Origin of the sequence: Empedobacter sp. UBA5528, from assembly GCF_002426075.1 — a bacterium.
GTDB classification, from domain to species: Bacteria; Bacteroidota; Bacteroidia; order Flavobacteriales; family Weeksellaceae; genus Empedobacter; species Empedobacter falsenii_B.
Genome location: NZ_DINY01000025.1, coordinates 1 through 98,861, shown reverse-complemented (window position 1 = coordinate 98,861; position 98,861 = coordinate 1). Strand labels below are relative to the sequence as shown.

At 31.9% G+C, this 98,861-nt stretch carries 89 protein-coding genes, 2 tRNA genes and 4 pseudogenes; 36 read left to right on the top strand and 59 right to left on the bottom strand.

Annotated features, from left to right (window positions below):
• Positions 1-200 precede the first annotated feature (200 nt).
• The 6 genes from B4L98_RS05535 to B4L98_RS05510 form a co-directional block, all read right to left on the bottom strand.
• The gene (locus B4L98_RS05535; RefSeq protein WP_115001055.1) at positions 201-1,013 is read right to left on the bottom strand and encodes a purine-nucleoside phosphorylase; all 813 of its coding nucleotides are present in this window, start codon (positions 1,011-1,013) and stop codon (positions 201-203) included.
• Positions 997-2,037: a tetraacyldisaccharide 4'-kinase gene (lpxK, locus tag B4L98_RS05530; protein WP_221856528.1), complete on the bottom strand. Its 1,041-nt coding sequence runs from the start codon at positions 2,035-2,037 to the stop codon at positions 997-999. Before lpxK ends, B4L98_RS05535 begins: the two co-directional genes overlap by 17 nt.
• 121 nt (positions 2,038-2,158) lie before the next feature.
• The gene (locus B4L98_RS05525; protein WP_052217853.1) at positions 2,159-2,776 is read right to left on the bottom strand and encodes a DUF4230 domain-containing protein; all 618 of its coding nucleotides are present in this window, start codon (positions 2,774-2,776) and stop codon (positions 2,159-2,161) included.
• On the bottom strand, positions 2,769-3,320 hold the full coding sequence (locus B4L98_RS05520) for a TlpA family protein disulfide reductase (protein ID WP_291077707.1): 552 nt from the start codon (positions 3,318-3,320) through the stop codon (positions 2,769-2,771). The genes B4L98_RS05525 and B4L98_RS05520 overlap by 8 nt, the downstream gene beginning before the upstream one ends.
• 35 nt (positions 3,321-3,355) lie before the next feature.
• Positions 3,356-4,513, bottom strand: a complete 1,158-nt coding sequence (locus B4L98_RS05515) for a M14 family zinc carboxypeptidase (RefSeq protein ID WP_291077706.1) — start codon at positions 4,511-4,513, stop codon at positions 3,356-3,358.
• A 224-nt stretch (positions 4,514-4,737) separates the two neighbouring features.
• The gene (locus B4L98_RS05510) at positions 4,738-5,859 is read right to left on the bottom strand and encodes a GNAT family N-acetyltransferase (RefSeq protein WP_286495561.1); all 1,122 of its coding nucleotides are present in this window, start codon (positions 5,857-5,859) and stop codon (positions 4,738-4,740) included.
• 205 nt (positions 5,860-6,064) lie between these two features.
• Here B4L98_RS05510 and B4L98_RS05505 point away from each other — a divergent pair, with 205 nt between their 5' ends.
• Positions 6,065-6,754, top strand: coding sequence for a zinc metallopeptidase (locus B4L98_RS05505; protein ID WP_286495562.1), 690 nt, complete (start codon positions 6,065-6,067; stop codon positions 6,752-6,754).
• 58 nt (positions 6,755-6,812) lie between these two features.
• Here B4L98_RS05505 and B4L98_RS05500 read toward each other — a convergent pair whose 3' ends face one another.
• From B4L98_RS05500 to B4L98_RS05480, 5 genes are all read right to left on the bottom strand, one after another.
• A complete protein-coding gene (locus B4L98_RS05500; protein WP_115001063.1) occupies positions 6,813-8,588 on the bottom strand; it encodes an AMP-dependent synthetase/ligase in 1,776 nt (591 codons plus the stop codon).
• A 121-nt stretch (positions 8,589-8,709) separates the two neighbouring features.
• Complete coding sequence (locus B4L98_RS05495; RefSeq protein WP_038336082.1) at positions 8,710-8,946, bottom strand: hypothetical protein; 237 nt, start codon at positions 8,944-8,946, stop codon at positions 8,710-8,712.
• A 1-nt stretch (position 8,947) separates the two neighbouring features.
• Complete coding sequence (locus B4L98_RS05490; RefSeq protein ID WP_286495564.1) at positions 8,948-10,399, bottom strand: MATE family efflux transporter; 1,452 nt, start codon at positions 10,397-10,399, stop codon at positions 8,948-8,950.
• 140 nt (positions 10,400-10,539) lie between these two features.
• Positions 10,540-12,297, bottom strand: a complete 1,758-nt coding sequence (aspS, locus tag B4L98_RS05485) for an aspartate--tRNA ligase (protein ID WP_286495565.1) — start codon at positions 12,295-12,297, stop codon at positions 10,540-10,542.
• Positions 12,298-13,748: 1,451 nt separating this feature from the next.
• Positions 13,749-15,650, bottom strand: a complete 1,902-nt coding sequence (locus tag B4L98_RS05480) for an amino acid permease (RefSeq protein ID WP_221855381.1) — start codon at positions 15,648-15,650, stop codon at positions 13,749-13,751.
• A 140-nt stretch (positions 15,651-15,790) separates the two neighbouring features.
• On the opposite strand from B4L98_RS05480, the gene B4L98_RS05475 reads away from it, so the two are divergent.
• Positions 15,791-16,816: a M28 family peptidase gene (locus B4L98_RS05475; protein WP_280049540.1), complete on the top strand. Its 1,026-nt coding sequence runs from the start codon at positions 15,791-15,793 to the stop codon at positions 16,814-16,816.
• Positions 16,817-16,867: 51 nt separating this feature from the next.
• Here B4L98_RS05475 and B4L98_RS05470 read toward each other — a convergent pair whose 3' ends face one another.
• The 4 genes from B4L98_RS05470 to B4L98_RS05455 are packed head-to-tail and all read right to left on the bottom strand — an operon-like array spanning position 16,868 to position 19,815.
• Positions 16,868-17,629 carry an ABC transporter permease gene (locus B4L98_RS05470; RefSeq protein ID WP_286495567.1) on the bottom strand — a complete coding sequence of 254 codons (762 nt, stop codon included), beginning with the start codon at positions 17,627-17,629 and terminating at the stop codon, positions 16,868-16,870.
• Between the two features lies 1 nt (position 17,630).
• Positions 17,631-18,512, bottom strand: coding sequence for an ABC transporter ATP-binding protein (locus tag B4L98_RS05465; protein ID WP_286495568.1), 882 nt, complete (start codon positions 18,510-18,512; stop codon positions 17,631-17,633).
• A complete protein-coding gene (locus tag B4L98_RS05460; protein WP_286495599.1) occupies positions 18,512-19,075 on the bottom strand; it encodes an erythromycin esterase family protein in 564 nt (187 codons plus the stop codon). Before B4L98_RS05460 ends, B4L98_RS05465 begins: the two co-directional genes overlap by 1 nt.
• Positions 19,024-19,815 (bottom strand): hypothetical protein, encoded by a 792-nt coding sequence (locus B4L98_RS05455; protein ID WP_286495570.1) that lies wholly within the window; start codon positions 19,813-19,815, stop codon positions 19,024-19,026. Before B4L98_RS05455 ends, B4L98_RS05460 begins: the two co-directional genes overlap by 52 nt.
• A 185-nt stretch (positions 19,816-20,000) precedes the next feature.
• On the opposite strand from B4L98_RS05455, the gene B4L98_RS05450 reads away from it, so the two are divergent.
• From B4L98_RS05450 to B4L98_RS05420, 4 genes and pseudogenes are all read left to right on the top strand, one after another.
• Entirely contained in the window at positions 20,001-21,491 is a 1,491-nt protein-coding gene (locus B4L98_RS05450; RefSeq protein ID WP_291077704.1) for an aminoacyl-histidine dipeptidase, read from the top strand.
• Positions 21,492-21,754: 263 nt separating this feature from the next.
• Positions 21,755-23,712, top strand: a pseudogene (locus B4L98_RS14690) (glycoside hydrolase family 2 TIM barrel-domain containing protein); the annotation flags it as partial.
• On the top strand, positions 23,710-24,501 hold the full coding sequence (locus tag B4L98_RS05425) for a discoidin domain-containing protein (RefSeq protein WP_291077711.1): 792 nt from the start codon (positions 23,710-23,712) through the stop codon (positions 24,499-24,501). The pseudogene B4L98_RS14690 and the gene B4L98_RS05425, both read left to right, overlap by 3 nt.
• A 97-nt stretch (positions 24,502-24,598) precedes the next feature.
• Positions 24,599-25,402 carry a cobalamin-binding protein gene (locus B4L98_RS05420; protein WP_291077699.1) on the top strand — a complete coding sequence of 268 codons (804 nt, stop codon included), beginning with the start codon at positions 24,599-24,601 and terminating at the stop codon, positions 25,400-25,402.
• Here the strand turns inward: B4L98_RS05420 and B4L98_RS05415 are convergent.
• The 3 genes from B4L98_RS05415 to B4L98_RS05405 form a co-directional block, all read right to left on the bottom strand.
• Positions 25,381-25,863, bottom strand: a complete 483-nt coding sequence (locus B4L98_RS05415) for a hypothetical protein (protein ID WP_291077697.1) — start codon at positions 25,861-25,863, stop codon at positions 25,381-25,383. The genes B4L98_RS05420 and B4L98_RS05415 overlap by 22 nt on opposite strands.
• A gap of 127 nt (positions 25,864-25,990) precedes the next feature.
• Positions 25,991-27,010: a UDP-N-acetylmuramate dehydrogenase gene (gene murB, locus B4L98_RS05410; protein ID WP_291077694.1), complete on the bottom strand. Its 1,020-nt coding sequence runs from the start codon at positions 27,008-27,010 to the stop codon at positions 25,991-25,993.
• A 13-nt stretch (positions 27,011-27,023) separates the two neighbouring features.
• Positions 27,024-28,226: a pyridoxal phosphate-dependent aminotransferase gene (locus B4L98_RS05405; RefSeq protein ID WP_280036080.1), complete on the bottom strand. Its 1,203-nt coding sequence runs from the start codon at positions 28,224-28,226 to the stop codon at positions 27,024-27,026.
• 100 nt (positions 28,227-28,326) lie between these two features.
• Between B4L98_RS05405 and B4L98_RS05400 the strand changes: the two genes are divergently transcribed.
• The 3 genes from B4L98_RS05400 (at position 28,327) to B4L98_RS05390 (ending at position 29,413) form a co-directional block, all read left to right on the top strand.
• Positions 28,327-28,686 carry a YtxH domain-containing protein gene (locus B4L98_RS05400; RefSeq protein WP_291059508.1) on the top strand — a complete coding sequence of 120 codons (360 nt, stop codon included), beginning with the start codon at positions 28,327-28,329 and terminating at the stop codon, positions 28,684-28,686.
• 141 nt (positions 28,687-28,827) lie between these two features.
• Positions 28,828-29,097 (top strand): hypothetical protein, encoded by a 270-nt coding sequence (locus B4L98_RS05395; RefSeq protein WP_349676707.1) that lies wholly within the window; start codon positions 28,828-28,830, stop codon positions 29,095-29,097.
• The gene (locus B4L98_RS05390) at positions 29,087-29,413 is read left to right on the top strand and encodes a hypothetical protein (RefSeq protein WP_291059512.1); all 327 of its coding nucleotides are present in this window, start codon (positions 29,087-29,089) and stop codon (positions 29,411-29,413) included. Before B4L98_RS05395 ends, B4L98_RS05390 begins: the two co-directional genes overlap by 11 nt.
• A gap of 69 nt (positions 29,414-29,482) precedes the next feature.
• Here the strand turns inward: B4L98_RS05390 and B4L98_RS05385 are convergent, their stop codons facing one another.
• The 7 genes from B4L98_RS05385 to B4L98_RS05355 all read right to left on the bottom strand — a co-directional run bounded on the left by B4L98_RS05385 (position 29,483) and on the right by B4L98_RS05355 (position 41,600).
• On the bottom strand, positions 29,483-31,180 hold the full coding sequence (locus B4L98_RS05385) for an AMP-binding protein (RefSeq protein WP_291077692.1): 1,698 nt from the start codon (positions 31,178-31,180) through the stop codon (positions 29,483-29,485).
• A gap of 216 nt (positions 31,181-31,396) precedes the next feature.
• Positions 31,397-33,151 carry a DEAD/DEAH box helicase gene (locus B4L98_RS05380; RefSeq protein WP_291077709.1) on the bottom strand — a complete coding sequence of 585 codons (1,755 nt, stop codon included), beginning with the start codon at positions 33,149-33,151 and terminating at the stop codon, positions 31,397-31,399.
• A 320-nt stretch (positions 33,152-33,471) separates the two neighbouring features.
• Positions 33,472-34,887, bottom strand: coding sequence for an L-serine ammonia-lyase (locus B4L98_RS05375; protein WP_291077690.1), 1,416 nt, complete (start codon positions 34,885-34,887; stop codon positions 33,472-33,474).
• A 207-nt stretch (positions 34,888-35,094) separates the two neighbouring features.
• A complete protein-coding gene (locus B4L98_RS05370; protein ID WP_219034200.1) occupies positions 35,095-35,577 on the bottom strand; it encodes a hypothetical protein in 483 nt (160 codons plus the stop codon).
• A 9-nt stretch (positions 35,578-35,586) separates the two neighbouring features.
• Positions 35,587-36,288 carry an NUDIX hydrolase gene (locus B4L98_RS05365; protein ID WP_038336322.1) on the bottom strand — a complete coding sequence of 234 codons (702 nt, stop codon included), beginning with the start codon at positions 36,286-36,288 and terminating at the stop codon, positions 35,587-35,589.
• 33 nt (positions 36,289-36,321) lie between these two features.
• Positions 36,322-36,792: an Lrp/AsnC family transcriptional regulator gene (locus B4L98_RS05360; RefSeq protein WP_038336320.1), complete on the bottom strand. Its 471-nt coding sequence runs from the start codon at positions 36,790-36,792 to the stop codon at positions 36,322-36,324.
• Positions 36,793-37,004: 212 nt separating this feature from the next.
• Positions 37,005-41,600 (bottom strand): translocation/assembly module TamB domain-containing protein, encoded by a 4,596-nt coding sequence (locus tag B4L98_RS05355; protein WP_291077688.1) that lies wholly within the window; start codon positions 41,598-41,600, stop codon positions 37,005-37,007.
• Between the two features lie 63 nt (positions 41,601-41,663).
• On the opposite strand from B4L98_RS05355, the gene tsaD reads away from it, so the two are divergent.
• From tsaD to B4L98_RS05340, 3 genes are all read left to right on the top strand, one after another.
• Positions 41,664-42,683, top strand: a complete 1,020-nt coding sequence (gene tsaD, locus B4L98_RS05350) for a tRNA (adenosine(37)-N6)-threonylcarbamoyltransferase complex transferase subunit TsaD (RefSeq protein WP_280045759.1) — start codon at positions 41,664-41,666, stop codon at positions 42,681-42,683.
• Positions 42,683-43,390, top strand: coding sequence for an RsmE family RNA methyltransferase (locus tag B4L98_RS05345; RefSeq protein ID WP_114999993.1), 708 nt, complete (start codon positions 42,683-42,685; stop codon positions 43,388-43,390). Before tsaD ends, B4L98_RS05345 begins: the two co-directional genes overlap by 1 nt.
• Before the next feature lie 171 nt (positions 43,391-43,561).
• A complete protein-coding gene (locus B4L98_RS05340; RefSeq protein WP_038336316.1) occupies positions 43,562-43,915 on the top strand; it encodes a hypothetical protein in 354 nt (117 codons plus the stop codon).
• Between the two features lie 49 nt (positions 43,916-43,964).
• Here B4L98_RS05340 and B4L98_RS05335 read toward each other — a convergent pair whose 3' ends face one another.
• Positions 43,965-45,584, bottom strand: a complete 1,620-nt coding sequence (locus B4L98_RS05335) for a glycoside hydrolase family 10 protein (RefSeq protein WP_125350215.1) — start codon at positions 45,582-45,584, stop codon at positions 43,965-43,967.
• Positions 45,585-45,769: 185 nt separating this feature from the next.
• Between B4L98_RS05335 and B4L98_RS05330 the strand changes: the two genes are divergently transcribed.
• On the top strand, positions 45,770-46,204 hold the full coding sequence (locus tag B4L98_RS05330) for a potassium channel family protein (protein ID WP_125350214.1): 435 nt from the start codon (positions 45,770-45,772) through the stop codon (positions 46,202-46,204).
• Positions 46,205-46,240: 36 nt separating this feature from the next.
• Here the strand turns inward: B4L98_RS05330 and B4L98_RS05325 are convergent, their stop codons facing one another.
• Complete coding sequence (locus tag B4L98_RS05325; protein WP_084106931.1) at positions 46,241-46,972, bottom strand: DUF2911 domain-containing protein; 732 nt, start codon at positions 46,970-46,972, stop codon at positions 46,241-46,243.
• 4 nt (positions 46,973-46,976) lie between these two features.
• Positions 46,977-47,138: a DUF5522 domain-containing protein gene (locus B4L98_RS05320; RefSeq protein ID WP_160279602.1), complete on the bottom strand. Its 162-nt coding sequence runs from the start codon at positions 47,136-47,138 to the stop codon at positions 46,977-46,979.
• A 161-nt stretch (positions 47,139-47,299) separates the two neighbouring features.
• On the opposite strand from B4L98_RS05320, the gene B4L98_RS05315 reads away from it, so the two are divergent.
• Genes B4L98_RS05315 through B4L98_RS05305 form a run of 3 tightly spaced genes read left to right on the top strand, consistent with a single transcriptional unit; the run spans position 47,300 to position 49,619 of the window.
• On the top strand, positions 47,300-47,626 hold the full coding sequence (locus tag B4L98_RS05315) for a hypothetical protein (protein WP_291077684.1): 327 nt from the start codon (positions 47,300-47,302) through the stop codon (positions 47,624-47,626).
• Positions 47,626-48,543: a 1-aminocyclopropane-1-carboxylate deaminase/D-cysteine desulfhydrase gene (locus B4L98_RS05310; protein WP_291074536.1), complete on the top strand. Its 918-nt coding sequence runs from the start codon at positions 47,626-47,628 to the stop codon at positions 48,541-48,543. The genes B4L98_RS05315 and B4L98_RS05310 overlap by 1 nt, the downstream gene beginning before the upstream one ends.
• Complete coding sequence (locus B4L98_RS05305) at positions 48,540-49,619, top strand: glucosaminidase domain-containing protein (protein ID WP_291077682.1); 1,080 nt, start codon at positions 48,540-48,542, stop codon at positions 49,617-49,619. Before B4L98_RS05310 ends, B4L98_RS05305 begins: the two co-directional genes overlap by 4 nt.
• A gap of 42 nt (positions 49,620-49,661) precedes the next feature.
• On the opposite strand, the gene B4L98_RS05300 is transcribed toward B4L98_RS05305, so the two are convergent.
• Positions 49,662-50,246, bottom strand: a complete 585-nt coding sequence (locus tag B4L98_RS05300; RefSeq protein ID WP_181816294.1) for a TlpA family protein disulfide reductase — start codon at positions 50,244-50,246, stop codon at positions 49,662-49,664.
• 158 nt (positions 50,247-50,404) lie between these two features.
• On the opposite strand from B4L98_RS05300, the gene queA reads away from it, so the two are divergent.
• From queA to B4L98_RS05280, 4 genes are all read left to right on the top strand, one after another.
• Positions 50,405-51,454 (top strand): tRNA preQ1(34) S-adenosylmethionine ribosyltransferase-isomerase QueA, encoded by a 1,050-nt coding sequence (queA, locus tag B4L98_RS05295; RefSeq protein WP_038336356.1) that lies wholly within the window; start codon positions 50,405-50,407, stop codon positions 51,452-51,454.
• 7 nt (positions 51,455-51,461) lie between these two features.
• Positions 51,462-52,511: a 23S rRNA (adenine(2503)-C(2))-methyltransferase RlmN gene (gene rlmN, locus B4L98_RS05290; RefSeq protein ID WP_038336309.1), complete on the top strand. Its 1,050-nt coding sequence runs from the start codon at positions 51,462-51,464 to the stop codon at positions 52,509-52,511.
• 760 nt (positions 52,512-53,271) lie between these two features.
• The gene (locus tag B4L98_RS05285; RefSeq protein WP_291077680.1) at positions 53,272-53,478 is read left to right on the top strand and encodes a hypothetical protein; all 207 of its coding nucleotides are present in this window, start codon (positions 53,272-53,274) and stop codon (positions 53,476-53,478) included.
• 56 nt (positions 53,479-53,534) lie between these two features.
• Positions 53,535-54,467, top strand: a complete 933-nt coding sequence (locus B4L98_RS05280; RefSeq protein ID WP_180906365.1) for a polyprenyl synthetase family protein — start codon at positions 53,535-53,537, stop codon at positions 54,465-54,467.
• A gap of 295 nt (positions 54,468-54,762) precedes the next feature.
• On the opposite strand, the gene B4L98_RS05275 is transcribed toward B4L98_RS05280, so the two are convergent.
• Positions 54,763-55,674, bottom strand: a complete 912-nt coding sequence (locus B4L98_RS05275; RefSeq protein WP_286495590.1) for a GNAT family N-acetyltransferase — start codon at positions 55,672-55,674, stop codon at positions 54,763-54,765.
• A gap of 95 nt (positions 55,675-55,769) precedes the next feature.
• Between B4L98_RS05275 and kbl the strand changes: the two genes are divergently transcribed.
• The 4 genes from kbl (at position 55,770) to B4L98_RS05255 (ending at position 61,688) form a co-directional block, all read left to right on the top strand.
• Positions 55,770-56,969 (top strand): glycine C-acetyltransferase, encoded by a 1,200-nt coding sequence (kbl, locus tag B4L98_RS05270; protein ID WP_114999975.1) that lies wholly within the window; start codon positions 55,770-55,772, stop codon positions 56,967-56,969.
• A gap of 68 nt (positions 56,970-57,037) precedes the next feature.
• Positions 57,038-57,526 (top strand): hypothetical protein, encoded by a 489-nt coding sequence (locus B4L98_RS05265; protein ID WP_221855776.1) that lies wholly within the window; start codon positions 57,038-57,040, stop codon positions 57,524-57,526.
• A gap of 67 nt (positions 57,527-57,593) precedes the next feature.
• Positions 57,594-60,281: a PD-(D/E)XK nuclease family protein gene (locus tag B4L98_RS05260; protein ID WP_291047085.1), complete on the top strand. Its 2,688-nt coding sequence runs from the start codon at positions 57,594-57,596 to the stop codon at positions 60,279-60,281.
• 138 nt (positions 60,282-60,419) lie between these two features.
• Positions 60,420-61,688 (top strand): dicarboxylate/amino acid:cation symporter, encoded by a 1,269-nt coding sequence (locus B4L98_RS05255; protein ID WP_280037926.1) that lies wholly within the window; start codon positions 60,420-60,422, stop codon positions 61,686-61,688.
• 82 nt (positions 61,689-61,770) lie between these two features.
• Here B4L98_RS05255 and B4L98_RS05250 read toward each other — a convergent pair.
• Positions 61,771-62,087 (bottom strand): annotated as a pseudogene (locus B4L98_RS05250) (GNAT family N-acetyltransferase).
• A gap of 102 nt (positions 62,088-62,189) precedes the next feature.
• A complete protein-coding gene (locus tag B4L98_RS05245; RefSeq protein ID WP_313348978.1) occupies positions 62,190-63,311 on the bottom strand; it encodes a metallophosphoesterase in 1,122 nt (373 codons plus the stop codon).
• A gap of 266 nt (positions 63,312-63,577) precedes the next feature.
• On the opposite strand from B4L98_RS05245, the gene B4L98_RS05240 reads away from it, so the two are divergent.
• A complete protein-coding gene (locus B4L98_RS05240) occupies positions 63,578-64,813 on the top strand; it encodes a GTP-binding protein (protein WP_291077676.1) in 1,236 nt (411 codons plus the stop codon).
• A gap of 161 nt (positions 64,814-64,974) precedes the next feature.
• Here B4L98_RS05240 and B4L98_RS05235 read toward each other — a convergent pair whose 3' ends face one another.
• The 6 genes from B4L98_RS05235 to B4L98_RS05210 all read right to left on the bottom strand — a co-directional run bounded on the left by B4L98_RS05235 (position 64,975) and on the right by B4L98_RS05210 (position 70,015).
• Complete coding sequence (locus B4L98_RS05235) at positions 64,975-65,982, bottom strand: cytochrome d ubiquinol oxidase subunit II (RefSeq protein ID WP_284583858.1); 1,008 nt, start codon at positions 65,980-65,982, stop codon at positions 64,975-64,977.
• Between the two features lie 2 nt (positions 65,983-65,984).
• The gene (locus B4L98_RS05230; RefSeq protein WP_114999963.1) at positions 65,985-67,322 is read right to left on the bottom strand and encodes a cytochrome ubiquinol oxidase subunit I; all 1,338 of its coding nucleotides are present in this window, start codon (positions 67,320-67,322) and stop codon (positions 65,985-65,987) included.
• A 103-nt stretch (positions 67,323-67,425) separates the two neighbouring features.
• Positions 67,426-67,785, bottom strand: coding sequence for a hypothetical protein (locus B4L98_RS05225; RefSeq protein WP_125350396.1), 360 nt, complete (start codon positions 67,783-67,785; stop codon positions 67,426-67,428).
• Between the two features lie 18 nt (positions 67,786-67,803).
• Positions 67,804-68,805, bottom strand: coding sequence for an acyl-ACP desaturase (locus B4L98_RS05220; RefSeq protein WP_286495596.1), 1,002 nt, complete (start codon positions 68,803-68,805; stop codon positions 67,804-67,806).
• 9 nt (positions 68,806-68,814) lie between these two features.
• Positions 68,815-69,549, bottom strand: a complete 735-nt coding sequence (locus B4L98_RS05215) for a lysophospholipid acyltransferase family protein (RefSeq protein WP_125350403.1) — start codon at positions 69,547-69,549, stop codon at positions 68,815-68,817.
• 64 nt (positions 69,550-69,613) lie between these two features.
• Complete coding sequence (locus B4L98_RS05210; protein ID WP_221855789.1) at positions 69,614-70,015, bottom strand: hypothetical protein; 402 nt, start codon at positions 70,013-70,015, stop codon at positions 69,614-69,616.
• Between the two features lie 101 nt (positions 70,016-70,116).
• Here B4L98_RS05210 and B4L98_RS05205 point away from each other — a divergent pair, with 101 nt between their 5' ends.
• Complete coding sequence (locus B4L98_RS05205) at positions 70,117-70,368, top strand: hypothetical protein (protein WP_219034183.1); 252 nt, start codon at positions 70,117-70,119, stop codon at positions 70,366-70,368.
• Between the two features lie 371 nt (positions 70,369-70,739).
• Here the strand turns inward: B4L98_RS05205 and B4L98_RS05200 are convergent, their stop codons facing one another.
• The 3 genes from B4L98_RS05200 to B4L98_RS05190 form a co-directional block, all read right to left on the bottom strand.
• Positions 70,740-71,045: a hypothetical protein gene (locus B4L98_RS05200; RefSeq protein WP_180906354.1), complete on the bottom strand. Its 306-nt coding sequence runs from the start codon at positions 71,043-71,045 to the stop codon at positions 70,740-70,742.
• Positions 71,046-71,168: 123 nt separating this feature from the next.
• Positions 71,169-71,243, bottom strand: a tRNA-Pro gene (locus B4L98_RS05195).
• A gap of 30 nt (positions 71,244-71,273) precedes the next feature.
• Positions 71,274-71,357: transfer RNA gene (locus tag B4L98_RS05190), tRNA-Ser, on the bottom strand.
• A 145-nt stretch (positions 71,358-71,502) separates the two neighbouring features.
• Here B4L98_RS05190 and B4L98_RS05185 point away from each other — a divergent pair.
• The 7 genes from B4L98_RS05185 (at position 71,503) to B4L98_RS05155 (ending at position 77,243) form a co-directional block, all read left to right on the top strand.
• A complete protein-coding gene (locus B4L98_RS05185) occupies positions 71,503-72,417 on the top strand; it encodes an N-acetylmuramoyl-L-alanine amidase (RefSeq protein WP_114999956.1) in 915 nt (304 codons plus the stop codon).
• 156 nt (positions 72,418-72,573) lie between these two features.
• Positions 72,574-72,948, top strand: a complete 375-nt coding sequence (locus tag B4L98_RS05180; protein WP_038333665.1) for a VOC family protein — start codon at positions 72,574-72,576, stop codon at positions 72,946-72,948.
• A 2-nt stretch (positions 72,949-72,950) separates the two neighbouring features.
• Positions 72,951-73,199: a hypothetical protein gene (locus tag B4L98_RS05175; protein WP_180906344.1), complete on the top strand. Its 249-nt coding sequence runs from the start codon at positions 72,951-72,953 to the stop codon at positions 73,197-73,199.
• A gap of 3 nt (positions 73,200-73,202) precedes the next feature.
• Positions 73,203-73,769 (top strand): pentapeptide repeat-containing protein, encoded by a 567-nt coding sequence (locus tag B4L98_RS05170; protein ID WP_180906343.1) that lies wholly within the window; start codon positions 73,203-73,205, stop codon positions 73,767-73,769.
• Positions 73,770-74,198: 429 nt separating this feature from the next.
• On the top strand, positions 74,199-75,431 hold the full coding sequence (locus tag B4L98_RS05165; RefSeq protein WP_114999950.1) for a hypothetical protein: 1,233 nt from the start codon (positions 74,199-74,201) through the stop codon (positions 75,429-75,431).
• Positions 75,432-75,468: 37 nt separating this feature from the next.
• Complete coding sequence (locus B4L98_RS05160; RefSeq protein ID WP_180906341.1) at positions 75,469-77,001, top strand: MFS transporter; 1,533 nt, start codon at positions 75,469-75,471, stop codon at positions 76,999-77,001.
• Between the two features lie 14 nt (positions 77,002-77,015).
• Complete coding sequence (locus B4L98_RS05155; RefSeq protein ID WP_125350389.1) at positions 77,016-77,243, top strand: DUF6814 family protein; 228 nt, start codon at positions 77,016-77,018, stop codon at positions 77,241-77,243.
• Between the two features lie 242 nt (positions 77,244-77,485).
• Here the strand turns inward: B4L98_RS05155 and B4L98_RS05150 are convergent, their stop codons facing one another.
• The 9 genes and pseudogenes from B4L98_RS05150 to B4L98_RS05110 all read right to left on the bottom strand — a co-directional run bounded on the left by B4L98_RS05150 (position 77,486) and on the right by B4L98_RS05110 (position 87,815).
• A complete protein-coding gene (locus tag B4L98_RS05150) occupies positions 77,486-78,217 on the bottom strand; it encodes an MBL fold metallo-hydrolase (RefSeq protein ID WP_038333657.1) in 732 nt (243 codons plus the stop codon).
• A 96-nt stretch (positions 78,218-78,313) separates the two neighbouring features.
• On the bottom strand, positions 78,314-80,476 hold the full coding sequence (locus B4L98_RS05145; protein ID WP_038333656.1) for a S46 family peptidase: 2,163 nt from the start codon (positions 80,474-80,476) through the stop codon (positions 78,314-78,316).
• A 251-nt stretch (positions 80,477-80,727) separates the two neighbouring features.
• Positions 80,728-82,939 (bottom strand): annotated as a pseudogene (locus B4L98_RS05140) (polyribonucleotide nucleotidyltransferase).
• Positions 82,940-83,079: 140 nt separating this feature from the next.
• A complete protein-coding gene (gene rpsO, locus B4L98_RS05135; RefSeq protein WP_038333654.1) occupies positions 83,080-83,349 on the bottom strand; it encodes a 30S ribosomal protein S15 in 270 nt (89 codons plus the stop codon).
• Between the two features lie 311 nt (positions 83,350-83,660).
• Positions 83,661-84,479 carry a mechanosensitive ion channel family protein gene (locus B4L98_RS05130; RefSeq protein ID WP_280050084.1) on the bottom strand — a complete coding sequence of 273 codons (819 nt, stop codon included), beginning with the start codon at positions 84,477-84,479 and terminating at the stop codon, positions 83,661-83,663.
• Between the two features lie 15 nt (positions 84,480-84,494).
• Positions 84,495-84,701 carry a hypothetical protein gene (locus B4L98_RS05125; RefSeq protein ID WP_038333652.1) on the bottom strand — a complete coding sequence of 69 codons (207 nt, stop codon included), beginning with the start codon at positions 84,699-84,701 and terminating at the stop codon, positions 84,495-84,497.
• Between the two features lies 1 nt (position 84,702).
• Positions 84,703-85,269 carry an RNA polymerase sigma factor gene (locus B4L98_RS05120; RefSeq protein ID WP_038333651.1) on the bottom strand — a complete coding sequence of 189 codons (567 nt, stop codon included), beginning with the start codon at positions 85,267-85,269 and terminating at the stop codon, positions 84,703-84,705.
• A 187-nt stretch (positions 85,270-85,456) separates the two neighbouring features.
• The gene (locus B4L98_RS05115) at positions 85,457-85,741 is read right to left on the bottom strand and encodes a rhodanese-like domain-containing protein (protein WP_038333764.1); all 285 of its coding nucleotides are present in this window, start codon (positions 85,739-85,741) and stop codon (positions 85,457-85,459) included.
• Positions 85,742-85,793: 52 nt separating this feature from the next.
• Positions 85,794-87,815 (bottom strand): M13 family metallopeptidase, encoded by a 2,022-nt coding sequence (locus B4L98_RS05110; protein ID WP_286496203.1) that lies wholly within the window; start codon positions 87,813-87,815, stop codon positions 85,794-85,796.
• Positions 87,816-88,154: 339 nt separating this feature from the next.
• On the opposite strand from B4L98_RS05110, the gene B4L98_RS05105 reads away from it, so the two are divergent.
• Entirely contained in the window at positions 88,155-89,111 is a 957-nt protein-coding gene (locus B4L98_RS05105; RefSeq protein WP_219035143.1) for an NAD-dependent epimerase/dehydratase family protein, read from the top strand.
• A 66-nt stretch (positions 89,112-89,177) separates the two neighbouring features.
• Positions 89,178-90,536 (top strand): acyl-CoA dehydrogenase family protein, encoded by a 1,359-nt coding sequence (locus B4L98_RS05100; RefSeq protein WP_219035144.1) that lies wholly within the window; start codon positions 89,178-89,180, stop codon positions 90,534-90,536.
• A 46-nt stretch (positions 90,537-90,582) separates the two neighbouring features.
• Here B4L98_RS05100 and B4L98_RS05095 read toward each other — a convergent pair whose 3' ends face one another.
• From B4L98_RS05095 to B4L98_RS05080, 4 genes and pseudogenes are all read right to left on the bottom strand, one after another.
• Complete coding sequence (locus B4L98_RS05095; RefSeq protein ID WP_291077673.1) at positions 90,583-90,735, bottom strand: hypothetical protein; 153 nt, start codon at positions 90,733-90,735, stop codon at positions 90,583-90,585.
• 1 nt (position 90,736) lies between these two features.
• Positions 90,737-91,063, bottom strand: a complete 327-nt coding sequence (locus B4L98_RS05090; protein ID WP_291077672.1) for a YqiA/YcfP family alpha/beta fold hydrolase — start codon at positions 91,061-91,063, stop codon at positions 90,737-90,739.
• Between the two features lie 162 nt (positions 91,064-91,225).
• Positions 91,226-94,244 (bottom strand): annotated as a pseudogene (gene secA, locus B4L98_RS05085) (preprotein translocase subunit SecA); the annotation flags it as partial.
• A 128-nt stretch (positions 94,245-94,372) separates the two neighbouring features.
• Complete coding sequence (locus tag B4L98_RS05080; protein ID WP_019976296.1) at positions 94,373-94,594, bottom strand: DUF2795 domain-containing protein; 222 nt, start codon at positions 94,592-94,594, stop codon at positions 94,373-94,375.
• Between the two features lie 170 nt (positions 94,595-94,764).
• Between B4L98_RS05080 and B4L98_RS05075 the strand changes: the two genes are divergently transcribed.
• Positions 94,765-95,706: an NAD(P)H-dependent flavin oxidoreductase gene (locus B4L98_RS05075; protein ID WP_219035146.1), complete on the top strand. Its 942-nt coding sequence runs from the start codon at positions 94,765-94,767 to the stop codon at positions 95,704-95,706.
• A gap of 60 nt (positions 95,707-95,766) precedes the next feature.
• Here the strand turns inward: B4L98_RS05075 and B4L98_RS05070 are convergent, their stop codons facing one another.
• The 5 genes from B4L98_RS05070 to B4L98_RS05050 all read right to left on the bottom strand — a co-directional run bounded on the left by B4L98_RS05070 (position 95,767) and on the right by B4L98_RS05050 (position 98,832).
• Positions 95,767-96,666, bottom strand: a complete 900-nt coding sequence (locus tag B4L98_RS05070; protein ID WP_219035147.1) for an MBL fold metallo-hydrolase — start codon at positions 96,664-96,666, stop codon at positions 95,767-95,769.
• A 1-nt stretch (position 96,667) separates the two neighbouring features.
• On the bottom strand, positions 96,668-96,853 hold the full coding sequence (locus tag B4L98_RS05065) for a hypothetical protein (protein ID WP_291059559.1): 186 nt from the start codon (positions 96,851-96,853) through the stop codon (positions 96,668-96,670).
• Positions 96,837-97,124 (bottom strand): hypothetical protein, encoded by a 288-nt coding sequence (locus B4L98_RS05060; RefSeq protein ID WP_291059561.1) that lies wholly within the window; start codon positions 97,122-97,124, stop codon positions 96,837-96,839. Before B4L98_RS05060 ends, B4L98_RS05065 begins: the two co-directional genes overlap by 17 nt.
• 97 nt (positions 97,125-97,221) lie before the next feature.
• Positions 97,222-98,184 (bottom strand): zinc metalloprotease, encoded by a 963-nt coding sequence (locus B4L98_RS05055; protein ID WP_219035149.1) that lies wholly within the window; start codon positions 98,182-98,184, stop codon positions 97,222-97,224.
• 162 nt (positions 98,185-98,346) lie between these two features.
• The gene (locus B4L98_RS05050) at positions 98,347-98,832 is read right to left on the bottom strand and encodes a TlpA family protein disulfide reductase (protein WP_280037360.1); all 486 of its coding nucleotides are present in this window, start codon (positions 98,830-98,832) and stop codon (positions 98,347-98,349) included.
• Positions 98,833-98,861 lie beyond the last annotated feature (29 nt).

Below are 98,861 nucleotides of genomic sequence, written 5' to 3'. Positions count from 1 at the left end.
TTTAGGGAAGATTACAGAGTTATCGGAAATAGATTGAAATACTAAGCAATAAGAACCGTTACAAAATAATTACTACTCTTTTTCAACAATATTTATAAAATTTTGATTTTCAATAAATAGTAGCTTTTATAAATACTTTAAAATAAAAAAAAAACCAACTTTTCAGTTGGCTTATTAATTTATCTAAGTAATATCAAAAATTAACAATTCTCGATTACGCTTTTTACCACGCGAATTACATTTGGCATTGCTGTATTCGCTGCATTTAATACATCTTCGTGCGAAACATCGAATGAAATTTCTGGTCCACCTAAATCTGTAATAATAGATAAACAAAAAACGCGCATATCCATGTGACGAGCAACAATAACTTCAGGAACTGTACTCATACCAACACAATCTCCTCCAATAAAACGAACCAATCCGTATTCAGATGGCGTTTCGAAAGTTGGTCCTTGTAATCCTACATAAACTCCTTGATGAACCAGGATATCATTTGCTTTTGCAAATTCTGCAGCTTCATTCAACATTTCTCTGTCATATGCTTTAGACATATCCACAAAACGAGGTCCTAATTCGTCAATATTTTTTCCGCGTAAAGGATGTTCTGGCATCATATTAATATGATCTTTTACCAATAAAATATCTCCAACTTGGAAATTTGGATTAACACCTCCAGAAGCATTCGATAAAACAACTTTCTTAATTCCTAATCCGTTAAATACACGCATTGGGAACGTTACTTCTTCCATCGAATATCCTTCATAATAATGGAAACGACCAGCCATCATCAAAACTTTTTTACCTAAAATAGTTCCGTATACTAAATGACCTTTGTGCCCTTCTACTGTTACTTGAGGAAAGTTTGGTATATCTTTGTAGCTAATAACAACTTTATTTTCTACTTCATCTTCTAATTTTCCTAATCCAGACCCTAACACAATTACAAATTCTGGTTGATCTGGCAATAAATTATTGATGTACTTTACAGCCTCATTAATTCTGTCCAACATACTCTAAAATAGTTTGATTAAATTTTTCTTTATCGTTAATATCGATACTAATCGGAATGTAGTATAAATCGTCCTTTATCATGGATTCTTCCATCAAACGCATATAATCTTTCTCTGTTGTCATGATAATTTTATCAAAACGCTTTCTACCTTCCGTATCTTCGTATCGTTTGTAAATATACTCAATTTCTGATTGACTAAAATTATGATGATCTGGATATTCTAAATGCAAGACATTTGCAAAGTTTTCTTCCGCAAATTTTACCAAACCATCTGTTTTAGCAATTCCTGTAACTAAAATAACATTCAGATTTTTCCAAGTCGATTTCTCAACATTATCCAATTTCCCAATCAATTTGTTATCATAAACAATTTTCGAAAAAAATAATTGCTGATGAGATTTTAAGTTAATCTTTTTCGAAATTTCTTTGTGTTTTTCTTCCGAAATTCTGTCTGGACATTTCGTTACAATAATAATATCTGCACGACGAACTCCACTTCTACTCTCTCTCAAATCACCTGCTGGCAATAAAAAATCTTTGTAATATGGATTATTGTAATCGGTCAACAAAATATTGAAACCAGCTTTTATTCCTCGATGTTGATATGCATCATCCAACAAAATTGCTTCTGCATTATAATGGTCAATTAATTTTTGTGCACCAAAAGCTCTGTCTTCGCAAACAGCAATCAATATTCTATTCTTGAAACGTTGAAAAAACTGCATTGGTTCGTCTCCTATATCATACACTTTTGAAGAATAATTTGCAATCAAAAAACCCTTTGTTTTTCGTCCATATCCTCTACTCAATGTTGCAATTAATTTTTCGTCTTTCAACAAATCAATTAAATACATGATATGAGGTGACTTTCCCGTTCCGCCAACAGAAAGGTTTCCAACATTAATAATTGGAATATTGAATGATGAGGAACGCATCATTCCTATATTGTAAAACAGATTTCGAACCGAAGTTCCTATCCAATATAAACCAGAAAATGGAAGTAAAAATCTACGCCAATTCATTTTTATTTTTAATATTAAGCGAAAATACTATTTTCAATTTTAATTCTAAAGAAAGAAACACTTCATTTCTTTATTCAGCGAAAAAAAACCTATTCTATCGGAACAGGTTTTTAATTATTTATTAATCGTATAATTTATTCAATTCGTTGGCATAACTCGTTTTATCTTCTATCTTCCAACCATAGGTTTTTGCAAGGAAATACAAATCGCCAAGATTTTGAATTAATTGTTGATGTGCTTCTTGTTTTAGTTTGGTTTGATCCACAGTTTTTTCCACATGCTCCACGGCACGTTTTTTAATTCCGTTCAAATCATCTTTACTAAATTTATTGAAAACACTTTGATCCATGTCATAAAAACTAACATCTGGATATACTTGGATTTCAACTGGAGGAATAGATTTGATGATGATTTTTTTATTCACCGAATCCAATTCAATATCCATTTTTTTTAAATCATACGTTGCTTGTGCTTTGGCTTTCACCAAAAGTGTCACCTTTTTATCCGCAGAAAAAATATCAGTTAAACCTGGCAATGATTTTTTTGACGTGTGATTGTATAAATCTGAATAGGTTTGTTCTGCAACAATCATTTTATTCATTCGTTCGATTTGATACGCAATCACATGAGATTGTTCGGTATAGCTTTCAGATTTGAATTTATCCATGATGAAATACGTTATCATCACACCAAAAATAAAGGCTACAACAACAAGAATTATTTTCTTTAAATTATTCATTTGCATAATTTGGAGTCAATGGCGTACCATTCACAATCTGTGCCAAATCTTCTTCTAGATAGCCCGAAACTGGAGATTCTACAATTCTACCAACTTCTTCTTTTTTATTATTATATACGATAATTGTCGGAACGTGAGTCACATTTTTATTGATTTCTTCTCCGTTGAAACTTTTCTTTTGACGATTTACACCAATCACTTTCAAACGATTTTGAGGAAATTTAATATCATCTAAAATTTTGTACAAACGTGGTAATTCACGACGAGAATCTGGACACCAAGTTCCTACAAAAACTTCCAAACGGTAGTTACGTAAATCTTTTAAACCTTTCAATTTACTTTTCTCAACTTCGTAAGTGTCATATTCGTGGTGATACCATTCTTTAAAATCTTCTTCTTCCAAAGCTTTTCTATTGAATTCTCCCGTCAACATTTTCTTCCCATTTTCAGTTGTAATCGTACGATTCAACACTTTATTTTGAGCAAACGATTGCGTAGAAAATCCCAACATTGCAACAAGTGCAATTGCTAATATTTTTTTCATTGTATTTTTAGTTTATAGGTTAAATGTATAAATAATTATGAAATGATTTGCCCATTTTCAACTTTAATTGAGCCAATTTCGAAAGTCGCCAATTGATTCAATAAAGGATAATTTTTGGATGCTCCTTTATAAACTTGTTTTTCAGCATCAATTTCGAGATGACCAATAAATTTTCGCAAATCACCAATTTCAATAATTTTTGCGATTTGCTCTACCGAATTATTTTCTTCGTTGTATTCATCTTCAAAATAAATTCCCAAATCAACAACAGAAGATTTTTCACCATTCAGAATTTGAACATTATGAATCACAACATCCAAATATTTTTGTCCATTTTGAGGAATCGCTAAATATTTATCAAACGGAAAGTTATCTTGCGTAGCTAAAGCATTCAATCCTGCTAAAATAGCCAATGCATTGTATTTTCTTGTTGTATTACGTTGATAATCATTCGGAAAATGTCCCGCTTCAAATAATACGCACGGATAATCCATTTTTGTAAAATTATCCCCAGTAGACATCGGATAGAACTCTGATGTATAACGACCTACATGACCAGGAATTACTTTTTGCAATTCAATATTCATTGCCTGAATAATTCCCATCGTTTTTTCGCGAACTTCGTTTACATCTTCTTCAACATTGTAAGAAGGCGCCAAAAAAGAAAGCGTTGCAGGTTTTGCTGTTTGTCCAACATTGAAAATCGTACGCTGATCATGCAAATTGAATAACGTTTGATAATTTCCTTTCTCCACTTGATTCAACAAAACATGAATTTCTGTTGATTCTTTTGCTAAAAAGTCACGATTAATATCAATTCCAACCGCATTTCTACGTGTATTGACATTTGCACCATCAGGATTTAACATCGGAATAAAATCAATTGTCAATTGAGATAAAATGGTTTGAGCTAATTCAGATTTTTGTTCAAAAAAATTAATCACATCAAACATTGCACGCGTTCCAGAAGATTCGTTTCCGTGCATTTGAGACCAAATCAATAAACGTTTTTCTCCATTCCCGAAACTTAATTTATAAATCTCATTTCCTAAAAAAGATGTTCCAATTTGCTCTTTTTGACTTGATTTTAATGAAAAATAGTGATTTAAAGCTTCAAAATTTAACCATTTAGAATCAAAACCTTCTTGTCTGAAAGTTGTATATTCTTTCTCTAATTGATGAATATCAAACATATTTATTATGTTATACGTTTATAATTTCTATGTCATAAATTTTGATTATCAAAATAAATAAAACCGTCAATTCGAGTGAAATTCGTTTAGAATTTTGTATCGAGAATAAGGTTTTTGAAGATAAAATATATCTTAATTCTCGATACAATTTTTAAAAATAATCTTTCTAAAAATCACTCGAATTGACGAATTTTAATCCAAAATATACAACATTATTATTTATATTAAATTGATTTCTTGAAAGTTTTGCGACGTTTGTGATTTACAGGATTATATGCTTTCCATAAAACTTGAATACTTTCGTTGTCCGCTAATTCAGGGTTTGTTTCCAAAAATTTGATCCCGTTGTTTCTAAACGTATCAAACATTGCATTAAAAATCAATGCTGTAACTCCCTTTCCTTGAAATTTCGGATCAATTCCAATCAAATAAAATTGAGCAGAATCATTATTTTTACTTGCTTTCATCAAATGCCACCAACCAAAAGGAAAAATTTTACCTTTCGCTTTTTGCATCGCTTTCGAGTAAGAAGGCATCGTAATTGCAAACGAAACCATTTTTCCGTCTTCATCAACAATACAGTTCACAAAATCTGGATTGATAAACGGAATATATTTCTTTTTGTAATATTCTATTTGGTAATCCGCAATTGGCACATAAGTATCCAATTCGCTGTAAGTTTTATCTAACAAATCGAACATTTCGTCGACATACGGAATAATTTCAGAAGTTTTTGTAAACTTCAATTCTCGTAATTTGTAACGTTCTCGAATAATTTTATTAAATTTGATAACCTTTTCTGGCAATTCTGTTGGTGCAGCCAATTCATATTCCACCCACTCATTAGCCGTTTCAAAACCTAATGATTCTAAGTGTTGCGCATAGTACGGAAAATTATATAAACCAACCATTGTAGCCAATTTATCATATCCGAAAGTTAGCAAACCTGCCTTTTCCAAATTCGAAAAACCAACTGGTCCCTCTATATATTCTAATTGATTTTCTTTACCTATTTCCGTGACTTTTGCCAAAAGTACTTTCGTGACTTCGATATCATCAATCATATCAAACCAGCCGAAACGCATTTTACGTTTTTGTTGATTATTGACTTCTTGCCAATTGATAATTGCCGCAACACGTCCCACAATCTTACCTTCTTTTTCAGCAAGAAAATAACGCGCTTCAGCATCTTTAAAAACGGGATTTTTAGAAACATCTAATGTTTCCTTCTCCTCATTAATAAAGGGTGGAACGTAATATTGATTATCCTTATACAAATTCATCGGAAACTTAATAAATGCTTCCAAATCGTGTTTTGATTGTACTTCTATTATGCGAATACTCATAGCTTACAAAGGTAATGAGTTTTGTAATTTCAATTCAAAAATTTTTGAGCAAAATGTCAGTTTTTGTTCATTTTTATATGATTTAATACAGAACTCTGCCAAAAAAACTAACTTTTCTGCTATTTTTGTCTCTATTCACTTATTGGAATACTTTTTGAATTTTGAATAAATATTAAAATTGATTAAAAAATAAAATAGAAAATAGATGACAGGTTATTACATTATTATTGGGTTATTTATGCTGATTAGTTGGTTTGTTAGTAACCGACTGCAAAGTAAATTTAAGTATTATTCGAAGGTACATTTAGCAAACGGAATGTCAGGAAAAGAGATTGCAGAAAAAATGCTTTCTGATAATAATATTCGCGATGTTCGTGTTATCTCTACTCCTGGACAATTGACGGACCATTACAATCCTGCTGATAAAACGGTAAACTTATCGGAAGTTGTTTACCACGAACGAAATGCAGCGGCAGCAGCAGTTGCAGCGCACGAGTGTGGTCACGCAGTACAACATGCGGTTGGTTATAATATGTTGCATTTACGCTCGAAAATGGTTCCAATGGTAAACGTTGCATCTCGCTTAAATCAATGGATTTTGATGTTAGGATTAATCGTGATGGCTTCATCTAAAAATGCAACTTTATTGTGGATTGGTATTTTCCTATTTGCGGTAACAACAGTTTTCGCATTTGTTACTTTACCTGTAGAATACGACGCTTCCAACCGTGCGTTAGCTTGGTTAAAAGGAAACAATATGGTAATGCCAAACGAATATGAAGGCGCAAAAGATTCATTAAAATGGGCTGCAAGAACTTATGTAGTAGCGGCGATTGGTTCATTAGCGCAATTACTTTATTTTGTAATGATGGCAATGGGCGGACGACGAGATTAAAACTTAATTATTATAAAATTAAAAAAATCCCTTCAAAAATTTTTGAAGGGATTTTTTATTATTTCTTATCGTATAATTTATTGTATAAATCTTGATATTTAGCCAAGACATTTTTACGTTTCAATTTTAATGTTGGCGTTAATAATCCATCATCAATTGTCCATTCATCAGGAGTTAATTCAAACTTTTTGATTTGTTCCCAATGTCCTAAACCTTTATTCATTTTTTCAATTTCACGACCTATAATATCTAAAATTGCAGGCTCTTTAATTAAATCTGCCTTCGTTGCAGGTTCAGCAATTCCTTTGATACGTAAATAATCTTTCAACACTTGAAAATTAGGTTGAATAATCGCACAAGGCATCTTCTCTCCTTCTCCAACAACCATTACTTGCTCGATAAAACGAGATTGTTTAAACTTATTTTCAATAATTTGAGGTGCAATATATTTTCCTCCAGAAGTTTTGAACATCTCTTTTTTACGATCAGTAATTTTAAGTAAACCTCTTTCAAGAACTCCAATATCACCCGTTTTGAAATAACCATCTGGTGTGAATGCTTCAGCAGTTTTTTCAGGATCTTTATAATAACCTTGTGTAACGTTAGGACCTTTGACTAAAATCTCTCCATCTTCTGCAATTTTAACCTCGATTCCTTTTAATGGAGCACCAACAGTTCCGATTCCGAAACCATCTTTCTTCATACAATTCACCGAAATTACAGGAGAAGTTTCTGTCAAACCATAACCTTCTAAAATTGGAATTCCAGCACCCCAGAAAATATGATTCAAACGTGCTGCTAAAGGTGCAGATCCCGACACCATACATACTAAATTTCCTCCAACTCCTTCTTTCCATTTACTGAAAACCAAACTTTTCGCGATAGAATGTTTCAACCCAAATAATCCACCTTTTGGATTATAAGGATCGTAATCTTCAACAAGGCTTAAAGCCCACATAAAAATTTTCGTTTTAAGACCTCCTGCAGAAGCACCTGTATTGTAAATTTTATCGTAAACCTTTTCAACTAATCGAGGCACAACCGTCATTACATGTGGTTTGACCTCTTTCATATTATCTCCTAATTTATCGATGCTTTCTGCATACCAAATTCCAATACTCAAATGTTGATACAAATAAATCAACATACGTTCGAAAACATGATTAATCGGAAGAAAACTTAACGCAATCGCATGATTTGGAAAATCTGGAATACGATCAACAGACATTAAAACATCAGAAACGATATTTTCGTGCGTTAATACAACACCTTTCGGACGACCTGTTGTTCCAGAAGTATAAATCAAAGTTGCCATATCAGAAGGTTTTATCATCTCTTTGATACTATCTACTTCATGTTGTGTTGAATTATCTTCACCCAAATCTAAAATTTCTTTATAATTAGGAACTCCAGCAATTTCATCAAAACTATAAATCCCAACCAATGTTGACACTTTATCTTTTACAGCCGCAACCGTATCGTATAAACCTTTATCAGAAACAATGATAAATTTACATTCAGCATTATTTAAGATATAATCAAAATCATCTTCCGAAAGTGTTGGATATAATGGAACGGAAATCGCGCCAACTTGCTGAATACCGATATCACAGATGTTCCATTCGGTACGATTAGTTGAAGTGACTATTGCAATTTTATCTTGTGGCTTGATTCCTAATTGTAATAATCCTCGACTAAATGCATTTGCTTTGCCAACGTATTCTTGCGTAGATGTTTTCACCCAAGTTCCGTTCACTTTAGACACCAATGCATCTTCTCGAGGATTATTTTCTAATTGATTTTGCGGAAAATCAAATAATCTTTTTATTTCCATGGTTTTGAATAATTTTCTTAGTTGCAAAATACTAATAAAAAAATTATAATGCAAGCATATAAAATTATTTTAGTGTAAATCTTACACCAATAAAAACACAGAAATTTTATTTATTTAAGACTTATTCTTCATCATCTAACAAAGACATTTCTTGATCATAAAAATCTAAAGCGTCTTCAATTAAATTAGCAATTTCAGTATTAAATTCTTCGTTATCTTCTTCTTCAGAAATATCTTCAAACCATTCAATATCGTCAGTTTCTACATCTAATAAAAATCGAGGATAATCTGTATGTAAAATAAAGATTTTGTCTGGCATTGTAGAGTTATCAGCCAATAAAAATTTTGGTAATTCCATTTTATATGTTTTTTAATTTATCTTCTAAAATTATTTCTGCATTAGGATTTTCCCTAATCATTTTCTTCGTTTGACGATTGTAACGAATCATCAAAAACACTGCCGAAGCTGTTAATCCAGTTCCTAAACCAATCCACATCCCAAATGCTCGCATTTCAAATACAATAGCTAAGACTACACCAATCGGAATTGCGATTAACCAATATGAAATAAACGTTAGAATAGAAGGGATTTTAACATCAGTCATTCCTCTCAAAGCACCTAGTAATACCAATTGTACGCCATCTGACATTTGGAAAAGCGAAGCAATGATTAATAAGGATGCAGCTAAATTGATAACATCTGGATTGTCTAAATAAATTGTTGGTAACTGATAACGGAAAATAATAAACAAAATTCCACACAAAATCATAAATGATAAAACCATTAAAATACAAGACCAACCTGCCTCTCTTAAGGTTTTATAATCTTTTAAACCTAATTGATTTCCAATACGAACCGTTGCTGCAACCCCAATTCCTGTACACATCATAAAAGTTGTGGAAGCTAAATTTATCGCAATTTGATGAGCTGCTAAATTTACTTTTGCTAATTCTTGATCTGCAATAGAGTTTGTAAATGTATAACCGCAAACAAAGGCTGCCAGAGAGAACGCACTCATTTCAAAGAAAGAAGTTAAGGCGGTTGGAATTCCAATTCCAGCAATTTTTCTGAAAATAGTTTTCTGAAAATTACTTGCCTTAAATTGAACTTCTTGCAAAACTGATTTCGTTTTCTTAAAATTAAACAATACAATAATTAAGAAAATCATCATCACCAAACGCGCAACGAATGTTCCCCAGGCTGCACCAGCGACTTCTAAACGTGGGAATCCCCAATTCCCGTAAATCCAACCATAGTTTAACGTAATATTAATCACGTTACTCAAAACAGTTGCAATTGTAACAGGAATCGTTAATGATAAACCTTCCGATAATTGACGAAAAGTTTGGAAAATCATCAATGGAATCATCGAAAATGTCATAATCGTTAGATATGGAATACATTTTTCCACTACATCAGCGGGTTGTCCCATGTAGAACATTAGCGGTTTCAGAAATGTAATCAATAAGAATAAACCGATTGATAGAGTAATATTCAAGACCAAACTATGCGAAAAATAATTTGCAGCCATTTTTTTATCGCCTTTCGAATCTTCTGCCGCAATCAATGGTGACAACGCAAAACTAAATCCGAAAGCAAATACTAAAACCGCAAAAAATAATGAATTTCCTAAAGAAGCTGCTGCTAAAGCTGTTTTCCCCAAAACCTCATCTTCTATATTATCATATTTTCCACCTAAACCACCAACCATAATGTTATCAATAATGTTGACAGAAATTTGCCCCATTTGAGTAATCATTACAGGAAATGCTAATTTGATATTACGCCTTAAATGCTCTTTTAATTCCAATTTATTCTCTATTTACAATTGCAAAGATACAGCAAAGGTTTTGCTTCTACATTTAAAAATTGTCATGTAATTTAAAATTAATCAATAAAAAAAGACTACTTAAATAAGTAGTCTTTAATATTTATAGAAAATTTTTCTTTTTATTTTGCAACAAATGTTGACGCAATATTCAGTTCATCCATTTGTGTTTGATCAATTGGAGAAGGTGCATCAATCATGACATCGCGACCCGAATTATTTTTAGGGAATGCGATGTAATCACGAATTGTTTCTGAACCATCTAAAATCGATACAAAACGATCAAAACCGAATGCTAAACCTCCATGAGGTGGCGCACCATATTTGAAAGCGTTCATTAAGAAACCAAATTGCGCTTCTGCTTGATCTGGCGTAAATCCTAATAATTCGAACATTCTTGCTTGAACTTCTTTATCGAAAATACGAATAGAACCTCCACCGATTTCATTCCCATTTAAAACTAAATCATATGCATTTGCACGAACTTCACCTGGATTAGTCGCAATTAATTCCATATCCTCTGGTTTTGGAGAAGTAAATGGATGGTGCATCGCGTGATATCTTTCAGATTCTTCGTCCCATTCTAATAAAGGAAAATCTACAACCCATAATGGAGCAAAAACTTCTGGATTACGTAATCCTAAACGCTCTGCGATTTCCATACGTAAAGCCGATAATTGCGCACGAACTTTGTTTGTATTACCAGACATCACCAACATTAAATCTCCTGGTTTTGCGTTCATACGCTCTGCCCAAGCTGCTAAATCTTCTTGCGAATAAAATTTATCTACAGAAGATTTAAATGTTCCATCTTCATTATAACGCGCCCAAACAAGACCAGTTGCCCCAATTTGTGGACGTTGAACCCATTCGATTAATTTATCAATATCTTTACGTGTGTAAGCATTACAACCTTCCGCAGCAATACCAACAATTAATTCTTGTTCATCAAAGATTTTGAAATCTTTTCCTTTAGCTAAGTCTGTGATTTCACCGAATTCCATTCCAAAACGAATATCTGGTTTATCATTTCCATAACGACGCATTGCTTCTGCAAATGTCATACGTGGGAATTGTTCAAATTCTAATCCTTTGAAAGTATGTAATAAATGTTTTGCTAAACCTTCGAAAACATTCATGATATCTTCTTGTTCAACAAACGACATTTCACAGTCAATTTGTGTAAACTCTGGTTGACGGTCTGCACGTAAATCTTCGTCACGGAAACATTTTACAATTTGGAAATAGCGGTCTAAACCTCCTACCATTAATAATTGTTTGAATGTTTGTGGCGATTGTGGTAACGCATAAAATTCACCTGGATTCATACGAGATGGAACCACGAAATCACGCGCACCTTCTGGCGTAGATTTAATTAAAACTGGAGTTTCAACCTCTACAAATTCTTGTGCATCTAAATATTTACGAACTTCCTGCGCAACTTTAGAACGGAAGATTAATTTTTCTTTTACTGGATTACGACGAATATCTAAATAACGATATTTCATACGGATATCTTCTCCACCATCTGTATTATCTTCGATTGTAAATGGAGGCAATGCAGATTCATTCAAAATTGTAATGTTTTCTGCTAAGATTTCAATATCCCCTGTTGGAATGTTTGGATTTTTTGAAGCTCTTTCGATTACAGTTCCTGTAACTTGAATTACGAACTCGCGTCCTAAATGACGAGCAGTTTCAAATAATTCTTTCGAAGAACGTTCTTCATCTAAGATGATTTGTGTGATTCCATAGCGATCACGTAAATCGATCCACATCATAAAACCTTTGTCACGTAACGTTGATACCCAACCGCTTAACGTGACTTTTTCATTAATGTTGGCTTGTGTTAATTCACCACAAGTATGAGTTCTAAACATTTGTCGTCAAATTTATAGGACAAAGGTAAAGTTTTGCGTCGAAATAAAGAAGTTATCTAACTTATTTGAGAAAATAAATTTAATAAAAAAAGCGATTCAAAATTGAATCGCTTTTNNTAAAGTTTATTATTAGACGGTTCTTCTAAAATAAGAAATCCGTTATCTTCATTTAAAATTTTATAGAAATATGAAAAATCAGTGCTTAAACTCATTACATTTCCAATTGAATTAAAAACATTACCAATCGTTTTCAAACCTATATAACAATCTCCTGAATCTGTACAGAATTTTGCTCCTGTGTTTGATTTATATCGTGTAGATTTTTCTTTCCCTTTCTCATTTACAGCTTTTACATAAACTGATTTACCGTAATTTTCAGGTAAAGATTCTATATTGCTTTTTTCAACTTTACTTGTTGCATTTTCAAAATTAATCGAAAGTTTACCAGCAACCTTATTTCCTTTTTCGTCAATAAGAAAACCTGGGACATCATATAAATTGGAAGAATTTGCTTTAGCTTCTGCAATTTTATTCTGATAATCAACCCTTTCCTCTGTTGAATTTTTTATTTGAAGTTGAGTATTTAAAGCAAAACCATTTTTTAAAGCAAATCCTACAATTTGGGTAAAAAATTTATTATTCTTTATATCTCTTGAACTTTTATCTTTTAATGGGTTTTCTAATTCTTTTAATTTTAATGAATAAACTTTATTTAAGTCACTAATTTCTAAAGAATTTCCTCCAAATTCACCTACTTTATAATTATTATTTTCAACTAAAGTATAATTATCTACAGAAAATCCAGAAGGAGAATACAATATTTGTCCAATTTTAATGTTATTTTGATATATAATTCCTTTATTGTCAAAATAAATCCCATTAGATTTCACTAATTCTGTTAATTCATCTAATAATTTATTATAATCTAAAATTTCATTATTATATTCCTCTTGTATATCTCTTTTATCAAGTTGCAAAATTTGTTGTACAATAGATTGATCTATTCCATTTGAAGTAATAATCTTATATTGTCCATTTGAAAAGGTTTTCACAATATCTTTTTCTAAATTAAATAAAGAGAAACCTTTCATATCTGTTTCAAAATCATTAGACTGATTTGATGTTAAATCAATCAATCTAAACCAAATTTTATTACCACCATATGGATATGGTTCAGCTTTATATTCAATAGATAAAATTGGTTTATTTTGTATATCTGACAACGTATAAACACGTTTTTTTCCTTCAACTAATGCAACTTCTTTTTTATCAAATAGAACTTTTCCTTTTTTTATATCAATATCTTGCGCAGAAACATAAAAAGAACCTAAAATAAACAGGCTCAATAGAATTTTTTTCATAGGGTTAAATTTCTGCAAATATAACTGATAGAAACAAAAAGATCCGGTTATAAATGATTATAATCGGATCTTTTATTGTTTATTGTAAGTTTAAACATTTCTCAACTTACTATGTTTATAACCGTAAGTGAAATAAATTGTTAAACCAATTGCAATCCAAATCAAGAAAATCATCCAGTTTTTCAATCCTAATTGCGCCATCATATAAAAACAACACAACATACCAGCTAACGGAATAATAGAAGTTCTTTTGAAAAATGTTCTAACTACCATAAAAACATAAATCATTAAGAATAGAATCATTGGAATTTTGTGTTTGAAAACATCCCATCCTTTTTCCATCTTCTTATCTTCGTAAACTGGTAATTTGCTCAAAGTAGATTTATATTGTTCTGGAGATAATTGTGCCAAATAATCATCCAAAAATTCAATTTCAGATCCTGTTAATTCATTAATTGTTGCATAAGAATCTTTTAATTCTTTTGGCGATAACGAATTTACAAAATGTTCAATTGGCATAGGTTGCGGTTTATTCGTAAAGAAATCAATCGAATCATCTTTAAATGTTGTTGCGCATAAAAATACAATCACGGCAGTTACAATTGGCATAATGTATTTTGCATTGATAAAAGGCGTTTTAAAATTTCCTCTTTTCGCATTTGGATCGGCATCCATACGAAGTACAGCAGCACAAACTAACACAAAAGCAAACAAAGTTCCAATAGAACAAGCATCAACAACCAATTCCAAATCTGTAAATAAAATAGGAACTCCAACTACAAATCCAGTAAAAATAGTTGCAAAAGAAGGTGTTTTAAATTTCGGGTGAATAGTAGAAAATTTCTTTGGTAATAAACCATCACGAGACATTGTCATCCAAATACGAGGTTGCCCAATTTGAAAAACAATAAATACACTCGCCATCGCTACTACAGCCGAAAAAGCAATAATTCCTGCCAACCACTTTAAATCTTGAATTTTATCAAAAACATACGCCAAAGGATCTCCAACATTCAATTCAGAATAATGAACCATTCCCGTAATTACTAAAGCAATCAGCACATATAAAACAGTACAAATAATGATAGACGCAAAAATTCCACGAGGCAAATCTCGCTTCGGATCTTTACATTCTTCCGCAGTTGTGCTAATCGCATCAAACCCAATATAAGCGTAAAAAACAGACGAAACTCCAGCCAAAACACCTCCTACTCCATTCGGTGCAAAAGGATTCCAATTATCTGGATTCACATAAAAAGCACCAACCACAATTACCAAAAGTACCACAGCTAATTTTAACACAACCATTGCATTACTTGCTTTTCTCGATTCATTAATTCCACGATAAACCAAAGCTGTAATCAAAAAAGTAATGATTAATGCAGGAATATCCACCACTAAATTAAATCCTAAATATGGAGCATCTTTAAAGGCTAAATATTTTGGAATCTCTTGCGCATAAGGCGAATTCGCAATTCCTTCTAATGTTTTACCTTTCGCTAACTCATTCGAAACAAATTCAAAACCTTCTCTCGCCGTAAAATAATCCATTGTCATCCATTCTGGCAGATGTAATCCCATTCCGGAGAGCAAGGTGGTAAAATAATCACTCCACGAAATCGCGAGCACAATATTCCCAATCGCATATTCCATAATCAATGCCCAACCAATTACCCAAGCAAATAATTCTCCAAATGCAACATAGCTATAGGTATACGCACTACCCGAAACAGGCACTAACGAAGCAAATTCTGCATAAGCAAAAGCTGTAAAACCACAGGCAATTGCCGTAAAAATAAAAAGGAAGATAACTGCTGGTCCACCTTCAAAACTTGCTCGACCAATAGTACTAAAAATACCAGCTCCAACAATTGCGGCGATACCAAAACCTGTTAAATCTCGAACACCTAAAGTTCTTTTCATTGTAGTCGTGTTCTTTGCAGATTCTGCTAAAATGGATTCGACAGATTTTTTTCTGAATAATTGTGACATAATTTATTTAAAAACGGGCAAATATAAAAAAGACAATCCCAAATTCGGATAGAATCCGTATAAATATTGGTTTTTTATTCAAATTTTCTTTTTTATTCTGCTTGGTTAGATTAATTTTAAATTTAATTCAAAAAATTAACATGAAACAATTTTTATTTGCAATTGCTTTAACTGCTACTTTAGTAAGTTGTGATTCTACAAAACCAATTTCTCAGGAGAAATATCAAAAGAGTCTTGTAAAATATACAGACAAAATTTCTGAAGCTGAATTAAAAAAACAGCTTTACATCATTGCTGCGCCTGATATGGAAGGTAGAAATGCTGGAACTGAAGGCGAAATAAAAGCGGGAAACTATATCTCTAATTATTACAAAGAATTAGGAATTAATGGACCAAATAATAATTATTTCCAAATTATTCCTGCTGGAACTTTTAACCGAGTAAAAGGTCAAATGAGAAATGTGATGGGATTCATCAAAGGATCAGAAAAACCAGAAGAAATTGTGGTGATTTCGGCACATTATGATCACGAAGGAATAAAAGATGGAAAATTATATGCTGGTGCTGATGATGATGGTTCTGGAACTGTTGCTGTAATGGAAATTGGTCGTATTTTCCGCGAAGCTGAGAAGAAAGGAATTCGTCCAAAACGTTCGGTTTTATTGCTACATGTTTCTGGTGAAGAAAAAGGATTATTAGGTTCTAAATATTATTCAGAACATCCAATTTTTCCTCTTGCAAACACAGTTGCAAATGTTAACATTGATATGATTGGTCGAGTAGACTACGAACATAATGAACAAACAAGAGACTTTGTTTATGTAATTGGTTCTGAAATGTTGTCTTCTGATTTACACAAAGCTGTTTTAGCAGCAAATGATGGATTAGGAATTAATTTAGATATGCGTTACAATACGCCAGATGATCCAAATCGTTTTTATTACCGTTCTGACCACTATAATTTTGCGAAACATAACATTCCGTCTGTTTTCTTCTTTAATGGTGTGCACGATGATTACCACAAACCAGGCGATACACCAGACAAAATTGAATATGATTTATTGACGCGTCGTACAAAATTAGCTTTCAATACAATTTGGATTTTAGCAAACGTCGAAAATAGACCAGTTGTAGACAAAGAATCTCCTATGCCTTCTACAAGATAAATATAAAAAGTATACATTAAAAAATCCCTTGAATTCAAGGGATTTTTTGCTTTATAGATTTTTCTTTCTTATAAAGATAAAGTAACTCAACCCTAAAAAGAAAATATTGTATATAAGGTTGATATAATCTAATCTTTCTAAAGATGCTATTTGATTCATTAAGTTATCAAATGATTTTGGAGAACTTGAATAAGGAATGAAATCTGCAAACTTTTTACTACTAATCACAGAACAAAAAACAGTTACAAATAGAGAAAAACCTACTGGATAAATAAAACTTCTGAAGAATAAACTCAAAGCAAATTGTATCATAGATACAGCTAAACATCCAATCCATAATTTGAAAAAAGTGTAAAAAGCAATTTCTCTAAAATCAAAATTCTGAAAACCATAATTTGGTGAAATAAATTGTAATAAATATCCACTTAATAGAAAAAACACATAAGCCCCAACAACAGAAAAACTGACTATAATTAAAATAAATAAAGCTTTGGCTAAATAAATTTTAGCATGTGAAATGGGCAGTGTAAATAACAATTTATAATTGTTGTTCTTATATTCTACATCGCAACATGAATGCACAAACACAGCAATTAAAACTGGAAATAGCATATAGAAAAACATAAAAACATATCGTCCTAAAAAACCGTACCACGGATTCAAAGCAATAGGTTCCATTGGTACTTTATAAATTAAATAGAAAAAAACACCTAAAACGACTAAAGTTGGTAAAAATAATACACCAAAAATTTCTTTGTTTTTTGATAATTTATATAGTTCGGAAGCAAATGCTTTATAAAATGTATTTGTCATTTTAGTGTTGAATTAGGTTAATAAAAATTTGTTCAAGATTAGCTGTTTCAGACTGAACATCATAAATTTTAATGTTATGCTGAATTAATTGTTGTATTTTTTGATGAAAATCATCATCGTTTTCAATTTCAAAATGCATGACGTTATCTTCAATTATTACATTTTCAAAAAGTTGTTTTGCTTTCTCTGCATCATTTATTTTTATAGCAACTTTACGAACAACATTCCCAAGTAATTCTTCTTTTTTGCCTTCAAAAATCATCTTTCCTCCTTCTATAATTCCAATATGCGTAGCAACTCGTTCTAATTCACTTAAAATATGACTTGACAAAAAAATCGTTTTACCTGATGCATTCAACCTCAAAAACAATTCGCGCATTTCATAAATTCCTTGTGCATCCAATCCATTAAGAGGTTCATCTAAAATCAAAATTTCTGGATCATGAAAAATCGCTATTGCAATTCCCAAACGTTGTTTCATTCCCATCGATAAATCAGATGTTTTATAATGTTCCGCGTACAACAAACCAACCAAATCTAACACTTCACTAATTCGCTCCTCACCTTTTTGATAAATTACATCTAAGTATTTTAAATTTTCATAAACAGTCAATTTTGTGTAAAAACAAGGCGCTTCAATCAAATTACCTGTTAAAGCATGAATCTTAATAGGATGTTTTTTGATACTCAACTCATTCAAGAAAATAGTATCTTCATTCGAATTCAATAATCCTAAAAGCAATTTTATTGTTGTCGATTTTCCTGCTCCATTTCGCCCCAAATAGCCATAAATACTTCCTTTCGGAACATTAAGATTAACTTGATTTAATATTTGTTTTGACCCGAAACTAAAATTCAAATCTTTTATTTCTATACTTTTCATTATTTCTCTTCTTTTAGTGGTGTTGGTTCTTGATTAACATCGATGTAAAAAATTCCATCTACAAAGTCACTCCATTTTGCTTTTACATTCATTCCTTGATCTATAACTGAATAATACTCAGATTTTAGTGCAGATTGATTCGGAATTTGACTAAAATCTAAAAAGAAATAAGGCTGATTAAGTTGATGAAATGCATTCTCTACCGCATATTTATTAGGTGTATTAATTATTTGTTTCAGAGGATTATAAACGCCATACGAAGTAAAACCAATTGCATACGATTGGTTCTTGTATTTTTCTTTGATATATTGTCCCAATGGTTTAAAATTATTCGGATAATATTTTTTGTAAGCATGTACATTCGCCGACCAAATAATTACTTTCTGATTTGGATAAAGAGAATCCAATTGATAAATTAAATTCTCTACCATCAAAGAATCTCTAAAATTCATACTTTCCTTAGTTCCAGATTTATACATCAAATTTTTCTGAATATGGTTTTTAATATCTTTCAGATAACGTGAATAGATTTTAGTTTCTTCAGTTTTTGGAAGCCTTGATATTCGTAATGAAATCGATTGTAACTCTTTAAGGAGTTGAGTAATTTCATATTTTTATATGTAGCTTCAGTAAATTTTTTATATCTAAAAATTGTAAGATTATCAATATTTTGATTTAAAAAAGGGTAATCATATAAAGATATATTTTGATTCGCTAAAAACTCTCTTAATAATTTTATACGTCTTAAATACCCATTATTTAAAATTTCTGTCAGTAAATCACCAGAATATTGCATATCAAAACCACCTAATGTGATTGGATTATTTGTTTTCTTAGTTTGTAAATAATAGTTATTTAGAGGTTGAGTTTCTTTATTATCCCACCAAAAATTAAACATACCAAGTCCCGCAATCGAATCTTTTCCAACACCTAAAGTTCCTTTTTCCATTTCTTGGTTGGTTATCCACATATCATATTGTCCAGCTTCGTACAAGACAACATTGTAATCCAAATTTTCGTGCAAATACTTTATCAAGCGTGATTTGGCTTTAAAAGTTTGTCCATCTTGATGTATACCTTCACCCAAAAAAACAATACGATTATCTTTTAACATCATTTTCAAAAATTCTAAATCCTGATTATTTTGTTCAGTCATTTCAATCGAATTTATTGGATGTTTATATTGATTTGTTTCAGCGATTATCTTCTCTGAGTCATCATTGAAAGTTTTCTTGAAAACAAAAACATTCAACAATACTGCACTGAGTAAAGTCAAAATTGTAAATAGTGTTAATTTCTTCATGAATCATTAGTGTTATTTAAAAATAGTATTTTTCGTATTACATCACGTTTTTATTTTTTCATTTATAATAATATGATTCATAAAAAAATAAAAAGGTTGGTTGAGAATCAAAAAAATTTAAAACTTCTTTAATAAAACTATATTGTCGCAATTCCGTAACTTTGAGGAACAATAAAAAACAAACAATGAATAACGATATTCTTAATTTGGAACCAAAAGCAATCTGGAAAAACTTCTCAGCATTGAATTCAGTTCCAAGACCTTCTAAGAAAGAAGAAAAAGTACGTCAGTTCATCATCAAATTTGGTGAAGATTTAGGTTTACCTGTCGAAACGGACGAAGTAGGAAATGTTTTAATCAAAAAAGCTGCTTATCCAGGAATGGAAGACCGTAAAAAAGTGATCATGCAATCGCACTTGGATATGGTTTGTCAAAAAAATAACGATGTAACATTCGATTTTGAAACACAAGGAATTGAAATGTACATTGAAGATGATAAATTTGTTACAGCAAATGGAACAACTTTAGGTGCAGATAACGGAATTGGAGTTGCGACAATTATGTCTATTTTAGAATCGAAAGATATTCCTCATCCAGCTATTGAAGCATTTTTTACAATTGACGAAGAAACTGGAATGACTGGTGCTTTAGGTTTGAAAGCTGGATTCTTATCTGGGAAAATCTTGTTGAACTTAGATACCGAAGAAGATGATGAATTAGACATTGGTTGCGCTGGTGGTGTTGATGTAACGGCGACAAAAGCTTACACTACAGAAGCTACTAACGGAACTGCTTTTACCTTAACATTAAAAGGTTTGAACGGTGGACACTCTGGAATGCAAATTCACGAAGGTTTAGGAAATTCGAACAAATTGATTGCTCGTTTATTAAATGCTGCAACTGAATTTGGCTTACAAATCGCTCATATGGAAGGTGGAAGTTTACGCAACGCCATTCCTCGCGAATCTTGGGCAAACATTGTAATTCCTACAGATAAAGTGGATGCTTTCAAAGCGTCTTACGAAACTTTACGCGCAGAAATTATTGAAGAATACGAAACGAAAGAGCCTAAAATGGTGATTACATTAGAACCAACTAATGCGACTTCAGCAATGTCAGCACAAGATTCTAAAGTTTTTGTTCAAACAATTATGGCAGCTTTCAATGGTGTTTACAGAATGAGTCCAGATGTTGAAGGTTTAGTAGAAACGTCTAATAATGTAGCTCGCGTAGAAGTTATTGATGGTAATGCTCGTATTTTATGTTTAACGCGTTCTTCTATAGAATCAGGTAAAGAAGCATTAGCACAAACATTAAAAGCTGGATTCGAATTAGGTGGTTTTGAGGTTAAATTCTCAGGATCTTACCCTGGTTGGAAAGCAAATACTCATTCAGAAATTTTAGAATTGATGAAAGGTATTTATGTTTCAAAATTCGGAGAGGAACCAAAAGTTGTGGCATGTCACGCTGGTTTAGAATGTGGAATTATTGGAACAAATTATCCTGGTTTAGATATGATTTCTTTTGGTCCAAACATCTCTGGCGCTCACTCTCCTGACGAAAAAGTTGAAATTGCTTCAGTTCAAAAATTCTGGGATTATTTATTAGATATTTTAAAAGATATTCCAAATGATGGTCCAGTTGATTACAGCTGCGCAAATTCAAAAAATATATAATTTAAGTTGAAAACTTAATCTAAAGACCACTTTTGCAAGTGGTCTTTTTTTTACAATAATATTTTTAAACAATTCTTTTAATCAAATTAAAATTTTTCTCTAATTCTATCTATTTTAGAAAAAAAAATCATAAATCAACCATAAGATTAAAAAACAATTATTTACAATTTTATCACCTTATTTTTACTTCTTCAAATAAGCATAATCGTTTAATAATCAAAACTATATTTGTTTAACACGTGATTAAAAATGATTGTTGAAAAATGAATCTTATAACAAAGTACAGTAAAGTTATTGTTTCTGCACTTGTTGTTCAGACAACTTTTGCACAAACAAATCCGCCAATTGAAAATCCTTTTACGCATAATTTAGGGGGCTTCAATTACGGAACGAAAGATTCTCCAGACGGTAACGAATGGTAATCTCCAATGAATTTATCCTTTAATAAAGAATTACCAAAGAGTTATTTCTTCTCTTTCGAAAATCAAAATCAAGCTGTAAAACTTTTACCAGAAAATAGCCCATACTGGATGAATTTGAATGGTATTTGGAAATTTAATTGGGCAAAAAACCCAAACGAAAGACCGAAAAATTTTTACGAAAACAATTTTGATACCTCTTCTTGGACGATGTTCCTGTTCCAATGAGTTGGAATATTTTCGGAATACAGAAAAATGGAGATTTAAAATATGGTGTTCCAATTTATGTCAATCAAAAAGTTATCTTTCAACATACTGTAAAAATAGACGATTGGAAAGGAGGTGTAATGCGAGAGCCAAATAAAGATTGGGATGGACGTGATATTTACATGAATTTTGATGGAGTAGATTCATTTTTCTATTTATAGATTAATTGAAAATATGTTGGTTTTTCTAAAAATTCTAGAAATTTAGCTTCATTTAACATTACACCTTATCTAAATAAAAAAGGTGAAAACTCTGTAGCAGTTGAAGTCTATAGGAATTCTGACGCTTCATTCTTAGAAGCACAAGATATGTTTAGATTGCTAGGAATTTTTCGTACAGTTTCATTAACATCAAAACCGAAAATCCAAGTTAGAGATTTGGTTGTAATTCCTGATGTAACGAATAACTATAAAGATGGTGAACTAAATATTTCGGCTGATATTAGAAATTTATCAAATAAAGCCGCAAAAAGTTATAAAATTGCTTATACATTTTATCAAAATAAATTATACAGTGACGAAACTGACAAAGTTGCAACAACTGAATATATTATCAATTCTGATGCAGTTACAATCAATCCTAATTCTTCATCTATTTACAAACTAAAACTAAAGAATGCAAATCTTTGGTCAGCAGAGCGTCCTTATGGTTATACATTAGTTGGAGAATTAAAAGATACAAAGAACAAAACCATCGAAACAGTTTCGACAAATGTAGGATTTAGAAAGGTTGAAATTAAAGATACAAAAGCTGTAGATGATGAGTTTGGTTTGGCTGGACGTTATTTCTATGTAAATGGTAAAACAATAAAACTGAAAGGTGTTAACCGCCACGAAACAAATCCTGAAAAAGGAAAATTTGTGACACGTCAACAGATGGAAGAAGAAATTAAGTTGATGAAACGTGCAAATATTAACCATGTTCGTAACTCACATTATCCAGATGATCCTTATTGGTACTATTTATGCGACAAATATGGGATTTATTTAGAGGACGAGGCCAATGTAGAAAGTCACCAATATTACTACGGTGAAGCTTCAATCTCTCATCCAAAAGAGTGGAGAGATGCGCACGTGGCACGTAATGTAGAGATGGTTCATGCAACAATCAATCATCCTTCTATCGTTATTTGCTCTTTAGGAAATGAAGCTGGTCCTGGAAATAATTTTGTTGAAGCCTACAATGCAATAAAAAAAATTTATACTTCTCGTCCTGTTCAATACGAGCGAAATAATGCAATTGTTGATATGGGATCTAATCAATACCCTTCTATCAATTGGGTTCGTGATGCTGTACAAGGAAATTATAAGTTAAAATATCCTTTCCATATCTCAGAATATGCGCATGGAATGGGAAATGCAGCTGGAAATCTGATAGATTATTGGTAAGCAATGGAATCTACAAACTTCTTTATGGGAGGCGCAATTTGGGATTGGGTTGACCAAGCAATGTATTATTATGATAAAAAGACAGGCGAAAAATTCTTCGCTTACGGAGGTGATTTAGGGGATAAACCAAATGATGGAACGTATATGCATTTAGATGCTGGTGTTACAGGGCTTGGAGGAAATAGTTGTGGGCAAGGACCACCATTAGAACAAGATCGTGTAAAACCAAACGCAACAACTTTCGGATTTATTATTCGTCCTATTCAAAACAATAATTATTCAACGCAAGCAAAAGTAAAAGGAGCAGGAAATTCTCCACTTCTTATTACACGAAACAAAATTGGGGAAGTTACAATTTTGAGCCAAAATCAACATGCAGATTTGTATTACAAAATCGGGAATGGAAAAGAAACGAAGTATACAGAACCTTTCAAATTGAGAGATGCGAATACAATTGTTACTTGGGATAAAAATAATCCGAACATTAAAGTTTCTTCAAAATTTACTAAAATAGAAACGATTCCGTTACAAGTTGTTTTTGCTTCAAGTCAAGAAACTGGAGAAGGAGATGCTGCAAATCTTGTAGATGGTAATCCAAGCTCTATTTGGCATACGATGTATTCTCTCACTGTTGCGCAATATCCTCATTGGGTTGATTTTGATGCAGGAGAATTCAAGATGATTAAAGGATTTACATATTTACCTCGTCAAGATGGAGCTAATGGAAATATAAAAGATTATAGAATTCAGATTAGTTTAGACGCAAAAAATTGGAGTAACCCTATCAAAGAAGGTTCTTTCGAGAAAAACACTAAACTGCAAACAATTTTGTTCGACAAACCAATTCGTGGAAGATATATCCGTTTCACAGCTTTAAGTTCTCAGAATGGACAAGATTACGCTGCTGGATCCGAATTTGGAGTTTTAGTTAACTAACATTTTTACTCATAGTATTTTCAAAAGGAATTCATATCATGCAAATGGTATGAATTTCTTATTTTTACACCTTACATCAATTTAACATCAAGCCAAAATGTCATCAAATCGATATCCTCAACGCATTGTTTGCTTAACCGAAGAAGGAACCGAAATTCTGTATAATATTAACGAACAACATCGTTTAGTAGGAATTAGTGGATTTACATATCGTCCGCCACAAGCACGAAAAGAAAAACCTAAAGTTTCAACTTTTTTAGATGCAAAATTTGAAGATATTTTCAATTTGAAGCCAGATTTGGTTGTAGGATATTCGGATTTGCAAGCTGATATAGCAGCAGAATTAATTAAAAGAGGAATTAATGTTTTTATTTTTAATCATCGAACAGTTGATGAAATTTTAAACATGATTTTACAATTTACGTCATTGATTGGCTGCCAAGAAAAAGGCTTAAAATTAGTCGAATCTTACGAAAAGAAACTCGAAGAAGTAAAACAACAAGCTGCTCTCCTTCCCTATCATCCAACCGTTTTTTTTGAAGAATGGGACGAGCCAATTATTTCGGGAAGTGCTTGGGTAAATGATTTGATTGAAATTGCTGGTGGAAAATTAGCTTTTCCAGAACTCAAAAATAAAGCTTTGGCAAAAGATCGCATTTTGTTAGACGAACAAGTAATAGAACGAAATCCAGAAATTATTATCGGTTCGTGGTGTGGTAAAATGTTCAAACCCGAAAAAGTAAAACAACGAATTGGTTTCGAAAATGTAAAAGCTGTTCAACAAAATCAGTTATACGAAATAAAATCTGAATTGATTTTACAACCTGGTCCTGCTGCTTTAAACGATGGTTTGGATAAAATTGTGGAGATTATAAAAAATTATAATAGTTCACCTTTTTGAAAAATGGAATAGAAATAATTTTTATTTGGAATAAATCCTTGATATCTTGTAACCATCCATTGATTATTTTCTTTTCCTGTTATAAAGCTACCAACGATTCCATTATTATAATTCACAACTAAAACAGAAGATAAATTCAGTTGATAATAATTTTCAACATTGTCTATTTTAAATAATCTAAATTTTCTATTTTTAAATTCAATATCCATAAAAAATTTAACTTGAAGTCTTGTTGAATCATTCAATAATAAGAATCCATTTCTCTTTTTATCACTAAAATCAAAAATAAGTTGATTATTTTGAGAAGAATATGAATAAAAGCTATCTTGTATCGATATTCTATCATTTACATAATAATCTTTCCCTTTATAATAGAAATTACTTTTTAAATACAATTCATTACATGAATTATTTGATGAAGCAACATAAACAGTAGGCTTATCATCTGTCTGATTATTCATAAAATAATCATCATAAAACACACTCTTCTTTATTACAACCAAATAAAATGAACCCTAAAACAAATATTATGAATTTATTCATAAACTAAATATAACAAAAAAATCCCGCTTATCAGCGAGATTTAAATTATTGTATAATATTGACTTCTCGAACCAATGTTACACCATATTTGGCTTTCACATCTTCTATAATTCGTTCAGATAAATCATATATTTCGCGTCCAGTTGCATTGCCATAATTCACCAAAACCAAAGCTTGTTTATCGTGAACTCCTGCATCACCAAAACGTTTTCCTTTCCAACCTGCATGTTCTATCAACCAACCTGCGGCTAATTTCACACCTGAATCAGTTTTGTAATGAGAAATTTCTGGATGAAGTTTTTCAATCTCAGCAAATTCTTTATTCGAAATCACAGGATTTTTAAAGAAACTTCCCGAATTCCCTATTTGCGAAGGATCTGGTAATTTACTTTGACGAATTTTGATCACAGCTGCACTAATTTCTTGAATCGTTGGATCAAAAATTTGCTCCTTTTCCAATTCAGATTTTATTGCACCATATTCCACATGAAGTTTGTGATTTTTCTTTGTCAGTTTAAACGTAACTGCCACCAAGACATATTGACCTCTCAATTCATTTTTGAAAACAGATTCACGGTAACCAAAATGACATTCTTCATTTGTAAAAGTACGCTCATCTCCCGTTTCTAAAACTAATGTCTGAACTTCTTCGATATAATCTTTTACTTCTACGCCATACGCACCAATATTTTGCATCGGTGCAGTACCAACATTTCCAGGAATCAACGAAAGATTTTCTAATCCTCCGAAATCATTTTGCAACGTCCATTCAACAAAATTGTGCCAATTCTCGCTTCCTTGCGCTTTTACATACACAAAATCATCATCTTCATTGATAATTTCGATTCCTTTCAAATTCAGTTTTAACACAATTCCAGGGAAATCGTCTACAAAAAGCATATTACTTCCTCCTCCTATAAATAAAATCGGTAAATCTTTTTGACGACGAAAAACCAAAACTTTTCGCAAATCTTGAATAGTTGCAACATCAGCAAAATATTTTGCTTTCGCTTCTATTCCAAATGTGTTATATAATTTTAATGAATAATTTTCGATGATTTCCATCTTCGTATTTTTCTTATGATCTAATTGTTCCTGGATATTGTTCTAAAGCTTCTTTCAAAATTTCGACAGAACGAACCAAATCTTCTTCTTTCAAAACATAAGCCAAACGAACTTCTTGAATTCCTGAATTTGGAGTTGAATAAAATCCTGCTCCTGGTGCCAACATTACTGTTTCTCCATTTGATGAGAAAGATTCTAATAACCAGATTGCAAATTTTTCTGCACTATCTACAGGTAATTGAATCATACAATAAAATGCTCCTTTTGGATTTGGACAAACAACACCTGGAATTTGTTGTAAACCTTTTACCAAAGTGTTGCGACGTTTTAAATATTCTGTACGACAATCTTCAAAATAAGTTCCTACGTTTCTGTGTGCTAATGTTGCAATGTACTGAGAAATTTCAACTGGACTTAAACGCGCTTGAGCATATAACATCGCAGCTTTTAAGAATTTCTCGTTACGTGTAATCAAAGCTCCAGAACGTGCTCCACATAAAGAAAAACGTTTCGATTCAGAATCAATTACAATTGCATTATCTTTCAGTTCTGGGAAACTTAAAACAGATGTAAATTCTTCTTCTGTATATAAATATTCTGCATAAACTTCATCCGCAATTAAATATATATCATGCTCTAAAACCAAATCTTTTAATTGATTTAATTCTTCTTTCGAATATACATAACCTGTTGGATTCCCTGGATTACAAATTAAAATCGCACGTGTTTTATCTGTAATTTTTTTTGCAAACTCCTCAACAGATGGTAAAGCAAAATTATTTTCGATTGTAGATGGAACTGGAACAATATTTACATCGTTTTCACATGTAAATCCATTATAATTTGCATAAAAAGGTTCTGGAATAATAATTTCATCACCTGGATTTGCAATAATTCCGAAAATAAATAATAAAGCTTCCGAACCTCCTAATGTTGCAATAAAATTCTCTGGCGTTAATTCAATTCCACGATTTGTAAAATAATCTGCCAAAGCTTGGCGATATTCCAACGTTCCTTCTGAGTGCGTATAAGAAATAATGTTTGAAGGAAAATTTTTCAATCCTTCTAAAACAGCTTTTGGTGACTCAATATCAGGTTGTCCAATATTTAAGTGATAAACTTTCGTTCCTCTTTTTTTCGCTGCATCTGCGTATGGCACCAACTTTCTGATTGGAGAAGCTGGCATATTTTGTGATTTTTCAGATAATATTAACATTTATTGTAATTTTTTAAATTTGATTTGAATTCTTTGGTATTGTTTTTGTAATTTTAAAGTGTAAATATAAAAAACGTTTAATCTCAAAAAAAACTTTATTATGAGTAAATTAAATAATGCAACTAAATTATTAGCAGGTTTAGCAATCGGAACAGCAATCGGAGCAGTAGTAGGTTTATTATATGCACCAGAATCAGGGAAAGACACTCGCAAAAAATTAAAAAAAGAAGCTGACAAATACAAAAAAGAGTTAGACAAATACGCGAATGATTTTTCTGATAAAGCGAAAAAAACGAAAAAAGAATTAGAAGCTAAATTAGATGAAGTAAAATCAAAATTAGTTGAGCAAAAAGATGAGTTTGTTTCTAAAGCAAAAGAAGCTGGAAAAGATTTAAAATCTAAAGCAAACCAAACAAAAGAAGATTTAAAAGACGAGTTTCAAGAAAACGTAGGAGTTTAATTTCTTCGAAACACAACATTCCTTAAATTTTATAATTAACTTTGTCTTAAATAAATCAATTTTATGTTTAATGAACTAAAAGTTTATATTAATAATAGAATAACTTTAGCAAAATATGATCTCGTAGATTCGCTGAGCAACATGCTGGCGAGCGGTATTTATATATTAATTATTGCTGTATTTTCTTTGTTTATATTATTATTAGGAAGTTTAGCATTAGGATTTATTTTAGGAGGTTATTTTAATGATATAGGATTAGGTTTTCTTACTGTAACTGGAATTTATTTCTTAATGATGGTTCTTTCTATTTTATTTAGAAAGAAATTAAAACTTTTCTTGACAAATATTGCCGTAGAAAACGCTATGGAAGCCATGTCTAACCACGATGATGAAGACGACGATGAAGAATAAAGAACAAATATCTGCGATAAAAAATTTAGACGATTTGCGAATGGCAAAGCGTAAACTAAAATTGCAAATGAAAGTTGCTGAAAATAAGCACGATAATTCATTTGTAAACAAAGCAGTAAGTCTTGTAACAAATTTAAAATCTGATACAAGTTTCACTTCTTCTAAAGTTGAAAGCGCATTAAATTGGGTTGGAGATAAAGCTTCAAAAAAATATCCAATGAAAGGGATTACAAAAATTGTAATATCTGGATTGATTATGATAGCGGTTCCAATCATTACGAGTAAAATTCAGGAATACATAGAAGAAAAATTATAAAATTATTTGATAATAAAAAGACCACTTCGTTTGAAGTGGTTTTTTTGTGTGTGTTAATTTTAAGCTCGACTAATATTTTTCGTGAAAATATTCGTATGGTATAATCGTTTTGTTCTTTTTATCTACAGCTTCTTGATTTCGCAATTCCACACGACGTATTTTTCCTGAAATTGTTTTTGGTAAACTCTCTACAAACTGCACAATACGCGGAATTTTATAACGTGCTAAATGCTCTTCTGTATATCTAAAAATATCTTTTGCTAATTCTTCCGACGCATCATGTCCAGGTGCTAAAATCACAAAAGCTTTTACAGCATTACTGCGTAAATCGTGCGGACTTGCCACAACAGCAGCTTCCATAATTGCATCATGCTCCAACAAAGCACTTTCTACCTCGAATGGTCCTACACGGAAATCAGACGCTTTTATCACATCATCATCACGCCCAACAAACCAAACATAGCCGTCTTCGTCCTTATAAGCTTTGTCTCCAGTATAATATAATCCATGTTTGAAAACTTTCATCATTTTATCTTTCTGAATCAAATAAGTTTTGAAAATTCCATTGATGGTTTCTTCATTATGCACGACACAAATATTTCCTTCTTCACAATCTTGCACAATATTTCCATCATCATCAGCAATCACAATATCATACAAAAACGCAGGTTTTCCCATCGATCCGTATTTAATCTTCTCATTCGGCAAATTCGCAATCATCGCAGTTGATTCTGATTGTCCATAACCATCACGAATTGTAATTCCTGTACCTTCTTTCCAAACATCGATAATCTCAGGATTAAGCGGTTCACCAGCTGCAACACATTGACGAAGTTTGAAATCATAACTTTTCAAATCTTCTAAAATCAATACACGCAAAGCTGTTGGGGGCGCACAAAAAGTTGTTACACCCAAATCTTGAATAGTTTGTAATTGTTCTTTCGGAACAAATTTATCTGCATGATAACCCAAAATTGTCGCGCCCATATTCCACGGAGCAAAGAAACTACTCCAAAAGAATTTTGCCCAACCTGGTTGAGAAATATTGTAATGCAAATCACCTTTTTTCATTCCAACCCAAGAAGAAGTTGTGAAACCTCCAAGCGGATAAGTGTAATGCGTATGCACCACAACTTTCGGCATTCCTGTCGTTCCCGAAGTAAAAAAGTAAAATAAATCATCGTCAGGTTTTGTATCTGCAGCCTCAGCTTGTGTAGATTCTTTCCATAACTCATTGATATTTGTCCAACCTTCTCTCTCACCTTCTGTAATTAATTTTACCTTAATCTTTTTATCAAATTTTGCTTCAGCTTCATCTATTTTCGATGCATTTGCTTGATCTGCTAAAGCAACTTCTGGAAAAGAAGACTCGAATCTAAATGTTAAATCTCTTGCTTCTAAGGTTGTTGCGGCTGGAATAATAATTAATCCACCTTTGATAGAAGCCAAATAACCAATCCAAGTAATCGGTAATAATGGAACTTGAGAAAACATTTTGTCTCCTTGTTTAATTCCTTTGTTTCTTAAATAGTTTAAGAATTGATTGTATTTATCTGCTAAATCCTGAAAAGTATAATCTTCTCGTTGATCATTATACTTCCAAATCAACCCCTTTTGAGTTCCTAATTGAGCAACATTATATGGTTCGAAAATATCATTTACCCAATTGAATTTTTCTGGCTTAAAAATTTTAATTTCTTTTAATTGCGCATAATTCTCTTCTTCCATGGATAATCGAATAGAGTTAAACAATTCTTGTACTGTCATTTATTTGTGGTTTTGAATAAATATAGAAAAATTATTTATTCAAACAGAAGTTTTATGAATAAAAAAAGGATGATTTTATGAAATCATCCTTTTTGTTATTATTTGTTGAGAATATATTAATCTCTACCTCTTCTTGAGTTTCCAGTTCTATTACGATCTCCTCCGCGGTAACCACCACGATCTCCACCTCTAGAATCTCTTGAATCACGGTCACGATCANNTTGAATCACGGTCACGATCTCCTCCACGGAATCCACCTCTGTCTCCTCCGCGATCACGATCTCCACCACGATAACCTCCACTTCTTTCGCGGTCATTATCACGACGACTATTGAAACCACGTCCACGAGAATCTCCTCCTCTGTCATTACGACGACGATCTCCTCCACGACGCTCACCATCACCACGTCTTGGTTCTGGTTTAGAGATTTGAACATCTAAATCTACACCATCACGCTGTGCATCTTTGAAAGATTCTAACACTAATGATTCGAATTGTGTATCAACTTCGAAGAAAGAGAAATTACGTAAAATTTCAATTTTTCCGATTTCGATGTTACGGTTACGAGTTTGCTCGTTGATTAAACCAATTAAATTTGGAACACGTAAGTTGTGTTTTTGACCAATATTGATAAAGAAACGAGAGAAATCACGACCTCCACGACGATTAGAAGAACGATCTCCTCTATCACCACGATCTCCTTCAGAAGAAATATCTTTCGTGTTTTTGTAATATTCTAAGAAAGAATTGAACTCAACTGTCATGAAACGTTTTAATAAATCGTCACGATCTAAGTTTGCCAATTTTTCGTTTACAGTTTTCATGTAAGGCTCGATTAATTCTTCATCAACTTCGATGTTTTCGATTTTATCGATTAAAGAAATTAAACGTTTTTCACAGATTTCTGCTCCAGTTGGTACGTTTTTAGGTTCGATTTTAGAAGCAATTAATTTTTCTAAATCTCTAATTTTACGCGCTTCACGACCTCCTGAAATAATGATAGAAATTCCTTTGTTACCTGCACGTCCTGTACGTCCTGAACGGTGTACATAAACTTCTGGATCATCTGGTAAATTGAAGTTGATTACGTGAGTCAACTCATTTACGTCGATACCACGAGCAGCAACGTCTGTTGCAACAAGGATTTGAATGTTTTGGTTACGGAATTTCTCCATCACGTGATCACGTTGTGATTGTGATAAATCTCCATGTAATGCGTCTGCATTGTAACCATCTTGCATCAATTTATCTGCTACGTCTTTCGCTTCGCGACGAGTTCTACAGAAAACGATACCATAAATATTTGGGTAATAATCGGCCAAACGTTTTAAAGCTAAGTAACGATCAGAAGAACGTACTAAGTAAACGTGATGCTCGATATTTTTTGATGCAGTATTTACTTTACTTACAGCAATCTCAACTGGATTGTGCATATATTCTGAAGCGATACGACGAACCTCTGAAGGCATTGTAGCTGAGAATAATAAAGTTTGTTTTTCTTCTGGAGTTGTTTCTAAGATAGAATCAATTTCGTCACGGAATCCCATGTTCAACATCTCATCAGCCTCATCTAAAACTGTCCAAGTGATGTCATTAATTTTTAATGCGCCACGTTTGATTAAGTCCATTGTACGACCTGGCGTTCCTACAACGATTTGCGGATTATCTTTTAATCCTCTAATTTGTTTAACGATGTCAGCACCACCGTAAACTGCCTGTACACGTACTCCACGCATATCTGCAGAAAAAGATTCTAATTCTTTTGCAATTTGTAAACATAATTCACGAGTAGGACACAAAATAATTGCTTGTACTGATTTTGAATTGCTGTCTAATTGATTTAAAACCGGAAGCCCGAATGCTGCAGTTTTTCCTGTACCTGTTTGCGCCAATGCAATAACATCTTGATCTGATGAAAGGATTTGAGGAATAGCTTTTTCTTGGATTGGAGATGGGTTAACGAAGCCCATTTTCTCAATTGCAGTTAGGATTTCTTCTTGAAGTCCTAATTCTTTGAATGTAATCATGTTAGATACGATACCGAGATAATGAAATTCATTTATATTTCATATCACGGTTTTATTTTAAATTATTTAACCAACAGATATGAAAGAATAAAATTAAATGGCTGAGCAGCCTAAAAAATCCCTAAATGAATATTCTTTAACATCCGTACCTTAACTCTAAAAGGCTGTGCAAATGTAAGGATTATTTTTGAAATACACAACACACATTCATAATCCTTACAATTAATACACATAATATTATTTTACTGATAATAAATAAGTTACTAACAATCTGCAATATTTACAGCAACTGCCAAACCTCCTTCAGAAGTTTCTTTGTATTTATTATTCATATCTTTTGCAGTTTCCCACATCGTATTCACAACTTTATCTAACGGAACTTTCGCAGTCAACGGATCTGTATCCAGTGCTAATTCTGCTGCATTTATCGCTTTAATCGCTCCCATTGTGTTACGCTCGATACAAGGAATTTGTACCAAACCACCAATCGGGTCGCATGTTAAACCTAAATGATGTTCCATTGCAATTTCGGCAGCCATTGTTACTTGCGCAGGAGTTCCTCCCATTAATTCGCATAATGCAGCTGCAGCCATAGCTGAAGATACACCGATCTCAGCTTGACAACCTCCCATTGCCGCAGAAATAGTTGCTCCTTTCTTAAAAATAGAACCAATAACTCCTGCTGTTGTTAAGAATTGTTCAATCTCTTTTTGACCAGCTTTATGATTTTCGATCACCAAATAATACATCAAAACTGCTGGAATAACTCCTGCACTTCCATTTGTTGGCGCTGTTACAACTCTACCTAACGAAGCATTTACTTCATTAACAGCAAGAGCAAAACAACTCACCCATTTCAAGATTTCGCGAAAATATACTTTGGTTTTTCGGATTGAAGCAATCCATTCTTGTGGATTAGAATAAGGTGTTGCTCCAACCAAATTCTTGTGCATATCGTAAGCACGACGTTTCACGTTCAATCCGCCTGGTAAAATACCTTCTGTATGACAACCAATATACATACACTCTAACATGGTATTCCAAACACGCATTAATTCGTGGTGAATTTCATCTTCAGTTCGGATTGTTTTTTCATTCTCGAACATTATTTCAGAAATCGATTTATTTTCTTTTGAACAAAATTCTAACAACTCTGTTGATGTATTAAATAAATATGGAAAAGCACAAGTGACATCTGTATTGGTAGCTCTATCATCCTCTTTTGTAATAAATCCTCCTCCTATCGAATAAAACGTAGAAGATAATTCTTCGTTCTCATAGAAAGCTGTAAACATCATTCCATTAGCGTGAAAAGATAAAAACTCTCGATTGAAAACGATATCAGTTTCGGGATTAAAATCAATTAAAAATTTATTTCCAAAATTTAATTGTTTATTTGTATTGATCGTATTAATAATATTCGAAATATCATCAACAGGAATATATTCAGGATCAGCACCGCTTAGCCCTAACATTACTGCATAATCAGTCGCATGTCCTTTACCCGTAAGTGATAAAGAGCCATACAAATCTACACGAACTTTTGTAATTTTATTAAAGATAGATGCAGCATCTAATTCTTTCAGAAAAGCTTCTGCAGCGCGCCAAGGACCTAAAGTATGCGAACTTGAAGGACCAACGCCAATTTTGAGCATATCAAATACTGAAATACAATCCATTTTGTACTTTTAATTTATATTATTTCCACACAAGACAAATATAGCCGTTAAATTCTCATATTCGCTTTATTTAAGCAGTTTTTTTATCAACTTAAACAATTAATAAGCTTAAAATATTCATATTGAATGATATTAACACAAATTATTTAGCATCAAAAAAAGAGGTCACAACTAATTGTAACCTCTTTTCTAGACTTTATTAAGTTTTTATTTAAACTTGTGCCAATATGGATAGATAATCGCTAAACCATAACCTATAAACACAAATAATGTAAACATGGTAAAAAGTGTTCCATCTGCCATAAATTCGGGCTGCATTGCTGCTGACACAAATAATGATGTCACAACCATATATACACCAATTCTTTTATAAGATTTCACTAAAAAGATACCTATCAATGCAATAACTCCTAAAACAAGAGTCGAAATTGGATACCATTTTGGCATTTCTGGCGCATCTTCGTTCATCATTTGGCGGAACAAATAATCATTTGTCACCAATAATTGATAACCACGATAAAGAATACTCAAAATCAAGAAAACCATTATAAAGATCATTGACTTGAAAAGGAATGATGTTTTGTTTCCTTCGTGTTTCAAATCTTTTGTTTTGGTATTATCCGACATTAAAACTTTTGTGTCAAAAATATCGTCACGTTCTTGATTTTGTTCTACTTTTTGATCTGTCATAGCTTTATTTTAAAATAAGAAATCATATCCTTTCAAACTCAATTTTTCGTATTTTTCTTCATCAAAACGATACAATTTAGATACTTTACGATGTTGTTTAGGATCTGTTGTATTACCAGTTTCGATAATTAAATTTGAGTTAAAGATTTTCTTTCTAAAGTTACGTTTATCCAACTCACGATTCAAGGCTTTTTCATACAAACTTTGCAATTGCGCAATTGTAAACTCATCTCCAAGTAAGTTGAACCCTACTGGACGACGCTTCACACGACGTTTTACACGCTCTTTTGCATATTTTACAATCTCATTATGATCAAAAGCCAAATCCGGAACACGGTCGTAAGCATACCATTCTCCACCTTGTGTTTTCACTTTTTCCTCTATTTGAGGTGTCAATTTAACCAAAGCGTAATAAGCAACATTTACAACACGTCCTAATGGATTACGAAAAACTTTTGTAAAAGCTTTCAATTGTTCAATATATGTTTGATGCTCATCGTAAGCTATTTTCTCAATCAACAATTCGTGAATTGCTTGATCGTTACTTACCGTTGGCGCAATATATTTTCCTGGCAAAACCAATGCTCCTTTGAAAGGGTCGTTTAGTTTTTTGTACACCAATATTTTGAGATCTTCTCCATCAAACCCGAAAAGTACGAGACTTGAACATAGAGCGACCTGAAAATATTTTTCTTTTTCTTCGTCTGTCATTTTGTGGGATGATTAATAAATTGAAATTTATTTTTAATGAAAAATTGAATGCATCAATCTATTTTTATCGTTAAAAGATTCTTCTAACGAAATCATAGATTCTGTTCTCAATACATCATCAATTTGATCAATTTTGTAGATAACATCTTTCGCATCAGAAGTATCTCTTGCACGAATTTTACAGAAAATATTATATTTCCCAGACACAACGTGAACCACTGTTACGTTAGGAATTTTATATAATTCATCTATCACTTTCTGAGTTTTGTTTGTTTTTGTAAGTAACAATCCTACATACGCAACAAACTGATAACCCATTTTATCATAATCTGTAATTAGTGTAGTTCCTTTGATGATTCCAGCCTCCTCTAATTTCTTGACACGTACGTGAATAGTACCAGCAGAAACATTCATTTTCTTTGCAATTTCTGTAAATGGCATTCTTGTATTGTCAATCAAATACATCAAAATTTTCTTATCAACATCATCAATTATGTAATTCATTTTCCTAATTTTTGATTATTATTATTATTTTAATAAAAAATCGAATTAATTTTTAGCAAAATTATAAATAAAACAAACAAACTTCAAAATATTTTTTAATGATTTATTTAATATTTTACTTTTGTTATAATAATAGTTCAAAAAAGAAAGAACTAATCACTTTTGTTTGTTTGCGCGAGTTTATTGTCTAACCACAATAAACTCATTTTTTTTTATTTAATTTTGACTAAACCACGACGTTTTTGTTCCACTTTAGGTTGAGTACTTTTTTGATACGTAACTTTGACCGTATCTTTTGTAGTTTGACGAGTAGAATCTATTCTTCTTTCCTCACTTTTAAACTGTTTCGGAAGTACAATCGAATCAAATCTTTCTTGCTGTTGCTCTTCTTTTTTAGCTTTTGCTTTTCGTTTATTTTCATCTAAACCTAAAAATCCTCTAAACGTATCGAAACTTTTGTTGTATTGAATTCCGACTCCGAAACTTTGATTCAAGTTGTTTTCCATTCCTGGCAATAAACCGAAAGTTGTAGGTTTTGTAAATGCTTTTAAGACCAAAGATCCATTATTCAATTTCGAGATATCATAAGAAACATCAAAATTCCCATCGAAGTTCTCTTGTACATTTCTATTATTTGTAACCGCAATTCCATACGAACCACGTAAACTTAAACGATTATTAACGCGATATGAAACCGAAGTTCTAATTTTATCATTTGTCTCTGATTGTGCACTACCACCTACGTACTCCATTTGTATATCTACATTATTTGCAATAGATGACAACATGCCTGCAATTGTCGACAAACCAATATCGGCAGCTGTACTCGTTACACCAGACTGAACAGCCGAAGCATCACCAAATTTACCTGTCAATAAGATATAACTAAACTGAAGCATCTGTTCTTCTGTATTTGAACGGAATTTTGACTGTAACTGCGAATTGATATCCGAACCTGCATTAGGAATTGTTAATCCAAAATCGATAATAGGTTTCTTCAACGTTTCGGAAATATTAATTGATAAGAGAGCATCATAAATTTGTGAATATCCTACACCTAAATAATCCCCAACATTTGACACCGAACGTTGATATTCAGCTGTAATATTAAGCGTTGCATCGAGCGGATTTCCTGCAAATTGTACCGAAGATCCTTTTTTGATTTTAAAATCTTTCGGAATAAGAGGAAATTGTCTAAACTCATACGTTCCACTTTCTATATTATATACACCCGTAATACTCAATCCTGCTTTATTCATTAAGAATCTAAGATTTTCTGCTGTACCACGCGCTGTCGCTTTATCGTTTGTAGCTGCATCAAAAATCAAATTCACCATTGCATTTGGATACGCATTGATGTTGACATCTATCGACATTCCTTTTGGTGCGTGAGGCTCGTTATTTTTCGATTTTTCATCTAGATGTTGGTTAGGAACAAAACGTACCAAATTATTTTCTGACTCAATTGTTGTACTTCCTGTATTTATCGTTAACTCAGAATTTCCAACCACTGTCGCATCTCCAGCAATCTCCAATTCCTCTACCGCACCAAACATAGATACATTTCCTTTCGCAAATACTTTTCCATAAAACAATTCATTGTCTTTAATAGATGTGTTCATCACCAATAAATTATCAGTATCAAAATCTAAGTTGAGACCCCATTTAGATAAGTTGCGGAAAAGAATTGCTCCATCAACTTTTCCTTTTGTATTGAAAGTTGTGTCTTTGAACGCAATATCATTCAACATAATAATCCCTTGTCCTTTTCCTTGTTTCGAAACAAGTAATTCATTTTCTCCTTCAAATAAATAATCTGTTCCTAAGAAATTAACTTTTAATCCAAGATCTTTTGCAATCATATTTCCGCTAAGATTTGGTAAATCAATTGGTCCAGTAATTTTTAAATCACCAGATAACGTTCCACGCATATTAGAGAAAACAGATTTTAAGAATCCTTCTAAGAAATCGATATGAAACTCATCAAAATTGGCATCTACATCGACTTCAGGACCTGTTGGTTTATTAATAATATTACCATAAGCAACCAACGATTGAATTTGCTCTTTCTGTAAACTTGTTTCAAAATTAAATTGTTTATCCGCTACATTATAACCTCCTTGTAAAGTCAAATTACCAAGCTCGAAATCATTTAAACCTAACTTATCAATTTTAGCTTCAAGCGTTGGTTCTAACTTTTCTTTTGTACGAATAATATCTACTTTACCGTTTGCTATACCAACAATTTTTAGGTTATTCAATAATGTTTTAGGAATGATTTTTTCTAAATGCAAATCTTTAAAATCAGCATTGAAATTGTAATCTACATTGTTATTAAATAAACCACTTACTTTTAAATATTGTTCTTCTGATTCTAATGATAAATCTTCAACTTTTAATGATTTATTGATTCGATTAAAAATTACACGATTCGAATTTGCATCATTCAAATGATTAATTGTCCATTGTGTCGAATCAATTTGAATTGTTGAAGGAGAAAATCCAAAAATCAAATCATTATTATTCTGAACTGTGTGAAAAAGATTTAGATTAAATAAAATTGGATTCTTACGACCTATATTAAAGTCTGTTTTGACAATCATTGTATCATTCTTCGGAATCGAATTTACGTTAATCGCATTAATCGTAACTCCACTCACTTTCATACTATCAATTTTCGCATTAAGTGTTGGTAGTTCTGCAATTGTATTTAGATTAACATTCGACTGAAACAATTGAATTCCTGCATATTTTATACCTGGAGTATCCAATGTCGCTTCCAATTGATTTTTCGTACCATCAATATAACCTTTAACATGTGTATCTGGCTCAATAGAAATCGATGGATCGATATATTGTAATAAATTTTCTTGCACATAAACATCAAACGAAAAAGCCTGATTTGGCGAAACTTTTTTATGACGAAAAGATGGCACCAAATCTACAAGCGAATTATTGATAACATTTGCAACTTCTGTAATATTAAATTTACCATCAACAGTGGCTTTCATATAATCTGGCACATCTAATGTCATGATTTTATGCGAACCATCTATTTGAGAATTCAACATGACATGTGACAATTCTAACGTATCTTTTTTAGAACGGAAATAAAGATTTTTGACATCAATATTTCCCCTAAAATCATTAATATTTGTCAGCTTAAAATTCCCTTCAACATCGCCACGTACTATTGCATTTAGATTTTTTGTAACTCCAAGAAAATCTAAATTAACTTGACGAATGTTTGATGTAAAATCAAAATCATATGGTTTTCCACTGAAGTTAATTTTTCCGTTCAATTGTGCATTTAGATTAGGATCTTTGATATCAAATAAACCATTAAACTGATAATTTTTGACCAAGCCATCTACTGTAATATTTTGATATCTTTTTCCAATCAAATCGATGTAACGAAGCGTTCCGTCTACATCTAAATTGATATTTTTCAGATCTGTTCCTCGTCCATCAAATCTGAACTTCCCGCTTACATAACCCAAATCTTTTGCATTTGTCAATTGACGAAGATTTAAGTTTTTCGCATCTAAAGTACCTTTATAAATTAAGGCTTTTACATTTTTATAATTCTTGATTTGCGCTTTAATATCAGCATCTCCAAGTCCAGAAACGGCATAACCATTTGCATGAATTTCATTTGGATTTAATGAAATATCACCACGATAATTTAAGTTTCCAAAACGAGTCAACATATTCGGAATTTTCTTAGAAACAAAGGTTGGAAGTAACTTTACAATTTTTTGATAGGATGTATTAATTTTTACATTTCTTGTCGAAAAATTTAACAAAGAACCATGCAAAACATCTTGCAATTGTAAACGAGAAGCACCAACATAATTATCTTCTCCTTTCAATTCGAAATCTGTAAATGTTAAATTATTCAGGGTTCCATTTACTTTTCCATATAAATCAACCGAAGAATTTTTATCAAATAAAGTTGTGAAATAACGAATTTCTTTAAAGTTAATTTTAGAACCTCGATCAAAGAAAACATCCCAACGAACTTTATCAGCAAATTCTCCCATATCCGAAGGTTCATCGTAACTCAACAACAAATTTCCATTCAAAACAGACGTATCCGTTCGTAAATTTAAATTCCCAACTCGAATTTCTTTTTTCGAATAATGAACTTTTCCTGTGAAATTTTGTACGTTATACGTTTCTTTATTTTTTGTCGCAACAAAGCAGAAGTTTTCTAAATCAGCCGTAATATCAGAATCAACTAATCGAAATTTCTTAACCGTCAAATTCAGTTGTTTCGAATCCAACCAAACATTTCCAGAATTTTGATTAACAATTGAAACTTTACCATCTTCCAAAATAAAATCTCCATCCAATTTGAAAATCTTTTTCGGATCTTTTGGTTTATCAGAACTAAAACCATTGACAAATTTGATAAAATTCGAAATCGAATCGCCTTTGTACGTAATCACACGAATTTCGGGTTCAATCAATTTTACCTCACTCAAATCAATATGATCTTTTTTGATTCCTGGCAAAAGTGTCCAAAGATTAATTGTCGTTTCCAAGGTTTTCGACTTCATAAAATCATATTTATGATCGTCTTTTATCTTAACGCCATGGAAATATATTCGTCCAAAAAAATCAATATCCACCGAATCCACATACATTTGTGTGTTCAGCGATTTATTTAATTTTTCTAACGCAAAGTGAGCTATTTTTGTCTGTACCGCAGGGATTTGTATTGCGATTGCTACTGTTAAAACAAGGGTTAAAACGAGTATAATCAACGACAATAAAAATCTTCCTATTCGTCTGACTATTTTCAATGGTTTAAATTTACGATATTTGCAGGGTAAAAATAAGTTATAAATTTTATTCTACAAGGAATTATGAGCGATAAAAACTACATTTTAGCCATAGAATCTTCTTGTGATGATACAGGCGCAGCAATTATTGACGGAAATAAAATTATTTCTAATGTTGTGGCAAGCCAAAAAATTCACGAAATATATGGTGGCGTAGTACCAGAATTAGCTTCGAGAGCACATCAACAAAATATTGTTCCCGTCGTAGATCAAGCCCTAAAACAGGCAAATATTAACAAAGAAGAACTTAAAGCAATTGCGTATACGCGTGGTCCAGGATTGATGGGATCGCTTTTGGTTGGCGGAAGTTTTGCGAAATCTTTCAGTCAATCATTGGATATTCCGTTGATTGAAGTTAATCATATGCAAGCACATATTTTGGCAAATTTTATTGAAGATGCCAATGACGAAAAACCAACTTTTCCATTTTTATGTTTGACGGTTTCTGGAGGACATACTCAAATCGTGAAAATCAATAATTATTTTGAGATGGAAATTTTAGGTGAAACGATTGATGATGCAGCTGGTGAAGCATTTGATAAAGCGGGTAAAATTTTAAATTTACCTTATCCTGCAGGTCCAATTATCGACAAAAAATCTAAGATTGGAGATCCTACAAAATTCAAATTTGCAAAACCAAAAATTGAAGGTTTAAACTTTAGTTTTAGTGGTTTCAAAACGTCAATTTTATATTTTATTCAAAAAGAAGTCAAAGCGAATCCAAACTTTATCGAAGAAAATATTGACGATTTGTGCGCTTCTATTCAACATTCTATCGTTAATATTTTGATGGAAAAAGTAAAAAAAGCTTCGGACGAAACTGGAATTAAACAAATTGCGATTGCAGGTGGAGTTTCGGCAAATTCTGAAATTCGTCAACGATTAAAAGATGGAGAAACAGAATTTGGTTGGAAAACTTTTATTCCAAAATTTGCATACACAACAGATAATGCAGCGATGATTGCAATGGTTGGAAGTTTAAAATTTGATCAAGAGTTATTTACAGAAAACACAGCGAAATCTGTGGCTAAATACCATATTTAATGAAATTATTTTTTGGAGAAATTCATCACGAAACAGCTATCCTGAACGAAGAAGAAAGTCATCATTTTGCGAAAGTTTTGCGCGGAAATGAAGGCGATTTGGTGCACGTGACAGATGGAAAAGGAAATTTGGCTGAAGTTGAAATTACATCAATTTCTAAAAAAGCAGTTGAAGGAAAAGTTGTTGACTTAAAAGTAAATTTCGAGCAGAAAAATTACTATTTACATGTTGCAATTGCACCAACAAAAACAATGGAACGTTTGGAATTTTTCTTAGAAAAAGCAACTGAAATTGGTATTGACGAAATTACTTTTTTACAGACTTTTCATTCGGAACGAAAAAATATTAAAATCGAGCGAATTGAAAAAATTGTACAATCTGCAACCAAACAATCGTTGAAAGCGTATTTGCCAAAAGTAAATGATTTGACAAAATTCAATGAATTTATCAAACAGGATTTTGAAGGTTTCACGAAATGTATTGCGCATTGCGAAGCGGATATTGAACGTACGCCTTTACGAACAGTTTTGGAAAATAATCCGCAGAAAATTTTGATTATGATTGGTCCTGAAGGTGATTTTTCGAGAGATGAAATTTTCGCTGCAGAAGATCATAATTTTACAGGAATTAGTCTTGGACATCAACGTTTCCGTACTGAAACTGCAGCTTTACAAGCTGTTTTTGCTGTTGATTGGGGATTGAAATAATATAATTAAGAAAGTTGTTTCAAAAATGTCATTTCGAATGAAACGTAGTGAAATGAGAAATCTAAATTACAGATTTCTCCATGCGTCGAAATGACATGACTAATTTTAGTCTTTTGAAACAGCTTTTTTCTTTCATTCGAAAATAAATATCTTTATCAAAATTTAAAACTTATGAAAAAATTAGCACTTATTTTGGGATTATTCATCGGTAATTTTTCGGTTGCGCAAACTGTAAATGATGTTCCGATTAAAGATATCAATGTTGATTATGTACAGATTATTGGAACTGGGCGAGGTTTGAGTACAAAAATGAATATTCGATTGGATTTTGGACAAGAAACCAAATCTTTTTCACTGAAAAATGGTTTGAAAATAAAAGATGAACGCGGAATTTCAGTGAAATTCAATTCGATGATTGATGCGTTGAATTTTATGTCTGAAAACGGATATGAATTTCAGTTTGCCTACACATCAAAAGAAAATGATAACGATGCGCTTTATTATATTTTAAAGAGAAAAAAATAAAAAAATCCTCAACTTATGTTGAGGATTTATATTGAGAGAAATTCAATTCTTAATTAATTTTTTGAGCAACGTAATCACTTTCGTTTCCTAAACGATCGACAGCTTTTAGTGCAACTGCTGTTAAACTTTTACCATCTTTGTGTTTCAAAATTGTTTGGTTTGTTTTGGTTTTATCCAAAATAGATGTTTCCCAATCGTTGTTGTAACGTGTATATAAAATCCATTTCGAAACATTCGAATTCATTTTATAATCATTCCAATTCATCACAACTTCTGACGCTTTCATATTTACAGTCAAACTTGGTTTTACCAAACGATCTGCTTTTATCCAATTCATAGTTGGCACCAAAGCTTTAGCTTTGTATGGACCTTCTTTCAGATAACTCAACATCGAAGGATTTTTCGTTAATCCAGCAATACTCCAGTGAATAACACCCACATTGTTTTGTAAAATTTCTCCAGCCATTTTTACCTGATTTGTAATCTCAGTTGTTCTATCCGAAACTTTCACTTCTACAGTATTCAAACCTGGCCAAAGATGACGATTATGTGTGTTTTCTGATTTCCACCATTCTAATAATTTCGGAAAACTTTGTCCTGTCGAATTAATTGGCCAATACAATTGTGGCGAAAAATAATCAACCCAACCTTTGTTCAACCATAATTTTGCATCTGCATACAATTCATCATATTGCGAAGAACCTGTAATTCCAGCAGGATATCCTGGTTTCCAAATTCCAAAAGGACTAATACCAAATTTTACAAAAGGTTTTTCTGCTTTGATTTCTTTATAAATACGCTCAATAATTGTATTCACATTTTGACGACGCCAATCTGCTCTCGACAACATTCCTCCATTATTCTTGTAAACATTCCAAGTTGAATTATCTGGAAAGTCTGCACCACCATTATACGATGCATATGGATAGAAATAATCATCAAAATGAACACCATCAATATCATAACGCGAAACGATATCACGAACAACTTCCGAAACGTGATCTTGCGTTTTTTTGTCAGCAGGATCAAACCAATACATGCCATTTTTCAATCTCACCACATTACTTGGCGATCTTTTCACCATCGATTCGTTTGTCACTGGACCTCCACTACTGTGATGCGCTCTGTAAGGATTTAACCAAACATGCAACTCAATTCCACGTTTGTGTGCTTCTTCCACCCAAAATTCTAACGGGTCATAATATGGCGAAGGCGCCTTACCTTCTTCTCCAGTTAAAAAGTAAGACCAAGGTTCGAAATTACTTTTATACAAAGCATCTGCCGCTGGGCGAACCTGAAAAATAACAGCATTAAAATTGTTTGCTTCTAACATATCCAACAACTTTATTGCTTCATCTTTTTGTTGCGTTGTTGTCAAATCTTTTTTAGAAGGCCAGTTAATATTTGCAACAGAAGCTACCCAAGCTGCACGAAACTCACGATTTACTTCAGGTAGTTTTACTGTAAAAACTTCATCTTTCTTGTTCGGAATTTCAGTTTTTGGCGTAGTAGCAATGGTTGACTTCGTAGATTCGACAGGTTTTATAGGCTGCTTAGATTCTACTTTTTTATAAACTATTTTTTTCGAATTTTTATTTGAAGCACACGAAGATAAGCCAATTGTAGCTAATCCGAAACACATCAAAATATATTTAAAATTAATTTTCATTCGTTGAAATATGTATTTTTAGCGTTACAAAATTAGTAATAAAGCTTTATTAATCCAGATTTTATCAAATATTTAGGATATCTAGATTTTCCTTCTCTATTAAATTTACAAAATTTTTCGCTTCAAAAAGTGTTCTATAAATTTTATTCTTTACATTTTTGTACTCATCTATAATTGATAAAAATATGTTTCTAATTATATGTTTTGGCGTATTGATTATTTGTGTAAATGTTATTTTACAATCAACTGTTACGGTTTATTCGCTAAAATATCTACATAAATATAATCTCAAAAAACAACGATTAACGTTTAGTGAAGTGCTTTGGCAAATGGCAATTTCAGTATCTTTCTTGACTTTATTGCACGGTGCACAATGTACAATTTGGGCGGCTACTTTTTATTTCAATCCAAATATTGACAATTTACATAGTTTTCAAGAAGCAATCTATTTTTCATTAATCACTTTTACAACCGTTGGTTACGGTGATGTTGTGATTGATAGCGAATGGAAAATTATGGCTGGATTAGAAGCTATAAACGGAATTATGATGGTAGGCTGGTCAACTGCGTTGATGTTTTCTTACCTACAAATTATCTTAAAGAAGAATATTACTCAATAAAAAAATCCCTTCAAAAATTTTTGAAGGGATTTTTAATTAATATTTATTTTTTTCCAAATTAACTTTCAATTCTTTGTAATAATCTGGCGCATTTGCATCTTTTTCTAAAGCTGTATTGACCCATTTCAACGCTTGATTTCGATCCAATTTATTCGAATAATAGAAGTTTGCCGAATTGTAAAAATCTCTTGCAGAAGAATTTTCGTTCAATTGATCTCCAATCATTTTTAAAACTTCGTTAATTGTATTCGTTTCAATATCCAAAACAACCGTTGTGTTATCCCAAGCTAATACCAAATTCGCTGATTTTTGCGTCACATTTGTAAAACGAATCTCAAACGTTTCTGTCTTGTTCATCGATTTTGTTGACGGAGCTTTCACTTTCAACGCGATATTCGACTCCTTCCACTCTTTCGGATTTCCCCAGTTTTTCGTGTCTTTGTAAAAAATTACCTCCCACTCCTCTTTATTCGGAATGCTATACAACGCATATTCGCCAGCAGCCAACTCTTGTCCATTCACTTTGATTGGTTTATCAAATTTGATGACCGTATTTTCATTCGCACCAGTTCGCCAAACTTCTCCATTCGGTACCAATTTTCCAAATACTTTTCTTCCGTTTACATTTGGTCGATTATATTCAACTTCAAATTCTGTTAAACCTACTTTTTGTTCAACTTCAGCATGAGAACTTACCGCGGGAAATTTCATTTGAGCAAAAGCACAACTTCCTATTAACAAAGCTAAAACTGTTGATGTTATTTTCATATAATTATTTCTTATTCTTTATTTTATCTGTTTTTTTATCGTATCCATACGGACAATGTTTGCATCCACTTTTACAACAATACCCTCTTTTTTTTAGATATTGTTCAGTAAATATTCTGAAACCTTCTGGAGATAAATAATAATCTCCTTCTTCAAACTTTTTCATTTCTAACGCTGTGAATTTACAACTTTTATCTATAAACTATCATTAATTTTGGTATGATAATTATTTGCGAAACTTCTTCTAAATTTACGCTTTTTAACGCTTTTTAAATCAATATCTTTTCAGATTGATTAATTTTGCAATAAAATCGAATTACCTAAATCATGTTTGTAGTTGTTTTGCGTCATTTATTCCGAAAGAATTTTATTGGAATTACCATTTTTCCTTTCATTTTTTTGAGAGATAAAAAACTGAAAAATGATGAAGTTTTAATCAATCACGAAACCATTCATATCATTCAGCAACTCGAACTTTTGGTTGTTTTTTTCTATCCTTTTTATTTGATTGAATATGCGATCCGATTAATTCAATATCGCGATCAACACAAAGCTTATCGCAATATTAGTTTTGAGCGTGAAGCTTATGCAAACGAACACAATTTGAATTATTTGAAAAAACGAAAATTTTATAGTTTTCTAAAATACATCTAATGATTTGGAACGATTATAAAGCTCAAATTCAGAACATTGACATCAAACATTTAACTTCTCAAAATATTCAACTTTCTATATTAAGAGAAGATTTGATTCATCCCGAAATTTCTGGAAATAAATACCGAAAACTGAAATATAATTTTATTGAAGCTGAAAAACAAGGTTTCAAAAAATTGATAACGTTTGGTGGTGCTTTTTCCAATCATATTGCAGCAACGGCGGCAGCTGGTCAACTTCATCATTTCGAAACTATTGGCATTATTCGTGGAGAAGAATTGAAAGATAAAATCGATGAAAACCCTACATTACGTTTTGCAAAAAAATGTGGAATGCAATTGCATTTTATTTCGAGGGAAGAATACCGAAAAAAGGATGAAGTAGAATTTATTAATCATTTAAACACTAAATACCCAAATACTTACGTTATTCCAGAAGGAGGCACAAATGATTTTGCTATAAAAGGTTGCGAAGAAATTCTGTACGATGATTGTTTCGAATATGATTTTATTGCTTCGGCAATCGGAACTTGCGGAACAATTGCTGGATTGATTGAAAGTTCGAAACCTCATCAAAAAATTTTAGGTTTTCCGAGTTTAAAGGGAGATTTTATCCAAAATGAAATCGAAAAATTGACAAATAAAACCAATTTTACTATTTTTAATGATTATCATTTTGGCGGATATGGGAAAGTTTCGGATGAATTAATTACTTTTGTAAATGATTTCAAGCGAATTAACCATATTCAATTGGATCCTATTTACACTGGAAAAATGGTTTTTGGTATTTTTAAATTAATTAAAAATCATTATTTTAGTGATAATTCTAAAATTCTTTTGGTTCATACAGGCGGATTGCAAGGAATTGAAGGAATGAACAAACTTTTAAAGAAGAAGAACAAAAATATTATAGAATGAAAAAATTGTTATACGTTTTTAGCTTAGTGTTGACGATTTCGACGCAAGCACAAGAAAGTAGAGACATAACTTACATTCGAAAACATGCTATTTTAGCTGTTGAAGAAATGCAACTTTACAAAGTTCCGGCAAGTATTACGTTAGCACAAGGATTATTGGAAACTGGAGGCGGACAAAGTAAATTAGCCGATCAAGCCAATAATCATTTTGGAATAAAATGTAAAGGTCCTGAAGAATGGTCGTTGGATAAACCTCGTATTTATCACGATGATGATGCGAAAGGTGAATGTTTTAGAAAATATTCTTCAGTTGAAGAAAGTTATAGAGATCATTCTAAATTTTTAGCTTTAAGACCTTATTACAAAGCTTTATTTTTCTTAGATCCAACAGATTTTAAAGCTTGGGCTCATGGATTAAAAAAAGCTGGTTATGCAACAGATTCAAAATATGCGTTTAAATTAATCTCTCGAATAGAAAAATATAATTTAGATCAATTTGATAAGATTTCAGCTGAAGAAGTTTTTGCTAAGTTATACGCATTATATAACAATCAAGATGATTTGATGTTAGCGAATAATTCTTCTAAACAGATGAAAAATGAGCCTAAATCAATCAAAGAAGAAGTTATTTTAGCTTCTTACCAACCCAAAGAAAATATTGTAGAAAAGAATGAGCCTATTGTAAATAACAAAACGGTTGTTTATGAAACTCGTCCTCAAAATCCAACAACTCGCATCAAAAATCACAAGAATAACATTCCTTATATTGTTGCACAAGCTGGAGAAACGATAGCGACAATCTCTAAAACGTATAATAAAGTTCCTTCTGATATTGCGAATTTCAATGAAATACAAATGGGATCTAAGTTGAAAGATGGACAAATTGTATTTTTTGGAAAAAAGAAAACAAAAGGTTCTGATTATTCGTACAAAGTACAAGAAGGTGATGATATGTACACGATTTCTCAGCGTTTTGGCGTAAAAGTTAGTAGCTTATATAAACTGAATCGTATGGAGCCAGGTGCGCAACCTAAAGTTGGACAACGAATTAATTTAAAAACTAAAGTTAGAGCATAATGAGCTCAATAATAAAAAAAAGCTTCCAAATGGAAGCTTTTTTTATTTCATCATTTTGAGAATATCAACCAATTGTTGATTGATTCCTCCTGTTTGATAATCCATCGGTGCAGGCGCGCGATCAATCATAATATTTCCTTCTTTGTCTAAAATAATAAAAGTCGGAATGTATTCTATCTTATAATCAAAGCCAAAGTTATCTTCTCTTCCTGCAAATAACTGTACACCAGACATCTGATTTTCTCTCACCATTTTTTCCCAAATTGGCTTATCTTCTAATTTATCCAAAGAAACACTTACAAAATGAATTGGTGCATTATGAAATTGTTTTTCCAATTCTTTCATAAAAGGAATTTGAACTTTGCAAGGTCCACACCATGTTGCCCAAATATCCATGTAGACATATTTTCCTTTGAAATCTGATAAGTCAAATCGTTTTCCATTGATATCAGCCAAAGAAAAATCTGGTGCTTTTATCAATTCTTTCGGAATTTCTGATTCTGGTGATTCTTTTTTTGCAACAGAATCAATCTTTTCTATTTCAGCAGATTCTTCAATTTTTTGTTCGGATTTATTACAACTAAAAAATGTAAAAAACATTGATAGTAATAGTAGTTTCGTTTTCATTTTATTTTTCAAATAAGTATTAAAAAACTTGATAATATCTATAAGTCTTTCGTCAAAAATAAACATTTAAACGTTAGCAATTTCATAAAATACCTCAATTCACTTGACAAAGGGGTATCTGACATCGTATATTTGCAAAAAATTGTACAATTATGAAAATGAAAACCTCCGATTTCGACTTTACTTTACCTGAAGAACTTTTAGCAGATCGCCCTTCTGAAAACAGAGACGAAGCTCGCTTAATGGTTGTTCACCGTGACACCGGAGAAATTGAACATAGACAATTTAAAGATCTTATCGAGTATTTCGACGAAGGAGATGTAATGATTCGTAACAATACGAAAGTTTTCCCTGCTCGTTTGATGGGTAACAAAGAGAAAACTGGTGCTCAAATCGAAGTTTTCTTGCTAAGAGAATTAGATGCTGAGACTCGTTTATGGGATGTTTTGGTTGATCCAGCGCGTAAAATTCGTATCGGAAATAAATTATTCTTCGATAATGATGATACATTAGTTGCAGAGGTTGTTGACAATACAACTTCTCGTGGACGTACTTTACGTTTCTTATTTGATGGATCTTACGAAGAATTCCGTGCAAAATTGAAAGAATTAGGAGAAACTCCACTTCCAAAATATATTTTACGTGATGTTGAACCAGAAGATGCAGAGCGTTACCAAACAATTTATGCAAAACACGAAGGAGCTGTTGCTGCACCAACAGCTGGTTTACACTTTTCTAAACACTTATTAAAACGTTTAGAAATTAAAGGTGTTGATTTTGCTGAATTAACATTACACATTGGTTTAGGAACTTTTCAAGCTGTAGAGGTTGAAGATTTATCTAAACACAAAATGGAGTCTGAGCAAGTTATTATTCCTCAAGAATCTGCTGATCTTGTAAATCGTGCAATTGACGAGAAGAAAAAAGTTTGTGCTATTGGTACAACTTCTATGCGTTCTATCGAATCTTCTGTTTCTGCAGATGGTCATTTAAATGCATTTGATGGTTGGACGAACAAATTTATTCACCCACCATACGATTTCTCTATTGCAAATTGTATGATTACAAACTTCCACACACCAAAATCTACATTAATCATGATGATTTCTGCGTTTGCTGGACACGATTTAACAATGAAAGCATACAACGAAGCTGTAAAAGAAGGATACAAATTCTACTCTTACGGAGATGCAATGTTAATCTTATAAGACAAGTTTGAGTACAACAAAAAAAGATATACGAAAGCTTTCACAAGCTGAGATTGAAGATTATTTCAAAGAGATTGGAGAAAAATCATTCCGCGCAAAACAAGTGTACGAATGGTTATGGAAAAAGAATGCGCATCAATTTGATGACATGACGAATATCTCAAAAGCTCTACGTGAGCAATTGGGAGAATCTTTCCAAATTCAACCTGTTGAAGTTGATCTTCTACAAAAATCTAACGACGGAACCATCAAGAATGCGGTTAAACTTCATGATGGTAACGTTGTGGAATCTGTTTTAATTCCGACTGATTCTCGCACAACTGCATGCGTTTCTTCGCAAGTTGGTTGTAGCTTGGATTGTACTTTTTGTGCAACAGCGCAATTAAAACGTATGCGTAACTTAACAGCTGCCGAAATCGTCGATCAAGTTGTGATTATCGATGAAGAAAGTAAACGTTATTTCAATCGTCCTTTAAGCAATATCGTATTTATGGGAATGGGAGAACCTTTGTTAAATTATAACGAAGTAATTTCTGCCATCAAAAAAATCACATTGCCAGAAGGACTAGGAATGGCTCCAAGACGAATTACAGTTTCTACTTCGGGAATTCCTAAAATGATTGAAAAACTGGCTGACGAAGATTTACGTGTTAACCTTGCGGTATCTTTACATTCGGCTCGAGAAGAAGTTCGTAATGTGATTATGCCTTTTTCTGTTAAATTTCCGTTGACGGATTTAATGGATAGTCTTCAATATTGGTACCAACAAACAGGTTTACGAATTACGTTCGAATATATTGTTTGGGGCGGTGTTAATGATAAAAAAGAAGATATCGATGCATTGGTAAAATTCTGTCGAAAAATTCCTTCTAAAGTGAATATTATCGAATATAATTCGATTGATGACGGAATCTACAAACAAGCATCAGAAGAAGCAGTTAACAATTATATCAAAGCTTTAGAATCCAACAATATTGTGGTAAATGTACGTCGTAGTCGCGGAAAAGATATTGATGCAGCTTGCGGACAATTAGCCAATAAAACTGGAAATGATTAAAACATAATCAAATGAAATATTTAGCCATATTTTTATTTTTGATTCTGACTAAATTCTCTTTCGCGCAAATAGTAGAAAACATCGATACAATTTCTATTGATGATTATAAAATGGAAAGTATCAACTTACCGCCTACTTTGAACGAAATTTCGACTTTAGAATATGAAAAAGAAGATAAAAATGTGGCTTCTTTTTGGGGTTTAAACGATTCTGATTCCAAACCAGAATTGTATCGTTTTGATGCAAAAACAGGTAAAATTATCAATACTATTTTCATCACAAATGCTCCAAATATCGATTGGGAAGAAATGTCTTCGGATGATAATCGAATTTATTTTGCTGATTTTGGAAATAATTTGGGCAAACGAAAAGATTTAGCCATTTATTTTATCCAGAAATCAAACATCGATTATTCAAAATCTTATCAGCAATTAAAAGCTGAAAAAATAGAATTTTATTATCCAGATCAAGAAACTTTTCAGTTCAAAAATATGACGACAAATTGGGACGCAGAAGCATTTTTTGTCTACCAAAATCAATTGCATATTCTTACAAAAGAATGGTCAAATATGTCAACGTCTCATTATGTTGTTCCTATTGACTCTTCTAAAAAACANNCGCAGCCAAAAAGTTAGAAACTTTTCCTACAAATTACGCTGTAACTGCTGCTTATATCGATGCTGATGTAAATAGTTCTACCAAAGGAGTTTATCTGTTAGGCTACACAAAAGAAGCGTTAACGTTTATCAGTTGGTTTGATTTGCCAAAAGATAACAATCAGTTATTCTTCACTTCTCAAGTTAAAAAAATAAGTTTACCTTTGGGCTTCACGACACAGTTGGGACAATTGGAAGGTATTTCAGTTTTGCCAACCGAAAACAAAATTTGTTTTAGCGGAGAGGAATTTAATTATAAAGGATTCTATGCAAAACAGGTTGTACATTGCATCAATAATTTTACGAATTAAAAAACTAAATTTTGGGTAACACGGTAGATTTGATTAAAGCTCCGATCGCGGAGGAAATGAAATTGTTTGAACAGAAATTCTTCGAATCGATGAAGAGTAATGTTTCGCTTCTTGACCGTATTTCCAATTATATCGTGCGTAGAAAAGGAAAACAAATGCGTCCGATGTTTGTATTTTTAACTGCAAAATTAAATGGCGAAGTACAAGAACGTACCTATCGTGCAGCTTCTTTTATCGAGCTTATTCACACCGCAACTTTGGTACACGATGATGTAGTGGATGATAGTACATTGCGTCGTGGTTTCTTTTCACTTAATGCGATTTGGAAGAACAAAGTAGCTATTTTGGTGGGAGATTATTTTTTATCAAAGACCTTAATTATTTCGACTAAAAACAAAGATTTCGATTTACTTGAAGTTGTTTCGGTTGCGATACAGGAAATTTCGGAAGGTGAATTATTGCAAATCGAAAAAGCGCGAAAACTTGATATTACAGAAGATGTATACTTCGAGATTATTCGAATGAAAACGGCAACGCTTATCGCAGCTTGTTGTGAAGCTGGTGCGCGTTCTGTTGGTTGTTCGGAAGAAGTAGCGAAGAAAATGCATCGCTTTGGTGAATTGGTTGGAATTGCCTTTCAGATCAAAGATGATTTGTTTGATTATACCACTTCTAATGCAATTGGAAAGCCTGTCGGAATTGACATCAAAGAACAAAAAATGACGTTACCGTTGATTTATTCAATTAACACAGCGAATGAAAAAGACAAAAAATGGTTAATTAATTCGGTAAAACGTTACAACAATGACAAAAAACGTGTACGCGAAATTATTCAGTATGTGAAAGATCACGGCGGAATTGAGTACACGCAAAAAATGATGAAACAATATAGCCAAGAGGCTTTAGATATACTATACGAATTTCCCGAAAGTGAATTTCGAAATTCATTGGAAACAATGGTGAAATACGTAATCGAAAGAGAAAAATAACAAAAGGACTTCTTATTGAAGTCCTTTTTGTTTTATATTAAGAATTAACATTTCTAAACTCTAGATGCGATATTGAAACAAGTTCAATATAACTTCGATAAATTAAGATCTATTTTCAATAATAAATTAAGGGAGAATTTCAAGTTGAATTCAATTCAGCTTCTCATCACTTTAAAAACTAAATCAACCTCACGACATTACGAATTAAGTCAGCTTGGTTCTAGACACTTTGTTTACAACATAAAAAAGCCATTACAAACCGTAATGACTTTATATTTTGATTAAAACCTTATTTTTAAATGGATTTCTGATAAATATAATCATCCATAATATATCCATTTCCAATGTCAAATGTTTTTGATTCCATATTCTTGAAACCATTTTTCTCATAAAAACGAATTGCTTTCGCATTGTGTTTATTCACCGTTAAATGAACAGCTTTTGCTCCTTTTTCTCGCGCATAATCTACAACTCTATTCAACATCAATTGTCCAATTCCTTTGGTTTGATTAGACTCTTTCAAGTAAATTTTGGATAAGAAAACAGTATTATTTTCATCTAATTTGTAATGCAAATAACCAGACGGAACATTATCAATTTTCAGGATTTCCCAAACATCTCCATTTACAATTCCTTCGTTTACTTTATCAGTATTATACATCATATCAATCATATAATTGATTTGATCTTGTGATAACAAATCCTTGTAACATTCGTTCCAAATCTCATTTGCCAAAGGTTGAACTAAATGAATGTTTTTCTCATTAATAGTGTGAAAATGAGGATAAACGTCCAATTTTACTGGATTTATTTTTTGATTAACTTCTAAATTTTGTAGAATTTCATCTTTACGTTTATCAATTTCGACTTCTAACATTTGCAATGTCCATTTACGCTTTAATGAATTGTAATAAAACATTCCGATACCAATGTATAAAAAGACTTGTACAGCAATTGACACATAATTTTCGGCCAAAAATTTATTCATTTTAAGGCTATTTTCCATCAAATTATCCATAGATGAACTATTAAAATTAACACCGATATCAATAATTCCTGAAGCAAACAATAAAACAAATACAAAAGAAAAAGCAATCTCACCCGCTATGTATAATCCTACTGCTGATAAAACCGTTTTTAATTTATCCTTTTTGAAAAATTTTGCTAAGAAATAGAACTGAAAACTAAATATGATGATTAGAAACACTGTTTATTATTTTTTATGTCTCACAAAAATACGAAAAATATGCCCGCAAACATTTATATTTGTATGAAACATATCAAAACAAAAAGTGATTTATTATGTATAGCGATAAATTTCAAAACTACTTACAAACGCAATTGAATGATTTAGAAGAACAAGGATTATTCAAAAAAGAACGCATCATTGCTTCTCCTCAAAGTGCAGAAATTACATTAGAAAATGGTAAAACATTACTTAATTTTTGTGCGAACAACTATTTAGGATTATCTGATAATAAAGACGTTATCTCAGCTTCTCAAAAAATGTTAGATGACCGCGGATACGGAATGTCTTCGGTTCGTTTTATTTGTGGTACGCAAGATGTACACAAACAATTAGAGAAAAAAATCGCTAATTTCTTAGGAATGGAAGATACGATTTTATATGCTGCTGCTTTTGACGCAAATGGTGGTGTTTTTGAGCCTTTGTTTACAGAAGAAGATGCTATTATTTCTGATGAATTAAACCACGCTTCTATTATTGATGGTGTTCGTTTATGTAAAGCTGCTCGTTATCGTTATAAAAACAATAATATGGCTGATTTAGAGGCTCAATTAATTGTAGCTTCAGAAAAAAATCATCGTTTCAAAATTATTGTAACAGACGGAGTTTTCTCTATGGATGGTATCGTTGCAGACTTAAAAGGTGTTTGTGATTTAGCTGATAAATACGATGCTTTGGTAATGGTTGATGATTCTCACGCAACTGGTTTTATTGGAAAAACTGGACGTGGAACACATGAGCACAACGAAGTAATGGGACGTGTAGACATCATTACATCTACTTTAGGAAAAGCTTTAGGTGGTGCAATGGGTGGATTTACTTCTGGTAAAAAAGAAGTAATCGAAATGTTACGTCAAAAATCTCGTCCATATTTATTCTCTAACTCTTTAGCTCCTGGAATCGTTGGCGCTGCTTTGCAAGTGTTAGAAATGTTAGAAAATGACACAACTTTACGTGATAAAGTAATGTGGAATGCTGAATATTTCCGCAAAGAAATGGTTGCTGCTGGTTTTGATATTCCAGAAGGTGATGCTGCAATTGTACCTGTTATGTTGTATGATGCAAAATTATCTCAAGTAATGGCAGACAAATTATTAGATGAAGGTGTTTATGTAATCGGATTCTTTTTCCCTGTTGTTCCTCGCGACAAAGCACGTATTCGTGTACAATTATCAGCTGCACATACAAAAGAGCAATTAGATCATACAATTGCTGCTTTTACAAAAGTTGGTAAAGAATTAGGAGTGATTAAATAAGAATTTGTTTTTTCAATATTATATTAGCGACTAAATATTTTTAGTCGCTTTTTTTATATATTTAACTTATGCTTTTCAAAAATAAAACATATCAAATAACGACAAATCTTTCTGATCAAGAAGTTTTTAAAATACTGAATGATAATACAGAAGAAAAAAGAATTCGTTTTTCTAAAAGTAAATATGAATTTGAAGGGATAGTTTATAAAGATCATTTCAATTTGATGAAAACGATTAGCGGACGAAATAGTTTTAATCCTCAAATTATTGGTCATTTCAATACCAACGACAATAAAACCACTATTGTTTACAATTTAGAATTAAACTCTTTTGTTTCAATATTTTTCATTGTTTGGATAAGTATTGTGACTTTATTTTTTATAATCTCACTTTTTCAAATTATTACTAATGGAATTCATAATTTTTTACCTTTAATTTCTATTCCGATGTTATTTTTTGGATTCATATTATATTTTGTTGCTACAAAAATGTCTGAGGATAAAATCACTGAAACTTTTGAAAAATTATTTCAAGAAAAAGTTCAAGAAGTAAAATAATTCAACGCCACGAATTGTCTCTCAAAATCCTTACTTTTACAACAACTCAACGAAAGAAAATTTCAAAATGGCTCAATTCATAGAAAATGTTGTAAAAGATTTAGTCCAAAATCAAAAAAACTTTATCAACACCACTTTAGTTTTACCAGGAAAACGTCCCATGTTATTCTTCAAACAAGAATTTCAGCGTCAAGCGCAAAATATCATTCTTCCACAAATGAAAAGTATCGAAGAATTGATGAGCGAACTTTCTGGTTTAGAAATTATTTCTGGAATTAATCTATGGTTCAAAGCGTATCAAGCCTATAAAAAAATCGTTGACAAGCCTGATTCTTTCGAAGATTTTATCAAATGGGGACCAACTGTTTTGAAAGATTTCGATGATATCGATGCTTCTTTGCAACCTGCGCATAAAGTTTTAGACTATTTGATTTCGGTAGAACGAATTAGTCAATGGGGAGATGGAAAAATTGAGATTGGGAAAAATGAAATCATTCAAAATCACTTAACGTTTTGGGGAATTGTTTCAAAATTATATTTTCAATTACAACAAGATCTGTTGGATTCGAAAGAAGGTTATGCTGGGATGGTTTTTAGAATCGCAAGTGAAAAGGTTGAAGAGATTGTCGAAAACAGAACTTCACATTATGTTTTTGCTGGTTTTAATGCCTTGACAAAAGCAGAACAAGCACTAATTTTTCGATTAGAAAAAGAAAAATTAGCCACTTTATATTGGGATGCAGATAAATATTATTACGAAAATCCGAATCAAGAAGCTGGTTCTTTTCTAAGAAAATACAAAGAAAAAATAAAACCTATCAATTGGGTGGTTGATGAATTTTCGAGACCAAAAAATTTACAGACAATTGGTGTTGCAAAACAAGTTGGACAAGCAAAATATATTGCAGATTTAATTAGAAATCTCAACGAAGATGAGATAAAAAATACCGCGTTGATTTTGGCTGATGAATCTATTTTACCAGCAATTCTCAATTCGTTGCCCGAAAATATCACACATCTCAACATTTCGATGGGAATTCCGTTACGTTCTGTTCCGTTAGCGCAATTTTTCAAATCAATTTTTGAGTTGCAAATGAATCGGGAGAAGTTAGGAAAAGGAACCATGTTTTATTTCAAAAATGTCTTACAAATTCTTGAAAATAAAACATTATCTCTTTTTAGCACAGAAGAAAGTCGAAGATTAATCGGTGATATTCGTTTACAAAATAGAATATTTAATTCTCAAAATTCGATTCAAAATGCCTTAAGAGAATCAATCTTTAAATCTATTTTTCATATTCCGAAAAGCATCACTGAATTTATTCATCATCTAAAAAATTGGACAGACGAATTACTGCATCATCCTTCGATGAACGATTTGTTGACAAAAGAATATTTGTTCTTTTTCAAAAAAGTTTTCAATCAATTGCACGAAAATTTGTTGAGTGTTGATGATATCAAAGATTACAGAACCTTGTTTTTATTGTACAATAAAATCGTTTCTTCCGAGACAATTTCCTTTATTGGAGAGCCTTTGAAAGGTTTACAATTGATGGGATTATTGGAAACTCGTTTATTGAATTTCGATAATATTATCATGACTTCTGTGAATGACGAAATTTTGCCTTTGGGACGACAAAACAATACATTTATTCCGTATGACATTCGCAAACAAATGAAATTGAATACATTTACCGAAAATGATTCGATTTATGCATATCACTTTTATCGTTTGATTCAGCGTGCGAAAAACGCTTATTTCGTGTACGATACCGAAGCTGACGGAATGGGTTCTGGAGAAAAATCTCGCTTTTTGGCTCAAATCAAATTTGAAAGTAATCACGAAGTGAAAGAAACTTTTGCTGCTCCAAGTTTTGTTACAAAACCTTTGAAAGAAATCATTGTTCCTAAAACTGACGAAACAATGGCTAAACTTCAAAATTGGGCTGAATATGGAATTTCACCTTCTTCACTTTCGACATATTTACGCAATCCGTTAGATTTTTATGAACAACGTGTTTTTAATGTAAATGAAGTCGAAGAAGCCGAAGAAATTGTAAGCGCAAGAACGTTAGGAAACATTGTACACGGAGCTTTAGAGGATTTGTACACGCCTTATATTGGACATATTTTGCATGAAAATGATTTCAAAAATATCGAAAAAATAAAAGATAAAACCTTACAAAAACATTTTAGCAAAGAATATAAAGATGGGCATTTAGATAAAGGACCAAATTATTTGATTTATAAAATTGCAGAGCGAATTGTAGATGGCGTTTTGTCTAAAGATACAACTACTGCAAAAGAAAATGAATTTGTTATTCGAGCTTTGGAGAGCAAGCTCGAAGTTGATTTTACACTTACAAATGGCAAAATTGTAAAACTGAAAGGGGTGATTGATAGAATTGATTCTGTCAATAATCAAACTCGAATTATTGATTACAAAACTGGTTATGCGAAAGATATTTCGGTTAAAACCGAAGAAATAGAAACCGTTTACAAAAAAGAAGATAAAGCCAAACAATTGCAATTAATTTTCTATGCTCATTTATTTTATGCAGACAAAAAAAATCTAAATAAAGACATTGAATTGTGTATTTATCCGATCAAATTTCCAAATAAAGATTTAATTAAACTTTCGGTTGATAAAAATACAACCATCGATTATTCGATTGTCGAGAATTCTAACGCGCCAATGTCAACATTAATTGAAGAGATTTTAAATCAAGAAATTCCGTTCAAACAGCCAGAATAGTACACAATACACTATAAAGAAAACCCTTTATAAATACTACATACAAAGGGTTTTATATTTTATTTGGTGTATAAATTGATTTATATTCTTAATAATTTGCTAAAAAATAGTAGTTTTGGAAAAGTTTAAAATCGCATAATGAAAAACAATAAACTTTTTATAGCTATTATTATTGCCCTTCTTATCGGGGTTGCGCTTGGAGGATATGTACATTATAATACCTCGCCAGAATTTATTAAAACATTTTCGACTAACATAAAACTTCTTGGTACTATTTTTATTCGTCTTATTCAGATGATTATTGCGCCTTTAGTTTTCTCAACATTAGTAGTTGGTATTGCTAAAATGGGTGATATGAAAATGGTTGGACGTGTTGGTGGACGTGCAATGGGTTGGTTTATCACAGCTTCACTTACTTCTTTGGTGATTGGTGCTATTGTTATCAATGTAATGAAACCTGGAGAAGGATTGAATATTGAAATCGATTCAAGTTCTGCTCAAGATTTATTAAAAGGTCAAGCTTCGCTTACATTAGAACATTTCATTACACATATGATTCCTAAATCTGTTTTCGAATCATTTGCAACAAATGAAATCTTACAAATCGTTGTTTTCTCTATTTTCTTTGGTGTCGCAATGGCAGCTTATGGAAAAGAAGGCGAAATGATTACGAAAGCGTTAGATAAAATTTCGCATATCGTTTTAATCATGGTTGGATATGTAATGTGGACTGCGCCATTAGGAGTTTTAGGAACTATTTCTGCTGCTATTGCAACGTACGGATTCGGTATATTCTTACTTTATGTTAAATATTTAATCGCCTTCGTAATTGGTATTTTGCTTCTTTGGGCTGTTTTAATTTTGGTTGGATATTTCATCTTAGGAAAACGAGTAATCGACTTATTAAGACACATCAAAGCGCCATTATTAATCGCTTTCTCTACAACTTCATCAGAAGCTGTATTCCCAAAATTAGTTGAAGAATTAGAAAAATTTGGGGCTCAAAAGAAAATTATTTCGTTTACTTTACCGCTCGGATATTCCTTCAATTTAGATGGATCGATGATGTACATGACGTTCGCGTCGCTATTTATCGCGCAGGTTTATGGAATTCACATGCCGATCGAGAAACAAATTTTGATGTTATTAGTCTTAATGCTTACTTCAAAAGGTGTTGCAGGTGTGCCAAGAGCTTCATTAATTGTAGTGGTTGCAACTTGTTCGATGTTTGGAATTCCACCAGAAGGAATCGCATTGATTTTACCAATCGACCATTTCTGTGATATGGCTCGTTCGATGACGAATGTTCTTGGAAATGCTTTATCGACTGTTGCAGTTGATAAATGGGAAGGACACGTCGCAATTGAGCAAACATATACACACGATGATGATCATCACAAAGCTTAAATAAATTGCTTTTCAAAAATATTACAAGAAATGCGACCTGATTAAGGTCGCATTTCTTGTAATAATCTCATTCGTTAACCGATTACAATTCGTTATAGTTAGAGAATTTAGGATGAACAATTCGTTTCCATTCCGGATGTTTCTTGATGTAGGCATATACATAAGGACAATACGGAAACAAAGGATTTTTATGTTCCTCCAAATAAACCAATGTTTTTTCAACCAAAGCAGCAGCAACGCCTTTTCCTCCTAATTCTTCAGGAACTTCGGTATGAATCAATTGATAATATCATCTTCTTCTTTATAATCTATAAAAGCGATGTATCCGTCTACATTCAGCTCAAAACGAAAAGCTGATTCATTTTTTACAACCTGTAAAGGAATTAATTCTCGATTCATATTATTTCTTTTTTTATGACAATAATCCGATAAAAATCTGTTTTCAGAATTGATATACATCAAAAAAGCAATCAAAAACTTTGATTGCTTTTTCCTAATACTTTATACTGATTTCAACTCTATTAATGTTATTTCTGGCCAAACACCTACTCTTCCTGGGTAAAAATGATAACCAAATCCGCGATTTACATTGATAATCTTTCCTTCAAAATCATAAAAACCTGCCCATTGCGGATACACATATTGCGCCGGACTCCAACGCAAACCAATTTTCGGAACTTCAATTCCTAATTGCATTCCATGCGTATGTCCAGACAAAGTCAAGTCAAAATGTTTCGGATGATTTTTCAATATCTCATTCCAATGCGAAGGATCATGAGACATCACAATTTTAAAATCTTCTGTATTTACATAATTCGAAGCTGCATCAATATCACCTAATTTCTTAAATCGTGTTCCCCAATTCTGAACGCCAATCAATGCAATTTTTTCACCATTCTTTGTAATAAATCGGTTTTCATTCAATAATAATTTCATTCCAATCTTAGGGAAAATCGCTTTAATTTTCTCAAAATTATCTTGCTTTTCTTCCTCCGTTTTCCAATCCGAATATTCTCCATAATCATGATTTCCTAGCACTGCAAAATTTCCGTGCGGCGCTTGTTTTATTTTAGAAAAAACATCGTACCATTTGTCCATTTCCCAATGAAAATTATTCACAATATCACCCGTAAAAAATAGTATATCAAACTCTTGTTGATTAATTAAATCCACTGCATATTCTATTTTCTCACGATTGTCCAAACTTCCCGAATGAATATCCGTTATATGTAAAATCTTGAAACCATCAAACGATTTTGGTAAACGTTGATATGCCAATTTTTTCTTGATTACCTTGAAATTATATTTTCCTAAAGTCATTCCATAAATCAAACTAAAAAAAGGTATTGAAGCTACTATTAATCCAGAAATCATTACAAATTTTCGACGAGAAGGTAAATAAGAATCTTCTTTTGTTTGATGATTTGTTGCACGATTAAATAGCCACCCAAAGCCTCTAAAAATATCTTGAACCAAGAAAAATAGAACCAAAATAATTCGAGGAAAACCAAACAACATAAACAAACCTGTTGCCCACATTGTCGTTTGCGTTTGACCAACATTACGATCAAAAAAGATTAGATTATATCCAAAATTACCCAAAACAAGTAACCACAAAAGCATATTCCCGAAAAGAATATACTTATTTTGAATGAATTTTTTAAAATTATAATACAGGTAAATTTCAAGTACGATTGAAATAATTATTGACGTGATAACACTATAAACAAACATTATTTTATTTGATTTTGAACAAAAATAAAAGAAATCTTTCTAACAGTGATTTATTATTAAATTCTTAACAGAACATTATAAAATTTATAGATGATTCTACACAAAAATTTGCGTGATAAAAACGTAACTTTGTAGCATATTTTTAAGCATAAATTATGAAAAATAGACTACCTGTAACGGTACTTTCTGGATTTCTTGGAAGCGGAAAAACGACACTTCTTAATCATATATTACACAATAAAAAAGGACTAAAAGTAGCAGTTATCGTGAACGATATGGGCGCAGTAAATATTGATGCGCAAATGGTTTCTCGCGAAAATGATTTAATTCAAACGGATGAAAAATTGGTTGAATTAAGCAACGGTTGCGTTTGTTGTGAATTACGAGAAGATTTGATCGTAGAAATAGAGAAGTTGGCACAATCAGGGAAATATGATTATTTGGTTATCGAAAGTTCTGGTATTTCTGATCCAGGTCCTATTGCGCAGTCATTGGATTTTGTTTCGCCAGATGGTAAAATTGATTTGCCAAAAGTTGCGCGTTTAGATACGTTGGTAACTGTAGTTGACGCTTATAATTTCTTCAAAAATTTAGGAACTGATGAAGATGTTTTTGATCGTGGTTTCACAGAAAATAGAGACGATAATCGTCCGATTGTAAATCTTTTAATCGATCAAATTGAATTTTCGAATGTGATTATTCTAAATAAAATGGATTTGGTTGAAGAAGAAACGTTGATGAATATTGAAGCGTTTGTGACAAAATTAAATCCTTCTGCTAAAATAATTCCTGCAAGTTTTTCTCACGTTGAATTAACTGAAATTTTGAATACCAATCTATTCGATTTCGAAAAAATTCAGGACATGGATGCTTGGGTAAAATTATTAGAAGAGCAAGAAAAAGAGGAACATCACCATCACCATGATCACGAATGTGGTGAACATTGTACGCACGAACACCACGATCATTTGGAAGAAAAATATGGAATGACTTCTTTTGTTTACAGACAAAAAATTCCGTTTCATGCAGAACGTTTTTTAACCTATTTGAATGATAATTTTCCTCCAACTATTTACCGTTCAAAAGGTTTATTTTGGTTAGCAAATCGTCCTGATGAAGCTATTTTCTTGAGTCAAGCTGGTGGTAGTATCCGAATTGATCCTGCGGGGGCTTGGTGGTGCTCGATGCCGTATGACGAAAGAATTCAGTTTGCAGCTTATCAATTTAATCAAAAAACAATTGACGCCAAATGGTCGAAAGAATGGGGAGATCGAATGATAGAACTTGTTTTTATTGGTCAAGGTTTGGACAAAGAAAAAGTTACACAAGAATTAAACTCTTGTTTACTGAATGAGCAAGAAATTGCAGAATGGCAAGCAAAACATAATTAAAATAAAAGAGCCTTATTTCGAATTGAAATAAGGCTCTTCTCTTATCATCCTTGTTCTGAAGATTTAAACAGATTATTGTATTTACCAAATTCACTTGTCCTTTCCTAAAGGCTCGGTTAATTATAAACAAGTATGTTTGTAATCAAATTTGGAACGAGTATTTATATTTTTTGCTTCTGATTAAATGAATAAATTAAGTAAAATAGAAATGGTAAAATAAATATCGAGCCGAGTAATAATGCCCAAGCTAACATATTTATCGTACTCAACGCACCGTAATCTGTTAATAAAGATAATGTTGAACCATCTTTGAATAATACCAAATTTGGAAAATGCGAATAAGTTGCCGCAAATAAAATCATCATCACAATAATTCCTGCGTAAACTTTCAACAAAGAATCCTTCGCTTTATTTAAGGCTGAAAGTAATAATACAATTGAAATTGAAGCAATTGCTATTGCGATATAACCGTAAATTTCTGATGTTATCCAACTAAATAATGGAATGTTTTTCCAAAGTGAAACTGCAAATACCAATGCACCAGCAACAAAAATTAAAGCTGTATAAAGCTTCGCACGTTTTCTTAAAATCACTTTATCTTCTTCGTTTTTAACAGTTTGAATTGAATAAACCGAAGCCAAGAAAGCACAAATCACAACAGTAAAAATTCCAACTGAAAAATTAAACCAACTTAGCCACGAAAATATATATGCATCTTGAAACGAAAATGCATTATCATCAATACTTCCTGAAACGATAGATCCTGCAATTATTCCCAAAAACAAAGGCGTCACAACACTTGAATAGGTAAAAATGACATCGTACAGATTGTGCCATTTATCATTGATTGCATCATAATTTCTAAACGTAAACGATGTTCCACGCGCTATGATTCCTAACAACATAATCACTAACGGAATATGTAAATAATTAGAAACATCTGCATAAACCTTAGGAAAACCGACAAACAAAATTACAATGGCAATGATTAACCACATATGATTTGCTTCCCAAATAGGTCCAATCGAATTGTACATAATCTTCTGCGTACGTTTTTTGTAACTCTTTTCAGAGAATAATTCGACAATTCCAGCACCGAAATCTGCTCCACCTAAAATTAAATATAAACAGATGGCAACCCACAAAAATGCTATTACTACGTAAATCATACTTAATGTTTTTCTGGTTTATAATTTGGATCTTCTGGATCGTAAAGCTTCGCAACCATTTGTATTTGTCGATTCATTAAGAACACTAAAATAATGGACAATGTAATGAATACAAACGTGAAAATGTAAAACGAATATTGTATTCCTGGCATTGGCGTGATGGAATCTACCGTTCGCATAATTCCGTAAATAATCCACGGTTGACGACCGACTTCTGTTACCGTCCAACCTGCTTCTAAAGCGATGTATCCGAAAGGTGTCGCAATCATAAACAATTTATAAAACCAGCGTTTTGTTCGCCAATCTTTCTTAAAAAATTGCGCAATCAAATAAATAACAGCTATTCCCATCATCAACATTCCGAATGTTATCATAATCTGAAAAGCATAATGTACAACTGCCACAGGCGGCCATTCATCTTTCGGAAATTCTTCTAGACCTTTTACAGGTGTTTTGAAATCTGAATGAACCAAGAAACTCAATACACCCGGAACTTTTATCGCATATTTAATCTCTTCTTTTGATTCGTCCACTATTCCACCCAAAACAAATGAAGCACTTTCTTCTGTTTTGAAATGCGCTTCCATCGCAGCCAATTTAATCGGTTGACGTTTTGCTACATCTTTCGCCGAAATATCACCACTCAAAGGTGCTAACATTGCTGCTGTAATCGCTAAAACAGAACTAATTTTGAATGCTTCGCGATGAAAATTTACATTCTTACCTTTCAAAATAAGATAAGCATGTAAACCCGCAACCGCAAATCCAGTCGCACAAAAAGCTGCAATTGTCATGTGCAACGCTTGTGAAAACCACGCATCGTTGAACATAGCTTTTACAGGATCTATGTTTAAATATTCGCCATTTATAAAATCGAAACCTGACGGAGAATTCATCCAAGCATTTGCAGCAACAACCAAAATCCCTGAAGCTAAACCACTAATCCCTACAATTACACCACAAATCCAATGAAACCATTTATTGAATTTGTCCCAACCATAAAGGAAAAAACCTAAAGCAATGGCTTCAATAAAAAAAGCTGTTCCTTCTAACGAAAATGGCATTCCGAAAATTGGTCCAGCGTGTTCCATAAATTTAGGAAACAATAATCCTAACTCAAACGAAAGCATTGTACCAGAAACTGCTCCCGTAGCAAATAAAATTGCAACTCCCTTACTCCAAGCTTTGGTTAACCCTTTGTAAATTTCGTTTTTAGTTTTGAGGTATTTGTAGTGAGCGATTGCCATCATAAACGGCATCACCATTCCAACACACGAAAAAACAATGTGAAAGGCAAGCGACATCGCCATTTGACTTCTGGCAGCAATAAAATCGTCCATAAGTAGTTGTTTATAATTTGTTTGTTGGTTAAAGTTACTAAAAAAAAGAGGCAATTCGATTTTGAATTGCCTCTTTTTATATGATTTTGATTATATGTGATTTTCAAAAATTATTCAAATAATCTACATTCGGTATTTGATAAACTTTATTACTATCAAAATTTTTAATTTTATTACCCCTTACCATAATTCTTTTAGTTCCAGACTCTGTTGAAAAAATAATTTGAAAATCTTCATCAAAATTTTTAGAATCTATTTGTTTAGCTTTATTTAAAATAACTAAAAGTTGTTTTATCTGATTGTCATTTAATTGTTTTATTTCTGAAAATTTTCCATTTGAATTACTATCAGGTCTTTCTAATATAACTTCTTTAATTTCATTAATATTAGATGGATAATTTAACCTATCAATATTTGAACATGAAATTATAAATAGAAAAAGTAAAACAATCTTGATATACATCTTAATAAAATTGATTTTCTATTTAGCTGTCGCAGGAACTAACCACTTGAATTGTGGTCCTACTTCAGGAATTACAATACGTTGCGAAATTCTATCCATTCTATCTGGGAATTTCATGATATAATCTCTTGCTTTTTCAGCCTCAGCATTCAATCCAGAGATTTTATCTAATTGCCAAGCTTCAATTAATTTTCGCATAATATCGATGTAATCAAACGCTGTGTACACATTAATGCGTTGCGCTGCATCTGAAAACGCATCAAACAAAGTTCCTCTTTCTTCACCAGAAGCTCTTAAGAAATGCGCTGGCATTACAATTTTAAGTTTGAACATATGTTGAACAGCTAACATCATTTCAGAAGGATCAGCTTCGAAGATACGACGAACGAACTCTGTGTAAGCTAAATGGTGACGCATTTCATCTCCTGCAATAATTTTACACATACGCGATAATTTTTTCGCTCCGTATTTTTTTGCAATTGCTGATACATTATTGTGCGATACATAAGTTGCTAATTCTTGAAAACTTGTGTAAACAAAGTTTTTGTAAGGATCGTGTGCTGTTCCAATGTCGAAACCGTCATTTATCAAATGTTGCGTTGTTACTTCAACCTCGCGCATATTGATACGTCCTGATAAATACAAAAATTTATTCAAAACATCACCGTGACGATTTTCCTCTCCTGTCCAATGGCGAATCCATTTTGCCCAACCATTTTCTAGGTAATTTCCTTCTTCATCTACCACACCGTCCATTTGCATCAACCAAGATTCGTAGGTTGGCAAAGCTTCCTCGGTAATGGTATCACCAATCAATGTAATCCAGAAATCATCTGGCAAATCTTTCGAAAGCTCTTGTAATTCTTTGATTTCGTCAAAAAAAGAATCTGTTTGAGAATTCGGTAAAAAATCTGTTGGTTGCCAAATTTTATCGGCTGGAACTAAGAATTTGTCCATATAAGCATCAATATCTTTCTCAAGAAATTGCATTACTTCCAGGCGAACATTATTTATTGACATATAATTATTTTATGCGGTTATACTACTTTTTACAGTTTTTTCGGTAAGCTCGAATATTTCATCAAACTTATAGTCACTCACTTTTAAGGGTTTATGGTATTGTATCGTTACTTTCGCGCCCAAATACATCGGGAATTTACCCCACTTTTCTATTTCCCACGTATTATTTAGCGTAACGGGAACAACATAAGCGTCTTTAGCATATTTCGTCAAAACTTTCAATCCATTTTCTTTGAAAGCCTTTGGTACTCCATTTTTGCTTCTTGTACCTTCTGGAAAAATAATAGCTGAATAATTATTTTTCTGAATGTATTGCGCTAATTTTTTTATTTCCTCTATTGCTTGTTTTCCGTTCTTACGATCGATTAATGCAGAACCTCCATGCGTTAAATTGTACGATACACTGGGAATTCCTTTTCCCAATTCTATTTTCGAAATAAACTTAGGATGATAATCAGCCAAATCATATTCCAACGGAGAAATATCATACATACTTTGGTGATTACTCACAAAAATCAATGGTACATTTTGTTTCAAATTTTCTCTTCCTTTATAGGTATACGTTGTACCTAAAATTCTTGTCCAAAAAACCAAAAGACCATTCATCACTTTTACACTTTTGTGATGAGCAGCATAACCTCCCAAATTGTAGCACAACCATTGCACAACATGCATTACCAACAACGTTAATCCATAAAAAATATAAAAGATTATAGATAACGGATAACTTAAAATTTTCTTCAACATTAGAAATTTAGACAAATTTAATAAAAAATTATGCTAAGCATAATATATTTTTCTAGGCGATTTACTTTATTAATTTCAAAGTTAACTTTTCTTGATGAGCTTCATCATAAAAAGTAATTTGATTTGATGATTTTACTTTAAAATATGCAGTTTTTTGCAAATTTTGAATCAAATTTTGAGGAATTTCGCAATCAGAATTCACTTGTTTTAAATGATTAAAAATTATAGCTTGATCTATTTTGGTATAATCAGCCGTAATAATTCCGCAAACCGTTTTCATTACCATTTTTTTCGTTGCATCTTCAAAAATAATGTAATCTCCTCCATCATTTATATTCCATTTACCCGACAAATCGCTAATTTCTGAAGTCACAACTTTAGTTTCGGAAACTGTTTTGGTTGGTAAACAACTTGTTAATCCTAAAACAAAAAACAAAAGTATTGCTTGAATTGTATATTTCACGTGGTTTTATTTGTAACGAAGGTAGAAATATTTTGAATATTACGGATTGATTTTTTAAATATTCAATTTTATTAAGAAATTTGTTCTCTAAATAAGAAACAATGGCGAACACAAAGAAAGGAGAAGTTTTTACTGATCAAAATAACATCAAAAAAGTAAAAATAGAACGAAAACCAAGTTTTCCTAAAATCTATATTTTAACCGATGATTGTCAATTCGTGGAAGATGGTTTGTACGAATTAGATTTTTTTGAAACGCCAAGTGTGACTAATTTCAAATCTAAATTGAATCCAACTATTCCTGCAATTAACTTTAAACAATTGAGTGAAAAAGGAAAAGATTTTTTACAATAATATGCTGAAATAATTTTCTCTAAAAACACAATTAAATAACAACACAATATCCATTGTTGAAAAAATAGAATTCTACATTTTTTCTCCTACTTTCCTTCGAGGTTTCTTCGACCGTTGTTCGACGANNTCGTCGAACAACGGTCGAAGAATGGTCGAACAACAATCGAACAAACTAAAAAACAACTAAAAATTCATATCGCTCAAAACGATGATAAATAGAGGCATAAAAAAGAATTTTTCTTTTTACTAATTGAATAAATAATGATAGGACAAATACGGACACAAAAAATGTTTTTTTTATAATTATTCTAACTTTTTAGTATCTTTATGAATCTTCGTTTTTTGAAAAATCAATAAAAGACGAAAATTTATTAAAAACTTCCTCCGAAATTAGCACCTTCAAATAGTTTTAAAATTCCAAAAAAAGGAATAAAACTTAAAAGTAATACAAGATATAATATCCTATTTTTATAGTTAAAAATAATGGATATTACTGAAAAAAGTGGACATAAAATAAAAGACCCAAATCCAGTAATAGCTATAAAATCGAACATAAAATTTTGATTTCTTGCTATTTCAGTTCCATCAATACTATACATAACAATAAAGCATAGAAAGAAGAATATTGTCAATCCTATAAATACTCTTGATATGTTGATTTTGGTTGGCTGATTCATACAATTTATTTGAATAAAAATAAGTAAACTTTACAGAAAGCATCTCACTGAAAATAGTGATTTACAATTTTGNNTATCCAGCTGAGCTACTGGACCAATCCAAAATTCTATTACTAAAATTCGTCGGGGTGGCAGGATTCGAACCTGCGACCTCCTGCTCCCAAAGCAGGCGCGATGACCGGGCTACGCTACACCCCGAGTGGTGTTTTATTTCTAGCTTTAAAAAAGCGGAGAGACAGGGACTCGAACCCTGGCATCGGTTTCCCGATGACAGATTAGCAATCTGCTCCATTACCGCTCTGGCACCTCTCCTAACTTTTAAAAATAAGACTGATTAGTCTCATAAAGCGGTTGCAAATATATATTGACTTTTATTGCAAAACAAGTCTTTTTAGAAAAAAAATTAAATTATTTGGCTTAATTTTGGCTATTCAAAAGACTATTTAGAACTAAAAGAATGAATTTTAAAGGATTAGTATTTTCGGCAATTTCTTGTTTTTTTATTTTGGCTAGTTGTGCAACTAAAACAGTTCCACCAAAAACAATTACAAAAGTAATTCGTGACACAGTCATTATCAATTCAAAAACAGATCAACCGGAAATGACTCGAGCTGCAAAACTCGACAAGTACAAGGTGACAACAGATTATTATCCATCTATTTCGCAAGATGAACGTGTACGATTTTTAGTGTTACACTACACAGCAATCAACACAGAGTTATCGTTAAAAGTATTGACTCAGAAAGATGTAAGTGCACATTATTTGGTAAATGATTATGATGACAAAACAATTAATCTTTTAGTTGACGAAACAAAACGTGCATGGCATGCAGGTGTTAGTAGTTGGAAAGGATTGGATAATATAAACTTTTCTTCTATTGGTATCGAAATCGTTAATCTTGGAAACAAAGGAACGGATGCTTATCCAAATTACACGCCTTATCCAGATTATCAAATCAAAAAAGTAGGTGAATTGACACAAGATATTGTAAAACGTTATAATATTTCTCCTTTTAATGTAATTGGGCATTCTGATGTTGCGCCAGGAAGAAAACCAGATCCGGGTCCACTTTTCCCTTGGAAAAAATTATATACAGATTACGGTGTTGGTGCTTGGTACGATGATACAGACAAGTATGTATTTATGCAACAATATCCTTGGGATACAACAAGTTCCGTTTTTATCACACAAGTGCAAACTGATCTTAAGAAATATGGGTACAACGTTCCTACAAATGGAATGATAGACGCGCAAACAAAAAATGCAATTGTGGCATTTCAGATGCATTTCCGTCCAGAAAAATACGATGGAGTTGTAGATGCTGAAACTTGGGCAATCTTGAAAGCATTAAACAAAAAATATAATCCATAAATCAATTTTGATTTATAGTATGAAACTCCTACGTGTTAGGAGTTTTTTATGGAATAAACTTTCAGTAAAATAATATGAATAAATAGCTTAATTTTCATTAAAAATGGAATTGAGAGTTAAGAAAAATTGAAGTAATTTTATCCAAAATAATATAACATGGCTTTTAAAAGTTTGCGCCCAATTATTTGGACGAAAGATTTACAAAAAACAACAAAATTCTATAAAAAATTAGGATTTAAGATTGCTGATCAAAATGAAGATTGGATTTGGGCTTGCTTGCAAAAAGACGATGTAGAAATTATGTTGGCTTATCCAAATGAAGGAGCAGATTTTGAACGAGCTAATTTCACAGGTTCTTTTTATTTTGTTGTAGACAACGTAGACGAGTTGTGGAATCAAGTAAAAGATGATTGCGAAGTTGTATATGAAATTGAGACCTTTGAATGGGATATGCGCGAGTTTGCAATCTACGACAACAATGGTTATATCTTACAATTTGGACAAGAAATAGAAGTTACATTCGAAGATTAATTATGATCTCAAAACGATATTACAACATTATTTTAGCGATAATTATTCTTATTATTCCAATTGTTTTTTACATGATTATTAACACTATGGTTAGTATAAAATATGAAACCGACGGAGTTGACACTTGTATTTCTACTGTAACAGGAAAAAATCTTTGTTCGCAAATCGATCAACTAAAAGTTACTATTTATATTGACATGATTGTGATGATTTTCTGGTTAGCCTTAAGAAACTTAATCGTAAAAAAATAACTTATGGATTATCATTTCGAAGAAAAATTTGAACAAATTAATTTCTCAGAAAATCAAAATATATCTGGTGAATACGAGAATTGCGAGTTTATAAATTGTGATTTGAATGGATTAGATTTAAGCGATATCAAATTTATTCAATGTCAATTTATCGAATGTAATTTGAGTAATGTAACTTTAGAAAACACAAGCTTTCAGCAAGTTGAGTTTATGAATTGTAAAATGATAGGTTTTAATCTCGAAAATTCGAACAAATTTGGGTTAAGCATTTCATTTGAAAATTGTACGTTAAACGACTCATCTTTTTATGAATTACCGCTAAAAAAGACAAAGTTTAGCAATTGTTCTTTACAAAATGTAGAATTTTCTTTCGCAGATCTTAGTCAAGCTTATTTTATGAATTGTAATTTGGCTCACACCATTTTCTATCAGACCAATTTAAAGCAAGCCAACTTCAAAACGGCTTATAATTTCACGATAAATCCGAATGATAATCAATTGAAAGGCGCGCAGTTTTCCAAAGAAAATTGTGTTGGATTATTAGATTATCTTAGAATTACAATAAATTAAAAAAAGGTTTCGAATAAAATCGAAACCTTTTTTATGCTTTCTACTTATACTATTCTAATCAGAATAAATAATTTCAGATTATATTTTACTAAATCATAACATTTTAGAATAAATTACTTCTATATTTTATCAATTAGTCAATAATTATTTCTTGATTTAATAAATAATAAGATTATTATTGCATCTTTTTTTGATAAATTTTCTGAAATAAATCCAACTCAGATTATCAACTTAAAACTTTTCTTGACATTTTTTTAAGAAATTAAAAAAAATATTAGCGTATTATTTACACTAATAAAATAAAAAAGAAATTCTTTATCAAAAAAAGCATTATTATTATTCAATACATTATTTTAGATAAACTTAAGTCTATTAATTAAGTCAATACAAAATCACAAATAATGTACAACTAACACCATTTATTAAAAAATGAAAAAAATTTTTGTCGCAATTGCTCTACTATCCATTTTTGGAGCCACGGAATTGAAGGCTCAATATGCTTCTGAATATGACGGCGGTTTGGTCGTTAAATTAAATCCAGAAGGAAGTAAATATGTCCGATTTATTCTTTGGGGACAAACTTGGTTTCAGGATTACGAAGGAAAACACGCCAATGATGGATTTTCTATCAAACGAGCGCGCGTTCTTGCTTATTCACAAATCAATGATCGATTTATGATTTTAACACATTTTGGTGCAAATGGAATCTATGATAATAATCTTTCTCCGATGGGAAAAAGTACAGATGTATCGTTTTTCTTGCATGAAATGTTTTTACAATATAAGGTAACAAACAATTTAGCAATTGGTGCTGGAGTTCACAATTTTGGTGGAATTTCTCGTGGAAATGGTCAAGGTTCTATCAATATGTTGACCTTAGATAATAACAGAGCTGACTGGTCAACACTTGGTTTGTCTGATCAATTTTCAAATCATTTGGGAATGTTTGCAAAAGGGCGAATTGGAAAACTGAATTATCGTTTAGCATTAAGTGATGCTATTACTAATACTTTAGATGGAAACTCTTCGACAGTTTTAGAAAACGGACAAGAAAAGTATTTAGGAAAAGCGATACTTGGAGAAGGAAAATATGCGGTTTCAGGATATTTTGATTATCAATTTTTAGATCAAGAATCAAATGCTTTACCTTATCGCGTTGGAACCTATTTAGGAACTAAAAAAGTATTTAACATCGGAGCAGGATTTTTCAATCAAAGTAATGCAATTGTCAAAAAAGAAAATGATAATTTGATTGGAGAAAATGTAACTCATCTTGCTGTTGATGCTTTTTATGATGCGCCAATCGGAAAATCTTCTTCGATAACAGCTTATGCGAAATATCAAAATTCGGACATGGGCGAAAATTATGTACAAGGAAATGTTGTAGGAGATGGAAATCAGTTTTCTGGACATGTCGGGTATTTATTGCCTAAAAACATCAAAGAAGGAGAAGGAAAATTCCGTAATAGAATTCAGCCGTATGTAGGATATTCTTACAGAGATTTCAAAGGTCTAGTAAAGCCTGCAAACGAATTAAAATTAGGTGGAAACTGGTACATTGATGGTCAGAATGCTAAAATTTCTGTAGAATATCAAAAATCTTTCGATCAACCAAAACACATGGACGACATGATAACAATACAAGCAATGATATTATTATAAAAAAACACACAAGAATTAACACAAAAACACATTATTTATGAGCGAAACTGCTAACAAAAAAACAATCTGGAAAGTGATTGGTGCTTCCTCGATGGGAACGCTAATTGAATGGTATGACTTCTTTATTTTTGGAAGTTTAGCTGTTGTAATTTCTACTAAATTTTTCCCTGCTGACAATCCTACAGCTGCCTTTTTATCAACATTAGCAACATTTGCTGCTGGATTTGTTGTACGTCCATTTGGCGCGTTATTCTTTGGTCGATTAGGAGATATTATTGGTCGTAAATATACATTTATGGCAACTTTAGTATTAATGGGAGGAGCAACTTTTTTAATAGGATGTATTCCATCTTACGAATCAATTGGTTTTATCGCACCTTTATTAGTATTAATCTTACGTTTATTACAAGGTTTAGCACTTGGAGGCGAATATGGAGGTGCTGCAACATACGTAGCAGAACACGCACCAGACGGAGAAAGAGGATATTGGACTTCTTGGATACAAACCACTGCAACAGTTGGTTTATTTGTTTCGTTATTGGTTATTTTATTAACGAAAACATTATTATCAGAAGAGCAGTTTGACCTTTGGGGATGGCGAGTTCCATTTATCTTATCAATCTTAATGGTTTACGTTTCATATTTGATTCGTAAAAATATGGACGAATCGCCAGCTTTCAAAAAAGCAAAAGATGAAGGAACAACTTCTAAAAATCCTTTGAAAGAATCTTTCGGGAATCGTTACAATATGAAATTCGTTTTATTAGCACTTTTTGGAGCTGTGATGGGACAAGGAGTTGTGTGGTATACAGGTCAGTTTTACTCGATGAGTTACATGAAAACGGTGATGAATGTAGAATCTGATCAAGTAGATTCTTTGTTAGGAATTGCTTTATTATTTGGTACACCTTTCTTTGTGTTCTTTGGATGGCTGAGTGATAAAGTTGGTCGAAAATGGGTGATGTTAATCGGAATGATTGTCGCTGTATTCTCGTATCGACCAATTTACGAATCAATGTATCAAACAACAAATCTTGAAAATAAAGAAGTAATTGCAGCACAAACAATTGAAAAAGCTGAAATCAAAAATGTTGACGAAAAATCTGATTCTATTTATACAATTCAAAAATCATTTACAGATGGCACGACTTATAAACAAGTTACAACGCTTCATTTAGAAAATGGTCAAGCAAAAATTGTAGATGGAAAAGTAAGTGAAATTGTAAAAAAATCGACACATATTAATAGTGGTGATAAATGGAAATTAGTTGGATTAATTTGGATTCAAATTATTTTTATCACAATGGTTTATGGTCCAATTGCTGCGTTCTTAGTAGAAATGTTCCCTGTTAAAATTAGATATACATCGATGTCTTTGCCTTACCACGTAGGAAACGGAATTTTTGGAGGTCTTTTACCTGCTGTTTCTACTTATTTGGTAACAAATGCCAAAAACAACGGAGATCCACAGTTTTACTTAGAGGGTCTTTGGTATCCTATTGGAATTGCGGCTGTTTGTTTTATCATCGGAGCAATTTATATCAGTAATAAAGACAGAAATGTTAACTAAAAAACTAATTAGAAATGGAAACAATTAAAAAAATATTAGGAATCGTTTGGATCGCATTATCACTTGTTTTAGCCTACTTTTGTATCATGGAATTTGGAATTCCAAAATTATCATCAGGTTCGCAAGATGATTTAGTATTCGGAATTATTATTCTATTTGTCCTTACACCAATTATAGTTATTGGAATGGCACTTTTTGGATATTATGCTTTACTCGGCGAATATAGCGAAGAAAAAATGTAAAAAACTACACACGAAATCCTCAACACATGTTGGGGATTTTTTATATAAAATGTATTTTCAATAAACGTTTTTATTAAATCCATAAAAAACAAATCATAAAACGTTAATATCTTTTTAAGAGTTTTAGCATAGTTTATGTCAATTAATTTTAAAATCAACAAAGGTACTCGAAGTTAAACTGAAATATAATTCAAATACAAAAAACCTTGCAAATACAAAGCTTTTCATTTATAATATAATTTCTAAAATTGTTTTATATCTGTTCTTTTTCCGTGATAGAAAAGTATTTTCCAGTGTTCTGTTTTCGCATCAACTTCCCACCGCAAACGATCTTCCATCGCTTTTACACCATCTACATCATTCTTGAAAGCAGCATGATATTTAAAATAATTTAATTGAGGTAGATTGTCAGCTCCATAAAATACAATTTCATCATTTTCTTTGATCCAAAAAACTTGTTGAAACGGAACGTGTCCTCCTGTTACTTCGAATTTGATATTATCCGTTATATTTCCACTATCATCATTCATCCATACAATATTTTTGAATGATTTCAACTTTTCTAAACGATCATAGTTATAAGAATTATTTGTTTGAACAACCGCATAATCATACTCGCGTTGTTGAATATAAATTTTTGCTTCAGGAAAGTTACATACAAACTGATCCCCTACCCAATTTCCAATTCCGTTGATATGATCTTTATGTAAATGCGAAATCAATACTTTCGTAATTTGATTTGGATTAATATTATATTCGCGTAATTTTTTTAGAATGATAGGTTCACAATCTACTTCAGTTCCGAAACCACAATCAATCAAAATATTTTCATCTCCAATTTGTATCAAAAATGGACGAACAATAAGATTATATCCGTCAGCGGGATTTTTAACATCAATATTATCACCTAAATAATGAAACTCTTTTTTTGCATCAACATGAAAAACACCTTCTAAAAGAGGAATAACTTTCATTTACTTTTATTTTTTACAAAGGTAATTCGTTTAGATTCTCTCTACAAAAAAAGGCTTCCAAAATAGGAAGCCTTAAAAATTATTATGATTCAAATCTTATTTTACAATTGTCATTTCATCAACGATGTGTTTTGCTCCAGCAAATTTATCAACAACCCATAAAACATAACGAATATCTACAGAAATCGTACGTTGTAATTTAGGATCAAAGATAACGTCACCAGCCATTGCTTCAATGTTTCCGTCGAATGCAATACCGATTAATTCACCTTTACCATTCATTACCGGAGAACCAGAGTTACCTCCTGTAATATCATTGTTTGATAAGAAATTTACGTGTAAATATCCATCTTTATCTCCATATTGTCCATAATCTTTCGCTTTCGCTAAATCTAATAAACGTTGTGGATTTTCGAACTCTTCGTCACCTGCGATGTGTTTTGCAACTGTACCTTCTAATGTTGTGAAATAGTTAGAAGCAACATCTGGTTGACGTTTTGGATTTGTACTTTTTGGTAAATTTTGAATAGAACCGTAAGTTAAACGTAACGTAGAGTTAGCATCTGGATATAAAATATTTCCGATTTTAGACTCACGTAAACCTTTTACCAATAAACGGAAGTTTTTAGAATAAACATCATTCAATTTTGCTTGTTCATCAGTTTGCTTAGAAGCTCTTTCTACTAAAGCATTTGACAAAACATATAAAGGATCTTTTTTCAAGACTTCTACATCTGGAGAAATTAAGAAATTCTCAACTTGTTTTTGATCAGCGAAGAAACTTCTTTCAACAGCATCATTTACATAAGCTGTAAAATTCTTGTTATTTTGCTTCGCTAAATCAGCAACATAAGGCGCTAAACCAGCTTCGCTCGCTTTAGAAGCATAAAGATTTAATTGAGCAGCCAATAAATCTTTTTCTAAAGGTAAATACATTTTTTCGTAATATGCATTGATTGCATTCTGAATTTTCGGACGCATTTCATCACGTTTTGCATCATTCGCTGCTGCATAGTTTTCTAATGCTTTTCCAATAGAATATGGCGCACTTGCTAAAGTTGAGTAACGCAATAAAATGTTGATGTAATTGTTATGACGAGCATCTAAATTTGTTTTCGCATAATAATTATTCAAATTCGAAACAACATCACCATATTCGGCTTTGTTTGCTCCTTTTTGAGCCCATTTATTGAATTTTTCTTCTTCTTTTGTTTTCTTCGCAACAGTTCCGTGAAGTTTTAAAGCTTCGATCATTCCATCACGATTTTTCCAATAGTTCGCAACTCCAGCATATTTAGAAGCATAATCAATATTTACTTTTTGATTTTGCTCCATATATTTTTTCATTTGATCCATTGTCACTTTAGAAGCTTCAACCCATGCAGGATAAGCGTACTCTACATTTTGAGCAACACCTTGCGCTGGCATCCAACGATTTGTACGACCTGGATAACCTAAAATCATAGCGAAATCATTTGGTTGATATCCTTTTAAAGAAACTGGTAAATGATGTTTTGGTTGCAACGGAACATTGCTTGTAGAATAAGCTGCAGGATTTCCATCTTTGTCACCATATACGCGGAACATAGAGAAATCTCCTGTGTGACGTGGCCATTCCCAGTTATCTGTATCTCCACCATATTTTCCAATAGAACTTGGAGGTGTTCCTACTAAACGTACATCCTCATAGTCTTGGTAAACAAAATAGTAATATTCATTTCCTTGGAAGAATGAACGAACAGAAACAACATATTTTCCGTTTTCACTGTTCTCTTTTTCAATTTTTGCAATCTCTTGGTTAATCGCTTTTTCACGATCTAACTCAGACATTTTATCATTTACAACACCTAAAATACGTTTAGAAACATCATCCATACGAACGAAGAAACGTACTTTTAAGCTTTTTGGTTTTAACTCAGCAGCTTTATCTTTCGCCCAAAAACCATCTTTTAAGTAATCATGTTCTGGAGCAGATAATTCAGCAATAGCACCATAACCACAGTGGTGATTTGTCAAAACTAAACCTTGACCAGAAACCATTTCAGCAGTACATCCACCACCAAATTGTACGATAGCATCTTTTAAAGAGTTATTGTTGATACTATAAATTTCTTCTGAAGTTAATTGTAAACCTTGTTTTTGCATATCACGGTGATTCAGACGTTCGATGAACATCAAAAACCACATTCCTTCGTCAGCTTTCACTTTAAAAGGAAAAAGCATAACCACTAAAAGCGTGGATAATAAAAATTTTTTCATTAGTTGTTTGTCTTCAATTTTACGATTTGCTAAAATAATTGATTATCTGAAGTTCTCCTAATCTTTAAGTATTTAATAAAGTTTTACTGAGGTTTTATTGTTAAAAAAAGATTATTTTTATTTAATTAACACAAAATTTGAATCGTGAAAGTAAAAATTAAAATCATTAATCTACTTTAGGTTATGATTGGTTTTATAGAACAAAAAAATCCGAGAAAATCTCGGACTTTTTACTTTATATCAAAACTTAATTAAGCTTCTTTATTATCTTGAGGTTTATCCTCTTTTTTCTCTGCTGATTTAGCAGGTTTTTCTGTTCTCTCTGGTTTTGGCAACAAAGCTTTACGAGATAATTTCATTTTCTTTTTATCATCGTAACCTAAGAATTTAACATCAATTTTATCACCGATGTTTACAGAATCTTCAACTTTTTCAAGACGTCTGTGCTCTAATTCAGAAATGTGAACTAAACCTTCAACTCCTTTTGCAATCTCTACAAACGCTCCAAATGGTTTGATAGATTTTACAACTGAATGATATGTTTCACCAACTTCTGGAACGAAAGCAATTTGTTTGATTCTTTCTACAACACGATCGATGTTTTCTTGAATCACACCATTGATTTCTACACGTCCTGTTGTATCTAACTCAGTAATTGCAATAACTGTTTCAGTTTCTTTTTGCATTTCTTGAATTACTTTTCCTCCAGGTCCGATTACTGCTCCAATGAATTCTTTAGGAATTTCAATTACAACAACTTTTGGTGCATTTGGTTTCAATTGTGGACGAGGTGCTGGTAAAGTTTCTAATAATTTACCTAAAATGTGCTCACGACCTTCTTTTGCTTGTAACAAAGCTGTTTCCATGATTTCCATAGATAAACCTTGTACTTTAATATCCATTTGACAAGCTGTGATACCGTCTGCAGTTCCTGTTACTTTAAAGTCCATATCTCCTAAGTGATCTTCATCTCCTAAGATATCAGACAATACTGTAAATTTCCCTGATTTAGTATCTGTGATTAACCCCATTGCAATACCTGAAACTGGTTTCTTCATTTGTAAACCAGAGTCCATAATTGCTAATGTTCCTGCACAAACTGTTGCCATAGAAGAAGAACCGTTAGATTCTAATACTTCAGAAACAATACGAACTGTATAAGGACAATCGTCAGGTAACATTTGCGCTAAAGCACGTTGTGCTAAGTTTCCGTGACCAACTTCACGACGAGAAGTTCCTCTTAATGGACGAGCTTCACCTGTTGAGAATGGAGGGAAATTATAGTGTAAAAAGAATTTTTCGTCGAAGTTTGTTACAACTCCATCAACCATATTAGCATCTTTAGAAGAACCTAAAGTTACTGTAGCTAATGCTTGAGTTTCCCCACGTGTGAAGATTGCAGAACCATGAGTTGATGGTAAATAATCAACTTCTGTCCAAATTGGACGAATCGTTTTTGGATCACGTCCATCTAAACGAATTCCTTCGTTTAAGATTAATTGACGTACAGCTTCTTTTTGTACATCGTGGAAGTAAATGTGAGCAAAAGGAGTTACACGAGCTAACTCTTCTTCATCTCCTTCGTATTGAGCTAAGAAATCTGCTTCAACTTGAGCAAATTTATCACCTCTTTCGTGTTTATCAGATGGGTGTTTAGCGATATCATAAAATTTATCATATCCATAAGCCCATACTTTTTCGCGAATTTCTTCGTCGTGTGTTTCGTGGCTATATTCACGTTTTGGTAAAGATTTACCTACTTTCGCTGCTAAACTTTCTTGTGCTTCAATTTGTTTTTTAATTTCTNNCTTCAATTTGTTTTTTAATCTCAGCATGAGCAAATTCAATTGCGTCTAACATTTCACGTTCAGAAATTTCGCTCATCTCCCCTTCTACCATTACAACAGAATCTTTAGAAGCACCAACCATAATGTCGATATCTGCTTGGTCTAATTGTTCTTTTGAAGGATTAATCATTAACTCACCATTCAAACGAATAACGCGAGCTTCTGAAATTAATGTGAAAGGAATATCTGTAATTGCAATGGCTGCTGATGCAGCTAAACCAGCTAAAGCTTCTGGCATTACATTTTTGTCGTAAGAAATAAGTGAGATCATGACCTGAACCTCAGCATGAAAGTCTTCTGGAAACATTGGGCGTAAAACACGGTCTACAAGACGCATTGTTAATACTTCATCATCTGATGGTTTTGCTTCTCTTCTGAAGAAATTCCCTGGGATGCGTCCTGCAGCGTAAAATTTTTCTCTATAATCTACTGTTAAAGGTAAAAAATCTACACCTGGATTTGCTTCTTTGTTTGCTACAACTGTAGCTAATAACATGGTGTCGCCCATGCGTACAACCACAGATCCGTCAGCTTGTTTTGCTAATTTCCCTGTTTCGATTGTAATTTCTCTTCCGTCTGAAAGAGTAATTTTTTCTGTGATCGCCTGTGGAATCATTCGTCTTCTTAGTATTTAATTCGTCTAAAGTTAAAGCCGTTTGCTTTAACTGCATTATATAAAGATAAATATCTTATTTTAATTTATAACAAAAAAAAAGGCAATTTCTACGTAATTGCCCTTTTATATTGTGTTTAAAATTACTTACGTAATCCTAATTCAGCGATAATCGCACGGTATCTTGTGATATCTTTTTTCTTTAAGTAGTTTAATAACGCTTTACGCTTACCAACTAACATAACTAATGATCTTTCTGTATTAAAATCTTTGTGATTTTTTTTCAAGTGACCAGTTAAGTGGTTAATTCTGTAAGTGAATAATGCGATTTGCCCTTCTGCAGATCCTGTATCTGTTGCAGATTTACCATGCTTTGCGAATAATTCGCTTTTTACTTCTGATGTTAAGTACATGCCAATATTATTTAATAATTATTATGTAATGAGGTGCAAATGTACAACTATTATATGAAATAATAAACTTTGTACAAAAATAAAAGTGACCGATTGGTTAATTCGGTCACTTTTTAAAAATTTGGTTTAGTTTGATTTAGATAGATAATAGAAAGTGATGTTTTAATTTCTACTAAATCAGATAGGTTTGTTAGTTGTAAAAGACTTGCTTTCACGATTTTTGGTTGGTAGGTTAAAAGTCGGCTTAGTTTTTTAATAAGTAATTAATAGGTTGGTTAATAATTATTAAAAATAGGTTTGGGTAGGTAAGATTAATCTTCTATAATTCGTATTTTTTTATTCGTGATAACTTTTATCGGATACACAATTTTTTCATTTTCTGTTTGTATTGTCATACATATATTATTAATTGCAATTATCACGCCTTTTGTCTCATCTTCTATGATTACTTTTTGTCCAATTTCAAAATTCCTATTTGTGTAAAACGACAATAATAATCTATAAATAATATCTTTAGAACCTAATCCAAATGCAATTGCCAATGTCAAAAATATTGATCCTAAAATTAATGACAGATTATTTGTAATTAGCTCTGTATTAACACCTGCTTGATTTAATGAAGTAATTATCGTAAAAATAAGGATGATATAAAAAATGATATTACTAATAATATTTGCTCCGTTTAAATCAATTGATTTAATTAAACTTCTTAAAAAAGTTTTGATATAGTTAGCCAAATAAAATCCTCCAGCAAATATTAACACTGCACTAAAAAATTGTGGCAGATAATCTACAATTCTTCCTATTTGGTTAGAAACGACTGTTAATCCAAAAATATCAGATCCTATAATAATGATTAACAAAATAATAAACAATCGTACAAATTGTAAAATAATCTTAGAAGGATCTATTTCAATAGAGGAGTTTTTCAACGCTTCACTGTTGTTTAAAGCATTTTTTAATTTATCTATCTTAGATAATTTTAATATGTACTTAGTCAATATTAGAATCAATCTTAGCAAGATATATGACAGGATAATGAATATAATACCTCCTACAACTTTAGGAAAAACGAGTACCATTTCTTGATATAAACTTTCTAACAAGCTAAAATTTAAACCTATATTCATATAATCTATTTATAGTTAACCTTCTTTATCTTTTTTGTTCGGTTTGTTAGTTGATTTTTTTCCGATTCCGAAGAAATTTCCAATTGTGCTTGGATATTTTACTGAAACCAAATCGGCTACCTCCAACGATAATTTTATTAAAGCAACATCATCCATAACTTTTTGTTTTATTGTTTCTGGAAGCTTTTCATTGGCTAGTATAGTCTTAAAAGGATTTTCCATTTTACAAAGCGTTATAAATTTTTAGTAAACGATTTTTTGCTCTATTCAATCTCATCTTAGTTGCACTTTCTCCAATCTCTAAAGTTTCTGAAATTTCTTTGATTGAAAATTCATCTTGATATTTCATGAGTAATATAGATTTCTCTTCGACATCCAACTCCTTTAGGGACTGCGTTAGTTTTTCGATTTTTAATTCAAAAATTTCTTTGTCATCAATAATTTCATCATTATAGTTATCAACCAAATCATCCGTTACCGAATAATTTTTTCTTTCTTCTTTTATCTTTCGTTGCACATGATTGACACAAAAATTATATGTAAAAGAATATAACCAAGTAGAGAATTTAGATTTTGATTGATATGTTTTCAGTTTTACAAACAACTTTACAAATATATCGTGCGTCATATCTTGTGCCTCAGCTTGATCCTCTACAAAACTCAAACATTTATTATATACCGTATGTGCATACCTATCATACAATATACCGAACAAATGCTGATTTTTTGTTTCGACAATCTTATACACCAAAATGTCATCTGCAATATTTTCTATAGAATCTTTTGACATTTTAACTGCTTACATTTAATATGACACACCTATTCTTATTTGGTCACTCATTTTTTTAGCTTTTTTTATCAAAAAAAATTAAATAATTTTAATTTAATCGAATATCTATTTAAAATACAATAATATACAAAAAAAAACCGACAAATAAAAATTTATCGGTTTTTTATGAATAATAATTAATTACGAATTATTTCTCCAAAACATCTAAGACATCTTGAAAACCTCCTCCATTAAAAATTTCGTCTACACCTTGCGCTTGCAAATATTGTGCAGCTTGACCTGAACGGTTACCGCTTCTACAAAAAACTACTATAGGTCTTGACATTGCTTTAAATTCCTCTACTCTTGTAGGAACTTCTCCTAATGGAATATTGATTGCATTTGGAACAAATCCATCTGTATCCAATTCAAAAGGCTCACGAACATCCACTAATGTTACATTAGCATTGTTTATTGCTTCAACTGTTGTCATTTTAATAATTCTATTTCTATTTTTTATCCAATCAATAATTTTGCCAAGCATCTTACCAAATTCTAATACGGTCTTTTGGTGCTTTGTACAATTTATCTCCTGGTTTTGTTTTAAACGCATCGTGGAACGCATCAATATTAACGATTGGTCCAAAAGAACGGTAATATCCAGGAGAATGTGGATCTGTTTTCACTTGATTTACTAAAGCTTCGTCAGTCGCTTTTGTTCTCCAAATAGTTGCCCAAGATAAGAAGAAACGTTGTTGCGGAGTATATCCATCTATGTTTCCGTAAGTTCCTTTATCTTTTAAATACATTTGCAAAGCATCAAAAGCAACAGAAGCTCCTCCTAAATCTCCAATATTTTCTCCAGATGTAAAAATTCCATTTACATGTGTTCCTGCTACTGGTTCGTAAGCATCATATTGTCTTGCTAAAGCACCTGTTGCTGCTTTAAATTTTTCTTCATCTTGAGGTGTCCACCAGTTCACTAAATTTCCATCTCCGTCAAATTTAGCTCCCGAATCATCAAATCCATGAGAAATTTCGTGACCAATAACTGCTCCAATTCCTCCAAAGTTTACAGCTGCATCTGCTCTATAATCATAGAATGGTGCTTGTAAAATTGCTGCTGGGAATACAATTTCGTTATTTGTTGGATTAAAATAAGCATTAACTGTTTGTGGAGACATTCCCCAACGTGTTTTATCTACTGGTTTTCCAAAATCTTTCAAATTATCTTGGAATCTCCATTGACTGTAAGCTAAATTATTTTCAATTAAAGATCCTCCATTTTTAATTGATTTAACTTTAAATCCTGAATAATCTTTCCATTTATCAGGGTAACCAATTTTAACCGTAAATTTATTTAACTTTTCAATTGCTTTTACTTTTGTATCCTTTGACATCCACTCTAAATTATTGATGTGCATATCAAACGATTTAAATAAATAACTAATCAATTCTTGCGCTTTTGCTTTTGCCTCTGGTGGAAAATTATCTTTCACATAAATTTGTCCTAATAACTCACCAACTGTTCCATTTACATAAGCCAAACCTCTTTTATCTAAAGCTCTTTGTTCTTTTTGACCAGATAATTTTTTACCATAGAAGTCAAAATTAATTTTTTCTAATTCAGTTGTAGAAGAATTAGAAAAAGAATCAATCAATTTGAATTTCAAATAATCTTTGATGATTGGTAAATTCTCTTGATTTATGATTTTATCTAAATTTTTGTAATAATCTAATTCACGGATGATTACTTTGTCAGGATTAATTCCGAAAGACTTTACAAACTTCACTACATCAACATTCTTAGAAAAAGCTCCTGCTTCCGATAATGTTACTAAATTATAAGATTTATTTGGATCACGGCTTTCTTCAACAGTTTTGATATATTTTGCCATCATTTTCTCGAAAGCAACAATTTTTGGTCCTTTTAAATCACGAGTTTTAGATCCTGTAAAAGGAAAAACTTGATCGATATATTGATTTAAGTTAGCTAAAGTTTCAGTATTTTTGGCATCCTCTTTTTGGTAATATGTTTTACCTAAAGTTAATCCAACACTTCCTAAATAAACAGCATTTTGCGTACTATTTTTCATATCAGTATAAACAGAAACACCATAAAATGGATTCTCTCCAATTGGAGTAACTTCTGTTAAATACGCTTGTAAATCTGTCAAATTTTTGATTGCATCAATTTGCTTAAAATATTTCTGAATTGGAGCAATTCCTGTTTTATTTCTAGCTTCCATGTTTGTGTAAGCTGAGTATAAGTCAGAAATTTTTTGTTCATTAGAATCTTGAGCATATTTATTATTCAATAAATCTTTTACCAATTTCAAAGAAACCTTATCTGTATTCTCTCTCAATTCATCGAAACTTCCCCATCTTGCTCTATCAGATGGAATTTCTGTAATTTTCATCCAATTACCATTTACATAATTATATAAATCATCTTGTGGACGAACAGACTTATCCATATAATTTGGATTAAAAGCCTGATATGATTCTTGCGCAATTGCTAAAACAGAAGTACATGCAAATGCAGCAACAAATAGTTGTTTTTTCATATTTCTACTAAGTATTTTTGATATGATATGTCGAAATTAATACGACCTTTGTTACAAATTTACTAAATAAAGTATTAATTATTCGTGCAATTTTTGACACTTTTGAAGAGGAAGATTAACATTTTTAAAACTTTCAAACCAAAACTCTTTATCATTTAAGATATTTTATATTGTAAAAAGCTTATTAAAACAGAAAATTTTTCTATATATATCATTCCATATTTATATATTTAACAAAAAACAATCGATTTCTTTATTAATATCTAAATATTATTTTACTATATCCATATTCAATAGAAAATCTTTAAATTTGGAACCAAACAAAAGTAACTTTTTAAGATGGAAACCAATACGATTTTGATCACCGGCGCTTTAGGACAAATTGGTTCTGAATTGGCTGAGAAATTAAAAACCATTCATGGAAAAAATAATGTAATTATTTCTGATATACGTGATCCTAAAGATGTTGATTACGACGGAATTTACGAAGTAATTGACGTAATGGATGCTGATCGAATAAAAGAAGTCATTGCAAAACACAATATTAAAACTGTTTATCATTTAGCGGCTCTACTTTCTGGTACAGCTGAAAAAAATCCAATGTTTGGTTGGAAATTAAACATGGACACTTTGCTTACTTTCCTTGAATTAGCGAAAGATAAAGTAATCGATAAAATCTTTTGGCCTTCTTCTATTGGTGTTTTTGGTCCAGATACACCAAAAGACAATACACCACAAAATACAATTCAAACTCCTTCTACAGTTTATGGCATTTCCAAATTGTCAGGAGAATATTGGTGCAAATGGTACCAACAAAATCATAATGTAGACGTTCGTTCTGTTCGCTTTCCTGGTCTTATTTCTTGGAAAACTCCTGCTGGAGGTGGAACTACAGATTATGCAGTTGATATTTATTACAAAGCAATTGAAGATGGAAAATATACTTCTTTCTTGAAAGAAGGAACTTATTTACCAATGTTGTATATGGATGATGCAATAAATGCCATTATTGAATTAATGTCTGCTGATCCAAAACAATTAGGTGAATTTAAATCTTATAATTTAGGAGGTTTAAGCTTCGCACCAGAACATTTAGCAGCAGAAATCAAAAAACATATTCCAAATTTCACAATCGATTATGCACCAGATTTCCGTCAAGCTATTGCAGATTCTTGGCCGTCTTCTATCGATGATTCTGTTGCAAAAGCAGATTGGGGATTTGAACCAAAATTTGATATCGATAAAATGACAACTACAATGTTAGACAATTTGAAAATAAAATTAGGTAAAGCTTAATTTTTTCTTACAATACAATATTTTAGGAATGCTCTTTGATAATTTTTGGTTAAAAAACCACAAAATATGTCAGGAGCATTTTCTAATTTAAAAAATATCGTCCATCTACTAAAATCTGTTAATTTAGAGCAATTAAATAAAATTTCTCAAAAAGTAGATTTACCTCTTTTAATGGAAAACTTTTCTAAACTTGATGATAAACAACTTCAAGGAATGATGAAAATGTTAAATCCAAATAAAAAACACAAAGAACTTCCTCCAATTGATGGTGATTTCTACGATGTTTTTCACACTTTAACTCCAGAACAGCGTGAATTACAATTAAAAGTAAGAGCTTTTATGGAAAAAGAAGTTAAACCAATTGTTAATGATTATTGGCTTCGCGATCAATTTCCTTTTGAATTAATTCCAAAATTTAAAGAACTCAACATTTGTGGCGTCACTTATGATGGTTATGGTTGTCCAAATTTACCTTTTATTATGGAAGGCGTTTTGGCTATGGAAATGGCTCGTGTAGATGCTTCGATTGCAACTTTTTTTGGCGTACAATCTGGTTTGTCTATGGGATCAATTTATATGTGTGGATCGGAAGAACAAAAAGCAAAATGGTTACCACAAATGCAAAAATTTGATAAAGTTGGAGCTTTTGGATTAACTGAACCCGAAGTTGGTTCTGGTGCGGCAGGAGGTTTAACAACAACGTGTAAAAAAACAGAAGAAGGTTGGATTTTAAACGGTCAAAAGAAATGGATTGGAAATGCGACTTTTGCAGATTTAGTGATTATTTGGGCAAGGGATTTAGATGATGGTGAAGTAAAAGGTTTTATTGTCGAGAATAATAATCCTGGCTTTTCTGTAGAAAAAATTAAAGGAAAAATGGCTTTACGAATTGTTCAGAATGGCTTGATTACTCTGAAAGATTGTTTAATTACAGAAGAAAATCGTTTACAAAATGCTAATTCATTTAAAGACACGGCAAAAGTATTGCGAATGACGAGAGCTGGAGTTGCTTGGATGGCAACTGGATGCGCTCGTGGAGCATATGAAAGCGCTTTGGATTACACTCGAAATCGAAAACAATTTGGAAAACCAATTGCTTCTTTTCAAATGATACAAGGACATTTGGTAGAAATGTTATCTAATTTAACAGCAATGCAAACTTTAGTTTTTCGCTTATCTGAAATGCAAGACGAGGGAATTTTACTAGACGAACACGCATCTTTAGCTAAAGTTTTTTGTACAATGAGAACACGCGATGTCGTTTCACGAGCACGAGAAGTAATGGGCGGAAATGGAATATTATTAGAGCATGACGTCGCTCGTTTTGTTGCCGACTCCGAAGCCATTTACAGCTACGAAGGCACAAAAGAAATCAATTCGCTTATTGTAGGTCGATCTATCACAGGATTTAGCGCGTTTGTATAAATAAAATTTAAAAATCCCAATAAATTAATTTATTGGGATTTTTTATCTACTTTTTGTTCTCCAAAAAAGTTTCAAAAGCTTTTTCGAATTCTTCTAATGTGATTAAATGTGTCATTTCAGCATCAAAAATCTGTTCGATATTTCCGTTTTGTTTTTGAAGATTTTCTACAAATTCAATCTGAAATTTTGGTTCGATCACATCATCTTTTAATCCTGTAAAAATTAAATTTGATTTTGTTGGAACTCCTTTTAATAATTGTTCTGGCAAAAANNATTACAGCAGGATTAAACATCAAAACTGGAACATTTAACAATAATCCCAAATAATAACTTATCATTCCGCCTAAACTTGTCCCTGCAATAAATTCGATTGGTTCCTTTGTAAAATGTTCAATCAAATCTTGAATCAAAGTTGGAGCATTATCGTAATCAATTGATGGTGCATAACATTCTCCCAAAGAATCTAAATATTCTCTCTTTTCATCTGTTACAAAACCTTGGTAGCCGTGTAAGTATGCAAATTTCATTTGTTTAAAATTTTAATAATTTGATACTGAAAACTTTCAGTAGTTAATGTAAAAATACTAAAAAACCCTTTCAGAAAATTTCAGAAAGGGTTAAAGTTATATAAAAAAATCTTTTTAGTTTACTGATTCAGTTTCCTCTACAGATTCTTCTTTTTGAGTATTTGGTAATTCTCCTTTGAACAAGAACGAAATAATTTCTTTGTTCACTGTGTCTAACATTCTTTGGAAGATATGGAAAGACTCTTGTTTGTAAACAACCAATGGATCTTTTTGTTCGTAAACCGCATTTTGAGACGTTTTACGTAAGTCATCAACATCACGTAAATGCTCTTTCCAGTTATCATCAATCAAACTTAATACAACTGATTTTTCGAAATCTTTTATTAAAGTTTTACCTTGAGATTCGTATGCTTCTTTCAAATCACAAACAACTGTCATTTGACGAATTCCGTCTGTAAATGGTACTTGAATACGAGAGAACATATGTCCTTGATTCTCGAAAACATTCGAAATTACTGGGAAAGCTGTTTCTGCAACATATTTCATACGTGCTTTGTAATCTTCAATTGCTGCGTCGTACGTAATATTTGTTAAATCTTTGATTGATTTAGATCTAAATTCATCTTCAGTAACAGGAGTTCCCATTGTAAAGAATTTAATTAAATCTAATTCATATTGATCAAAATCTTCGAAATCTTTGTTAGATTTTACAACAGAAGCCGCAACATCATAAATCATATTTGCAATATCAACTTCCAAACGATCTCCGAACAATGCATTGTGACGACGTTTGTAAATTACTTCACGTTGTTTATTCATTACATCATCATACTCTAACAAACGTTTACGAATACCGAAGTTATTTTCTTCTACTTTTTTCTGTGCACGCTCGATAGATTTTGTAATCATAGAATGTTCAATCACATCACCATCTTTGTGTCCCATACGGTCCATTAATTTTGCAATTCTTTCTGAACCGNNCTTGACGACCAGCACGACCACGTAACTGACGGTCTACACGACGAGAATCGTGACGTTCAGTACCAATAATTGCTAAACCTCCAGATTCTTTTACTTCTTTCGTTAATTTAATATCGGTACCACGACCAGCCATATTCGTTGCAATTGTTACAGCTCCTGGTTTACCAGCTTCTGTTACAATATCAGCCTCGCTTTTGTGTAATTTTGCATTTAAAACATTGTGATTAATTCCACGTAATTTTAATGCTTTTGATAATAACTCAGAAATCTCAACATTAGTTGTTCCAACTAAAACTGGACGTTTGTCATCTTGAGATAAACGAACAATTTCCTCGATTACTGCTTTATATTTTTCACGATTTGTTTTGAAAACAATATCGTTTTTATCGTTACGTAAAATTGGGCGGTTTGTTGGAATAGAAACAACATCTAATTTGTAAATTTCCCAGAACTCACCTGCCTCAGTTTCCGCTGTACCAGTCATACCTCCTAACTTATTGTACATACGGAAATAGTTTTGTAATGTAATTGTCGCAAACGTTTGTGTAGCTGCTTCAATTTTTACATTCTCTTTCGCTTCAATTGCTTGGTGCAATCCATCCGAATAACGACGACCATCCATAATACGACCTGTCGATTCGTCAACGATTTTTACTTCACCTTCAACCACAACATACTCGATATCTTTTTCGAATAATGTATATGCTTTTAACAATTGGCTTAAAGTATGGATACGCTCAGATTTGATTGAGAAATCACGGAAAAATTCTTCTTTCATTTGAAGAATTTCTTCTTTAGTTTTTCCTGAATTTTCAATTGCTCCAATATTTGTCGAAACATCTGGTAAAATGAAGAAATTCTCATCTTCCATTCCTTTAGACAAATACTCGATTCCTTTATCTGTTAAATCTGATTGATTTTGTTTTTCATCAATAACAAAGTATAAATGCTCGTCAACTTTTGGCATTTCACGGTTATTATCCTGAATAAAATGCGCTTCTGTTTTTTGTAATTGAGCACGAATACCATCTTGAGATAAGAATTTGATTAATGGTTTGTATTTTGGTAAACCACGGTAAACTTGGTATAATTTGAAACCACCTTCTTTTAAATCTCCTTGTTTGAATAATGTTTTTGCTTCGTTTAATGTTTTTCCTAACATCTCACGTTGCATTTGATATAAACGATCAATTTTTGGTCTTAATACATCAAATTCGTGACGATCTCCTTGTGGAACTGGACCAGAAATAATCAATGGTGTACGAGCATCATCAATTAAAACTGAATCGACCTCATCGACAATCGCAAAATTTAATTCACGTTGTACCAAAGCATCTGGTGTATTTGCCATATTGTCACGTAAATAGTCGAAACCAAATTCGTTATTTGTTCCATAAACAATATCAGATGCATACGCATCGCGACGACCTGGAGAGTTTGGTTGGTGATTATCGATACAATCTACTGATAAACCATGAAAAGAGAAAATTGGACGCATCCACGCCATATCACGTTTTGCCAAGTAATCATTCACCGTTACTAAGTGAACTCCACGACCAGTTAGTGCATTTAAGTAAATAGGTAAAGTTGCAACCAACGTTTTACCTTCCCCTGTTTGCATCTCCGCAATACGACCTAAGTGTAAAGCGGTACCTCCAATAAACTGAACATCGTAATGAGACATATCCCATGTTACTTGACGACCTGCTGCATCCCAAGAGTTTTTCCAGATTGCAGTATTATCATCTTTAAGAGAAACGAAATCGTGTCCACGATTTACCAAAACTTTATCAAACTCAGAAGCTGTAACTTCTAACGTTTCGTTTTCAGTAAAACGTTTCCCTGTTTCGCGCATTACAGCAAAAGCTTCTGGTAAGATTTCTAATAAAATCTTCTCTTCTACTTCGTATGCTTCTTTATTGATTTTATCAATTTTAGCGTATAAATCTTCTTTTACACCAAAATCTTCTGTTTCCTCAACTTGTTTTTTTAACTCTTCAATTTGAGTTTTGAAATCTTTAGTCGCATCAGCTAATTTAGCTTTAAACTCTAAAGTTTGCCCTCTTAATTCATCAATTGATAATGAACTAAGCTTTTGACCAGCTTCATTCGCTAAGTCAACATATTTTCGTAATTCTTTTACATCTTTGGCATTCTTATCACCTAAGAAACCTTGTAAAATTTTGTTTAAAATATTCATATTTTTCTGCGTTCTTCGTCAAAATTAGCCACAATATATTTGAGACTAATTAAGATGCAAATATACGTTAACTATGTTAGTTATAGATTATAGAATCGAAAAAAGCCCCAATTTGGGCTTTTTTATTTTTAATATTCGTCCTCGTTCCAAAGGAAATCGTCGTCCGTTGGATAGTCAGCCCAAATTTCTTCAATGCTTTCGTAAGAATCTCCTTCATCCTCAATAGATTGTAAGTTTTCTACAACTTCCAAAGGTGCACCAGTACGAATTGCGTAATCAATTAATTCATCTTTTGTTGCTGGCCAAGGTGCATCACTTAAATAAGATGCTAATTCTAAAGTCCAATACATAGCTTATATTTTTTATTATTAGTAGAGACAATTAAACTCTAATTTATTTTCTAAAATTTGATTTTTTGCAAATCAAATAATCTGCCAAAGTCAAACTGTCAGTATTTATGTTAAAATTAAATTTTTTCGTTCTCTATATTTATTTAATTTTATGCCTAAATATAACGAAAATGGACACGAATATAACAAAATTATTTGCAATAAAATATCCAATTATTCAAGGTGGTATGATTTGGAATAGTGGTTGGCGATTAGCGTCAGCTGTAAGTAATGCTGGAGGACTAGGTTTAATAGGTGCTGGAAGCATGTATCCTGATGTTTTACGCGAGCATATAAAGAAGTGTAAAGCTGCTACAAATCATTCTTTTGGCGTTAATGTTCCAATGCTTTATCCGAATATTGAAGAAATTATGCAAATTATTGTGGAGGAAGGTGTAAAAGTTGTTTTTACTTCTGCCGGAAATCCAAAAACGTGGACAGAAACTTTAAAAAAAGAAGGAATAACTGTTGCACATGTTGTCAGTAGTGCCAAATTTGCATTAAAATCTCAAGATGCAGGAGTGGATGCTGTCGTGGCAGAAGGTTTTGAAGCTGGCGGACATAATGGCAGAGAAGAAACCACTACACTTTGTCTTATTCCGAATGTGAAACGTCAAATCGATATTCCATTAATTGCTGCTGGAGGAATTGGAACAGGTTCTCAAATTTTAGCAGCATTTGCATTAGGTGCAGATGGAGTACAAATTGGTTCTCGTTTTGCTGCAACTCAGGAATCTTCTGCTAATCAAGCTTTCAAAGATGTGATTGTAAATGCGCAAGAAGGTGACACGCAACTTACATTGAAAGAATTGGCTCCTGTTCGATTGATTAAAAATGAGTTTTATAATCAAGTTCAAGAAAAATATCAACAAGGCACAACCGCAGAAGATTTGAAAGAACTTTTGGGTAGAGGACGTTCTAAGAAAGGAATGTTTGAAGGCGATTTGGTAAATGGAGAATTAGAAATTGGTCAAGTTTCGTCATTAATCGATTCTATTCCGACAGTTGCAGAAGTTTTCGACGATTTATTAGTAGATTATCAAGTTGCAAAAGATAAATTAATTCGATTATAATCATCGTTCAGTTTTAAACACTATAAAAAAGCTGTCAAAAATTTTTGACAGCTTTTCGTTTTATAATCTTCCTTGTTCTTTTAATTTCCAATAACGCATTAGTCCATTAACAGACATCCAGCATGGATTGGCATATTCATACACCTGAATTTGATCTTCTGTTAAACCTAAGTCTTTATAGTTTTTTGTGACATAATCGACAAAAACAGGGACAATTTCTTCGGTCGGAATTTTATCATCATACATCGGTTTGATATAATTTGACCAATCATCTAAAGCTTTTTCTAATTGATCAAAATGATTTTCTAAATCTTCGTGATAACCATAATGCGTCGGATAAATTCCTTTTGCATTAATTTTTCTCAATTTAGCAATCGATTCTTTCCACAATTCAATATTAATATCTGGCGGCGGACAAGGAGGCGAAACAGGTCCATTTTCTATCTTCACCCCCGCTACATCACCTGTAAAAATAACATCGTCCAACACATAAGCATTGTGATGAACAGCATGTCCAGGCGTATAAACAGTCTGAAAAACAGCATCACCAAACTCCACACTTTGTCCATCTGCCAAACCAACCAAATATTCTTCGTCAATTGGTTTCATTTCTCCCCACAAACGATCCATATCGTCACCATAAATCATTTTTGCAGATTCCCACAATTTCTCAGGATTTTTCAGATGCGGTAAACCAATCGGATTTAAAAAAATTGTTGCGCCATGTTCTGTAAATTTCCATGCAGCACCAGCGTGATCAAAATGAATATGTGTAATTAATATGTTTTCAATATCGATTACCCGCCAACCTAAAGCTTCTATTCCTGTTTTCAGATTTTCGAAAGTGGAGTATGGGCCCGGATCGACTAAAACCGGTCCCTGTTCTGTTTCGATTAAATAAGTTGCGATAGCTTCCTTTTCATTTTGAAAATTCAGGTCTATTGTATGTATTTTTGGCATGCTATAATATTTCTTCTATGGTATATTTTATTCCATTAAATTCTATTTTATCGCCGGCTCGTTTTCCAACCAACGCTTCAAAAATAGGTGCTTGTGTACTAATTCCTACAAACTTTTTATTTTCCCATTCGAAATCTTTGAAAGATAAACCAATGACAAAATTAACTTTGTCAGTCAAAAACAACATTTCCTTCCGTTATTTCATCAATCAACTCAGGGCGAAGTACTCTGAAGTTATTTAAATCTTCTGTTGCTTGATTAATTCTTATTTGTAAATTTCTGGCGGAATCTGTCGACTGACTTTGTTGTGCAAAATCATCAAGCTCTAAACTCGATTCTTCATCTAAATCAGCACTTTCAGTATAAATTCGCTCCGATTCTTTTAAGGCGTTTATTTCATCTTGTTTAAGTTGAATAAGATGCTGAATGACATCTTTTCTGATATGTTTTTTATTCATTTTTGTAGTTTTAAGTTTAGATAAACTTACAAAAAATAAAAAACTCCTGAACTATTCATTCAAGAGTTTTTTACTACTATATTTAATTATCCTGATGTTATTGAGCGAAGCTATAGCGTGCACCTCCCGGACTGAAAATAGATAACATTCTACTTTTTTGTCCTTCAGAGAACATATATAATCCTCTATCGTCACTATAATCCATATAATTCATGGTCATTTCGACAGGAGATCCTGAACATGTACTATAATGAGGGTATGCAGGGACACCATAGTTTGGTGCATTATGATAAGGCGTATCGTTCACATAATCTGTTAGACATCCACCACCATCTCCCCAAATGTGACGTAAATTCATCCAGTGCCCAACTTCATGAGTAGCTGTTCTCCCTAAATTGAACGGGTAAGTTGCTGTTCCTGTATTTCCAAAATATCTTGAATCAATTACCACTCCGTCTGTTGCAGAACTACCCCCGGGAAATTGTGCATAACCCAGAATACCACTTCCGATTGTACAAACCCATAAATTAAGTTTTGTTGTAGGGGAAGTTGGCAGAATTCCTGTACTTTTCTTCATGGCATCATTTGTTCCCCAAGAAGTTTTTGTTGTTTGTTTTCTGTTCACCGTTTCTAATTCAAATTTAATCCCAACATTTGCTTTTACATTTGAAAACAAAGCGGGTACCTGTGAAAAATCAGCATTCTGTGCATTGAAATCTTTATTTAAAACATCAATTTGAGATTGAATCTGAGCTAAAGAAATATTTTCAGCGGCCGTTTTATACAAAACATTTACAACAACAGGGATAACAATAGTTCCATTGACTAGTTTTCCTTGCATTTTTTCAAAGTTTTGGGCATGGGCTTCAATATCTGCCATTTTTGAGGCCAGATTAGGATTTTCTGATAGCTGTAATTTTAAAACTTCATCAGAAGCGCACGTTCGACTTGCAACTTTTTGATTAGCAGATTCTGCTTGAGGATCCATTTCGTTTTTAGTGTCATCACTACAAGCTGTGAATACAGCAAGTGTAGCTAATGTAAAGATAAGTTTGTTCATATTATTGTTATTTAATTAGTGTTATTTAATTAGTGTCTACTAAAAATACAATAATATTTATTAAAAACATGAATAAAATCATATTTTAACAATAGAAACAATTACAGGTACATAATAGTTTGCAAGAATGGAAGTTAAATTGAAAAAATATCACATCTGATTTTATGGAAGAATTTCATTGATTTCATCCTCCAGTTCATATTTGGTCATGGCTTGATCATGAAAAACAACTTTTTCTCCTTTATTGTAAATAATTGTAACAGGAATATTTCCACCCCACTTGGAATCGAAAGAAGGAATCCATTCATTCATCCGCTTGGTGTCATCCAGTAAAACAACTTCTGTATTGATGTGATAATCTGTTATAAATTTCTTTACTTTATCCAATACTTTTGGTCGATCCAAAGATACCAACAGCATTTTGAAATTGGGATTGTCTTTGTATTTTTCATTAATTTCCATAAATGCAGGAATTTCTTCAACGCAAGGAGCACACCATGTTGCCCAAAAATTAACGACAACAACTTGATCTTTATAAGTTGTGATTTTTTCGTGTAAAGCTTCATATTTTACAGTTTCCACAGATTGTGCATTTACAGTAGAAAAAGCCAAAATTCCCATTAAACCAAGGAAAGAAAATAGTTTCATATTTACTTTTTAAAAATATTTGTTCAAAT

Coding starts and splice junctions, on each gene's coding strand:
- B4L98_RS05535 (WP_115001055.1), bottom strand. CDS start 1,013: ATGTTGGACAGAATTAATGAGGCTGTAAAGTACATCAATAATTTATTG.
- lpxK (WP_221856528.1), bottom strand. CDS start 2,037: ATGAATTGGCGTAGATTTTTACTTCCATTTTCTGGTTTATATTGGATA.
- B4L98_RS05525 (WP_052217853.1), bottom strand. CDS start 2,776: ATGAATAATTTAAAGAAAATAATTCTTGTTGTTGTAGCCTTTATTTTT.
- B4L98_RS05520 (WP_291077707.1), bottom strand. CDS start 3,320: ATGAAAAAAATATTAGCAATTGCACTTGTTGCAATGTTGGGATTTTCT.
- B4L98_RS05515 (WP_291077706.1), bottom strand. CDS start 4,513: ATGTTTGATATTCATCAATTAGAGAAAGAATATACAACTTTCAGACAA.
- B4L98_RS05510 (WP_286495561.1), bottom strand. CDS start 5,859: ATGAGTATTCGCATAATAGAAGTACAATCAAAACACGATTTGGAAGCA.
- B4L98_RS05505 (WP_286495562.1), top strand. CDS start 6,065: ATGACAGGTTATTACATTATTATTGGGTTATTTATGCTGATTAGTTGG.
- B4L98_RS05500 (WP_115001063.1), bottom strand. CDS start 8,588: ATGGAAATAAAAAGATTATTTGATTTTCCGCAAAATCAATTAGAAAAT.
- B4L98_RS05495 (WP_038336082.1), bottom strand. CDS start 8,946: ATGGAATTACCAAAATTTTTATTGGCTGATAACTCTACAATGCCAGAC.
- aspS (WP_286495565.1), bottom strand. CDS start 12,297: ATGTTTAGAACTCATACTTGTGGTGAATTAACACAAGCCAACATTAAT.
- B4L98_RS05480 (WP_221855381.1), bottom strand. CDS start 15,650: ATGTCACAATTATTCAGAAAAAAATCTGTCGAATCCATTTTAGCAGAA.
- B4L98_RS05475 (WP_280049540.1), top strand. CDS start 15,791: ATGAAACAATTTTTATTTGCAATTGCTTTAACTGCTACTTTAGTAAGT.
- B4L98_RS05470 (WP_286495567.1), bottom strand. CDS start 17,629: ATGACAAATACATTTTATAAAGCATTTGCTTCCGAACTATATAAATTA.
- B4L98_RS05465 (WP_286495568.1), bottom strand. CDS start 18,512: ATGAAAAGTATAGAAATAAAAGATTTGAATTTTAGTTTCGGGTCAAAA.
- B4L98_RS05455 (WP_286495570.1), bottom strand. CDS start 19,815: ATGAAGAAATTAACACTATTTACAATTTTGACTTTACTCAGTGCAGTA.
- B4L98_RS05450 (WP_291077704.1), top strand. CDS start 20,001: ATGAATAACGATATTCTTAATTTGGAACCAAAAGCAATCTGGAAAAAC.
- B4L98_RS05425 (WP_291077711.1), top strand. CDS start 23,710: ATGCATTTAGATGCTGGTGTTACAGGGCTTGGAGGAAATAGTTGTGGG.
- B4L98_RS05420 (WP_291077699.1), top strand. CDS start 24,599: ATGTCATCAAATCGATATCCTCAACGCATTGTTTGCTTAACCGAAGAA.
- B4L98_RS05415 (WP_291077697.1), bottom strand. CDS start 25,863: ATGAATAATCAGACAGATGATAAGCCTACTGTTTATGTTGCTTCATCA.
- murB (WP_291077694.1), bottom strand. CDS start 27,010: ATGGAAATCATCGAAAATTATTCATTAAAATTATATAACACATTTGGA.
- B4L98_RS05405 (WP_280036080.1), bottom strand. CDS start 28,226: ATGTTAATATTATCTGAAAAATCACAAAATATGCCAGCTTCTCCAATC.
- B4L98_RS05400 (WP_291059508.1), top strand. CDS start 28,327: ATGAGTAAATTAAATAATGCAACTAAATTATTAGCAGGTTTAGCAATC.
- B4L98_RS05395 (WP_349676707.1), top strand. CDS start 28,828: ATGCTGGCGAGCGGTATTTATATATTAATTATTGCTGTATTTTCTTTG.
- B4L98_RS05390 (WP_291059512.1), top strand. CDS start 29,087: ATGAAGAATAAAGAACAAATATCTGCGATAAAAAATTTAGACGATTTG.
- B4L98_RS05385 (WP_291077692.1), bottom strand. CDS start 31,180: ATGACAGTACAAGAATTGTTTAACTCTATTCGATTATCCATGGAAGAA.
- B4L98_RS05375 (WP_291077690.1), bottom strand. CDS start 34,887: ATGGATTGTATTTCAGTATTTGATATGCTCAAAATTGGCGTTGGTCCT.
- B4L98_RS05370 (WP_219034200.1), bottom strand. CDS start 35,577: ATGACAGATCAAAAAGTAGAACAAAATCAAGAACGTGACGATATTTTT.
- B4L98_RS05365 (WP_038336322.1), bottom strand. CDS start 36,288: ATGACAGACGAAGAAAAAGAAAAATATTTTCAGGTCGCTCTATGTTCA.
- B4L98_RS05360 (WP_038336320.1), bottom strand. CDS start 36,792: ATGAATTACATAATTGATGATGTTGATAAGAAAATTTTGATGTATTTG.
- tsaD (WP_280045759.1), top strand. CDS start 41,664: ATGAGCGATAAAAACTACATTTTAGCCATAGAATCTTCTTGTGATGAT.
- B4L98_RS05345 (WP_114999993.1), top strand. CDS start 42,683: ATGAAATTATTTTTTGGAGAAATTCATCACGAAACAGCTATCCTGAAC.
- B4L98_RS05340 (WP_038336316.1), top strand. CDS start 43,562: ATGAAAAAATTAGCACTTATTTTGGGATTATTCATCGGTAATTTTTCG.
- B4L98_RS05335 (WP_125350215.1), bottom strand. CDS start 45,584: ATGAAAATTAATTTTAAATATATTTTGATGTGTTTCGGATTAGCTACA.
- B4L98_RS05330 (WP_125350214.1), top strand. CDS start 45,770: ATGTTTCTAATTATATGTTTTGGCGTATTGATTATTTGTGTAAATGTT.
- B4L98_RS05325 (WP_084106931.1), bottom strand. CDS start 46,972: ATGAAAATAACATCAACAGTTTTAGCTTTGTTAATAGGAAGTTGTGCT.
- B4L98_RS05320 (WP_160279602.1), bottom strand. CDS start 47,138: ATGAAAAAGTTTGAAGAAGGAGATTATTATTTATCTCCAGAAGGTTTC.
- B4L98_RS05315 (WP_291077684.1), top strand. CDS start 47,300: ATGTTTGTAGTTGTTTTGCGTCATTTATTCCGAAAGAATTTTATTGGA.
- B4L98_RS05310 (WP_291074536.1), top strand. CDS start 47,626: ATGATTTGGAACGATTATAAAGCTCAAATTCAGAACATTGACATCAAA.
- B4L98_RS05305 (WP_291077682.1), top strand. CDS start 48,540: ATGAAAAAATTGTTATACGTTTTTAGCTTAGTGTTGACGATTTCGACG.
- B4L98_RS05300 (WP_181816294.1), bottom strand. CDS start 50,246: ATGAAAACGAAACTACTATTACTATCAATGTTTTTTACATTTTTTAGT.
- queA (WP_038336356.1), top strand. CDS start 50,405: ATGAAAACCTCCGATTTCGACTTTACTTTACCTGAAGAACTTTTAGCA.
- B4L98_RS05280 (WP_180906365.1), top strand. CDS start 53,535: ATGAAATTGTTTGAACAGAAATTCTTCGAATCGATGAAGAGTAATGTT.
- kbl (WP_114999975.1), top strand. CDS start 55,770: ATGTATAGCGATAAATTTCAAAACTACTTACAAACGCAATTGAATGAT.
- B4L98_RS05265 (WP_221855776.1), top strand. CDS start 57,038: ATGCTTTTCAAAAATAAAACATATCAAATAACGACAAATCTTTCTGAT.
- B4L98_RS05260 (WP_291047085.1), top strand. CDS start 57,594: ATGGCTCAATTCATAGAAAATGTTGTAAAAGATTTAGTCCAAAATCAA.
- B4L98_RS05255 (WP_280037926.1), top strand. CDS start 60,420: ATGAAAAACAATAAACTTTTTATAGCTATTATTATTGCCCTTCTTATC.
- B4L98_RS05245 (WP_313348978.1), bottom strand. CDS start 63,311: ATGCTTTTGTGGTTACTTGTTTTGGGTAATTTTGGATATAATCTAATC.
- B4L98_RS05240 (WP_291077676.1), top strand. CDS start 63,578: ATGAAAAATAGACTACCTGTAACGGTACTTTCTGGATTTCTTGGAAGC.
- B4L98_RS05235 (WP_284583858.1), bottom strand. CDS start 65,982: ATGATTTACGTAGTAATAGCATTTTTGTGGGTTGCCATCTGTTTATAT.
- B4L98_RS05230 (WP_114999963.1), bottom strand. CDS start 67,322: ATGGACGATTTTATTGCTGCCAGAAGTCAAATGGCGATGTCGCTTGCC.
- B4L98_RS05225 (WP_125350396.1), bottom strand. CDS start 67,785: ATGTATATCAAGATTGTTTTACTTTTTCTATTTATAATTTCATGTTCA.
- B4L98_RS05220 (WP_286495596.1), bottom strand. CDS start 68,805: ATGTCAATAAATAATGTTCGCCTGGAAGTAATGCAATTTCTTGAGAAA.
- B4L98_RS05205 (WP_219034183.1), top strand. CDS start 70,117: ATGGCGAACACAAAGAAAGGAGAAGTTTTTACTGATCAAAATAACATC.
- B4L98_RS05200 (WP_180906354.1), bottom strand. CDS start 71,045: ATGAATCAGCCAACCAAAATCAACATATCAAGAGTATTTATAGGATTG.
- B4L98_RS05185 (WP_114999956.1), top strand. CDS start 71,503: ATGAATTTTAAAGGATTAGTATTTTCGGCAATTTCTTGTTTTTTTATT.
- B4L98_RS05180 (WP_038333665.1), top strand. CDS start 72,574: ATGGCTTTTAAAAGTTTGCGCCCAATTATTTGGACGAAAGATTTACAA.
- B4L98_RS05175 (WP_180906344.1), top strand. CDS start 72,951: ATGATCTCAAAACGATATTACAACATTATTTTAGCGATAATTATTCTT.
- B4L98_RS05170 (WP_180906343.1), top strand. CDS start 73,203: ATGGATTATCATTTCGAAGAAAAATTTGAACAAATTAATTTCTCAGAA.
- B4L98_RS05165 (WP_114999950.1), top strand. CDS start 74,199: ATGAAAAAAATTTTTGTCGCAATTGCTCTACTATCCATTTTTGGAGCC.
- B4L98_RS05160 (WP_180906341.1), top strand. CDS start 75,469: ATGAGCGAAACTGCTAACAAAAAAACAATCTGGAAAGTGATTGGTGCT.
- B4L98_RS05155 (WP_125350389.1), top strand. CDS start 77,016: ATGGAAACAATTAAAAAAATATTAGGAATCGTTTGGATCGCATTATCA.
- B4L98_RS05150 (WP_038333657.1), bottom strand. CDS start 78,217: ATGAAAGTTATTCCTCTTTTAGAAGGTGTTTTTCATGTTGATGCAAAA.
- B4L98_RS05145 (WP_038333656.1), bottom strand. CDS start 80,476: ATGAAAAAATTTTTATTATCCACGCTTTTAGTGGTTATGCTTTTTCCT.
- rpsO (WP_038333654.1), bottom strand. CDS start 83,349: ATGTACTTAACATCAGAAGTAAAAAGCGAATTATTCGCAAAGCATGGT.
- B4L98_RS05130 (WP_280050084.1), bottom strand. CDS start 84,479: ATGAATATAGGTTTAAATTTTAGCTTGTTAGAAAGTTTATATCAAGAA.
- B4L98_RS05125 (WP_038333652.1), bottom strand. CDS start 84,701: ATGGAAAATCCTTTTAAGACTATACTAGCCAATGAAAAGCTTCCAGAA.
- B4L98_RS05120 (WP_038333651.1), bottom strand. CDS start 85,269: ATGTCAAAAGATTCTATAGAAAATATTGCAGATGACATTTTGGTGTAT.
- B4L98_RS05115 (WP_038333764.1), bottom strand. CDS start 85,741: ATGACAACAGTTGAAGCAATAAACAATGCTAATGTAACATTAGTGGAT.
- B4L98_RS05110 (WP_286496203.1), bottom strand. CDS start 87,815: ATGAAAAAACAACTATTTGTTGCTGCATTTGCATGTACTTCTGTTTTA.
- B4L98_RS05105 (WP_219035143.1), top strand. CDS start 88,155: ATGGAAACCAATACGATTTTGATCACCGGCGCTTTAGGACAAATTGGT.
- B4L98_RS05100 (WP_219035144.1), top strand. CDS start 89,178: ATGTCAGGAGCATTTTCTAATTTAAAAAATATCGTCCATCTACTAAAA.
- B4L98_RS05080 (WP_019976296.1), bottom strand. CDS start 94,594: ATGTATTGGACTTTAGAATTAGCATCTTATTTAAGTGATGCACCTTGG.
- B4L98_RS05075 (WP_219035146.1), top strand. CDS start 94,765: ATGGACACGAATATAACAAAATTATTTGCAATAAAATATCCAATTATT.
- B4L98_RS05070 (WP_219035147.1), bottom strand. CDS start 96,666: ATGCCAAAAATACATACAATAGACCTGAATTTTCAAAATGAAAAGGAA.
- B4L98_RS05065 (WP_291059559.1), bottom strand. CDS start 96,853: ATGTTGTTTTTGACTGACAAAGTTAATTTTGTCATTGGTTTATCTTTC.
- B4L98_RS05060 (WP_291059561.1), bottom strand. CDS start 97,124: ATGAATAAAAAACATATCAGAAAAGATGTCATTCAGCATCTTATTCAA.
- B4L98_RS05055 (WP_219035149.1), bottom strand. CDS start 98,184: ATGAACAAACTTATCTTTACATTAGCTACACTTGCTGTATTCACAGCT.
- B4L98_RS05050 (WP_280037360.1), bottom strand. CDS start 98,832: ATGAAACTATTTTCTTTCCTTGGTTTAATGGGAATTTTGGCTTTTTCT.